Origin of the sequence: Legionella sp. W05-934-2 (assembly GCF_964199965.1) — a bacterium.
Classification (GTDB): Bacteria; Pseudomonadota; Gammaproteobacteria; order Legionellales; family Legionellaceae; genus JAFIFT01.
This window is the reverse complement of record NZ_CAXMZT010000008.1, coordinates 1-115,343: the sequence shown is the minus strand read 5'-3', so window position 1 is coordinate 115,343 and position 115,343 is coordinate 1. Positions and strand designations below refer to the sequence as shown.

Sequence of the window (115,343 nt, the reverse complement as noted above, 5' to 3'; positions counted from 1 at the left end):
TAAAAAAAGAATTGTGTCCATAGCAAGCATGCGCAATGACTAATGCTTGCATGGGCATGGTATTTTCTTCCATGAGATAGGCAATGCAGGGATTGGAGTTAATCACCATTTCATAGGCTAAACCCATCTGGCCGCGCTTATAGGTTTTTTCGACACTGACATATTGCTTACCAAAAGACCAATGGTGATAACCGATAGGCATACCCACAGAGGAGTATGCATCCATCATTTGTTCAGCGGTGATCACTTCGATTTGATTGGGATAGGTATCAAGACCAAAGTCTTTTGCTAATCGCGCTATTTCTTTATCATAGCGTCGAATTAATTCAAAATCCCATTCAGCCGTGGTTGAAATGGGTTCTTTTCTCATGATACCTTCCTTTTGAATAGTTCACGAAATACCGGGTAGATTTGGTTGATTTCGTTAATCGTCTCCATGGCAAAGTTTGGATAAGTATCGTTAACTTGTTGATAAACTTCCCATAAACTTTGATGATGTCTGGGCATAATCTCAATGTAGGAGAAATATTGCAAGCATGGCATAATTTTATCGAGCAATAGTTCTTGGCAATACGGGGAATCGGCATTCCAATTATCACCATCGGATGCTTGTGCAACGTAGATATTCCATGAAGAAGGGGAATATTGTTCTTCAATGGTTTTATGTAGCAACTCCAAAGCAGAAGAGACAACCGTTCCACCGGTTTCACGCGAGTAAAAGAACTCTTCTTCATCGACGACTTTTGCCGAAGTGTGGTGCCTTATAAATACCAGCTCAATTTTGTCATAATTTTTGGTTAAAAAGAGATAAAGCAAGATAAAAAATCGTTTGGCGATGTCTTTTTTGGGTTCATCCATTGAGCCTGAAACGTCCATCACACAAAACATAACGGCTTGCGTTGTTGGGGCTGGTACTCGAATGCGGTTGTTGTAACGCAAATCAATGGTGTCGATAAATGGGACGGCCTTAACCTTTCTTTTTAAGCGTTCAATCTCGGCCTTTAATGCCTCAATCTCGCCTTGTTTGGGATTGGATTTTTTTTCTAATTTTGCCAGTTTCTCTTCGGCTTCTGCAAGTTTCTTTCTGTTGGGGTTAGCCAGGGCGACTCGGCGACCGGTTGCTTGCCGCATTGAGCGGATGACATTGATGTTGGTCGGCACTCCACTGGTGGTAATTCCGGCGCGAACGGTTTTAAAATCTTGGACTTTCGCTAATTCTTTGCGAATCAAATCCGGAAGTTCTAAATCTTCAAAATAAATATCGAGAAACTCTTCCCGCGATAATTGAAAGACGAATTCATCTTCGCCTTCCCCCTTATTGCTGGCTTCACTGCCTTTGCCTTGGCCGCCGCTTTTGGGTCGGGGGATACGATCGCCTACGACGAAATCATCATTGCCGGGCAAAACATGTTCGCGTCGCCCACCTTGCCCGTGGGCAAAGCGTGGTTCACTTAAATCCTTGGCTGGGATAATAACTTGCTCACCCTTATCTATCTCGGTAATGCTGCGTCGGCCCACAGCATCGGAGACAGCGCGCTTGATCTGCTTTTTAAATCGCCTAACAAAGCGCTGACGATTAACAATGCTTTTGGCGCCGGTATGTTGCCTGCGATCGATAAATTGCGACATACACTCCCCTTTTTAACTTACTGAGATTTACGCACACGTAAGTACCACTCACAAAGTAAGCGGACTTGTTTGGCGGTATACCCTTTTTCCACCATTCGTGAGATAAATTCTTCGTGTTTTTTCTTTTCTTCTTCGGAAGCTTTGGCATTAAATGAAATCACGGGTAATAAATCTTCGGTATTGGTAAACATTTTTTGCTCAATCACCGTTCTGAGTTTTTCATAGCTGTTCCAAACGGGATTGTTACCGCGATTATTAGCGCGCGCACGAAGGACAAAATTGACCACTTCATGACGGAAATCTTTCGGGTTAGAAATACCGGCAGGTTTTTCAATTTTTTCTAATTCTTCGTTCAAGGCTTTTCTATCAAATATTTCTCCGGTATCTGGATCGCGGTAATCTTGATCTTGTATCCAAAAGTCGGCGTAAGTGACGTAACGATCAAAGATATTTTGCCCATACTCTGAATAGGACTCAAGATAAGCGGTTTGAATTTCTTTTCCAATAAATTCAATATACTTGGGTGTTAAAAATTCTTTTAAAAAGTTTAAGTAGCGTTCATGTATTTCTTGTGGAAATTGCTCTTGTTCGATTTGGCGTTCTAACACATAGAGTAGATGGACAGGGTTCGCTGCAACCTCTGTTCTATCGAAATTGAACACCTTTGACAAAATCTTAAAGGCAAAGCGGGTAGAAATGCCGCTCATCCCTTCATCAACTCCCGCAAAATCACGGTATTCCTGATAAGACTTAGCCTTGGGATCTGTGTCTTTTAGACTCTCCCCATTATACACCCGCATTTTCGAGTAAATGCTTGAATTTTGTGGCTCTTTTAAACGGGTGAGCACAGAGAATTGGGCGAGCATGTCGAGAGTGCCTGGGGCACAAGGCGCTTTTGATAATGAACTGTTATTAATCAATTTTTGATAAATTCTTTCTTCTTCAGAAGTGCGTAAGCAATAGGGTACTTTGACAATGTTAATCCGGTCAATGAATGCTTCGTTGTTTTTATTATTACGGAACGTTTGCCATTCTGATTCGTTTGAGTGAGCAAGAATGATGCCTTCAAAGGGTATGCCTGATAAACCTTCGGTTGCATTGTAGTTGCCTTCTTGGGTGGCTGTGAGCAGAGGGTGAAGCACTTTAATTGGTGCCTTAAACATTTCCACAAACTCTAATAAGCCACGGTTTGCTCGACACAAACCGCCTGAATAGCTGTATGCATCGGTGTCATCTTGTGAAAATTGTTCCAATTTGCGGATGTCCACTTTACCCACCAAGGAAGAAATATCTTGGTTATTATCATCCCCGGGCTCGGTTTTAGCGACGGCAATTTGTTTTAAACGAGAAGGTCTTACTTTGACAACTTTGAACTGGTTGATATCCCCATTAAACTCCTGCAGGCGTTTCACAGCCCACGGGGACATAATATAGCGAAGATGCCTTTGTGGTATTCCAAATCGTTCATATAAAATTTCCCCATCCTCTTCGGCATCAAAAAGCGACAAAGGGGATTCAAAAACGGGTGACCCTTTAATGGCATAGAAGGGAACTTTTTGCATCAGATCTTTGAGCTTCTCAGCAAGTGATGACTTACCACCTCCGACCGGGCCAAGTAAGTAAAGGACTTGTTTGGTTTCTTCTAAACCTTGGGCAGCATGCTTTAAAAAGCCAACGATTTGCTCAATGGAGTCTTCCATGCCATAAAATTCATCAAAAACAGCATAACGGTGAATGATTTTATTTTGGAATAGACGGGATAGGACTGGGTCATGACGCGTATCAATTAATTCAGGTTCTCCGATGGCCATGAGAAGGCGCTCGGCGGGGTTGGCATAAACGGAAGGGTCCTGGCGGCAAAGTTCAAGATAGTCATTTAAACTTAATTCTTCTTCTTTATTATCAACATACCGACGGGTATAATGGTCAAGAAAATCATTCGTATTCATAATTCTTCCCCCTCGTTTTTGACCACCTACTACGTGGTTTATCATTTTGCGGAAATTAATTGAGTATGAGAAACTCTGTTATCTTTAGTATAGTTGAAGATCTTGCTTAGTTGTTATAAAAATTTTAGAAATTACAAATAATTGTAGTATTAAGTTGCGAATTTTTGTTCGGCCAGATGCCGTTTTTGGCACGGAAAATAATTTTGGAGAAAATATGGCTAACCAAACTCGGTATTTAACTGATTATCAACCGCCTAATTTTGATGTTAGGACGATTTATTTAGACGTTGATTTGTTTGATGATTATGCCGTGGTGCAAAGCACACTACAGTTAGAGCGTCGAAATGAGGGCCCTCTGGTGTTACATGGCGACAATTTAAAGCTTATAGGCATCAAAGCCAATGATAAAGCGATGGCTAAGAAAGACTACCGTCTTGAGGGCGATGATCTCATGATCGATAATTGCCCCGATGAGGTGAAATTGACAATCACCACGCGCATTGAGCCACAAAAAAATACCCAGCTCTCCGGGCTATATCGCTCTCAGTCGATATTTTGTACGCAATGTGAGGCAGAAGGTTTTCGAAGGATTACTTATTATCCTGACCGGCCAGATGTATTATCCACCTTCACAACCCGAATTAGCGCAGACAAAAAGCGATACCCCAACTTGCTATCCAACGGAAACTTACTTGATTATGGGGATGCCGATGATGGGCGACATTGGGTCATTTGGCATGATCCGTTTAAAAAGCCGTCTTATTTATTCGCCTTGGTTGCTGGCGACTTAGCTTGCGTGGAAGATGAGTTTATTACCCTTTCAGGCAGACGTGTTGCGATTAAGTTGTATGTTGAACATGGCAATGATGACCAGTGCCAACATGCCATGCAATCGATTAAGAAAGCAATGGCATGGGACGAAAAAGTCTATGGGCGAGAGTATGATTTAGATATTTTTATGGTGGTTGCGGTTTCAGATTTTAATATGGGGGCAATGGAAAACAAAGGCCTGAATATTTTTAACACCAAATTTATTTTAGGTCGTCCAGATACAGCAACCGATGATGATTATGTTGCCATAGAATCCGTGGTGGCCCATGAGTATTTTCATAATTGGACGGGCAATCGCGTGACTTGCCGGGATTGGTTTCAATTGAGTTTAAAAGAAGGGCTAACGGTATTTCGTGAGCAAGAATTTTCACGAGATATGAATTCCCGAGATGTCATGCGTATTGAGGATGTACGTGTGTTACGTGCCACACAGTTTCCAGAAGATGCGGGCAGCATGGCCCACCCAGTTCGGCCGGCATCCTATGAAGAAATCGATAACTTTTATACAGCCACTGTTTACAGCAAAGGGGCCGAGGTGATTCGCATGCAACACACTTTGCTTGGCAAGGAAACATTTCGCCAAGGCATGGACTTGTATTTTAAACGGCATGATGGCCAAGCAGTCACCATTGATGACTTTGTTGCTGCGATGGCTGATGCGGGCCAACGAGATTTGACTCAGTTCAAGCGTTGGTATAGCCAAGCGGGCACGCCGATGATTCACGTTGAGACTACCTTTGACAAAGGGGAGTTGAAAATAACGTTGTCACAACATACCCGCCCCACCCCCGAATGTCAGGAAAAGCGCCCCTTTCATATCCCGATTTCAATGGCGTTATTCACTTCCAGCGGTGATCAACTCCCCTTGCCTTCACCCGTGATAGAACTCACCGAAGAAAAACAAACGTTTACTTTTCCGGGGTTGGCTGATAAGCCAATTATCTCATTATTAAGGGATTTTTCAGCGCCGGTGGCCTTGAATTGGACACGCAGTTCCGACGAATTATTGGCGTTATTACGCGTTGAGATTAATGGCTATGCAAAATGGGACGCTGCCCAAAATCTATACCTTGAACAAATCATCCGCTGTTTATCGCAACCCCAAAAAAGATGGCAAGTCGATGAAGGGCTTTTATCGGTTTTAAACCATATATTAATGGACGATAGTTTGGACCCAGCGCTTAGAGCTTGTTTGCTCACCCTCCCAAGCTTTGAGGAAGTATCGAATCATCTTAGCGATATTGATGTGACGTTGGTGGAACAAGTCAGGGATTTTGTCCGCCAGCAAGTCGCACAAGCGTTATTTCCCCAGGCTCACGATTTATACAATATGCTTTGGAGCCAAGAAGATAATCAAATGACCAATGCCGCTTTTTCGAGGCGAAAATTGCGAAATATTTGCTTGTCATTGATGATGCTTGCGGATGGAAGTACTCATACAGCCGATTGCCAAAAGCAATTCAAACAGGCAAAGACCATGACCGATCAGATGGCAGCGCTTGTGAATATCGTTAATCGGGGTACCACCCAAGCGAAAGCAGAAACCCTCGACGCATTTTACAAGCAATGGCACAAGCAAGCATTGGTGATGGATAAATGGTTTCTTGTCCAAGCATCCTGCGAACAACCGGGTACGTTAGAGCGAGTTAAGGCATTGATGAGCCATGAAAAATTCACCCTGCGAAATCCCAATAAAGTCCGCTCCCTAATTGGGGCATTTTGCCAAGGCAACCCCCGGCATTTTCACGCCGCTGATGGCAGTGGCTATGAATTTTTGAAAGAAATGCTATTACAAATTGATTTAATTAATCCCCAAGTCGCTTCACGACTGGCAACGCCATTTACGCGTTGGCAACGCTACGATAACCATCGTCGAAAAATGATGCAAACGGTTTTGAAAGAATTAAATCAACAAAAGCTTTCAAGTGATTTAGCTGAACTGATTCATAAAAGCATGGAAAAATAGCGCTCCATACACATTGGGGGCTTTCTTTGGGGTTGCTAATTTTTTGTTTGTTGAACAAAAAATGTCAGGATCACTCAGCGCTTTGCTAATCCGGGCTGGTATTTTTAGGGGAATACAACGCGTGTGGTGATCTTAATCTCGAGATGATTTACTCAGGCTTGTTATAATGGTCATAATCAAATTCGGCGCGTGTTTGCCAATTACGCATATCTAACACACTGCCATCAAAAGCCATAAAGTCAGTGCGATAGGTTGATAAGTTATAAAAATAAATGTTGCTTTGATCAAGGGCCAAGGTATGTTGTTTTTTCACCGCAGAAACGCGAGCAGTGGCATGACCATAGGTTTTCATAAAGGTTCGTCTTGAGCGCAAGTAACGACCGTTCCAGTGAGCATTGCCAGAGACACAAGCATCCAATTTGTTGACAATGCCGGCAAGTTGAACGTAAGCTTCATTGGAGACTTTGGCAATTAAATTCCAGCTATCAACCCAGGTCATGATAAACTGGCTGTGATCGCTCGCATCCAATTTTGTTAAATTCGCTTTACCACTGATGCGTAAGTTGGCGTTATTTTTAAGACAGACCTCGAGGTCTTTACTGCGAACGCCATCTAACCGGACAGTGCCCTGATCTTGGATTATGACCTTATGCACCATTAGATAGCCACCCAGGTGGGCTTGTGCCTTCTCTGCAACTTCCAAATCCAAATAACTCATCTTTAGGGCATGACCTTTGATATTCGCATTTGCTTTCAATTGAATGCTATGAATATAACGTCCTTTAATGATGACATTAATGGGTGCAAACTTAGGTATTTTATCTTCAGCATGAAGCACCAAGGTATTATTTTGAACCACGGCTTTTACAGCCAATAAATCGAGAGAGTTTCCTTTAATAACAACACTCGGTTTTGAATACCCACTATGAAGTTCAACGTTGAAATTGCCATCAACTAGCAGTTTGTCAAAACTTGGAACCGATTTGGAAATACGTTGCATATAAGCTATTGGCAACGTTTTTGCTTTGTCATGTTTTTGTTGAGCAGTCGTTTTTTTGCTAGGCATCCATTTAGAAAAAAATCGCCACGGGTGATATGATGTTTTAGGAGCAGCAGAGTGAAGTGAGGGGATGGGCGCTACTTTGCTGGCATTATTTGTTTGTGCTAAGGCATAGCTAGCGAATATGACTAGCGTGATGATGAAAAAACATTTTAGAATTTTGCTCATAGCGTGTGTTTTTTTATTATTTTTATTCCTCTACATTAGAGTAAGTTTAGCCATACTTCAAGAGGAATTAACTTTGTTCTGAACGAAAAATCACAGAACATTTGGTGCCCGTGAGCGAGCCCGTGCCCATGCCTGGGTTTTAATTCCTGTTCCGAATCAATTTATAGCCCCTATTTAAAGAAGTCCGAAATATAAATTTCTTTTGGGCAATTATTGTTTCTGTTAACATTGGGCGCTTGGTTGATCATATCGGTTGCTTTCATCGATAATGAAACATTAGCGGGCAGTGAGATCCAAACGTCAACTAGCATGCCCTGCTGACAACCGAGGTATAGTTTATCGATGGCTTTTTCACCAAAATCCTTGATAAAGGCTTGTTTAAGTGATTCAAGAGGAACATACCCGCCATTATATTTTCGCAGTAATTCACCAAAACCGGTTTTATCAAATAGCTTTGCTAATTGACTTGCCGTATCAAAATAATCATTTTGGTCGAGCAATTGACAACTGCCGTGTCGATTCCATTCGTGGCGCTCTAGGCAGCTTCCTTCTGAATAGCTGGGCATCACTTGAGCCAATTCTTTGGCAACTAAATCGGTAAAATGGATGGGTGGGTAATCGCAGTGATTCTTTTGTTTTTCAGCTTGGCAATACCCATAATCAATGCCACAGGCCGTTTGATTAGGCCACAATCCATGCAATGCTAAATGCGTTGCCGTGTAGCTCTTTTTGGTTAATTTATAGCATTCTGCTTTCCCACGCTCATAACCATAGGTCTCACAAAAAGCTGGCTGCCAACTCAAAGCAAGCATATACGAATCGGCATATCCCGGTTGTTGATTGCAATGCTCGCCTGGTAAATCGGACGTTTCATTTACCAAACCACAACCAGCGCTTACCCAACGCAACGGGTTGGATGTTTGGTCAACCCTAATCCGATACCAATCAGGATGGCTTGCCTTATTTGCTTCGACTAAATCGTAAACTTGATTCAGTGCTAGGTGAATATTGTCAGGGTTTGTTTTTTGGTTTTTTGATAAATAAGCAGGACAGGATGCGGTTGCTTGAAAACTCCCTTGTATGGGAACAAAAGCATGGCTGGATATAGCAATCAGTAAGAGAAAAACGGCGCAGGGTTTTAGTTTCATCATGAATCCATGTGCGTTTTCTTTCATTATACTGTTTAATGACTTAATTGCACGAACTTTTTTTGGATGTCATGAGCTTTTTTAAGGAGGGTTTGTTGGGCCGAAGCCCAACAAGAAAATAGAATTATGATTCTTCTGCAGCAGTTACTTCTTCTGCTTGTGGGCCTTTTTGACCTTGAGTGACAGTAAAGTTCACACGTTGGCCTTCTACTAGCGTACGACGGTTCGCTTGGCTGTTTATTGAACGAAAGTGAACAAATGCATCACCTTCACCATTGTCACGGCTTATAAACCCATAACCTTTATCATCATTGAACCATTTAACGGTTCCTGTTTCTTTCGACATTATATTTTCCACTATAAAATTAAACAATCACTTGTGGTCATAACAACCAGGAGCAAACAATAGGACTAGATGAAACCACACCAATGAATGGCAAAGGAGGGAAGTCACGCGTAGCCTAAGTTGTTCAGGCTGGTATCACATACAAGCAGTTATAACTATACGGCATATCAAGGCAATTTGCTAGTAAAATCACGCAATTTAGTAAAAATTTACACTTTTGATGAGAATTTTAAGTCTTTATCGAGGTTGTGGAATAGAAAAGTTGGTAAAACCAACAAAAAAATGACTCGCCTAAAAACTAGCATTTTGAAGTGCCTTGGGTATACGGGGGGCGATTTTAATCAAGCGTCGGTGTTTTTCTGAGTTTTTTGATGGCACCTCGTTTTTGCTTATCGTCCAAAATCTTTTTTTGCAGTCGCCTGGAACGCCGTTTTTTTTGGCGTCTAATTTTATCAATTTCTTTTTGCCGATTAGATTGCTCATTTTTTAGCAAAAAATCCATTTTTTCACAAAGACGCACCCGAGCAAAGTATCGATTGTCATCTCGACTTCTTGAATCCTGGCACTTGACTTCAACCCCCGCTGGAACATATTTAATATATACCATCGAAGCCGTTTTATGCAGTTTTTGACCGCCTTTGCCACTGCCAATAATAAATTTTTCAAGGATATCTTGCTCGCTAATGTTCAGAGACACCATCCATTCAGCCAACTTATCCCATTTTTGTTTCGTAATCATAATGAACTCATATTCGTCGTCATTTTGGCTTTGTCGGACTGTAGTCAGGCGATAAGCGTAATTTTAAAGAGGATGTGTCAAAGTGACCATATCCCATTTTTTGGATATCGGAGTAGAACTGATCAACGAGTGCTGTCACGGGTAAAGAACAATGGGATTTCCTTGCTTGCTCCAAGCAAATTCCCAAATCCTTTCGCATTAAATCAACAGCAAAGCCAAAATCATAAAGATTATCTGCCATGGTTTTTGCTCGATTGTCCATTTGCCATGATTGTGCTGCCCCATGGCCAATAGCGGATAACACTTTGTCGATATCTAAATTCTGTTCTTGGGCAAAATTAAGTCCTTCTGCTAAGGATTGTATTAACCCGGCTAAGCATATTTGATTAACCATTTTTGTTAATTGGCCGGCACCACTGTGCCCGATATGGGTGACTTGTTTTGCATAACAGTCCATCACTGGCTTAACCTTTTTGACTGGGTCAATATCGCCACCAACCATGATACTGAGTTTACCTTGCTCTGCCCCACTCTGACCACCGGAGACTGGGGCATCAATAAAATGCATCTTCTTTTGTAAGCAGGCTTGGTACATCTCAGTTGTTACTTCTAGCGAGCAAGTGCTGTGATCAACCCAGATAACGTCAGGCTGGCAAAGCGATAATATCCCATCGTCGCCATAAGCAAGTTGGCGTAAATCATCATCATTTCCCACACAACTAATGACCACGTCCACCCGAGGTAAGACAGAAATAAGATCGGTTTGGCAGGGAATTTGAGGAACCAATTGTTGCCATTGCATCCGCCTGGTTTCTCCCCGATTATAGGGCATCAAATCATAAGAATGATTGGCAATATGCTTTGCCATCGGTAACCCCATCACCCCTAAGCCAATAAACCCAATTTTCATTGTCAGCCCCCAATCGTTGTCATCTGTGAAGGTCGCTATTATACCCAGGGTTATTGAAAATGTGAATTTTCAGTGCGTTCAACGTTGCATTGATGGTTTTACGTGAACGTTTGCATTACCGTCTGCGTTACCGATTCGATATAAGGCGCGATCTTATTCAAATTTTAACCGCAGGGGTTCTTCGAATTCATCCGGTTTCTTCCCAGATACGAGGGATGACAATTCTGACGGTTTGGGTGGTTCATGCTCAACCTCATCCCCTTTTTCAGGAACAGGGCGAAGATGCGGACGTTGGCTGAGGGCGAGTGGTTTGTCGGTTAGAGAAGATGGCGGTATAAACGGATTAGCCGGTCTATTTTTGGGGGGGGTAATCAGTAAATTACGCATGGGTTTTGCCGATGACAACATCCCTTCAAAAAGGATCAATGCGGCTTGATTCGCATCGCTATGATTCACTTGCATGCATCGCTCAATCAATAATCCTAAGGTCTGGGCTTGTTGTATAAAAAAATTGCTTGAATCGGAGGCAAGAAGCGCTTGTTCTTTCCGCAGCAACCGAGCAAAGTCAAGAAGCCAATCTTGAACCGCTTTATTGGTTATGGCTGTAGCGGCTATTTTTACTAAGCTCTTAGGGTATCCTTTGTACCAATTGACGACTTTTGCGCTCATATCGGTTGTTTTTTTATTATAAGCTAATAAATTGATGGAAGGGCTTTTGCCCCAGTCAACAATGCCTTCGGCAATATCAGCTAAAGACGTACATAACTGGGTCCAAAATTGCTTAATCACAGGATCTTGTTTTAAGCGTGGAATACTGTGAAAAATATCACTGATGAATAAGTATTTAGCAAATTTTGTTGCAGGATGTTTTGATAGCGATTCATAATATTGTTGCATGGATGCCCAATCAATCACAGCCTTTGGGCCCTTAAGCAGTTTAGGGAGTTCACTTTTTAGCCCCTTCAATCCAACTGTTATCCACCATGCCATGACGTTTTCATACGCTGCCAATGGATCAAGCAATAGATTGGTGTCATTGTCATTTGGCGCAGGGAGATCTCGCTTTGCTGCCACCGAAACCGTCGGTAACATGAATAATAAATCAATCATTTTGGCAACTTCATTTGCAGGCATGTTGCTCATCCAACTGGTCAGTTGGCTTGCAGTCCAAACACTGCCATGCTGGAACAATCCTAAAGAAAGTGCTAATGAAGGGTTATCATTGACATATTTTTGGCGATGGCGTGGGCACATCTCCGGTGTCGCTGCAGCCAAAGCGTATCGCCCTTTATGGTAAATTGAGAAAATTGTTGACGCTGCATTACCAACTACGGGGATATAACTAATTAGAACGATGCCCAATTCAGTTAAGTAAAAAACGCCTAAATCACGGACGCTGCCGGTGACATAACTCATGCCAGGGCAATCGTCACAGATTTCAAACTTATCTGTTTTACGAATATCAAGGTTATTATTCTGTATGGTTAACACGCCTGTGCGTGCAGCAAGTCGTTGCTTTTGGCGAAATTTATAAAGAAAAAAAGACGATTGCATGAGGGTGCTGACAGCTTGCAGGGTAAAATAACTGAGCCAAGCGTGGGGATTTTCTTCACTGGTGTCATCAATGTATTGTTGAAAACTCGACAAGGTCTGATTAAGCAGTACAAAAGGAAGGAGATCTTCGGCAATAATGTGGAGGAGGCTAAGACTGATTTGGCGAGCTTTGGGGTTGGCAACATACTCCCAGGCGACACTTGGGACAGTATTAATACTTTCCAAGACATTCCAAGCGGTATTGGCTACAAAACTGGTTCCTCTTTTCAACCAATTATAGGCAGTGTCTCCCCATCCCATATACATCTCCTTTGTTTTTGGTATTTAACTTAGGGAACCATCCTAGCGTTTCGCTAGGAGCGAAACTTTCCGGACGGTACCTAGTACTTCCCTGATAAACAAGTTAACGACTAACTGGTTAAAAAGGCAATGTAACCACTTTAAACACCATCTGTCTTATGCTTATATTCACATAAATCACAAATAATGCAAGACCTGCATTTGGGTTTTCTTGCGATACAGACATAACGGCCATGTAAAATAAGCCAATGATGGGCATCTTGAAGGAATGTTTTATCGATATTTTTAAGTAAATTTTTTTCAACCTCTAAAGGTGTTTTCCCTTTTGCTATCCCTGTGCGGTTGGATACGCGAAAAATATGGGTATCAACGGCCATGGTTGGTTGCCCAAAGGCGGTATTTAAAACCACATTGGCTGTTTTTCGTCCCACGCCAGGTAATGCCTCCAATGCTTCACGCGTATCGGGTACAACCCCTTGGTGTTTATCGATAAGTTGCTGGCACGTTTGCATGATATTGGCTGCTTTGCTATTAAATAACCCAATGGTTTTAATATACGTTTTTAGCTTTTCTTCCCCTAGGGCTAGAATCGAAGCAGGCGTATTGGCGATGGGAAATAATTTGGCGGTTGCTTTGTTCACGCCCACATCCGTTGCTTGAGCAGACAAGATAACAGCAATGAGTAATTCAAAAGGCGTTTTGTATTGCAGTTCCGTGGTTGGGTGAGGGTTTTGGGCTTGGAATCGCTCAAAAATTTGTCTTCGCTTGTCCTTATTCATATTTTTTTGCTTTGACTCGTGCTAATGCTTCTAAAATATAAGCCTTCTTGGCTGCTTTATCGCTTTGACTATCCGATGATTCAGCCGCGATGTGTCGTTTCTGTTGGTAATGTAATTCTTTTTCATGTGCTTGACGTAAATGCCTAACTTGCCTTGAATGGTGCCTTTTTCGAGCAATGTCACGTTGATAATTTTCTTTCTCCACCGGGAGAATATCAATACAGTCGACAGGGCAAGGTTCCACACATAATTGGCATCCTGTGCATTCATGGGGGATGATGGCATGCATGTGTTTGGCACCGCCGATAATGGCATCCACGGGGCAGGCTTGGATACACTTGGTGCAGCCGATGCATTCTTGTTCACGAATTTTAGCCACGGCTGCTGGCCGTTGATTGGCTTTTGCGTTGAGCAAGTAAGGGGTGGGATCCCTATCCAGGATTTTGGCGAGTGCCTTGACCGTTTCTTGGCCACCGGGCGGGCATTTATCAATGCTGATCGTGCCAGCGGCAATCGCTTGTGCGTAGGGCTTACATCCTGGAAAGCCACATTCCTCACATTGGGTCTGTGGTAATACCTTATCAAGCTCTTCAACTAAACTCATCGACTTAACAATCTCTCAATCGCTTCTTTTTCAACCCGATTTAAAAGGGGTTTAAATGGGTTGATGGTATGAGCCAGCAAAGGTTGATCGATCGTTTGCCAGGATAAGGGTTCGCATTGGAGGAATTGCTCAACTTCATTGGCCATATCGGGTAATATGGGCTTTAAGTAAGCCATTAATATACGAAACGCTTCAAGGCCCATCGAACAGACACCTTGAACCTGTGGCAGTTGTGCATCATCTTTGGCCATCACCCAGGGCTTGTGGTGGTCAATGTATTGATTGACGGCATCTGCCCCTTCCATAATAAAGCGCACCGCTTTTGCATAATCGCGGCTGATATAAGCATCGATGATCTTGGTTTTATTTTCTAATAATCGGGCATATAAATCGGGGGCGGCCAAGGTGCTACTTAATTGACCTTGAAAACGTTTATTGATAAATCCGGCGCATCGGCTGGCGATATTAATCACTTTTCCAACCAAATCAGCATTGACACGATTACTAAAATCGTCAAAATTTAAATCGATATCATCGACTCGTCCGTTAAGTTTTGCAGCAAAATAATAACGTAAGTAGGCGGGGTTTAAGTGAGCCAAATAGTCGCGTGCTTCAATAAAAGTCCCACGCGATTTGGACATCTTTTGACCGTTAACCGTTAAAAAGCCATGGGCATACAAAGCCGTCGGCATTCGATAACCACTGCCATGTAAGACGGCAGGCCAGAATAAGGCATGAAAGTAAACAATATCTTTACCAATAAAGTGATAAAGCTCTACGTCACTGCCTTCGCCCCAATACTGGTCAAAATCAACAGCATGTTTGTCACAATATTTTTTGAAGCTGGACATATAACCGACGGGTGCGTCCATCCACACATAAAAATATTTATTCTCGGTGCCTGGGATTGGGAAGCCAAAATAAGGGGCATCGCGCGAGATATCCCATTGTCTTAACCCATTTTCAAACCACTCATCGAGTTTGTTGGTTACTTCGTTTTGTAGTGCGCCCTGTGCCATCCACTTTTTTAGCAGATCTTCATATTTGGGTAAGTCAAAAAAATAGTGAACTGTGTCTTTTTCAACGGGAGTCGCTCCCGATAACACGGAGTAAGGATCAATGAGTTCCGTTGGGTCATAGGTTGCCCCACACGACTCGCAATTATCCCCGTATTGATCGGGTGCTTTACAACGAGGACAGGTCCCTTTAATAAAGCGGTCGGGTAAAAACATTTGCTTTTCAGGATCAAATGCTTGAGAAATCGTTTTTTCAACGATATCACCGCGGGCTTTTAATTTTTTATAAATATCTTCCACCAATACTTTATTTTCTTCACTGTGGGTAGTGTGATAACTGTCATAGTTAATCGAAAAAGCGGCAAAATCCGCTTCATGGGAAGCACGCATTTGTTCCGTTAATTCTTCCGGGGATATGCCCAGCCCTTCAGCTTTTAACATGATGGGTGTGCCATGGGCGTCATCACCGCAGATTGCAATGCAGTTATGACCTAACATTTTATGGGATCGGACCCAAATATCTGTTTGAATGTGTTCCACCAAATGCCCCAAATGAAGATGGCCATTGGCATAGGGCAAGGCACTGGTTACCAATAATTTTCGTGCTTTTGTCATAACGTTTTAAAAGTTGTTCAAAAAGGCATGATTATATACCCAAGATGCTTCAAAATGCTAGTTTTTAGCATCTCAACGCTAGTTACAGGATAAATATCCGAATTGATACGTGCCCGTTAGCGTGCCTGAGCCCGTGCCCGGTTGTTAATGGGCACAGCTAACTATTTTTCGGTGTGCTACTTCAAGCTCAAAGGTTATCTTAATTAATTCTATAAAGCCGGGCGCGGGCACGGGCACGCACACGGGCACGTATCAGTTCGTCCAGTATGGTGATCCCCCATGTTTGGGGAGAGTGACAAGTGAAGGAAGTTACTTATCAGGCAGAAGCAGCGATGGCTTGACTGATATGGGTTGCTTGCTCTAAATAAGCCGGCTGTTTGCTAAATAACCCATAGTGATAAATGGGGTTGGCTGGTTTAACCAATAATTGTTTAATTAGTTGGCAAATGCCGTATAACCAATCAATGATAGACTCATAATGTTTGCTTAGTTTTAAACATTGATAACGCGGGTCGTTGGTAAACTGTCGTTGCAGTTGCTCGATAAAACTAGCATCAATGCGGTTATGTTCCCCTTGCCAGGCAAGATAGTGTAGTTGATGGTGTATTTGCAAAAGGATATCTCCCATTTTTCCTTTTTCTTTCGCAGCATATTGTTGAAGCGTTTCCAATGCTTGATTGACTGTTTTATTGGTTAGGCTCGGGAGTTTATTTTGGTCATCAATAGCGATTGCTGGTTTTAAGCTCAATAATTTTTCTAACCCATTGGCTTCACTATAGGTGGCTTTATACACTAACAATACATCATTATCTTTATTATCGGCATGTTTTAACTCGATATAGATGTCGTGACATAACTGCTCAAATTGAAGCTGTTGGGTTTTTGATAAGGCATTCATCCGTTCTTTATCGCAGCACGTTGTTATAAAAGATTGCATTTCTGTTGATTGTGATTTAATAAGCGGTGCTAAAAAGTCTTGCCATAAGTTGGCTGAAGTCACGTTGATTTTCGCTTGCTCATGTTGGCCAGTCTCCGCTTTCGTATCGGTATTCGTTTTCTTTGCCAGCACTTTCTTGGCTTTTTCCATAGCCGATTTACTCGATTTTTGTGCCTCATTCACCTGTTGCTCAAGCGTTGATAGGAGATTTTGTTTATCGGTAAGCTCTTTAGTAAGCGATTGACTTGATTCATCGCTCTGTTGGATGGCTTCTAGCGTCTTTTGAAGATCGCGCTCATACCAGCACAATGATTCAATATCTGGGATTGCTTTGGAAATAGCATTAAGTTTCAGTGAGGTTTCCTCTAAATTCAAAGAATGAGGTGATTGCCAGGGATAGCCCTGGGATAATTCTTCATTTGTGGCTGTGATGCCATGGTGTTCTCGAATAACGCGAATACTCAGTAATTCGTTTTTGAGCGTATTTAGATCGGGTACAATGGTTTGTAGGGCTTCCCTATCTTTTGCATAAGTTTGCCTTAGCTGCTCGACGCGTTGTTTAACCATTAAAATACTGATATGGCTGTAATTAAAATCTGGGTCAATGGTGGCAAGCTGCTCTTTTGTTTTTTCAAGCAGTCCATAACTACTAAAGTCCTCTACCCCTTTTTTCTGTAATTCTAATTTGAGATCGTGTAATGCGTTTTCATACTCACCAATTGAGGCTAACGATTTATTGTACTCCTCTGTCAGTTGGTCTTTACTTTGGTTCAAGCTTAAGTACTGTCGTAATGATTTTTGAATGGACTGAAATGCGAGTAGATTTTTATCCGCTAAATTAATTTTAACCAGAAGTGTTCCAACCAATTCTGAAAAATACTGATTGGCACCAGCTAAGGTACCGAAGTTCGCTTTTTCTTGCTCATAAGCAAGGGGATGTTGTTCAACAATGGGTTGAAGTTTATGTAGCTCTCCATCAATCAGGTTTCGCTCAACGGCAATAGCGGCGGTTCTCTTTCTCAATTGATTAATTCTATCAATCAAGGTTTGATGATTTTCATGCAATGGCAAAAGCACGACTAATTTGTCGATCGCCTCCAGTTGAGTTTGGCGTTCTTTGAGTTTGTTTTGATGGATCGTTAATAATTCATCAATTTTTTCAACGGTGTCATTTCGGGTGGTATTGACGCCAAAACTATATAAATTCGCAATCACTAAGGGGAGCCTGTGAACACGCTCGACGAGTATGTTTTGGGCGATTAGCTTTAAATGGCTTTGTAATAATTGCTTGCCTGCATCCAGACATTCTCTCTTTTGTTGCCAGGTGTCCATTAAGATGGGTGTTTGGTTACCATTATGTTCTTGCTGCAACGTTTGCGTCCAAGCCAGTAATTTCCCTAAATGCTCTAAACCAGCCGGGTCACTTAATTGCGATTGATATTGTTCAGCCAGCAAGCTCGCTTGTTGGGATTTCACTTCATATTCATGAATGCGGCTTCGGATATTGGCGATATCTTTGGCACATTGATGCCAATCAATAAGGCTTTTGTTAAATTTTGAATAGGGTTGTTTTAAAATAGGAGGGAGTTGGGTTGAATCAACTTTTGATGCAGCTTCCATTAGTCCTTTTATGCCGAGTGGCTGTTCTAAAACCCACTGTACGTGTTCGATAGCAGTATTTCCCATCGGCGTTACTCCCTGATATACCTTCAACCGACATTATGCTGCATACGTTTGCAACAATTATCCTCTGGACTTACGAAAAACTCCCTCATTAAACCCTTTTTTGCCTCAATCTTGGGGCCTTCGTTCGTCCTGATCCTTACTCAGGTGCATTTTCTATTAAGCGACAATTTCATTCTATCTTAATCATATCGTTTGACAAGATGCAAGATGGTTAATTCTTGGATTTATTCATGAATAATCGGAAATTGATAGAAATTTTAGTCAGTTAGCTAGCGCAGGATGGGAGCAAGCAATAGTTAGGAGGGATAGGTAAATCGCTTTTTATCCTCTAGACGAAACGCAGTTAACTTACCTCCCCATAAACAACCGGTATCGATAGCATGAATGTTTGCAATCGGGCAATGCCCTTCAAGAGCAGCCCAATGGCCAAAAACAATGTCTTTGTCAATTGGTACTCGGTTTGGCACTAAAAACCAGGGATAATGCCCGGGTGGAGCTTGGTCTATTTTACCCTTAAAATCCAATAGAGGATGGCCTTGTTTGTCACAAAAGCGCATTCGGGTAAAGTAGTTGGTGATAAGACGCAATCTATCGACCCCCTCGAGTGTTTCTTCCCAAACATTGGGTTCATTTCCATACATTTGTTCAAGGAAGGCAATAAAAAAGTCGCCAGACAAACAGATTTCTAATTCCCTTGCATTGGCGATGGCGGTCGGCAAATCCCAACAGGGGGCGATTCCCGCATGACAAATGATCGTCTCCGTTGGTTGGTGGTAATATAAAATTGATTGCTTTCTTAACCAATGACCAATGTCTTCCACATCGTTTGCTTCTAATATTGCAGTTAAGGTTTCATCAGTGCCCTGCCAGCCTTCTTTTGTAAAGATGCGGGCAAGTAAATGAAGGTCATGGTTGCCTAAGGTTATTACTGGCGGATAGGTTAATTGTTGGATAAACCGAATCACCGCTAACGAATCTGGTCCACGGTTAACAAGATCCCCCACAAAGATGAGTCGGTCATTGCTTTCATCAAATGCAATGACCTCTAATAACCGGACTAAAGGCTCATAGCAACCTTGAATATCCCCGATGACATAATCAGCCACGGTGAACGAGATCCGGTTTTAAGGAAATAGCCTCTAAGCTTGCTTGCTGCCAATTCCCTTTGCTATTTAGGGCTTGTACTTGCGCAACCGTCGGAGCCGCGCCCATTTTTTCATAATAGGCTAAATTATGGGCCTGGTTGATGAGCTCGGTGCTCGACAACTGGTAGGTCTCGCCGGTGTTTGGATTCATCACGTGGGCTTTTTCAGGCAGAAGGACGGCGTAATCTTTAATCACAATGCCATCAATGATGCTTTGCCCGTTATTTAGTTCAAAACGCTGGTTTGTTTTACCATTGGGGCCCACTTGGTGGAGGCCAAGGTTTAATAAACCCATTTCGATGGCTTGCCAATTTTTAAAATGCGGATTTTCGCGGATAAAGTATTTAAACATATCGGAATGCATAATTAATCCGCCAGGAACCATCATGAGAGGGGCTTTGTTAATCATTAATTTGCCACTTTCGATGGATTGAACCATCCATTCGATAAAGGCAACACCCACTTCTTGTTCAGCTTTTATCAAGGAATTTTTGGATTTATGGCTAAATGAGGCCAGACGGTTAAACGTTCGCCCGCCCGTCCCCGCTGCGGCGCCTCCTAAAGTCAAGCGATGCAAATATCGTTTTATGGCAATGGCATCGGAATTAATGAGCACCAAACCCAAGGTGCCTGCGCGATAAGGATCTTCATGGAGGAGCGCTAACCAAGCCGCTAAAACCTCTGCATTGCTGGCAATCCAATTGAATCCACTGACAGGCATGATTTGCCGGGCAATGAATAAATTTAATCGGCGTCGAAAGTCATCGTCTGTATTTTTGACAAAATGGTATTGGTAATGACTGCCTTTGCTCGCTAAGCTTTCACATAACGGATTCCAGTCGCTAAGGAAATGGCCATTGTCATCGTAAACTTTTACCGTAAAATCAAGCCACAGTTTGCCGATTCCTTTGAGTAACGCTGCACTGTATAAAGCATATTGCCATAACCGTTGGATTTCTGAATAACCGCCTTGGTCATCGGGAATTAAATAGCCTCGAAAGATAGCCATCGCTGCTTCGCATCGGTTTAAGGAATAATCTAACAAACCACCTGGATGGCCATAAAAGCTAATTTGGCTTTCGGGTAATTGCTGACAATAATTGAAGAAATGATCGAGCACGGGCTGAGCAAATTGGTCAAATTCACTTTTAGGCCAACTCATATGTGTTTTAATGTCGTCAACCAGTGTTTGTCGTTTGTTCAGTGCAAGCAACGCCGAGCTATTTGCTATTGCCGTTAAATCGGTTAAAGGCAGCGGTTTGGCCATGGGCTTTTGCTGTTTGGGTTTGTTAAACACGAAATACTCAAAGTAGTCAATCAAGCTATATCCTTATTATAAGCAAAAATAGCCGGATATAGAACAACATCATTGTGAATGACACCAAAAAAGAGGTCATATTTTCCAGAGCTGGTGGTTAAAGCTAGTGATTAAGTTCGTTTCCAGGGTTTATTTCAACTTCCGGGGACATATTCTCAGGATGTTCAAGCCGATGAGCTCGTTCCTTAAACTCTTTGAATGACGCAGAGCTTTTATCAGTGAATTTTTCTTTTGTGCTTTGATAGGCAGGGGTTTTAAAAATAGCGTTGGCAATATTTTGGAAAAACCGCCCAACTTTTTCCATAAAGCTTAGTTCTTTAATCTCCTCTGGGTAAGCTTTAATGCGGCTTTCCATATGGGCTAGTGCATTTTTGACGGATTCTTCCCCGGTTGGCTGCCTCGCTGCCACGGCAACCGATTTGGCTTCATAAATCATATCCATTAAGAAGCGTTTGCTATAGTGATTATCTTTGCTTAGTTCGATACAATCAGTGATAAAGCCACGTACCGTAATAGTAACATCATCATCGCCTTGGATGGAATCTAAGATAGCCTGTGATCGTTTCTCAAAAATTTCATTTTGACGTTTTGAAGGCGCATTGATATCCCGCCATTGAATAATCCATCGTGCATTTTCATTGGTATCCAACTGGTTATAATTAGCCTCCACGTATTGATTGACGGCACTCCAAACCCGTTCCCGGTGTTTATTCATCCCTCGACCTTTGACTAAGGTGGCGGGGCCATGTAAGTTTGTCTCAAATTCCGCCTGGGTCATGGGTTTTCCTACTTCAATTGACTTCATCAAATTATAGAATAATGAGGCTGAACCCGCTCTATCAATGCCGTCTTTGCAAGAAATATTAAACGATTTGGGTTTTGTTTCTTCTAGAATATAATTTGTTAGCTCAAATTTAAGAAAATGGAAGTAGACCGCTTGCATTTGTTCTTTGGTAAGTGGCTGGTCTTCTCCAAGATCTTTCAGTCCCATTGCTTCATAGCTCTTAGATAAAAGCCTTTCTAGTACTTCTGCTTCATTTTCATCTTTATAGATAATTTTTTTAATTTTGTCAGGGATGTGTATATCTTTTACTTCAATATCAGAAGGTTGACCACTCATAAGCGCTACCACTTGTTTAGTAAACGCGCCTTTGATGTCATAAGTGGCTGTGGATAAAATGTCCTTGGAAGAAAATAGCCCTTTATCGGCAGGCAAGGTAATAACGGCGATGCCTTCTTCATCATTCAGCGACTCAAGTTCATTGGTCAGGTTCTTTTCACGATTTCCTTCAATGCTGCTGCGATCGCGGCCAAGGTTATTAAAATAAATATGGCTTATGCCGTTGGGCCCTGGGTCTTTTTTGTTTCTTATTTGTAGCCATGTTTTAAATAAATGGGATACTTCTGGTCCCCACATTTTATACTTCCCTTGAGTACCCATGCGTATTTCCGTGGGGGAATCTTCGTTTTGGTAATTGAAATGCCTAATGGAAGGTAAACTGGTTGTATGTTGTGGTGCAAATGTTGGACCCATCACGCCATAAAGTTTACTGCCAAGTGTTTCCATGGCTTGAGGATTATAGGTGTTTCCAGAGCGATTACTTCCTTCATTAAGCCTTTGGGTAATGCCATGCTCCGCCTCACTGGTTGCCTGGTTATTTGTCACAAGGACTTCTTTAATCAGGCTGTAGGTTGATTCAAGGGCAAAATTATCATTTAAAAACATGGCTTCAATCAGTGCAATGATCCTTGGATCTTCATTTTCTTGAGGCGTATAGGCGTCTAAATCTTGTTGAGCTATGGAATATAAGTTGCCGTAGGAATAGCTTGGATCGTAATGATCTTCTTTAACAGATTCTAGAAAACTAAGCGCATGCTCAACACGTTTTCTATTTTTTTCAGATGGCGAGCTAACGGGCTCTGGCGGTTGAAGCGCTTTTTTTAGGGCAAGCAGGTACCGATAGGCATTATAGTTATGTAAGTCATCGCCATTTCTTGGGGTGTATGGGTTTGGCATATTCTATTCCCCTCTTTTTGAATGATCATGGGTATATAACTAATTTTAAGCCATAAAGCTTAAATTAACCTGAAACAATGACTCAATCTCCCTTAAATAACGTTGTTTAAAGAGCAACAGAATCAAATGATCGGCTGTCTCTACCACCAAATCCGGGTCAGGAAACAACAATTCCCCTTTGCGCAGGATGGTGGCGATATGGCAACCATTGGGCAGCGGTAATTGACTTAATTTTCGTCCGATTACTTGAGAGGTGAGTTCATCGCCTTGGACAACCAACTCAATGGCTTCTGCGTCTTGTAGTGATAAGCGATAGACTCTTACCATATTGCCGCGACGCATTTTAGCGAGGATGGAGCCAATGGTGACTAATTGGGGCGATATGGCGTGATCAATGCGGCTGTCTTCGATGAGCTCAACATACGCTTTATGATTTACCAACGCCATGGCGTGGCGAACGCCAAGTTGTTTTGCTTGTAAGCAGGCCATGATATTGGCTTCATCATCATTCGTTACGGCACAAAATACATCCGTAAATTCGATATTTTCATTTAGGAGTAGCTCTCGGTCAGCGATATCGCCTTCTAAAACGGTCGCTTTATGCAGTTGGCTTGCTAAGCGAGTGGTGCAGCTGTGGTTGTGATCGAGCACTTTAATACGATATTTATCTTCTAGTCGGGAAGCGAGTTTAGAGCCAATATGTCCCCCTCCAGCAATAATGATGCGGCGATTGGGATGGGTATAACGGCCAAGCGCCACCAAAACTTGTTGGATTGCCGCAGGCGAGGCAATGAACAACACCCTGTCTTTCGGTTCTATTTGGGTGTTTTCTTCAATGACAACAGGTTTCCCCTGACGAAAAATCGCCACCACACGTGCATGAATTTGAGCAAAAGATTCATGCAGATCCGCCACCGTTTTATTAACTATCATCCCATTTTGCTGTGGGGTAATGGTAACCAGTAAAGCTTGGCCATCGCCAAACTCTAATACTTCAGTGGCACCAGGGTAGTTAATGAGCTTTTCAATGTGTTCAGTCACCAGTTTTTCGGGGCTAATACGCACATCAACGGGAATATGGTCGTTGCAAAATATTTGCTCATAATTATCATAATCTTGTGATCGGATTCGCGCTAATTTGGCTGGTGTTCGAAACAAGCTGTAGGCAATTTGGCAGGCCATCATATTAATTTCATCATGATCGGTCACAGCGATAAGCATATCGGCGCGCTCTATCCCTGCTTCAATAAGAACCGATGGGTGCGTCGCTGATCCTTGAACTGTTTGAATATCCAGTCGGTGTTGAAGGGCTTGTAGACGAGATTCGTTTAAATCAACTAGGGTGATATCGTGATCTTCTTTAGCTAAATTATGGGCTAAGGTGCCCCCAACTTGGCCGGCGCCAAGAATGATAATTCTCATAACAACAGCTCCCCTTGATAAACGAAGGTGGCAGGCCCTGTCATGGTAATGGGTGCCTGTGGGTCTTCCTGGTCAATGGTGAGTTGGCCACCTGGTAACACGACTGTCATTGATTTGGGTTGATGAAGGTATCGCCTAGCAACCACAGCAGCTGCCATCGCCCCGCTGCCACAAGCCTGTGTTTCGCCACATCCTCGCTCGTATACACGCAACAGGAGTTGGCCAGGGCGGCTAATTTGCAAAAAGCCGACATTCACTTGATTGGGAAAGAAGGCATGCTCGCTCAGTTGTTTGCCAAGGGTGGCAACAGGGGCTTTGTTAATATCTTCCACGGTTAAAACAGCGTGAGGGTTCCCCACCGAAACAGCATAAAACGTCACAAGATGGCCATCGATGTCAATTGCGTAGTGTTCCTGTTCAGTATTCGCAAGACAAGGGATTTCATCGGGCGTCCATTTAGGCGGAGGTAACTGGACTGCTACCTGATTGTCTTCGTTGATCGTTAATTGCATTTGCGTCGTTTTTGTCGCAACTATTATCGGATTTTTAGAACTTAAGCCAGTCATATGAATAAACCGAGCCAAGCATCGGGCGCCGTTGCCGCATTGATAGACTTCATTGCCATCGGCATTAAAGATTCGGTAGTGAAAGTCGATACCCGGTTGGTTAGATGATTCAACGACTAAACATTGATCAAAACCAACGCCCGTATGGCGTTGTGACCATTGACGAATGATATCAGGGCTTAATGTTAAATCCTGTCGTACGCCATCAATAACCATAAAATCGTTACCAAGGCCATGCATCTTTGCAAAGCGCATTATTGGCTACCTTTTTGAGATTGGTGCGCATTTTCGGGTAAATACAACGGGCCTTTTTTGCCACAACCTGCACATAAGGAGGTAAGAGATAGCAGGAGTAGCGCCCAACATGCTAAACGCATAATAACTAATTGATTAATAAATGTTAGCATAATTATATACCTAAGTTATTTGAAAATGCGACTACTTTACTTTATTCGCTTTGAGGGGGGCATGCAATTACACCGTGGGTGACAGCGAAAGTGGTTACTCAATCGATCGATAAATGTAAATGGATGCGCACTTGATAAACAACGCAAGTTTAGCGATAATCTCGCTTTTAACTAAAATTTAGGAGTAGTCATTTGCAATTCGTGGTTTCTGAGCCGGCTCAACAGGCCCAATTTGTCGTCATTTGGATGCATGGTTTGGGTGCTGGTTATGAAGATATGGCAGGCTTAGCACAGGCGATCGCTTGGCCAAATGAGAAAATTCGGCAAATTTTTCTACAAGCGCCCGATAGGCCTGTGACCATCAATGCTGGTATGAGAATGCCGGCATGGTACGATATTTTAGGCGGCGATCTTGTCTCCCGCCAAGACTGCGAAGGCGTCCATCAATCCAGCGAACAGATTAACGCGGTGGTTGCTGAACAAGTGAAACGAGGTATTCGTAGAGAGCATATCTTTCTCGCAGGCTTCTCTCAAGGCGGTGCAATGGCTTTATATTCCGGTTTACAACTGGATTGTAAGCTTGGGGGCATGATTGCGCTCTCAGCATATATCCCTTGTGTCGAAAACTTAACGGTTCAATTAAATAAAGCCACACCAGTATTTATGGGTTATGGTCAAATGGACCCCTTAGTGCAACCATCATGGACAAAGCAAAGCCATGATCATTTAATGTACCTTGGCTTTAACAATACCGTCTTGAAAAGTTATCGTATGGAACATGCAGTTTGTCCTGAGGAAATCACCGATTTGCAAAACTGGTTTTCCCAGCAGATGGTAGGAGTCAGTGTATGACCACGGTTGTCAAAAAAAGCCGAATTGTCCCTTATACTTGTGAACAAATGTTTCATCTGGTGGATCAGGTTGAGAGTTATGATCAATATTTACCCTACTGTGCTAAAAGCACCGTCCATTATCGTGATGAGGATGAGGTACAAGCCACATTAGAGATTACCGCGGCAGGCATGAGCAAATCATTTACGACTTGTAATCGGCTACAGAAAAATAGAATGATCGAAATTCGTTTAGTAGATGGACCCTTTCGCCATCTTGAGGGATTTTGGCATTTTGAGCAAGTGGAGGAAGGATGCAAAATTTCATTTGATTTAGAATTTGAGTTTGCAGGCAAGATGCTTTCGCTGCTATTAGGACCAGTTTTTGAACAAGTCACCAACAAAATGGTAGATGCCTTTTGTGAACGCGCAGAGTCAATCTATGTTACCAGTTGAAATCATCTATATTGATGAGGATCAAACCCCATACCATTTATGCACGAAGGTTCCCGAAGGAACGAATGTCCAGCTAGCGATAGAGATGTCTGGGTTATTCGAGCATTATCCCAATCTAAGCGGCCAAACCTATGCTATTTTTGGTCAAGTTGTGGCGGCAAACACTCCCCTGCAAGCTGGGGACCGAATAGAAATTTTAAGACCATTAACCATCGATCCCATGACCAAACGTCGTTTACGGGCGCAAAATCCTGAAAGCCACTCCTAATGTTAAAATAGTGCAAATTGATAACCATCTATTTGCATTGGCAAAAAAAAAACCATAAAATGCATGAATGCTTAATATTAAATCAATTGGATGATTGTTATTAGGGCGTGTCCACAAACCATAGATCTGTGCATCGCCCTAGCACCCACAGACATAGCCTAAGCTGGCTTTATTGCGTCACTTAGGTATATACTGAATTTTTACAAGGGGAGACAGGTCTATGCGTGGATTGTTAGTCATTGGATTTTATATCATAACGGTTACTTGTTTAGGTATGGCCCAAGCAAATGCCTCGCTTAAGACCATTGAACAGGGCATCGGTGATTCAGTCATCACCACGACCATTACGGCTAAATTCACTAAAAGCCGTATACTCAATCCATTAAAAATTCATGTATCCACGGAAAAAGGCACCGTCAAACTAAGTGGCGATGTTCGCAGTAAAGAAGCCTTTGTTGAAGCGTTGCGGCTTGCTGTCAACACGCGTGGTGTGAAGCAAGTCGATACCGATGAGTTGGCGATAGCGAAAGTGAACAGTGGTTTTACCGATGCTTATATTACCGCCCGAGTTGAAACGGCTGTGCTAAAAGCAAAAGTCTTTGATGATGAGTCTATTCCTTTGGTAGGTGTCAATGCCCATACCAAAAATGGGGAAGTTACCCTATCTGGTAAGTTACCCAATGAGCGAGCATTAAGCGCTATATTAAAACGAATTAATAAAATAGGCGGCGTTACAAAAATAATATCAAATATTGTCATTGATGAGGCTAAAGCATGAGTATTCTGGGACGATTCAAGTATTTCTTATGGATGTTTGGCCATTTCAAAGTTCCTTTAATCGGTCATGTAAAACCTAAATTAATCCAAATTGACGATCAAAAAGCAATTGTGCGAATTCCCCTGAAGCGCCGAAATAAAAATCATCTGAACTCCATGTATTTTGGCGTCTTAGCTGTTGGTGCAGACTTAGCGGGCGGATTACATGGTTTTTATCATGCGGATAAAGCGAAGGTAAAGGCTTCTTTGGCATTTAAATCGTTTCATGCAGATTTCCTAAAGCGCCCTTATGAAGCAGTCTATTTTGTTTCCGAAGATGGTGATATGGTTGCTGATATGATTGTGCAATCTCAACAGGAGCAGAAAAGAATCAACCAAATGGTTCGTGTCAATGCATACACAGGTTTTGAACAGACTGCAGAGAAAGTGGCAACGTTTCAACTTGAACTGTCCATTAAGGTAGAAAACGGTCGCTAAGCACGGGTATCAAATGGATGCTAAGTAGAAATCAGATGATTAGGAAGATTGACCTCGATTCGAAATACATCATCATCGGATTGGCTTGGGCTTTACTGGTTTATGTTACCTTTGCTTGGATCATTGCTAGGGATAGTTTCCTCGTTGACTTTACTTCCTTTTACACCGCCGTAAATACCTTATGGGATGGCATTAATCCCTATCAAGTGCTCGAAGTGAAAATTCTTGGCGTCACCAAAAAGTTACCGGTCAACCTCAATCCACCTATTTTTTTGTTCAGCTTAATGCCGTTGCATTTTTTTTCTTATAAAGTGGCTGAGGTGGTTTGGTATTGGCTTTTGGTCATGGGCGCTGTTGGCAATTTTTATTTTGCGGTGAGATATGGCTGCTCCTCGGATTTTTGGAAGCGGAACCGCATTTATTTTATCTTTATCTATTTAACTGCTTTTAGTACGATCATGGGGTTGGCCATTGGCCAGATAGGCACCTTTATCGCCTGTTTGATATTATTGGGGTACTACTTTTACCAAAAAAAAGCGATTAAGCGTTGTGCCCTATGTTGGGCCTATATTACCGCTTGTAAATTCTTCCCAGCCGTGTTGTTAATCTTTTGTATCCAGCAGCGCCAGTATCGTTTGGCGGCATATTATGTCTTCTTTGGCGTGATATTTTTTTTCCTCCCCGTCCTTGTTTTTGGTATTGGCTTGTTTGGCAAATATACCGACATGATGTCTCGTGTCTTGTGGTATGGGGATAGTTGGAATGCCTCTTTTTTCGGGGTGATTGGCCGATTGTGGATAGATTCTCATAACACCCATATCAAACTTTGGCCTTTTCATCTTATTTGGTTCGTTGTGGCCACACCCATTTTGTTGTTCTATCTTTTCCAACGCCAACTTGAGAGGCATTATTCCTTTCTCTTGGCACTCGTGTTAATGATTATCTTAAGTCCCTTTGGTTGGATGTATTATTTTTATTTGTTATTTGTTGTCTTGTTATATACGGCAGAAAAAGCAGAACAAAGCAATTATCTATGGATTTGGTTTATTGCCTTAGTCTTAATGAACTTTCCGGTCGACTATATCGCTGAACTTCATCAACAAGGCATTTTCCAGCGATTGTTTCTTTGTTCGGCACATTTTTATGGGTTGGTGGTGTTGCTGAGTTTGATGCTGAAATCGCCTAGAAATTCACAACTGCACCTTTTTTCAAGTATTCAATGGCCAATTATACTCAATCAGTTTTTAAATTTATTAATCTGCAGTGTGATTATTATTCATCATTATTACAAATACTTACATCTTCGCGTTTGATAAAACACCCAGAAAAGCTAAGATGTGAGATTTAGGTGAAGTCGTTTGTCATGGGATATGTTCTAAAATTAGTTTAGGCAATTTAGTTGAGATTAGGAGTTACAATGAACGAGGCCCTTAAAAAAGCCTACGCGCGCCCCGATTTGCCAGCAATACGCCTTGGCAATATTATGATCAATGATGTCATTGTCGCCGATGCGCCAGCCTATTTGGTGCTTAAGTCCTTAAATCGTCATGGCCTAATAGCTGGTGCAACAGGAAGCGGGAAAACAAAAACCGTCCAAGGTCTCTGTGAACAATTATCCCTGCAAGGTGTGCCTGTCTTAGCCATGGATATGAAAGGCGATTTGTCGGGGTTAACGAAACCAGGACAAAGTCAAGAAGCGCTGATTGCCAGAAGCCAGTCCTTACAGCTTGATTTTGAACCGCGCGCATTCTCTTGCGAACTCTTGACTATTGATGCCCAAGAAATTGGTATTCCTGTGCGTGCAACCATCGAGTCATTTGGTTCCCTCCTGTTTAGCCGCCTGTTAGAAACCAATGATGCGCAATCGGGCGTCCTAACTATTTTGTTTCAATATGCAGAGGATAATGACTGGCCTTTGATAGAAATCGATGATTTAAAAGCGATGATTCGATGGGCACAAAGTGATGAGGGGAAGACTATCCTGCAGCAGCAATACGGGCATGTTTCTCGGGAGTCCCTTGGAGCAATCATGCGTAAATTAATTGAGCTAGAGTCTCAAGGGGCGCATGATTTTTTTGGCGAACCAGCCTTTGATTTTCATGACTTAATGCGTGTGAATGAGCAAGGGCAAGGTATCTTATCGATTCTTCGATTGATGAACTTGCAAAGCCAACCACAATTGTTTTCGACATTTATGCTTAAATTACTCAATGATCTTTTTCTTAATATGCCGGAATGTGGCGATTTAGATAAGCCCAAATGCGTGATTATTGTCGATGAAGCACACCTGTTATTTAAACAAGCCAATAAAGCGTTACTGGATATGACTGAAACAGTAGTCAAGCTGATTCGGTCAAAGGGGGTTGGTATCTTATTTTGTACGCAAACCCCCAATGATATTCCTGAGCAAATTTTAGGGCAATTAGGTTTGAAAATTCAGCATAGTTTACGCGCATTTACAGCCAAAGATCGCAAGGCAATCAAACTAGTGGCTCAGAACTTCCCCATATCAGAAGACTATGATACCGAACAATTATTAACATCCTTGGGAATAGGTGAAGCGTTAATCAGCGCATTAAATGCGAAAGGTCAGCCTACACCCTTGATTCAGTGCTGTATCCGCCCTCCGCTATCGCGTATGGGCGCTTTAACGGATAATGAAGCGAGTCAATTAGTTGTTGCTTCGAGCTTGAATGCTCGTTACGGGAAGCGAATTGACCAAAGAAGTGCGGAAGATATCCTAGCAGGCATCCCTCATCCAAAACCAGGCGATAAGGCCCCGCAACCCTCCTCAAAAGCAGAAAAATCACAGCCTTCCTGGGTTGAAAAAGCAAGTAAAAATACGCTTGTTCGTCAGGTTGTCCGACAATTCTTCCGGGATCTATTTCGAACAATCCTGTCCATAATGGGTGTTAAAGGAAGGCGTAAATAATCGCCTGATATTTAAATGGTAAACTTCTTGCATTTGTCTAGATATTGACTATAAATTAATAGTAACTGTATTGAATTTATTATATTTTAAATTTTCAGATGAAGGACGCCATCATGACAGAGCAGAAAATCACAAAAAAACCTAACGTTAATGCTGCTGATAAGTGGACAATTAAAGGTATTTCCAAAGAAACCCGTGATGAAGTGACTGCTGCTGCCAAAAAAGAAGGAATGCTGGTTGGCGATTATATCAATACGGCGTTGGATCATTTTTTACACCACTGCGATCATGATATGGGTGAAGTGGCATCGGCTCTTAAAAAAGTTGAAAAGCGTCTGGCATCCATTGAAAATCAACCCAAGACAATTGATACGGCCAAAGAAACCGTCAAAAAATGGGGTAGCAAAATTCATTTACGGGAATGGTGGCGTAAGAGCAATGAAGCCATGCGACAAGCCTATCAATTCACCAAACAAAAAATATCCGGCAAGAAAGAGAAGAAAGCAAGCCTAAGTAAAAAGAAAGCTAGTACAACCCCAAAAAAAGCTAGTACAACCAATAAGAAAGCTAGTACAACCAAAAAGAAATAAAACTGGGAATTGATAAGCATGAGTTCAGACGAAGAAAAGCTTGCCAAAGAAAAAAAAATTGCGGCTAAACAAGCACGTAAATTGCGCTCTTTTTATAAAAGCCTGCTTCTCTTTGCAATGGTCAATTTGCTTCTACTCATCAATCATTTTTTACCGACAAGGTATAACAACAGTTATACGTGGTTGTTGATTATCTGGGCGATGTTTCTAATCTACCAGGGCATTTCATTCTTCCGCGGATTTTGGATCTTTAGAGATGATTGGGAAGAACGATATGTTGAGAAAAAATTAAAAAAATAATGAGGGCCGCTCCCTAACAGCTCACCCCTTATGTCATAATGAGCAAAACGAGGGAAATCCCCTTGCCGGCACATTGCTATATGCTGGCGACATCTCATGCGGTTTTTGGGGTGATAATAATAATAAACAAGGATTGTATCAATGTTTCTCATCTTCCTGTTATGGGGAATTATTTCAGGGTATTTTGCTGGTTTTTTAGGCATTGGCGCAGGCGTTATGATTATGCCGTTCCTAGGAATTGCCGGAATTCCTTATATGACAGCGGTTGATGCCAGCCTGATGGCTGTATTTTTCTCATCATTAACTGGCGGTATTCAGATAAATAGAACCAGTCGCATCGACTGGACACCCTGCATTGCTATCATGATTCCGGGTATATTTACGGCACTTATTGGCAGTATTTACTTGATTTATTTAATACCGGCCGTTTTGCTACAACTGATATTTGCCGGATTGATGTTTTTGAATGTCGACTTACTCCGGATTGCTGAAAAAAACGCAGACGCACACATCGAGTCTGCTGATGAAGATAGTCATAAGAAAAACTTACCCTATTATATTTTGATTGGCATCCTCTCTGGTTTAATGGCTAGTTTGCTCGGAATTGGCGGAGGACTGTTAATCGTGACGCTGTTGATGGTGTTAACCAATATTTCAGTGAAAGATTCAGTCAAAATATCAATCATAGTCATGATCGAAACGACTTTTTCCAGTTTGCTGGTGGATTTAATCAATAACAATTTACCTTGGGGCATTGGTATCCCATTGGCGCTTGGGGCTGTAATGGGTGGTTTTTTGGGAACCATCGCATTAACCTATGTAAGCAATCATGTAATCCGCAATACCAACTATGTGGTTTCTTACGGTTTGGGCTTTCTCGTTTTGATTAAGCTCGCGTTGACATAAGGATGAATGGTATGAAGCAGTTATTGAACGCTTTGGCAAAGCCATTTATATATATCTATCAAAAAGCCTGTAAGCTATTTGCATGGATTGCCCGCATATGGACAACCGTTAGTAAATATTGTTATGACTCAGCTGATTATATTGTTAGGAATCTCATTGAATCGTATGGGCGTTTTTTAAATCGGTTTAGAGCCTATCGCGAAAAGCATAGTCGAAGTTACTTTCTAAGGCTATTTCGCCATTTTACCTATATCTTCCTAACGGTCATGATCCTTGTGATAATCCTATTGAATTATTTATTCATCGTACCAGTGGGCTCATCAGCTATCATCACTCGATTTGGGCAATTTAACCGTGAAGTGGAGTCTGGTTTGAATTTCGTTTTCCCAGTGATTGAACGCTACTACATTGTCAATACGGGCAATCTTTTTGAAGAAACGTTTGGTTTCAAGCAAGGACAACCCGTTGCTAAACGTTTACAGCTTGATCCACAAGAACAATTCGCTGCTCAGGAATATGAAGCGTCTGTTTTACAAGCAGAACTGGATGCCAACACTGCTTTTTCTGAAAAAGGCGATTTTTTCTCTGAGATGAATCGTCGTCAACGGCTTACCCATGATTACATCCGCAGAAATCTTGCTCCGCCAGTGGAGCCAAGTAACCAGGAAATTATCCAACGACTGCAACAAAAAGAGCAAACCTTGGAGGAATTGCGTGCCCAACAAATCAGCGTTGATGGCAAAATACCCGTTGAAAATGAAATGAAATTTCTCACAGGCGATTTAAATCTTGTGCTCCTTCAGTGGACCTTACAATATCACATCAGCAATGGTTCCCAATACCTGTTTAATTCCCGCGATGTTCAAAAAAATGTCCATGATTTTGCTCAGGCAATGATGAATGAAGTGATTGGTGAATTATCGTTTAATGAGATTGTGACCTCAGGCAGAAAAGAGATTGAAAAACAGGTGTTAACGCGTACTCAGGCGCTTATAGATAGGCTTCAGCTTGGGGTTAGAATTGATCAGGTGATTATCCTGAATGCCCTGCCTCCTAAGCAGGTGGTATTTGCATTTAATGAGGTCAATAAGGCAGCCCAGGATCTTGAGCGGTTTACTTATGAAGGTGAATACAAATACATGACACGAATCCCAAAAGCGAAAGGAACGGCAAAAAGGATTATTTCCGAGGCTGAGGCCTATGCGACCAAAGTAGTCAATCAAGCAATGGGACAAACGGGCCGATTCAGTCTGATTCTGAAAGAGTATCAGGTTGCGCCCACGATTACTCAGGATAGGATGTATCTGGATAGTATCGAGCAAGTGATTAAAGACACACCACTTATCATCCTTGACGATAAGGCCAATGGAATTTTTCCGTTATTAATGCCCTCTCTTGGGCAAAAGCAAGATGCCTCACCACCTGGCAGAATAAAGGGGTCCATGCAGCAACAGTTACAAAGGATCCTTGAAAAAGCAGGACTGCAACAACCCTTGCATCAGGCAACAACACCCGCTGCAAACAGTGGTCAACAGCCTGTTACGAAGACACCGTCACCAACTAATGCCGGACAAAATATCCATGCTTCCCCCCCAATGGGGCGTTGATTATCTAAGAGGATAGAGAATGAGTTTATATGTTGCCTTAATCCTATTTATTGCGTTGTTTATCTCACTGAGGCTGAAATCAGTACTGACGTTCGTCAGTTTGCTGTTTTTGGTGCTCGTTATTCGCTCAGGGGTGTTCATCGTCAATGAGGGAAGTCAGGTGGTGATCACGCAATTTGGCCGAATTATTGGCATGCCATATACCAAAGCAGGATTCTATTTCAAAATTCCATTTTTATGGAAAGCGAACTATTTTGATAAGCGGATTTTCAGCGAAGAAGAAATTGAGAACAACGTTGCAACGGGCGATTTATATTTTATTAGTGTTGAGACAGTAGCCAACTGGCGTATTAGCAATGCCGCCATATTTTATGAAAATATGGGTACTGTCGAGGATGCGCAAATAGTGCTTAGGAACATTATTTCAGGAAGCGTACGTGAAGTTGTTTCGCGTTATAACCTAGTGGACACGGTCCGGGTTGAGGATAAAAATTTAAAAACGTATGGTATGGATAAGACTGGTAATCCGCCATTAGGCGTTCACGCGACTGTTACCATTGGAAGGCAAAATATTAACACGATGATTCTTACTGAAATTAAAGATTATGCCAATCAGTATGGCATTGAAATTATGACGGTTTTAATTCGTAATATCACCTATGGACCTTCTGTTGAGCAAAATATTTATGAAAGAATGATATTGGAGCGACTGACTAAAGCTGAAGAACTTCGCTCAACCGGCCGCAGACGTTATGAGTCGGTTCTGGGAGAAATTGAACGCGTTTATCAGACCATTGTCGCCCCGGCCAAGCAGAAAGCCGACCTTATCAAAGGTAAAGCTGAGGCACAGGCAACAGCTATTTATGCACAGGCCTATGAAAAGAACCGGGTGTTTTATAATTTCTGGCGTACACTGATGCTATATGAACAAGGGATTCCACCGAATAATCAGGGAACCATTCTCAGTACACAGGGGAGTTTCCTCAAATTGTTGACGGATCGCTACGCCCTCGATAAGTTGGATGCGCAATAAGGCCTAGTCAAAATGCAGTCTTGTTTCCATATCTTGTGCATTACAATTAAATTATATTTGCTATAACATGAGATAAATTTTATTATTCTGTCCGCAGCGGGCAATACCCAATCCACTTTTGCTTTTCAAAACAGGAAGGATTTCTATATTAATGAAACGTGCGTTCATCTTTTTTCTGGCATTAATCGCCTCTCAAACCGATGCAGAGCCTCTGTTTGTCAAAGAACGACCGCTTCCATCCAAACATTATCAAATCAATGGTCCTGCCTTATGCAACACCGCAAAAAATACGTTGGCATACCTCAATCAAGGCCATGATTTTGATCCGCGGGTTATCCATGAGGGAGTCTGGGCCCCCATTCCGGTATCCCGTATCAAAAAAACACTGCAATTTATTTGTGAACACCAACACGAATTAAATAACCCTCAATTTGTCAAAGAAAATTTTGATTTTTTGCGCTGGTATCCCGATATGAATGCCGTTCAACGACTTAAAAAGAAAAACACGCTCCTTGCTCATTTGCCCAATCACAAAATATTAATGACCAAATATTATGTCCACAAAGCGCAAGGAAAAATAACAACCAATCCACCCTACTCTTATGCATTGCATGGCCTTCCAAAAGACGAAACGTCACTAACGTTAGAGCAGGCGTCAAACCTGCCGAATCTATTACGCTTTCAACATGGTAAACAAGACATTTTAAAAGGGGCATTAAAAAACAAACCCGTTCCAGTGCTTGCCTATCTCACCCGAGACGATTTGGAGACAGCCCTTCTGCAAGGTACAGTCGTGATTACCTTTGATAATAAACCATCACAGTCGGTTACCTTCAACGTGCACCGATGTAATAATATCCCCTATGACAAGGCATTGCCTCCTTATGAACAACAGCGCTATTGGTATTTTAAAAAAGTGAATGGTATTAAAGGCTATGGTAAGGACGCCAACCATAAAATTACGGTGAATACGGAAGTGACCTTTGCCGGCGATCTTCAAAACTTTGGACTTGGAAAACTATTGATGATTCAATACCCTTCCCCTGGTGGTAAAATTATTAGCCAGGCAGGCCTATTAGCGGACACCGGAGGGGCCTTTGAAAACAACCCCAATCAAATCGACTATTTAAGCGGAAGTTTTGCTGGAAATCAGGCATTTTATCAAGCGATGAAAGGTCTGCCAGATTATGTCAATGCCTATATTATGGTCTTAAAAAAAGAGCTGACATGAAAACACCGATTTGTTTATTAATGTTAATCACCTTACAAATTCATGCATTTTCCTGCCATGATCCGCTTCCTATTCATTCAAAACCCATCGAATTCAATCAAGAACGCATCTCTTTAACCCAGCAGTATCAACAAAAACATTATGGTATCGAGTCAAAGTCCATTGAATTAGATCCCCAGATAATCGTTATCCATTGGACCATGATTGATAGTCTCGAAACAACCTGGCGTATTTTTAATCCTCCTGCCTTTCCCAAAAACTCTCCCAGACTCAAAGAGTTACCAGGTAACTTAAATGTCTCTACGCATTTCATCGTTGACAAAGATGGCAGTATTTATCAGCTCATGCCTGATAATTGGATGGCGCGTCATGTCATTGGCTTGAATCATTATGCAATTGGCATAGAAAATATTGGCGGGGTTAATGAAATCGATGATATGACTGAGGCTCAAGCCAAAGCAAATGCTTATTTAGTTTGTCGCCTCAGAGCAAAATACCCTCAAATTAAACATATCATTGGGCATAACGAGTATTTAAAATTCAAAAACACCCCACTCTGGTTGGAACAAGACAGCAATTATCAAACCGATAAAAGCGATCCCGGTCCCAAGTTCGTTCAACGAGTCATGAGTTATGTCACTGAAAGTAACCCCTGAAGGTGTTTCCTAAAGGACTGACGAAAAACTCCCAATCTCTTCGATAAAAAAAGTTTTTAATTCGGTCATTTAGTTAATCTAAACTCCCTCATTAAAAAAATTGTTTTGCCTCGACCTTGGGGTTTTTCGTAAGCATTTCAAGCCCTATGCGCTATTCATCAAAATAATAACTTCGATTCAAAAACCCCTCATCCGCCCGTTGGGCACCTTCTCCCCATGCCTGGGGAGAAGGGAACATGAAGCAAGTTATTTAGAAGTCTTGTCCTAATAATAAATCATCCGAGGAAGATTTTTTGCTTGTTCGATCCAGGACTGGACTTGAGGAAGTCCAGGTAGATGGCGTACAAGGTTTAATCGGTCATTGGTTTCTTGTAGCATGCTCACTAATGATTCGGCATTTCGTTGAGCTAGCTCGGGGACCGTATCGACACCCGAACGCTCAAGTAGTTCAGCATATTCTTCACCGATGCCATTGATCCGAGCTAAATCTGCTTGGTTGGTCCATTTGAGGATCAGTTTTCCGCTAATTCCTGTTTCTCGGGCAACGCGTTCTCGACCCCCTCGTTCACTGCAGGTGTGCAGAAGTTGATATTGATCCTCGATGCCTATCGATTGAAGCAATTTTGAAAACTTTGCTCCAATGCCTTCAATTTCTACCAATTTAGCCATTGCGAATTCCTTTTTAGTCCACATCCTAAATTATAGACAACAAAATGCAACCAAGGGTCCTATAGATCGGACGCCTTCCATTCATGCTTTAGGTGCAGGAAATAAGTGGGTATAGACGCCATTGGTTAGTGACTATCTTGACTTAAAATAAATCGTGCAGCCATTTCCCCAATGACCATGCTGGGAGCATTGGTATTGCCAGAAACGACTTCCGGCATGATGGAGGCATCTGCAACTGTTAACTTTTCGATGCCATGAACCTTTAGTTGGCCATCAACCACAGCCAGTTCATCTTCCCCCATACGGCAACTCCCTACTGGATGGTAAACGGTGTCGGCGCGGTTGCGTATAAGCTCGATGATGGCTTCATCTGAGGTTGCAATATAATAAGGCTTATCTCGAAAAGGGGATAACTGTTCGTGCTCCATGATATCCAACGTCATTTTATAACCGTTGAGTAGGGTGTTCATGTCGTCATCATTAGCCAGGAAATTAGGATCAATGGCAGGGGCTTTGAAAGGGTCTGCGGATTTTAGACGAATACTCCCACGGCTTTTCGGACGTAATACACAGACATGGCAGGACATGCCGCGGGGGAAATGAAATCGATGCGCATGATTATCAACGATACCTGTGACAAAGTGTAATTGTATATCAGGTCTATCGGGGGTCTTGGTGGTTGATAAAAATCCGCCAGCCTCGGCATAGTTGGTTGTCATTAAGCCGGTCGGCTGTTTACGATACAAAAACCATGCTTTTGCGATATCGAATAATGCACCTGGGGTAAAACCAATTAGGTTGTGGTTGGTGGAGCGATAGCAATGCACATAGTCAGGATGATCATGAAAATTAAGACCAACACCCGGCAAGTGGTGGTGGCAGCGAATCCCATGCTGAGCCAATTGATCTTTGTCACCGATTCCTGAAAGCAGTAATAAATGGGGGGAGCTGATAGCACCAGCACACAAAATGACATGCTTTTTGGCTTTAATATCTTCCGTTTTTCCACCCCTTTTTATTGTGACACCTTCGCATGTTTTTCCATTGAATAGTAATTTTAGCGCGTGGCTTTTCGTAAGGATGGTCAAATTTTTACGTTGAAAGATGGGGTCGATAAACGCATGGGCCGACGTATGACGGAGGCCATTTTTTTGGGTGACTTGATATAATCCAACCCCATATTGGCTTTCGCCATTAAAATCATGGTTAAACGGATAACCACATCCAATGGCTGCTTTGACAAAAGCTTCTGAGGCCGGATTTGGCGAAATGAGATCACTCACATACAACTCACCTGATTGGCCATGATAGGGGCCATTGAGTCGCTGGTTATTTTCAAACGCTTTAAAAACCGGCAATATATTATCAAAGCGCCATTGTGAGCCCCCTGCCTTTGCCCAATTGTCATAGTCTTGTTGTTGACCACGGATATAGATCATGGCGTTAATAGCGCTAGACCCGCCTAGTACTTTTCCTCGTGGTTGGTAACCTCGGCGATTATTTAACCCAGGTTGAGGCTCGGTTCGATAATGCCAATTTTTATACCACCATGGCATCGTTAAGATGGTTAAAAAAGGAATCTGTACTGCCGCACGATGATGGCTGCCACCTGCTTCAATCAAGCATACCCTGTTGTCGGGATTTACACTTAATCGAGAGGCTAATACACAGCCGGCACTCCCTCCGCCAATAATAATATAATCAAACATCCTGTAATGCTCCTTATCGACGACAAGCAGGACATAAACCAAAAATATTGAGGGCATGATCCGTCATCTGAAACCCTGCTTTTTCGGCAATGATTTCTTGGCGTTTTTCTATCATTTCATCAATGAACTCTTCGACTCTTCCGCATTTAACACAGACGAGGTGATCGTGGTGTTCCTCCTGACGTAGTTCATAGACTGCATAGCTGCCTTCAAAATTATGTCGAATAACCAGACCGGCTGCTTCAAACTGTGTTAGAACACGATATACGGTTGCAAGACCAACATCTTCTCCCATATCGATTAGTGCCTTATACACGGCCTCTGCACTGAGGTGTCGGTCTTCGGATTGCTCTAAAATTTGTAATACCTTCACTCTTGGAACGGTGATTTTAAGGCCAGCATCTTTCAACTGTTGGTTTTCGTCTTCCACAATCTCTCCTCTAATCGGACTAAATTTTTGAAGTTGGCAAATTTAAATAAATTGCCGATACAACACGTAAAGATTACCTTATGATTCATAAACCCCTCATCCGCCCTTCGGGCACCTTCTCCCCATGTCTGGGGAGAAGGTAAACGGTAGGATGTTATTTATAGGGCAAAAAAATCTTCTGTCAATGAAATGGTCATGCTATTATGTATAACTTTTTTAGTTGAAGCAAAAAATATGATGAGAAAAAGTATTATATTGATGATTTGTTGTTTGATGTTAAGCCATTGTGCATCAATTGACTTCTCTCAGCGCAAAAAACAACAAGGCAACTTGTTGCCCGCTTATAAGTTAAAACGATTGCATATTGGTATGAGCAAGCAAGAGGCGTCTGTGATCATGGGTACCAGCTTGATAAGCCCCATTTTCAATAAAAACCGATGGGATTATGTTTATACCCTGCAAAAGGGGAATGGCCACATCAAAAAGCGACGAATCATACTGTATTTTCAACAAGGGCGTTTAAGTAAAATCGATGCCTCGTTAAACGAGGCAGAGTAAGTACCATCAGCATTGAGTTTGTTGATTTGACTATGGTAAGTTCCCTACATATCCATTTTCATATTGAGACTTTCAATGATCAATGGCGGGTCTGTGTTTGGGATCACGATCACTGAAAACCAAACATACTTGTCAATCTCAGGAAAATGAAATGTCTGAGAGACTTTCCAAAATGGCATGCCATTGAATTGGCCCTTGTCCGTAATGATTGGAGGCCCAGCTGGGATGGGGTTTGTTCTTTCTTTATATTTGATAATTTGCGGTATAATACTGCCAAAGAAATTCCCTAGTCCGCTCCAAGCTTGGCCGCTATAATACTGGCGAACGGTTCTGCTTTTATCCTGTGCTTCAAGCTGTTTGTAGTCAACAGTTATCGTTTGTTGCAAAACGTTACTGGTCCAGGTTGCTACCTCATTATCCGTTGGCATGTATAGTTCGGGTGAACTTGCATAGGCGGGGTATGCAATCAGCAAAAGGCAAGCTAATAGGAGATTAGGCGATGGTCTAAGCTTCATAGAGTCTTCCTTGTTCAATATTACAACTTTTATGGTGCATAACGATCGTATTTCTACTACAATTGTAGCCCAAATTTTTCCGACTGAGTGTTTGATGCACGAGACCATAGACATTAAAGGGGCAAGAACTCACAATTTAAAAAATATTTCCGTGACTATGCCTCGCAACCAATTAACGGTCATTACAGGTTTATCGGGTTCTGGCAAATCCTCCTTAGCGTTTGACACATTATATGCGGAAGGTCAACGGCGCTATGTTGAATCCTTATCGGCTTATGCCCGCCAATTTTTATCGATGATGGAAAAGCCTGACGTGGATGCCATAGAGGGGTTGTCGCCGGCGATTTCTATAGAGCAAAAAGCGACCTCTCATAACCCCAGATCAACGGTAGGCACCATCACTGAAATCCACGATTATTTGCGTTTATTATTTGCTCGCGTTGGTGACCCCCGTTGCCCAACGCATGGTGGGAGCTTGCATGCACAGACCATTACCCAGATGGTTGATGCCGTTTTAGCATTACCCGCGGATAGTAAAGCAATGATTTTAGCGCCGGTCATTCGGGGGCGGAAAGGCGAACACCTGCAACTTATCCAGCAATTACAAGCAAAAGGTTATGTGCGCGCTCGTATTGATGGTGAACTGGTTGAGTTGGATTCGGCCCCTAAATTAACTTTACGCCAAAAGCACGATATTGATGTCGTTATCGACCGGATTAAAGTTCGTCCAGACATTGCCACCCGTCTTAGTGAATCGTTTGAAAATGCCATCAATTTAGCAGAAGGATTGGCGATGGTTGTGCCAATGAACGAGGGTGATTTTGAGCCAATTCTCTTCTCAGCAAAGTTTTCTTGCCCCCATTGTGGCTATAGTTTAAGTGAGTTGGAGCCGCGATTATTTTCATTTAATAACCCGATGGGCGCGTGTCATAGTTGTGATGGATTAGGGGTGGATCAATTCTTTGATCCCGCTCGGGTGGTTCATGATGAAACAGCCAGCCTAGCCGAAGGCGCTATTCGTGGATGGGATAAAAAAACGGCCTATTATTTTTCCATGCTATCGTCGCTGGCAAGGCATTATGAATTTGATGTGAATACCCCCTATTGCGATCTTCCCCCCAAGATTCAGTCGATCATTCTTTTTGGCAGCGAAGGTGAGCGCATTGAATTTCTATATGAAAGCATGCACGCGGGGAACCAAATACGACAGCACGCTTTTGAAGGCGTGATTCCCAACATGAAACGACGTTATCGTGAGTCAGACTCTAATGCGGTGCGTGAAGAGTTAGCCAAGTATATATCCTCGAGGCCTTGTCCTACTTGCGACGGAGCCAGATTAAGAGAGGCCGCACGTCACGTTTATGTGGCGGATCGTTCGTTGCCAGAAATTTCCAACTATTCGATTGAGCATGCCTATCAGTTTTTTCATCAACTCACCTTACCGGGTGCGAAGGGGAAAATCGCTGAAAAAATTAACAAAGAAATTATCGAGCGGCTTGGTTTTTTAGTGAATGTGGGGTTGGATTATTTAACCCTTGCTCGAAGCGCCGAAACACTATCCGGTGGGGAGGCACAGCGAATTCGCTTAGCCAGCCAGATTGGCTCAGGCTTAGTGGGGGTTATGTATGTTTTGGATGAACCGTCAATAGGATTGCACCAACGCGATAACGAGCGATTGCTAAACACCTTACGAAGGCTTCGAGACTTGGGTAATACAGTGATCGTGGTAGAACATGATGAAGACGCCATCCGTGCGGCTGATTTTATTCTCGATATTGGCCCAAAAGCGGGCGTGCATGGCGGAGAAGTTGTGGCCCAAGGGACCCCAGAAGATATTATGGCCTGCAAACGATCGTTGACTGGCGATTATTTGAGTCATCGCAAACGAATCGAAGTACCGAAGGAACGTGTGAAAGTTAACCCCAATGAACAACTCCATTTAAAAGGGGTATGCTGCAACAATCTTACCGGTGTAGATGTCTCTATTCCACTGGGCTTAATGACTTGTGTGACAGGGGTTTCTGGGTCTGGGAAATCCAGTTTAATTAATGACACATTATATCCCATAGCCGCGAACCAACTGAATCGAGCTAGCCTGATGGCACGGGGAACGTGTGAGAGTCTTGAGGGATTAGAGCAATGTGATAAAGTCATTGATATCGATCAAAGCCCCATTGGCAGGACGCCTCGTTCCAATCCTGCAACCTATACTGGCTTATTCACGCCCATTCGGGAGTTATTTGCCAACACACCCGAAGCAAGAGCACGTGGCTATCAGCCCGGGCGTTTTTCCTTCAATGTCAAAGGGGGGCGTTGCGAAGCATGCCAAGGCGATGGCTTAATTAAAGTTGAAATGCATTTTCTTCCTGATATTTATGTCTCCTGTGATGCTTGTAAAGGGAAACGGTATAATCGAGAAACACTGGAAATTCAATACAAGGGCAAAACAATTGATGAAGTATTGAACATGACGGTGGAAGAAGCGTGTGAATTTTTTACAGCGATCCCTATTCTTGCACGTAAATGTCAGACCTTAATTGACGTCGGCCTGTCTTACATTTCCTTAGGGCAAAGTGCAACGACTTTATCAGGTGGAGAAGCTCAACGCATCAAGCTCGCTCGTGAACTATCCAAGCGCGGCACCGGGAAAACACTGTATATTCTCGATGAGCCCACAACTGGCTTGCATTTTCATGACATTGAACAACTATTACAAGTTCTGAAACGGCTACGCGAACAAGGGAATACAATCATCATTATCGAACATAATCTAGATGTCATTAAAACGGCAGATTGGTTAATTGACTTAGGGCCAGAAGGCGGTAGTAAGGGGGGCAAAATCATTGCCACTGGCACCCCTGAACAAGTGGCTGAAATAGCCATATCTCATACAGGACGGTTCTTAAAAACCTTATTACAAAGACAACAACTCGAGGTGACTCATGATTGAGACACGATTATGCGCGGTGTTTGGGGATCCAATCGAGCACAGTTTGTCGCCCATTATCCATCAATCATTCGCAAAACAATGTGGGATTTCGTTAAAATATGAAAAGCAACGAGTAGCCGCTGATTCCTTTAATCAAGCGGTTAAGTCGTTTTTTATTAGCGGGGGATTAGGGCTAAATATCACCTTACCGCTAAAAGAGCTGGCTTATCAGTTAGCGGATTTTCGCAGAGAAAGTGCTGAAAAAGCGAAAGCTGCGAACACCTTATGGATGGAAGATGGCCAATTGATAGCAGATAATACAGATGGGTTGGGGTTGGTAAAAGATATCAGCCATTACTTATCCTTAACTGATAAACGTGTTCATATTTTAGGCGCGGGTGGTGCAGCTCGGGGCATTATTCAACCACTCATGGACGCGGGTGTTTGTTCACTATCGTTGAGTAATCGAACGCTCGAACGAGCGAAAGCCTTGCAATCGGATTTTCCTGACTTGATTATCCTTCCCTGGCACGAGCCACTACCCGAGATGGATATACTCATTAATACCACATCAGCAACGACCACTTCACAATCAATCACTTGGCCGTCTTGCTCCAAGTTTCCTGCAAAAATGGTCTATGATTTGGCTTATAGCCAAACCGGGGAAACCCAATTTTTAAAACATTATCGACCGTTTGTAGCGACTGCGGTGGATGGTATGGGCATGCTTATTGAACAAGCTGCTTTAGCATTTGAGCGTTGGCACCATGTCCTTCCAGATACAAGTGACATTCGTAGCCAATTAATGGAATGAGGACACGCCCTAACGTTATTTAAAAAAGGCGGCCACTACATTAGCCTGTTCCATCGTATCTTTGTATCCCATCTTGACAATTTCTGAGGTGAATTCAGATTCGAATAAGAGAAAGCTAAGCAGATCACCCGATTTAGCTTTTGCACCGAGCATGTTTAACAAAAATCGCAATAATGCGGGCATACTTTGGTATTGCGCTTGCGCAATTGCCCCCATGTCCATGCTAGGACGTAAATACAAGGTTTGAATGGGGCGCCATGGCGATTGATGTTTGCGCCATAACGTCAATAAACGAGCAATATCGTTCATGCGATTGACAAGCTCAATATCGCGATCAAGGTTATCTATAAATAAACCATTCATCATAGCACCCAAGATTTGAGCAAAATCAATTTTGTGCGCTTCGACTAATTCTGCTTCGGCAAATGATGGCGCTTGCCGCGTGCCAAGAATCATGATGCGATTCATATTAAATCGGATGCACCCACGCAAAGGGGCGACCAACCCCAAACTGCCATCCCCATAATGAAATTGGCCAACTTTAACTGGGGGAAAAAATAAGGGCAATGCACTTGAGGCCATGATGTGATCTGCGGTGATTTTACTAAATTTACTCATATGCCTTGGATAAAACCAATCCTCAAATGACTGTTTTTGCTGATAAAACGATACAGTTTGTGCATTTTCGTAGCAGCTGCATTGAACCTCCAGGGTCTCCAGGTGACCTTGGGCAATGTTATTGTTGATAAGGTAAAAGTCCCCTTCTCGGTGAATCAATTCTCTCAACGGCGAGGTATCTAGCAAATAGCCCGAATGATTCTGTCGGACAATCAGATGGCTGATATTTCGTAAAACAGATTTACCCAGTTGGTAATTGCTAACATCAAACACTTGGTCACAATGAATAGCCCCCCAAAGGGTCTCTAGCCGTTTAACGGCTTCAGGGAAATCATGCGCATAAGACGCCAATACCGTTGCGTTGACACTGCCAACACTGACGCCACATAACATATCAAATGGAAAAACTTTGACTTTTAAAATCTCATCAATTGCCTTTAAAACCCCTACTTGATAGGCTCCCCGCGCACCACCGCCGGCAAGATATAGCGCTTTCTTTTCCATGGTCGTACTCAATTATTATTATTCGTATCCAATGCGGCCATCACATTATTAATAAGTATAAATTTATCACTGAGAGTTAGCAAAAAAGTTCAACTCATATTGTTAATTGTAGCATGGAAGGATGTCCATGTTATCTTTTATAAGCTGATCTAAGGCTAAATTTGTTTGTAGAATTAACTTGAGTACACTCTAAAAAATACTAGTTCTAATATTAAAATTACGGTATGCTGGAAGTTCGTCTCACGGAAAAAAAAGAGAGAATATGAAAAAAATGTTTGCGGAACAACCCCGTCCTTTTTTTATGATTTTCATGCTTGAAATCTGGGAACGATTTGGTTACTACACCGTTCAAGGGATACTCGCACTTTTTTTTATTCGTCAGCTTGGCTTAAGTGAACAACAAGCTTTTTATACCTTTGGTGCATTTTCAGCACTCGTCTATGGCATGGTCGCTATTGGAGGTTATTTAGGGGATAAAGTTTTAGGGACTAAACGCACCATATTGCTTGGATTAATCACGCTGACAACAGGCTATGGCATGTTGACTTTCTCCGACCAACACACGGTTTTTTATGCGCTTGGTTTGATCTGTGTTGCCAACGGCCTATTTAAAGCCAATCCGCCTAATTTACTGGCTAAATGCTATAACGAAAATGACCATCGGTTACATGGTGGTTTTACCCTCTATTATATGTCGATTAACTTGGGATCGACTTTCTCATTATTAGTGGGCCCAAATATTGCCGCTAAATATGGCTATCCGTATGCATTTTCATTAAGTTTTATTGGCCTTGCGCTTGGGATTGTTAACTATATTTATCAATACCACGTTGTTGCTGATATCAATACCCCCGCAGATGAGCGCAAAATAGGAATGTTATCTTGGGGGCTAATTGTTGCTGGCATTGTCGGTGCCACATTTGGCAGTGCATATTTGTTACAACATGTGAGTTTGGCTAAAACGTTGGCTTGGTGTTTAACCGCTGTTATCGTTGCAATATTCTTTTATTACACCCTTCAGGAAAAAGGCTTGACACGGATGCGGATGCTGATTGCTTTTGTGTTAATGGTTGAAGCAATAGTATTCTTTACTCTTTATATGCAAATGCCAACATCGATGAATTTATTTGCGGTTGCCAACGTTCATTCCTCTATTTTTGGCTATCAGTTTGATGCGCAGAGTTACCAAGCGTTAAATCCGATTTGGATTATCGTCTTAAGTCCGGTTTTAGCCTATTGTTATCGCGCTATTCAACATCGCCATATTAACTTTTCCATTCCCTATAAATTTTCAGTCGGCATGATTGCTTGTGGGGTTGCCTTTTTAACCTTATATTTAGCTCGATTTTTCCATGATGGGCAGGGGATGGTATCACCGTTTTGGTTAATTGCCAGCTACTTTTTTCAATGTGTTGGCGAGCTATTGGTTTCTGCCTTGGGCGTTGCCATGGTAGCGGAATTAGTGCCAGTGCATATCGCAGGATTTGTTATGGGCGTTTGGTATTTAACCTCAACGGTTGCTGGGTTTACGGGAGCGGCAGTGGCTTCAATGGCCGCTATCCCTGAAGGGGTGGCACATGGTATTCCCTCTTTGATGATTTACACCAGCGTTTTTGCTAAAATTGGACTGGTTACGGTATCTTTAGGCGTGATTATGTATGCCTTGTCGCCTGTTCTTAATAAATATATGGCATTACCCGTATTATCTAAACCGGAAAAAGAAGATTTTACTTTAAAAATGGTTGATGTTGCCGATCCTGCGGTGGATGTCTAAGGGCCAACAAGCCATGAGTAACAGATAATCGTAGGTCGGGCCTTGAGGGATAGACACTTTTTTTAAAACATAGTATTCGTATAATATATTGCCATAATCTTTAATCCGACGTACCGCGGACAAGCCGCGGTACGTCGGCGTTTGAGGATAAGTCTAAGTTTTAAAAAAAGATGATCGTAGGTCGGGCCTTGGCCCGACAAATGCCAAATTCATTTTCTAAGGAATACCTTGTTTGGAAATGTGCCGACTGTCCACATCCTGGATATACCAACCCTATTAATGTGTCGTTTATGAGGTTAACGATGGCCGATAAGTTTGATTTAAGTGGCATCCGAAGAGACTATGGCCAAATGGATTTATTGAAAGCCAATATTCAAGAAAATCCATTTGCCCAATTCCAATTATGGTTTGACGAGGTTTTGAAAAAAGAACACGCTGATCCGACAGCAATGACCATCGCGACGGTGGATGAACATGGACAACCCGATCTGCGAGTGGTATTGCTAAAAGAAGTCACTGAAGCAGGGTTTGTTTTCTATTCGAATTATGACAGTGTCAAAGCCCATCAACTAACTCAAAATCCACGTTGCGCGCTTAATTTTTTTTGGCCTGATTTGGCTAGACAAGTTCGAATTCATGGGTATGCTGAAAAAGTGAGTGTTGAAAAATCAGACAAATATTTTGCTTCCAGGCCCAAAATGAGTCAGATAAGTGCGTGGGTTTCTCATCAAAGTGAAATCGTAGAAAACCGTAAAATTCTTGAAACGCGATTCAAAGAATTAATTGGCCGGTATGAGAGCCAAACTGTCCCTCGTCCGGACTATTGGGGTGGGTATATCGTTATTCCGAATTATTTTGAGTTTTGGCAAGGACGTGATTGCCGCTTGCATGACAGATTATCGTATCGACAAGACCATGGCCAATGGATATGTGAACGGCTATCCCCTTAATTTGTCAAGAAATAGTAAAGCTAAGAAATTGCCTAAATTCCTTTGATTAAACGCAGTAGAATATATCTTAAGTGGGCAGTTGATTGCCTGAAATCAAAGACAACCTGGCTGCTTTCACCCGGAGATTGTTAACGGATTTTTTTACGTAATAACAAAGTGAGGGTATGAATATGAAAGACACCAACGCCATAATACCAGATCTTAAACTGCGTTTTAATATTGAACACCCAACCATCGAAGAATCTTATCATTTTGGATATGAATGTGCTTTGGCTGAATTAGACCTTGAGGAAAATCCTTTTAAGGAAGGAACACAGCCTTATGAACAGTGGCAAGAAGGTTGGTGGGCTGGGTTTTACGGTGAAAAGCCCTTGTTCGAATTAACGGAGTATCCAGAAGAAGTAAAACGAAAAGATACGGATGCAGCTGCCAATGATGCTGATTACTACCAAGAAGGCTATACAACCGTTCGCTTGTGGTTAAAAATTACAGGTGCACTCGCGGCATCGGCTATTATTGGCTATCAAGTGCTCGACATGGTGGCCTAGATTAGCCAAAATGCTGGCATTGCCAGCATTTTGGTTTAGGCTTCGACCTTGTTTGAGGGTCTACCCTGCCCCAAAAATCTTAATGACCATGCTGCGCATTCTTGCAATTTCAGAGGGATTAAATAATTTATAAGTGTCACTGCCAATATCAAGGCAAATATGAACATCCTCACCAACCCCCTTCAATAAATCAACGCCAGTTAAAGTGAGTAAGAGGATTTTTTCTTTAACCTCTTCAGCCCATTTGCCCATTAGCAATTTATCAGTGAACACAGGCAAATACGTTTCATTTCCTTGTTGAAAATACAATGGGACAGGGGATTGCTCATCACTGAACGATTCAATCGGCATGAAAAAATTTGCTTTAATAAATTCCAAATACGCTTTATTGGCTTCTTGGCTTCGCCCCTCTTGATGCAAGGCTTGTTGAATGGCTTGTTGTAAAGCGTTCATGAATAAATACCCGTGAGCATTGAAAATGCTAATTGTAACATAGGAACCCTCCTAAATACGCTACTGAATTTAAATTTATCTGATTTTAGCCTGTACAGAATCGCAAAAAAATGGTATGTTCCTTTTCTATCAAATTGTTAAGAAGTTAGCCTCCGTCAAACAAAAATCAATCGACTGAATTTTTGCGCTAGGTTTTCAACAGACTCTTAACAAAGCTGGACTATTATCGAATATGAAAGAAGCTGTGTACGAAATGTCTTATTATCGAAGTAATGTAAAAGCCAATCTAACTGCCTGGGTTGTATGGGGATTAGCCGCAACCTTCTTTTTCTCTGACTACTTAGCACGCGTTGCTCCTTCGGTCATGCATGAGCACATTCAACGTGAATTTGGCTTAAATGAACTTCAAATTGGGGTCTTAAATGCGGCATTTTACATACCCTATATTTTGATGCAAATACCCGTAGGCCTATCTGTGGATAGGCTTAGTATACGAAATATTTTAACCGTCATGTCCTTATTGACAGCCTTAGGATGCGTCATTTTTGGCTTATCTGACGGCCTTATGACCGCTTCCTTTGGAAGAATGCTCATTGGCTTTAGTGCCGCATTTGCCTTTGTGTGTGCATTAAGACTTGCCACATCATGGTTTCCACCGGTTATGTTTGGGTTGCTAGCAGGATTAACTCAAGCCTTAGGGATGTTGGGTGCCGCGGCAGGCGATGCGCCGGTATCCTTCCTGGTGTCACATGTCGGCTGGCGCCACACCATGATAATTATCGCCTTTTTGTTTATTATTCTGGCTGCTTTTCTTTATCAATACATCCGGGATAATCCAGGACAAAAGCGATCTGTCCCCAAAAAGGTCAGTGATATTAGCATTTTAATGAGTTTAAAAATCGTATTGTCTAATCGACAAACATGGATAAATGCGCTCTATGCGGGTTTTCTATTTGGGCCAACGGCAGTAATCGGTGAAAACTTAGGACCGGCGTTTTTACAATTTGGCCGTGAATTTAGTGCACACAGTGCCGCCTTTGCAACAAGCTTGATATTTATTGGCTGGGGGATTAGTGGACCACTCTGCGGTTGGGTCTCCGACAGACTTGGTTTGCGCAAACCGTTGATGATTTTTTCTGCCATTTGTGGGATTATTTTTTCATTTCTCATTATTTTTCTACCGCATATGAACCTCAATACAACCATGCTGTTGTTTTTCATATTTGGTGCCACCAATACTGGGGTGGCTATCTCTTATGCTGTGGCAACAGAGCTGCACCATCCTAAAGTCGTAGGAACATCCATTGCTTTCACGAATATGACTTCCATCTTTGTTGGTGCCTCACTTCAACCGATTGTTGGGCAATTTTTACATTTTATTGGCGGCGAGCGATCATTTAATGTGAGCGCACTTGACTTAAGTGATTTCCAGTCAGCGTTTATTATTTTGCCCATTTGCTCAACAGTCGCATTAATTTTAGCCTTCTTTGTCAAAGAGACCTATTGCTCACCTGTCTATGATCAAGAACAAGAAAAATAATTCGCTCAAAAAACCGAAGAATTTTCGTATAAAATTTTGCACCTTTGACTATCTCGTGCTTTAATTAAAGTCGAGAGGGGTTGTTCTAAAAACGGAGATAATAATGAAAAAAATCACAGGGTTAGTGGTCATTCTAGCTGTTCTAGTTTTAGGCGGCTATTACGTCACTGGCATGTTCACTGAAAAGAAAGTTAAAGAAAGCATTGAACTAGTTAATCGTACCAATGGTATCTATGTCGAGGTAAAAAATTACGACCGAGGCTGGTTCGATTCGTCCGCCAATCTCGTTTGGCACTTCCAATTTCCAAATAAACAAACGAGTAAAATGGAGACCACTGAATTCAATATGCCATTAAAGGTTTACCATGGTCCTTTTATGTTCACGGATGATGGAATGAAAGTGGGTATGGGTTATGCCCATTCAATGGTACAAATGCCGGATAAAAATTTGAAGCAGATGAAGGAATTGTTCACGGATCAATCCACTGCACCCACGTTGAACTTAAGCTTATTCGTCAACCTAATTGGTAAGACAAGTTTTAATGCGGCAGTCCCTGATTTTACATTGATTGCCAAGAAGGGTGGTGGGAAATTGGATTGGGATGGTTTGGATTCATCCATCCAGATTTCCAGTGATATGAAATCATTTGAAGGCTATTTCAATATAGCGGGTTTTACCTTTTCGCAGAAAGACATTTCCGCAAAAATGGAAGCCGTTAAAACCATTTACCATCTCTATGAGAATGGTGATGGATTGTTTTTAGGTAGTGCATCGGTCAATTTCCCATCGTTGTTGGTTAAGCAAGGGGATAAAACACTTTTTGCATTAAGCAAATTTGATATGAAGTCTGGCAGCACACAAGATGGTGATGTGATCAACTCGGATCTTAGTATTACATTGGATAAGATCGTTGCTAACAATGAAACGTATGGTCCTGGCGAGTTGCATTTTATGTTGAGTAATCTAGATTCCAAAGCATTAGCAAGAATTAATGAGTTAGCTCAACAAGCGCAAAACGCAACCGAAGAAGAGAAAAAACAACTATTGGTTGCGATGATGCCTGAAGTGCCTAAGTTACTCAGCCATGGTGCTCAGATTCAAATCGATCCTTTCTCTTTTAAATTACCAAATGGAAAAATTGAAGGTAACCTATTAATTTCTTTACCGAAAGGGTCCTTCGACAATCCGTTTGATATGGTTCGCCAAATTGAAGGGAATGGTCGCTTATCGGTTCCTGCTGATTTAGTAAGAGAAGCAATGGCCGAATCATTAGCCAAGACGATGATGAGCAATCAACTGCAACAAGCCATTGCCCAACAAAATAACGCAAATGGAATACAACCAATGGATGCTAAGCAACAAGCCCAAGATATGGTGGAGAAAAAGCTAGCAACTTTAGTTGATAAAGGCCTTTTAACAAAGGAAGGCAATGATTATGTGATTGCATTTACGCTCAAAGATGGTAAGCTAATGGTGAATGGCGCACCATTTAATCCAGCAATGATGCAATTTTAGTAAAAAATGTCTTAAGTCAATCATGCCGTGTTATGAAATTGTTGGCAGGTGCCAACATGGAATAACACGGCTTTTGTGTCTTGATGATATGGTTGACTTTGGGGGTGTTTTTATCGCTATTCGCAGTGACAAAAATGATAACGATAGAGGTGTCTCCTAGTTTCGTGTGATTTGATTGAATAACTTGGGCCAGTGTACTGCTGTATCCTAGGGCTTACATAAATGAATTTAAAAAGCAATAACTTTTTGGAAAATTTCATTTTTTTGTAATTTGGTCTTGTCACCAATTAATCAATTGGGTAATATGCCCATTTTTGTAAAGATGGAGTTAAATAAGAATGACAACAATAAATAAAGATACAGGTGATATTACTGGCTCAATCGCAAATAGCGTGACCCAATCTGTGCAAAAATATTTATCTGAACTGAAAGGCACGGAACCTGTTGATTTATATCAGTTCGTGTTGGAAGAAGTCGAAACACCACTATTCAAAGCTGTTATGGAACACTGCAAATACAATCAGTCCCGTGCAGCGATTATGTTGGGTATTAGCCGAGGTACTTTACGTACAAAATTAAGACGCTATTTCGACGACAAATATGTTGGTACACGCGACGAGTAAATGCCGATAACATAAAGCATGAAAAACCCCGAACTCGGGGTTTTTTTTTGCCTCGTATCACGGATATGTCCTGAGACAGTTGAATATGCAAACGGCAGTAAAGCGTGGATAAGGACGCCAATTTTCCCAAAATGGTTTGTTAAGAGCCTCTAAATAGGGAGTCAACTGAAATGCTTAACTTTTGTTGGGTCTCTTTTTGACGCGCTTCGATAATCTGATACCATTGGGCTAACCACTTGGGTGGTTTTTTGGGTAAGGGTAACGTGCAACGCGGAAAATGAAAAGGCAGTTGTTCGCCGACTTGGTATAATGGCATGTTATCCAACGATCGCGACAAAAAGTAATCGCCTTTATCATTGGTATGAATATACTTCCCTTCTTCTAAAATTTTGATCATTTGTTTAGCATCCAGAGAGTAGGGCTGGGAGTCAGCATCAATAAGTCGTTGCAAGCTAACGCCTTTGCCCGAATGTTGTGCTTCCCATAGACGATATAGCCATATTAAGGCATGGGTCATAGGGTCTAGTGCCTCACCTCGACGCCTAAGGTGAGACATGGATAATGCATAACTGATTTCCGCCCCAATTAAAGTAACCACCCATACCCAATAAATCCATATAAAAAATATCGGCACGATGGCAAACGCACCATACAGCAGTTGGTAGGTACTGTATCGTGATAAATACCAGGCAAAGCCTTGCTTGGCCGTTTCAAACAAAATCGCGGCAGTCAGGCCACCCCATAAACCATTGGCAATTTTAGTTTTGCAATTTGGGACAACGATGTATAAAAAGCTAAATCCCACAAAGGATAGAAGAAATGGTAAACCAGTCCATAGAAAGATTGGCGGTTTGTGTGCTTGGAGATAAGGCATACTAAGTACGTATGAACTAGCGACCATGCTCAAGCCTAGCAATACAGGAGAGAGTGATAGAATTGTCCAATAGAGTAAAAATGCAGACACCCCCCCTCTTGGGGAAGAGACTCGCCAGATCTGGTTCATTGCATTTTCAATGGTGACCAACAGTAAGATGGCAGTTATGACTAAAAAGGTAACACCGGTAGTTGATAATTGGCTAACTTGATTAGTAAATTGGGCCAAATACGTTTGCAGCGCTTTTCCTGTGGCCGGGACGAAGTTGGTAAAAATAAAATCTTGTATCGGCTCTCGAAAGGATTCAAACACGGGGAAAGTTGATAGGATGGATAAACCCACGGACATTAAAGGTACCAACGCAAGTAACGTGGTGAATGCTAGGGCTGACGCACGATAGGTGCAGTCATCTTCAAAAAAGTGATAAATCACAAAACGGATGAAGCGAGTGCTATCGGCAAATTTTTGTAAGACGATGTTATTAATGGTCATTGGATCAAATTTTTGTGATAATGCGTTGGTATAATTATCATACCTGTTTTGATTGAGAATGAAAATTTCTCAAGTATAATTCTTGAGAATCTTATGCCTTGGAGGTAGTACCATGAGCAAGCCTTATATACTTGTTTTGTATTATTCAAGATCGGGCTCTACCAAAGCGCTCGCTCAGTATGTTGCGAGAGGTGTTGCAAGTGTTGATGGGATAGAAGCGAGAATAAGAACCGTTCCCCCTGTCTCAACGACGTGCGAAGCAGTGGATCCGCCTATACCCGATGAAGGAGCTCCCTACGTCACTTTGAACGACCTTAAACAGTGTGCTGGTTTAGCGTTGGGGAGTCCTACCCGATTTGGCAACATGGCAGCCCCTTTAAAATACTTTGTCGACTCAACCTCGTCGCTTTGGATGTCTGGGGATTTAATCAATAAACCAGCCTGCTTTTTTACCTCAACAGCCTCCTTGCACGGCGGCCAAGAATCGACGCTGTTAAGTATGATGAACCCATTCATTCACCAAGGCATGATTGTTGTTGGCCTACCCTATAGCGAAGCGGCGCTAAATGAGACACAATCCGGAGGCACGCCTTATGGCCCGACACATGTGGCGGGTTCCGACAATAAAAAAACGTTTACTGAACATGAAATAACCTTAGCAAAGGCGATGGGTGAGCGAATTGCAAGTATTGCTTTAAAGTTAGCTAATTAGGAGTTGTGATGCGGGTGATGACATTTAATGCTAACGGGATTCGGTCTGCTGCCAAGAAAGGGTTTTACGACTGGTTTAGTCAGCAAGATATTGATCTATTATGTATTCAAGAAACGAAAGCACAGTTGGATCAAATAAACAGTGACCCGAGCTTTTTCCCACCAGGGTATGTTTGTCATTATGCCAGTGCTGAAAAAAAAGGGTATAGTGGCACTGCCCTCTATAGCCGTCAAAAGCCTCAAAAAATCATCGATACGGTTGAGTATGATATTTTCGATGAAGAAGGGCGCTATATCCAATTCGATTTTGATAAATTTTCAATTGTTTCATTGTATTTACCCTCGGGCACAAGTGGCGATCATCGGCAGTCGGTAAAAATGGCAACGCTTGATTTTTTTGCCACCCATTTGCAAGCACTAAAAAATGAAAAGCGTTCTTTAATCATTTGTGGTGATTTTAATATTGCCCACAAAGAAATTGATTTAAAAAACTGGAAAGCGAACCAAAAAAATTCTGGATTTTTGCCCGAAGAAAGAGCGTGGATGGATTATCTGTATCATACGCTAGGATTCGTCGATGCATTTCGGGTGGTGAATCAACAACCTGAGCAATATACATGGTGGACGTATCGTGCTGGTGCCTTTGCACGCAATGTTGGCTGGCGAATCGATTACCAAGTCATTACGCCAGATTTAGCGCACGATGTAAAACACGCATCGATATACCGTGAACAACAATTCTCGGATCATGCGCCCTTAACTATGGAATATCAAGGAGAATGGCATGCTGAATTTAGCTAGTTGGAATGTGAATTCGCTGAAAGTTCGTCTACCTCATGTCCTTGATTGGCTTGCAGATAAGCAAACTGACATTCTTGCTCTGCAAGAAACGAAGCTTATCGATGAAAACTTTCCACACGCTGTCATTGAAGAGAAAGGCTATTATGTTTGTTTTAGCGGACAAAAAACATACAATGGCGTTGCCATATTGAGCCGATTTCCGATGCATGATGTGGAAACAGATGTACCGGGTCTTATTGATCCACAACGGCGGATTTTAGCCGCTACCATTAACAATATACGGGTGATTAATTTATATGTACCCAATGGTGCGAGCCTTGATTCCGATAAATATAGCTATAAGCTCGATTGGTTAAAACATGTCTCGCAGTATGTCCACGATCAGTTAGAAAAATATGACTATCTCGCTGTTGTAGGCGACTTTAATATTGCGCCTTCCGATTTGGATGTTCATGATCCCAAAGAATGGGTCGAATGTGTCTTGGTGAGTCAGAAAGAAAGAGAGGCGTTTGCAAATTTGCTTAATATGGGGTTAGTGGATAGTTTCCGACATCAAAATCCGGATAGTCCCACATACAGCTGGTGGGATTACCGTGCTGCAAGTTTTCGGCGTAATCGAGGTCTTCGCATCGATCATATTCTAACTAGCCCACTTTTAACTGAAAAACTGAAGGAAACTGGCATCGATAAAGAACCTCGAAAATGGGAACAGCCCTCCGATCACGCGCCGGTATGGGCTAGTTTTAATTTTCCGTAGGTGGAAATGGACAATTCCTACAGTTCGCAAAAACAAAAGTTATCAATAATGCCCATAGCAGGTCTTTACTTTCTAGGGAGAGAAATTGTAAAGTAAGTAGGACGTCCTAGTTCCATCAATAACACTAGGTAGCAGGAGTATATTGATTTCTTTTAACTTTGACTGGCTGATTATCAGGTATGCAGATCTAATTGTTTAGCGAGTTGATTTTAACAAACCATTTAACATAGAGAATGATGGACAATATGAAAAAAATAATAGGGATTGCTCTTACTACTTGGGCGTTATCAGTTTCTGCCAACGTGATTCAGTTTTTATCTGGGCTAAGCTTTAATAATCCCGCGTTATTAACCCAAGTCAAGCAAAACGAGTTTGTTCTAGGAACAACGATTGTTGGTGTAAATGGAAAATTTAAAGGCAGTCAGTTAAATTTGATGACCTTTACGCCTGCTTTTGGCGAAAGCCGAACACATGCAACCAGTTTTGTTCCCTACGGTCGTGCTGCTCAACGAATCAATGATAAATGGGTTTTTAGCTTTGATGTCACTGAGCCGTTTAACTCAAATTTGCAATGGGATCGCTATGCGGTTACTCGCTACGCGGCGGTTGATACCATTTTGCATGATTTTGATTTCAGTCCGAAACTTGCCGTGCAATTTAATGATAAGTTACAGCTAGGCGCGGGTATCAATTTTAGTGTGCTATACAACCACCTTGCTAGTTGGGTCATGCCGACTCCAGGAGGCGATGCGCTATTAGCCAATTCGTCTTCAAGCGTGGGTTATGGATTTAATGCGGGATTAAATTATTTGATTACACCCATGAACCAGTTAGGATTTACCTATTATTCCCGTATTAGACAGCGTACTGAAGGGTATAGTCAACTTGGAATGGTCTATTCGGCGCCGATGCAATTTCATTTTAATTTCCCAGAAACGATGCTGTTAAGCTATTTGCATATTTTTAACCAAAAATGGCTGATGAATTTGCAATTAATCCGCACCAGCTGGAGCGCAAACCAAGTATTAACATTTAGTAACACAGCTTCTGTTATAAATACCTTTAATTTCCAGATGCAATTTAAAGATGCATACGCCGGCATGATTGTGATTCGTCATCAATTTAATGATAAGTGGGCAATGAGCTTATTTGGCATGGTCGATGATGGCCCTGAGCGTGATCATTTAAGACCGTTAAACTTCCCTTCGGATGTCCAGTACGTAGGTGCCGTGGGTGCAGAATATTTCTTTAGCAAAAACACCATGGTGCAAGTGTTAGCCGGTGGTCTTTATTCTAATACGATGCTTGGTAATACCATCACCATTCCTGGGGTGGGGACGCGTCCGTTTACGCAGGGTCGGGTTAAATTTGGCGCGCCGTTTGTTGATTTGCGCGTGAAGATCACAGCGTAGGACTGCGAAACATTTTTTTGATTTGTCTAATAATAGAACAAAAATTAAGTGTTTCTTAAGGAATTTCTGGTATAATAGCACTTTTGATTGAGTATTCCATTTTAAAGGGCTGGATTTAATGACTCAAAAAAAGCATTCCTTATCCGTATTTAGCTTGACGATGATTACGGTTGGCTCCGTTGATAGTATCCGTAATTTACCGGCAACGGCCTTGTTTGGAAGCCAATTGATTTTTTTCTTTGTGCTGGGTGCTTTATTTTTCTTAATCCCTACAGCACTTGTATCCGCAGAGCTATCGTCGAGTTGGTCTAAGCAGGGTGGTATCTATGCCTGGGTGAAGGCTGCTTTTGGACCAAAAGCAGGATTTATGGCCATCTGGCTACAATGGATTGAAAATGTGATCTGGTACCCGACCATCTTATCGTTTGTTGCGGGCACGGTTGGTTATTTAATTAATCCTCAACTCGTGAATAACCCGGTATTCCTAACCAGTGTCATCGTTGTTTCTTTTTGGGGAGCCACGTTATTAAATTGCAAAGGGATGCGATCTTCGGCAACGTTTAGCAACATTTGCGCGATTAGTGGCTTATTGTTACCGATGGCGTTGATTATTGGCTTAGGCGCGGTATGGATTGCAGGTGGCCATCCATTGCAAATCGAATTTAATACAGCAAGCCTTTCGCCACATTGGTCTGATAAATCCATGTGGGTTTCCTTGACTGCTGTGATGATGTCATTTTGTGGAATAGAAATTGCCACCGTCCATGCCAATGATGTTGATAATCCTCAAGCATCTTTCCCGAAAGCATTGACATACTCGGTTGCCATCATTTTGACAACACTGGTCCTTGGATCTCTAGCAATTGCTATTGTATTGCCCCATGATCAGATTAATTTAGTGGCTGGTATCATGCAGGCGTTTGATGCATTTTTTTCACAATATCACTTAAATCAAATTATGCCGCTTATTGCATTGATGTTAATTTTGGGCGGTCTTGGTAGTGTGAGTAATTGGATCATTGCACCTACTAAAGGATTGTTGTTAGCTGCGAAAGATGGCCACTTACCAGCTTATTTACAAAAGACCAATCGTCACAACGCCCCTGTTGCCCTATTAGTTGGCCAAGCAATGATTGTGACACTCCTCTCTGCCATGTTTTTATTAATGCCCAGTGTGAATGGTTCCTACTGGATATTAACGGCACTTGCAGCGATGTTATATATGCTGATGTATGTGATGATGTTTGCTGCCGCACTGAAATTACGGCTAAGCAATCCCGAAAAGCAAGGTAGTTTTCGTGTTCCGGGTGGAACTGTTGGTCTAGTGGCCGTGTCACTCATTGGATTAACCGGTTGTATCGCCACATTAATTGTCGGTTTTCTCCCACCCGCAGACATCAATGTTGGATCGACGTTACGTTATGAAATGACACTCAGTATCGGTTTGCTTCTCATGCTAGCAATACCATTGATCATTAGTGCACGTCGAGAAGCGCCAATGGTAGATTTGATTTCTGAAGTGTAAAATATACCCGTGATCATTCAAAATGCGAGGATCACGGGTATCGATCGGTTGCTTTAGTGAATGAATGACATTGGTCTATTATGATCCACACCACAAGACGAAAATTGACTGGTTATGACAAGCGATCCACTAATTAAGCAAATTGAAGATAGGCTACCCGAACTTGCCTGGAAAACCAGTTTGTTGCCTCATCGTATGAATTTGAGCACGTTGCCTAAAAGCTTATTTTACTTGTCTGTTGAAAATCACCCGTCTGATTGTGTCCATGAAATTAAACGTGACTTAAGACGGCTCCATGGATTAGCAAACCATAGCCAGGAATATCGTTATTTGGCAAAGCGTGTGCAACAAAAGATCGAAGTGTTGGTTAGGCTTTGCCAAATCCAGCTACAAAAGCAGAGTAAAAAAACGGTGTCTGCCCAATTGATGATGCGATTATGCCATCGAAAGCAGTGGATAGTTGAAATTGAAAAAGATATCGAGGAATTAAAAGAGCAATACACCCATCTTCAATCGCAATGGAAAGCATGTAACGACACACAAATCAAGCTGACGATGCAGGCGGATTTAGGTATGCTCGAAAAGAAAATTACCTTATTACAAGAAAAAATACAACGTACCGTATAGACAGTATTATCCGGTTTTAATATGACGGCCGCCTTGTCTTTTTAAAAGTTCCGAAAATTCATCCGCGCTCATCGGTTTACCAAGATAAAAGCCTTGCCCCATATCACATTGATAGAGGCGTAAGTAGCGAACATGGTCATTGTCCTCAATGCCTCCCGCCAGTACAGGCAGATTTAGGGTATGGCCCATGGCAACGATTGCTTTTACGATGGCTCCCTCGTTTTCTTCATCCTTGCAATCGAAAACAAATGATTTATCGATTTTTAACTTTGTCACTGGGAACTGTTTAAGGTAATTCAGACCGGAATATCCCGTACCAAAATTATCAATACTGACACCGATTTGCAACTGGCGAAGCTGGGTTAAGATATCAAACGTATGCTTTTTATTTTCCATAATGATATTTTCTGTCAGCTCTAGCTCGAGCAAATTAGGAGGGTAATTCAGCTTTTTAAGGATTTTTTTAATGATATTTACAAAATCATCCCGCTTGAACTGAATTGGCGAAATATTGACTGACATGGTGATTGGTTTTAAGCCCTGTGTTTGCCACTGCAGATTTTGACGACAGGCTTCTTCAATAACCCAATTTCCAATGTCATTGAATAGGCCTGATTGTTCAGCAATACGAAGAAACTCGCTGGGGTATAACAGGCCATCTCGTGGGTGTTGCCAACGAATTAAACTCTCACAACCAATGATTTCTAAGGTGCTTAGATCAATGAACGGTTGATATACCAATGTAAACTGACCTTTTTTAAGCGCGTTCCGTAAATCCATTTGATAGGAGAGTGTTTTTTGAGCATAAGCCCGAATCGAATCGTCAAATAATTTAATACTATTTTTACCTTGGCTTTTGGCAGCATACATTGCCATGTCGGCATGTTTTAATAGCGTGCTTGAATCCGTCCCATCATAAGGATAAATGCACACGCCAATACTGGTTGTTGCGACAACTTCATGGTCGGAAAAATAAATGGGCTTGGTTACTTCTTCTAATAAATGATGAGCCATATTAATAATATTGGCTTTGTCGTTGGCAAAAAATAAAATAACAAATTCATCACCACCGATTCGGGCAACCGTATCACTTTTTCGGATGCATTTCTTTAAACGCTTTGCAATGGTTTTAAGGATTAGGTCGCCATTGTCATGCCCTAGATTATCATTAATCATTTTGAAATTATCAATGTCTAAAAACATGACAATTAAATTACTGTGAAACCTATCGGCATAGAGCATGCCTTTGCCAATTCTATCCAAGAGTAATGAGCGATTGGGTAAATCCGTTAAGGTATCGTGGCTTGCTTGATAGGCAAGCTGATATTCCATTTTTTTGCGAATACTCATATCGCTAAAGCTCCATACCCGTCCATTAATTTCTTCACGGACAATATGGGGTTGTGAATACCATTCAAATATGCGGCCATCATTTAAGGTAAATTCACCGTTATTGATGAGATCGGGTTGTTCATTGATTTGACTCATCATGGCGAGAAAGTCACTTGGCTGAGCCACTTTCGTTTCAACAAGGTGGAAGAAAAAACCCGTTCTTCCTTCTTCAACTATATCCTCTGAAATAGACCACATGTCGATAAATTTTTGGTTAACATATTCAATTTGGCCAAGATTATCGACCACTAATATTCCATCTGCTGTCGATTCCAATGTCGATTTAGTGATAGCTAAATACTTTTCGAGTTCACTGGTTCTTTCTTCGACGCGCTTTTCTAAAATTTGGTTTAAACTATCTAAGTCGATATTTTGAAAGCGTAACCTGGCTGATTCTCTTAAGCTATAATTTGCAAGGTAGCAGCATAATACCATGACTCCGAAATAGACAATGGAACATAGACCCAGGTAAAAGAAGATACCGCCTTGGGTGAAAAACCAATAGGCTAAGGGTATAAACGCCGGGGTTAAAAAGGACAAATAGACGGATATGATTGGGTTAAAAAATGGATTCGCTCCTGCCGTCATGCCCAAAATAATTCCCACAATATAGATTTGCAATGGCGATATTTCCGCCGGGAGCATGGATAGGGCAACGAATCCCCACGCCACTCCCGAAAAAAAAGTGCCAATACCATACAAAAATACCCACATGCGGGTGTTGACGAATGACCGTTTAAATTGATAAAGGGTGACCACCAAGGCCCAATAAAAAGAGACACTAAGTAAATACCCAAACCAAATTGTCAGTGTGGAGGATGGTTGCACACTTCGATAACCAATGACAAATAGTGTCGCAACTAAAAGCTGTGCAATAATGGCATAAGGAAGCTGTTTAAATAAAAGACGACAAAGTTCGTTGGTCACTTTATTGGTGATCGCACGGGTGTTATTGACTTTAATGTCAGCGCTATTAATAGTATTTTGCATGCGAGATTCTTGCTTGACACTTAATCCATTTCGTTCACTTTGTAATTATAGACTATAAAGGTGGTTATATTATATCTATAGTTGATAAAAATAATAAAATATATATAATTATTGCCCACGTATTTATTGGTTGTTTGTATTATTATGCTATTTTCATCTGAACAGAAAATCCTCCTTTCTAAATTAGAGTTTACACCAGAGCAAATTAATGGTGAGTTGTCGGAATTAGATAAAGAAGGGCTTTGTAAAGCGTTAAACACGAAAAAAAGACAAATTTCTCTGAAATATCATCCGGATAAGAACAAGGGTGATAAGACATCCACAACAAAATATTTAGAGGCAATTGAAGCTTATATGCAATTGATCAATATGGAGGGGATTCAGCCTAGTATTTTTGACACGCTTGCGCCAATTGATTTTGAAATACCATTGGATTGCATCGATTTTCGCATGGAAGAGCAAATTGATGCGCATTTTGAAAAAATATTAGCAGAATTTCTATCCCTTCCGGATGAAGAAGATAAGCAGCGTTTCGTTAGACAACATCAGTCGTTTTTACAGTTTGTTAATTGGCTAAATAAGAATCGTTCTATAATTGATCATAATCGTGTTGAAGCATTTCGCCAAGTAATCGAATCTCCATCGCTATATAGTTCAATCTATCTTAAGTGGAATGAGTTGATCATCAAGCTATTTGCCGAAGAAAATTTAGATGATATTACCTACCGAGAAGCCATTGTATTTGGGCATTACAGTCATATTCTGGCAACTAGGAAACTCCTATCGCCAATAAAGTGGCTGAGCTTATTGGTTTGCGGCTTATACAATGCTGTGACAACGGCCATGCTACATAATGTCAATAAATTATTTCGCAGCATGCATCAAGATGTGCTTGCAATATCCTCTTCTTGGCATCGGGTGTTTCCATTATTGCTAAAAATTGCTGGGTTTATCGCCTTGATAACTGTTCCAATGCTGTTCATGCCATGGTCCTATGCAATGATATTGCTTTCTCTGCCCTTATTGACCAGGGTGCTTTTTTTTCTAGCCAATCCAATCAACCAAATTATCAGACCGGTTTCTGATTATTTCAATATCTCATCTCTCTATGTTGGCATTGCTGCGGCAATATTAGGAATATTCAGCTGTTTGGCTATGACAATGCTTGCAACATTTACCTCAGTAATAACAATCTTAGTGACGTTGTCAGTTGTATTGACTATTCTTGACCAAATTGCAACATTGGTGCTCGCAAAAAATCTATACGACATATCACCTAGTTTAGGATGTCTGTTCGGCGGTATTGTGGGCTTATCCATGGTAATCGATTTATTGAGAGGCGCTAACATACTTCCACCTGCAGTTGAAACACTCCCTGACGCTTTATTGGTATTCCTTTCAAGCCTGAGCAATTTGGGTGTGGATACATTAGCTTGTATTTCCTTAATCAATTTAAAGGAAATACAAAGTGAATTGTTTTCAACGTTACCTTATCCTCAGCAGAAGGCTCCCGATTGTGTTAAACAAGTTGTGAACGATGCCGCAAAACAAGCATTATGGTCTCACTCATTGTTTAATACCTGTGAAAATGCTGAAGTCCAAAATGGTCAGAAACCGTTGCCATCAGGAAATGACAAGGGTTTTTCGGGTCAACATCAGCAAGGCAATGATTATTCTGGTGACCAATTGCTTCTGGCTTAGGTTGTATACCCAATTAGCAGTTTGACGTTGATTGGGTATAAATCAGGCATGAAGCGTGTTTATCGAAGCCCTGTAGAAATGACTCGGAATGTCAATTCAGCGACAAAATTGATAATAAACTAAAGGCTCTGAACAACTTTGTGAGCATTTTTTGCTGCAAGCGCTTTGCGATTGATGTGCTTTTATCACGCCGAGTGATTGCCAGCGATGCAAAATTGGTTCAAGCGCTGAGTAGTCGATGATAAAGTGCCGGCATATTTGTTGGCTACTGACTTGACCGTGCTTTTGAATATAATCACGAACTTGTAACAACATAATGCTCTCCTTTTGCCTGATTTTTCCTTGATTTTATTCGCATCCAGTTGATATATAGAGCAATCATAGCAAACATCGCGCAAACCCAAGCTATTGATGACTCAGGATGTTTCGCGATGGTTGCGAGTTGATAAAAGACAACGGCAACAGCATAAGCCAGGACAAATGACCAGGTAATGGAAAACCACATCCAGGCACGGCTAGCTTCTTGACGAACGGCTGCCATGGTTGATACGCATGGAACATAAAGTAATACAAATAGCAGATAGGCATAGGCACCCACAGCACCATCAAACCGTTTCGCCATTTCGCCATAAGCAACCTGGGAAACCTCATTATCCGGTGCGCTGGCAAGGATTGGGTTGGCGATAGCCTGGGCTAAGGAAGATAAATTATCAATCACAGAATAAACTGCCTCTTTTAATGACGCCCATAAATTAAAGTCAGGACCACCCAGATGGGCAACATTTCCCATCTGGGCATACAAGGCGTTTAATGTACCGACAACGACTTCTTTTGCCAATGTTCCACTGATAAGTCCCACCGTTGCTGGCCAGTTCTCAGGTTGAATGCCCATGGGTGAAAAAAGGGGTGTCAGCCATTGGGCAAACCAGGACAAAATCGATTGACGACTCGCATCACCAACAATAATCTGCCCATCAATGGACAGCGCATTTAATCCGCCGAGGATGACACAGATAGGAATAATTAATCGCCCAGCCCTTTTGATAAAGAACATTAATCGAATTTTCATTTGTTTGAGTAAGCTAATTAAGGTGGGTCGATGGTAGGTAGGGAGTTCCAAAATTAAGGGAGAAGCAGTGCCTTTCAAATGGGTTTTCCGTAACAATAATCCCGTCAGAACCGCCATAATAATGCCTAAAAGGTATAATGAAAAAACAACATTTTGACCACCCGTCGGAAAGAAAGCCGCGACAAAGACGGCATATATTGCAAGCCGTGCGCTACAGGACATAAATGGGCTCATGAGGATGGTTAATAAGCGATCTCGTTCATTATCCAATGTTCTGGCGGCCATAATCGCAGGAACATTGCATCCAAACCCAACAATCATTGGCACAAACGATTTTCCTGGCAGGCCAAGAAAGCGCATAAGTCTATCGACGACAAATGCGGCTCTTGCCATATAGCCAGAGCTTTCAAGGGCGGCAAGAAAGAAAAACATGGCAGCAATAACGGGTATAAAGGTAACGGTCGTATTGATGCCTTTGCCAGCACCATTGGCCAATAAAGCAATTAACCATAGCGGTGAGTGAAGCTGCTGTAACACCCAAGCGGTACCGTCGACAAAAATTGCCTCACTGGCGATATCAAAAAAAGATTGAAAAGCGCCGCCGATATTGATAGCAAATAAAAACATGACATACATGACGGCCAAAAAGATTGGGAAAGCTAACCATTTATTGAGGACAAATTTGTCGAGGCGTGCAGTTAATTGGTTACTAGCATCTGCCGGTCTTGATTGGACAGACTGCGTGATTTTGTGAACAATTGTGTAGCGTTGGTCGGCAGCTATTAAGTCAAGGTCTTGCTTTTTGAGAACATCCACTTGGTCAAATTGGCTTAGCCATTGATGATCGCCTTCCACTGCCCGACAAGCCATAAAGTTACTTTGAGCTGTTGAATACCCATTCCCCGCGAAATAGTGCTTTAATTGAATTAAAGCCTGTTGGATGGTGTCAGGCCAATGAATGGTTAGATAGGACTTCTCATTGCCAGGGTTGATTAATTGTTGTTTTAAGGCATCAATCCCGACATGTTTGTGCGCTTGAATAGGTACGACGGGACAACCTAATTGTGTTGCAAGTGCTTTTTCATCAATGTTGATTCGTTGTTGCTTGGCTAAATCGGTCATGTTCAGGGCAACGATGATGGGCTTCTCCAACTCTAATAGTTGACTGGTTAAATATAAATGTCGCTCAAGATGGCAAGCATCAACCACGTTAATAATGAAATCGGCTTGCAGTTCGATGATGGCTTTGGCAGCAATCTGTGCGTCTTGACTGCTTCCATCATTAGGGGCAGACAAAGAATAGATACCGGGTAGGTCGGTGATTGTGATTGATTGATTGGCAACGACAAAGGTGCCTTCTTTTTTATCAACGGTTACCCCTGGCCAATTTCCAATGCGTTGATTTTGCCCCGTCAGGGTATTGAACAACGTTGTTTTTCCGCAATTGGGATTGCCAACTAAAAGCCCTTTCATTCAATTCGCTCCCACTGTAATTCATTGACTTCATCTAAGCGTAAGCTGATGGTTGTGTGACGTATATTGACCTGAATAGGACAGCCAAGCGGTGCCTTGCGTACGACAGTTATGACAGCGCCAGGGGTTAGTCCCATCGAAAGCAATCGTTGACGATACGCAGGAGAAATATTGGAAAAACTAGTTAAACGAGCACACTCGCCATCGTGGAACTCACGCAACGTCGGCATTCTTTCTCCTCATTAATACAACACCCATTATAGCATGAAACGATATTAATAATCATTCTCATTTAATCTTTTTTAACAACCACATCGTTGTACCAGACATTGTTTTAAAAGCCCCGCCATTGCGAGTTTTGCGAAGCAATCTAGTTCGATCTCTGAACAAAAATCTGTTCTGGATTGCTTCACTACGTTCGCAAAGACGGCCATTTTATAAAATAGCCGGAACAATGCAACCCCATCCATTACATACCATTTTCCATGCTGGTTATCGCTTCTTCCTCAGAAATGAGAGAGCTAAGATCCCGTAAAAAACCAAGCTTTTGGCTGTTGAAATGCGATGGGTCGGTATGTGATTTGTCCTTAGTCACCGATAAAGATGATTGAAGGTGACTTTCCAACGCCGACATGCCCAGTTTCGATAAATGCTGTGATGATTGGACAACGAGGTCCTCAGTTTTTGCGCCATCCTCGCTTGCAACAGGGATGTTAAATTTATGGCAAGATTCTTGCCAGCTTGGGGTTGCACTGTAGTGATAGTCCCATAACGCAGCTAAATAAAACATCGGGGAAAAAAGCAAATATAAAATTCGTGTCGGTACGTCATTATCATGACTGTGTCCTTCCGCTTCTTTCAGATGTGTTTTGAGTAACCCTGCATTGGATTGGGTATGGTGTTTATCTTTACCAAAACCAAGAAAATAGTGAGCATCCTCAAATCCTTCGCATATTAAGCCAACGAGGAATGATAAAATTTGGGGGACGCCGGGCAGTCTATCGGATGTCAGTGCAATGCTAATTAAGTGACCAAAAAATAGGAGAATTCTTAAGGGGGTGAATATCAGTTTAAGAATCAAGCGGGCAGGGTTGAATCTTTGCCACAGTGTTTCATTGGTAATGAGCTGATTAAACGCATCAGCAAATCTTTGGGTGAATGGCGTTGTCGGCGGATAATCAAGCATATCATCGACCATCTCAAATGATTCTGCCGTATTTTGAAAATTAAAGAATAATGCGGCGAGGCCATTGGTCACTGGAAATACCATCAATAACGACGAAGGAATTTTGGCCATCCACCGAAATAATGGTGGCGTGTTTTTAATCACAGTCCACCAAGTCCCTGCTGTGCATATCGTGAGCGCCAGTGCCAGGGCGAAAAGCAGCATGGCTACCACGCTAACTAACACGGAGCGAATAGACGGTTTATCGATTAAATTACGTTTAAATTTGTTAAGCCATTGTTGAAACGTCTCATTATCAATCATGTCCGTGATAGCGTTAAAAGTAAGTAACGAATAAGCGACGCCAGCAACTAAAGATGCTGCAGTAATGCTAAGGGTTAGTATTAAAGGGGACGCAACCATGAACAATGGCATGGAAGACAATGCTCCCAGCAAGAGATACGTGGTGCCAAACGACATACTAACGCCTGCCACGCCAGCAAATATCGCAGTTAAATAATAATAAAATTGGCGTTTCTTTGCTTTTTCTAACCATTCCGATTGGTGATGGTTTTTTAACCAGGAAACCAGTTCTTTTTCATAAGTATTGGCAGGTGTCTTTTTTTCAAAAAGCAACAACGCAAACCACTTTTCCATTTTACGAAGTGATTTATTCAACGCTTTTTTGCGTTGACTGTCTTCAAAGTTTAGAAGGCCTTTATGCTTGTACTTATCCATTAATATAAGCATCTTCATATAATCTTGAAAAAACAAAGGAGCCGTCTTTCCGGGTTCACTCGGCGCATACTCCGACAAGTATTGCCTTGCTAACTTACGATGCATGAAATTCCCTTTGAAACCGAGCTTATCTAGGGCTCCTTTGATATTTCGTTGGTAAATCTCCCCTTCATAGGCAACGGAAAAACAAAAAAATACACTGGCTACAGGGACAATCGGCCATAATGCCATGGCACCCGTAAAGCTAAGAAAGCCAAGAATCAAACTAGCACCGATGGTTAATGACCCAACAAGGAGGTAATAAGGTATTTTTTTTGTCTTCATTGTTTTAGTTAATATCAAATTGACAGAAGATGAAATTTACAATAAATGAGAATCATTATCAATACTGCCGGCGAAAAATAAAATATGATTTATAATTAATGTATAAAACACAGGACGTTTCAATTATGTTCGGAAAGAACAAAGACAAAAACATAATGGCGGTTTGGCTGGTGGTTATTAGCATTTTTTTTGTAGCCATGTCGGTCAGTCTTTATTTGCTATTCCCCAATGCACGCGTTTTACTCGCATTAATCTATTTTTTGATTTTCTTTAGCATGGTCATATTGGTCATTGGCTATTTTTACAATCAAGTGAAACAAGTTAATCTTGACAGAAAAATTCTCGCGTCATTTCCAGAAACAAATTCTGACCCTGTCATCGCGATCACCACCGAGGGCGATATTTTGTATGCAAATTCTGCTGCTTATCGTACCTGCCAAACGTTTTTTGGAACTGATGATATCTCAGTATTAATTCCCCAAGTTGTCAAAAACCGTTTACCCATGAAAGAAAATATTATCCAAGTGCGTTATCAATTTAACAAAGTGGCATTTGAGTACAATTTGAGTTGGTTACCTCAATTTAATCGCTACCATGGCTATTTGCAGGAAATTTCACACCGCATGGGATATGAAAAGCAATTGTTTAATTTGGCTTATTTTGATCCCATTACCCAATTGCCAAATCGCGCCATGTTTGAAAAGAAACTAGATGAGCTATTTATCAATACAAAATCCAACCCTTCCGCTTTAGCTTTAGTCGATATTGATCATCTCCAGCGTATCATCTCAATCACGGGACATAAAGCGGCTGACGAAGGAATTAAGCATATATGCCACCGTTGGGATGAACAGTTGCAAGCGACGTTCGACGAACAAGCGCCGACAATTTACCGGTTGGGGGGCGGCTATTTTGCGGTGTTATTTAATGGGAATACCGAGCATAGCTTTAACCAGGTGCATAAATGGCTCCATGATATTCAGAAAATATTGAACAAACCAATTGAAATTGCCAACCATATATTTTATCTGACTTGTTGCATCGGTATAGTGTTTACAGACGAGTTGCATGAAAAAACACAGCACAATTTGATCCGATTTGCCGACCTTGCCCTGATGGAAGCAAAAAGTAGAGGGGATAATTCGATGTTCATGTTTGAACCGAAAATTGAAAAAGAGCAGCATCGGCGTATTATTATCGAACATGAGCTTCGCCAAGCAATTATTAATCATGACTTCATTTTACATTATCAAGGAAAATATCATCTAAAAAATAATTGCTTGGTTGGTTGCGAAGCGCTTTTGCGCTGGGAAGATGGTGATAATTTAATGATGCCTGATTCATTCATTGACATCGCTGAGCATAGCGGCTTAATTATCCAATTAACCCCTTGGCTGATTGAACAAGCCTGTTTGCATGCCCAATCGTTGTTTCAAAAATTTGGTGAATATATTTCCGTGGCAATTAATCTGTCAACACAACAATTTTTATCATACAATTTAGTGGATACCTTTCAACATTATTTACAACAATACAAACTGCCAGGAAAAGCCTTATGCATTGAAATCACGGAAACCTCAGCACTTAAAAATTTTGACACCGCCATCAAGCAATTAAATATCTTAAATACAATGGGCATTATTATCGCCCTCGATGATTTTGGCACAGGGTTTTCATCGCTAGGCTATTTGCAACGGTTACCCATTCAATTACTAAAAATCGATAGGCGTTTTATTTCAGGACTCGATAAAGATCAACATAATCAAATGTTAGTCAGAGCCATCATCACACTCGCGCATCAATTTGGCATCGAGGTTGTAGCCGAAGGGGTTGAGAGTGAAGCAGAAAAAGAATGCTTAATCGAGATGGGGTGTGACCAAGTTCAAGGCTACTTATACAATAAACCCATGTCATCCACCAAATTCATCCAATCGCTCGAACAGCGCCAATTTGGGACTTAGTGTGCTTCATCCCAGTTTTGCCCTGAACCAATGGATACGACCAGTGGCACAGATAATTCAACGGTGTGCTCCATGTGCTGGCGAATTTCCTTTTTCGCTTTCTCTAAGCTATCGATTGATACTTCAAAAACCAATTCGTCATGCACTTGCATGATCATTGACGCATAAGAGGGGCTTTGCGTTTGTTGCCAATTGGCAATGGAGAGCATGGCTTTTTTGATAATATCCGCTGCAGTGCCTTGCATGGGGGCGTTGATGGCAGTCCTTTCGGCTGCTTTGCGGCGCATGCCATTTCGGCTGTTGATTTCGGGTAAATACAAGCGTCGCCCAAAGATTGTTTCGACATAGCCTAGGTCATGCGCTTTGGCTCTTGTTTCATCCATGTAACGTTTGACGCCAGGATATCGCTTAAAATAGGTTTCAATATAGTGTTGCGCTTCTTGTCGGTCAACATCAATTTGTCTGGCTAAACCAAAAGATGACATGCCATAGATTAAACCAAAATTCACCGCTTTTGCTTTGCGCCGGTGATCCGATGTGACTTGGTCAAGTGGTATATGAAAGATTTCACTGGCAGTGGCTGCGTGGATGTCCCACCCTTGCTTAAAGGCATTTAATAAACTCTCATCTTTGGACAAATGTGCCATGATGCGTAATTCAATCTGGGAATAATCGGCAGCAACCAAAAGTTTGCCTGGCGGGGCAATGAATGCTTGACGAATTGCACGGCCTTCTTCGCTGCGAACGGGGATATTTTGTAAATTGGGTTCACTCGACGATAAGCGGCCCGTTGCAGTCACCGCTTGGTTATAGGAAGTATGGACGCGATGGGTTTTTGGGTTAACCCGTTTGGGGAGCGCGTCAATATAAGTGGATACTAACTTAGATAAACTTCGATAGGCTAGAATGACTGCAGGTAGCCGATACTCATGGCCGAGCTCTTGCAGTACGGATTCAGCGGTAGACGCTTGGCCTTTGGGTGTTTTGCTGATGATGGGTAATTTTAGTTCATCAAATAAAATTTCTTGCAATTGCTTAGGTGAGTTTAAATTAAAAGGATGGCCGGCTAATTCGACAGCTTCTACTTCAAGTGCTTCGATTTGTTTTTTTAGGCGATGGCCTTGCTTTTCAAGCACATCTAAGTCAATGGAAACCCCTTTTCGTTCCATTTCAGCGAGTACGGTTAATAGAGGCATTTCAATATCAAGCAACACCGATTTCAATTTGTCGTCTAATTTTGCACTTAATACCTGATGCAATTGCAAGGTGATATCCGCATCTTCTGCTGCATAGGGGGCGGCTTTGTCCACAGAAATTTGGTCAAAACGCAGTTGTTTTACCCCTTTTCCAGCAATGTCTTCAAAGCTGATTGTTTTATGGCCAAGGTATTTTAACGATAAACTATCCATATCATGGCGCGATGCACTACTGTCAATGATATAGGACTCGAGCATCGTGTCATAAGCAATACCTTGAAGGGTGATGTCATAATTTTTCATCACGTTGTAATCGTACTTGAGATTTTGTCCCACCTTTTTAATGGTTTTATCCTCAAGGATTGGTTTTAGGGCGGCTAATACGTCATCTCGATTCAGTTGAGGTTGATAATCAATATGGGCTAGAGGAATATAAAAAGCCTCCCCGGTTTGAATAGCGAAGGACATGCCGACTAATTCCGCATTAATCGCGGCTAAATCCGTTGTTTCTGTGTCAAATGAGAACAAGTTGGCGTGTTGTAGACGAGTTAACAAGCTATCAAAAGCGGTTTTATCATGGATGATATGATAGTTAGCGTTTTGAGAAATGGTTTCTTCCGAAGCATTATCTGCCTGTTGTTCGAGCATGGATTTAAGCCATGTTTTAAATTCAAATTCTTTGAGCATTTCTATGAGCTTTGCTTCATCGGCTTGGCCAGGCGTCAGATCATCTATGTCAAAAGGTAAATTAACATCGCATTTGATGGTCACTAGCTGCTTTGACAAAGGTAGCTTGGGAATGCTTTCTCGCAAGTATTCGCCAATTTTGCCACCAATCTCATCGGCATGTGCGATTAAATTATCCAAGCTTTCATATTCTCCTAGCCACTTAGCAGCGGTTTTAGGACCGCATTTAGGGACGCCGGGTATATTATCAACGTTATCGCCTACCAACGTTAGATAATCAATCATTTGATTGGCTTTGACGCCAAATTTTTCAATCACACCTGCCTCATCAAGCATTTTATCGGTCATTGTATTGATAAGTGTCACTTGATGATTCACTAACTGAGCAATGTCTTTATCCCCGGTGGAGATGACCACATTAATTCCTTTTGATTTTGCTTGGGATGCCAATGTCCCTATGACATCATCGGCTTCAACGCCCGGTTCCATGATTAATGGTAACCCCATCGCACTTAGCAAATCGTATAAAGGTTGAAACTGGCTGGATAATTCGTCCGGCATAGGGGGGCGATTGGCTTTATATTGTGGATAGAGATCATCGCGAAAGGTCTTTCCTTTTGCATCAAATATGACAGCAATTTTTTCGGGTTGATAATCTTTAATCAACCGTTTCACCATATTGGCGACCCCATAAATTGCCCCTGTGGGTTGGCCTTTTGAGTTTGTCAGTGGTGGTAACGCATGAAAGGCACGAAAAAAATAAGACGATCCATCGACTAAAATCAAAGGGCTTGACGCCATGGCTAAACCTCCGTTTGCTCCATTGCCTGGGCGAGTTTTTTCAGTTGTTCTTCGAGTTGTTCGATTTTTTTCCGCATTGCTGGAATGCGTTTATTTTCCATTTCTTGATTAATGAATTTATCTTTAGGTCGTGCAGGATTACCAAGATAGACTTGATTCGCTTTGAGAATTTTATTCGGAGCAACGCCTGTGCGGGCACCTAAGGTGACGCCATCTTCAATGGTAACGTGGTCACTGACACCGACATTGGCAGCAAAGACAACATTATTGCCTGTGTTACAGCTGCCTGCTATCCCAGTAAAAGCACATAAAATATTGTTTTTTCCAAGTTTAACGGAGTGAGCAACCTGTACTAAATTATCAATTTTGCTTCCTTGTCCGATGACGGTCGCGCCTAAGGTAGCTCGATCAATCACGGTGTTAGCGCCAATTTCAACATGGTCTTCAATGACAACATGACCAACGTGCGGGATTTTCTCGTGCTTACCCTCATGAAAACGATAGCCAAACCCATCACAGCCAATAACACTGGATGCATGGACAATGACTTCATTGTGCAATCGACACTGATTATATATGGTGACATGGGGATGAATGACGCAATGATTACCTAATACGACTTGTTGCCCTATGGATGCGTGGGCGTGAATAATACATTTATCGCCAATAACTGACCCAGAACCAATTGTAACATAGGGACCAATGTGCACAAGCTTGCCGATACTGACATTATCAGCTATGACAGCCGTGGGATGGATGCCTGGCTCTTCTTCTAAGGTCGGATAAACGTAGGCAATGATCTGAGTAAAAGCATGAAATGGATCAGAAACTTGTATGCAAGGTTTGATGGAAGATTGACAATTATTATTGACTAGGATGGCCGCTGCTTCAGACTTTTCCACTAAGGCAACGGCGTTTGCATCTTTAGCGTAGACCAACGTATTCACTTGAATTTCATCAAGCGGTGATATGCCCAACAATTCAGTGGTCGCATCACCAATAACCGTTCCTCCTAAATATTCTGCTAATTGTGCTAACGTTATGGCCATATGTTTTCTCAGGTATAAAGTATAAATCAGGCGATTATACCGGATTTTTATTTATATTTGTATTAGGGCGTGTCCTCATCCCATTTAAATCCAGTACTATCACTGGAAAAATCGCTGTAAAATGAGTGCCGCATTCGCCCCTCCGAAGGCAAAGTGGTTGGATAAGGCAATGTCTATCTGTTTATGTCTTGCTTGATGGGGAATGTAGTCAAGGTCGCATTGCTCATCCGGGTTATCAAGATTTATCGTTGGCGGTAGGATGCCATTTTCGATGGCCAAACACGTTGTGATAATTTCTAAGACGCCTGCGGCTCCTATGGCATGACCTGTCATACTTTTCTGCGCTGTAATGGGAATTTGGTAGGCTCGATTCCCAAACACATGCTTGATTGTTTGTGTTTCTGTCAGGTCATTTAATTTGGTAGCAGTCCCATGCGCGTTTATATATTGGATGTCGTTGGGGCTAACTCTTGCTTGGTTTAAGGCGGCTTCGATGGCGGCTGCTTGTCCTTCCGATTTGGGTGCGGTAATGTGATGTGCATCACAACTCTGACCAAAGCCAATGATTTCAGCATAAATATGCGCGCCCCTGGCGCGAGCTTGCTCCAACTCCTCTAATATCATAACGCCAGCACCATCTGCTATCACCATCCCGTCCCGATTCGCATCAAAAGGGCGGCAGCTTTTTTGAGGATGTTCATTTTGGGTAGACATCACCTTTAAACGACACCATGCGCCTAAAACACTGGCCCAAAGGAGTGATTCAGAACCCCCACAGATAGCGGTACTGATTTTACCCCGTTGAATATTCTCAAAGCCAACACCAATTGCTTCAGCGGAAGAAATACAGGCATTGGATAGGGTCATGTTTGGACCCCGGATATCATATAACATGGCAAGATGGTTGGTTATTGAGTTGGGCATTCCTTTTATGACAGACATGGGTGGAATTTTTTTCCAGCCATGAAGAAAGTAGTCTTTGAAACCGGATTCGATTTCGGGCGTGCCACCCCAGCCGGTACCCATATATATACCCGCCGATTGACGAATCGATGTATCCAATTTGGCTTGTTGCAATGCCTGTTCCAAGCAATAAATGGCATATTGTGCAACCCGAGTAAATCGTTGGCGCTTTTCAATGTGGGGCAATTGTTCATCCGTAAGGGGGCCTATTTCACCGCCGATACGTGTCGGGTAATTTGAAACATCAATTTGGGTTAAATGCTTAATGCCAGATTGTCCTGATATAGCTGCTTGCCAAAAGGATGGAATATCCTGTCCAATGGATGATAAAATGCCCATGCCTGTCACGACGACACGTTTATGCATGCTTCCCTCTTTCTTCTTAAATATTCCTAAAATAGTGCATAAAACGCTAACTTCTTTGATATGAATCGTTTTTTGCGTTTTAAGTAAATCCTTAACGCTTAATCTTGAGCGTTGATGCTAGGGTAGCGGGAAAGGGGCGGTGATGCAAGCAATAATCAATATTAACAGGCGCATGGGACAAAAAAAACTCTGTACCGGACAATTTCTTAAAAGCACTGTCGTTGCGAGCTTTGCGAAGCAATCCAGTTCGATCTCCGAACAGAAATCTGTTCTGCATTACTTCACTACGTTCGCAAAGACGGCTTTTTTTTAGGAGTTGTCCGGTACAAAGTAAAAAACCTGATCGAGGACACACCTAGCATTTATTCTTGAGCATGTTTAACGCTATACCAATCACTGTGTCCTGGCGCAAACGCATTTTGGTGAATTTGGAATAAACGTCGAATTCGATTCTGCTTAACCATTTTGGGCCAGCAATAATCTTCGGTAAACGGTTTATTATAACGATCGAATACTTCGGCAAATTTTAAACGCATAGCATCAGAATCGGTCCATACAACGGCAGATATATCTGGATAGACTGACCAAATACAGTCAAGTAAGGCTGGGCCATTGCAATAAATGCCATCCCCAGCTTGCAAGTCACCATCTAAAACTACCCAATCAGGCTGCCTGGTTTCGATGGCGGAGAGTGCAGCTTGAGAATTATGAACGATGGAGATGCTCACGTCAGCGTTTACTAAGCTTAGCAATCTACTTAAACAGTAGGCTCCAAATGCATTATCATCAACGATTAAAATATTCATAAAACTCCCTCGATATTTGTTGGCAGTATATCGAAGAAACCTTAACAAAAGCTTAAGAATTCGGAATAAAAAGAGCTCAATTTTTATCAAAAAGTACAGCAATGAGGAAAAGTGATTTTTATATTTTCTCAAGGCTTGGGTGTTGCTCTAAATTGGTTAGCGAATTCCTATGGTCAGAATTGGTTGAGAAGGAGATCAAAAAAAGCCGGGCTAAGCCCGGCTTTTACAGTCATCCTGGACATCCTGTCCTTGATCTTCCTTAATCCAATCAAATCCGTATGATTTCAAGTTCCTTTTGCTGGATTACTTCTTGTAATCTCAGTTCCAAGATATCAACTCCTTTTTGTGATTGCAATACCAAAAAATAAGCATTGTAGATAGATTTTGTCGAAAAGATTTTAAAATTATTATAAAAAACAATGAGATAACTTTTTATGCTATCAATGGTTGCCAACAAAAAAGCTATTTTCGTCAATTTTTTTGAGATATTTCTTACAAATCGTTGGGTAAATTGTCTTCATTTATTTACAATAAATACTTTGGTATGACAAATTGACTGGATATGATGGCAATCTTACATAGCAGAATCCATTCGTTGAACAACTTTCCTAAGGGATGGTATGTGAAACGCGAGGATGAATTATCGGGTGCTATTCGAGGCAATAAGTTGCGAAAGTATCAAAGTATCATTCCCTATTTATCAAGTAATAACATTCAACGATTAATCATTATTGCTGGTCCTCAATCTAATAATTTATTAGCTGCCTTGCAAATAGCAAGGGAGCATCGACTTGATGTCACCGCTTTATTATTAAAACCCTGGAGTCATTTAAACCAAGGCAATTTTAGTGCTTCTCGATTATTTCTCAACGAGCAGGACATTTGTTGGATTGACCGTGATCAATGGTTGGCGGTGGACGATTATGCCAAACGCCTCCAATCAGAAAGTAAACAGCGCTGTTTTGTTCTTTGTGAAGGGGCTGCTGTGGCGCAAGCCTTCGAGGGAGCAATGACGTTAGGTGATGATATCCTGCGAAATGAAGAAGAAGCAGGCATTCAATTTAATCATATTGTCATGGATGCTGGAACCGGGTTTTCAGCAATAGCGTTAGCCCATTGGCTAAAACAGCACCACCACCCTGCCCAACTCCAGGTGATATTAATGGCGGATGATGAGCTGATTTTCCGCCAGAAAGCTTTGCAATGGTTAGGTTACAAGCCGGATAACATGATTTGCCATTATCCGCATACTGCGAAAGCGTTTGGTGCAGTCAATCAGGCTACAAAAGAGGAAGTGAGGCGAACAGCCATTGAAGAAGGGTTTTTGTTAGACCCGATATACTCAGCAAAACTGTTTTTAACAGTCAGACAAAAGCCGCTACAACAAACGATGCAGGGAAATGTTTTGCTTATCCATTCGGGGTGAGTTCTAAAGTCTTACGCAAACGTTCACATATTGCTCAGCGAACTACCATGCCTATTCTAATGCCTTTTTAATAGCCATATCACACGCATCCCAGACACCTTTGGCGTCTTCATAATGATTGGCATCAATGGTAGGTAAAACCATGCACTCAATCGAAAGACCTCGGTTAATTTGCACATTCAACCAACCTTTCCCTTGGGTGATAATATCATCACTGCCTTTGATGCATAGGGGTATGACCAATGCTTGATGCTCTTTTGCCATATGAAACAATGATTTTTTATACTGGGCTAGGCGTTTACTTTCTGCACCTTTTTTGAGAGCAGCCCAATAATACCCACCCTTAGCCATTGCTTGATTAACTCGCTCGAGATCTTTTTCTAGTTGTTCCCCAGGTTTATCATCAATCGGTAAGTGGTTGAACGTCATTAAAATCCATCGAAAACCGGGCAAAGGGAGGGTTAAAACATCCGATGAATAGAGCATGCGGGTATTGGTATTAATCGCTCGAAATAAAGCGGGAATATCTAATAGACTGGGGTGATTACTGATATAGATCACAGGTCTACCCATTGATTCAACATTGGCATTGCCGCGGATATCAAGACGCGTATCGATCATGCTAAACAATTTGCATGTCGTATTATGATATAAAATGTCTCTGGCACGTTGTTGCTCGTCATGGCTAACTGCTCGTTTAGCTCGGTATATCGCGGGCAGATAAAAACTGTAGAAGCGTATAAAATAATATGCAAGGATAATAACGTTCACAAGTTTGCGTAACATCACTGTCTCCAATCGTTGGGGAAAGCCCCCAAATCCCTTCAAAATTCCTGCTTTTTATGCAGAAACACCTCAATAACAGTCCATAACCAATTTTTTGGCTTAAATACTTTTCGTTTTGCTAATCCCTGACCGATAAAATAATTAAATAAATAGCGAAAGCGAGCCCCCTCATAACATAGTTTTATAAATAGCTTTTTCTCATACTGATATTGATAGATAAACGCATTTAAACTTCCAAGCGATGGTTGTCCTATTTTCTGTAAAAGATCATTGGTATATTCTTTAATCTTCTCGTCCTCACAATAAATTCCAGCCGCATCGGCATGTTGATTTAAAATTACCCATAGAACCGAAAATAGGACCAGTGCCGATTGGGTGTGTTCGCTTGTTTTTTTTCGGGGATTAAAAAACAACAATCGTAAGTAAGGATAAAATTTTTCAACAATCTTAAGATCTAATGCGCCATTGGCAATTTGTAGGTTAATAAATTCAATCAGCTGATGAAAATCGGGATCTGTACTTTCTTTGAGAAAATGCCCAAAATGGGTCAGATCAATATTTTCGATATTATCGATTGGATTAAATAACATCGTTGTCATATCGCACAATTTCGCCAGATGCGTCACCAATTCTTTTGCCTCATGACCCTGGTCAAACCAAGCAATGGTTCGTTTTTCCTCAACGGGAAGCCAATCAAATGCTTGACTAAATGGCTGAGTATTCATGACATGAATTTGTTTATTCAAGTATTGGTTATGACACAACTCAAATGGCTTTGGGGCCATGGCAGGATGGGAAGCGGCATAGTGAAGTGCTGCTATCGCATCAGCCTGCTTGATGTCCTGGTAATTTTTTTTAAGCCAAAGCACGGTCATATCAGGTAGCTGACTATTTTCAAGTAATTGATGCCAATTGCGTTGTCGATAAAACGTTTGCTTGGCTTTTGTCAGTAATTGGTCATGATCGTTTTGTGTAAGGATTTGTGATTCCAACCCATATTGCAGGGTTTTGCGTATATTGACTAGCGCGTCACTGGCTGGTAGATAATCTGCTTCGGCAGGGTAGTGTACCACGGTGACTTCATCGTCACTGTCTATCAACCCTTGTTGATACCAATGAAAGATTTCACCAATGCCAATCATGCCATATGAATGAAGTTCACAAGCACGAAGGACGCCAATACTTGAGGCGCCAATGACTTCTATCCCATGTTGCATCGCCAATAAAATTTCTTTATGCCAGACGGATGCTTTGTGCTCAAAAAAGCCGTCAATAATTATCAATCGCTTTGCGCCGATGCGCATGGCCTTTATGACATCGCCACATTGAATGGGATCATGCCAATAGGCGTCCGGTAAAAGCGATTTTACTTGGGTTTGATTAATCGTTGGGCCTGAATAGACAATCGTTAATTGATTTGTCATACGACCTCACTTGTGTGGATAAAATGACTGGCTTCATCTAATGATAACGTAGGAATCAGGGCCCTCACCACGGCAAATGGACAATCATCCGGGGTTAGTCGGTAGACAATGACCTGACCATGGCCATTGGTGACCAATCTATCTAATATTAAATTGAGCATTTCTGTCATGGTGTTGGGCATGGTATTGATTTCTTGTAACAGGCAATTAGGCGCCACTTTCGGCGTCATGCGATATAATAACTGGGGGCTAAAGAGATGGATGGGGATATCATCTCTTGCGCCGGAGATGTATGTCAATCGTGCCTGGGCCGCTTCGGTGATTGCCCGTAGAAATGCCACCTGGGCGGATAAGTGACAACCATGTCCCACGATACCAAGTGACAATCGATTCGCATTGGCTTTATCCGTGATCACTGCCTTATAAATCGGCATGGAGAGTCGCTGATTGGTGACATCGGTCACAACAAGTTTTGCCTGTTCTTGAATGGTGTTCACCATTTGTTGGCAGGTTGGGTCGGTTAATTTTTCTAAATCAACGATGCGATCGGAGGTTGTTTCAAACATATCGCGTTCTATTAACTCAAAAAGTGCATGACACAACGCTTCTTCGTATGTGTTTCCCGAAGCAAGCCCATTCGAACTTGGCCATAGCGCTAATGACGTCAGGTTATTTTGGCTTTTATCCAGACCAATCATATCGCGCGGGAAATAGATGGGTTGCTGATTGATGAGATCATAGCCTTTTAGCCAGTCGATAGAGGTTTCTAATAAATCCACTTTGATTAATGTTTTGCTAATCGTATCTAAAGGGTATAACGGATAGGTTTTACTCAAAACTTGAAAGGATCCATGTAGATCGGCGGGAGGAAGGTGTTCGATGCAATGAAATTCGATGGCTTCCATGATGGCGGATACTTTTGCCAGCGCGTGACTGACCCCTTTGCCTTGACTGCATGATAAAGAGCGGCTATTAGGCCGATAAGCAACATAAGTCGGAATGCCAAGGGTATCAAGGCCTGTGATGTGTGCGATACGAGTAATATCATAGTGGGATGCAAGCGGTTCAATGATTGCGAGAGTCTGCAACGGTTTTGCAGAACGGTAGGTTCCAATGAGATCAAACATCAAATTGCCGCCGCGCCCACAGCACCAACAACTGCTTCGGCGGCCACGGCTTCTTCCGGGAGTGCCGCAATCTCTAACCCTGCGGCACCCGCTAACTCTTCCGGCAAAGCGGCTCCTTCAGCCCCAACCAAACCACCTGCTCCCTCAACCACGGCGCTAGTCACTTCAGGCGCTGCATCAGCGGCAACTTCACCCACCCCGTCAACAACGGCATCGCCAAGACCATCTTCGACGCCATCTTCCAGTGCATTTTCAGCCCCTTCTTCTCCCATGGATTCTAAATTGTCTGAACCTTCGCTTTCTGTTTCCTGCTTGCTTTCTGATTTTTCGTCTTCTTTTCTATCGTCTTTTTGGTCTTGCTTTTTATCTTTCTTATCGTCTTGGTCATCGATATTAAAGCCTTTGAGTTCCTCGACAACTTTCTTGGCTTCGACTTCAGACATACCCGATGATTGCGATTGTTTAACTTCTTGGCCGACACGATTGAGTTTGTCAATTTCATCCATAATTTTTTGTTGTTGTTCAAGATTGGATGTATCGCCGCCTGCTGCTTTGAGTTCAGTGACTTTGTTGCTGATGAATTGAGAAATTGATTTGACTTGTTCAGGGTCAAAAAAACTGCGGTCATGGCGTATGTCATCCATTTTTGCTAAAACTTGATGCGTTTGTTCTGCCGTCAAGCCATCTTGCCCCTGACTATCGATGGTTTGCACAATCTCATCAATGGCTTGTTTTTCCTGGTCATTGGGCCGGGAACTTTTGACATCAGTTAAAATGCGCTTTAATGTTTGGCAGTCTTTGTTGCTAAGGCCTTGATCGATGGGCATTGAGTCAAGTTTACTGACCAATACATCGAGCCGTTTATTCCCCAATTCAGCCCGTTGGATAATCGCTGCCACCTTGGCTGGTTCCATCGGCTCTTTCGAATCAGGGTCAATGATTTTTTTATAATGGTCTCGACCATTGGTTTTAACCATGGAATCCATTTTTTGATAAGTCGAGTCGGGATCAAAATATTGGTTATATTTTTGCGCATAAGTCATTTGAGTTAATTCTGGAGGCATGTTAGTCGTCCCTATCGATACTTTCAATAACTATAGTATAGGCAATCGCGGCTTACTTTTCACCTAATTAAGACTTACGAAAAGGCCCAATCACTTCGTTCGTTAAGCTGAAAACTGGGGTGTTTGTTGCGGTGAGGGAGCGGCTTGTATTTGCCTGTCATCAACAGCAAATAGACCTAACTGACTTGCTTTATCCACCAAAGCTTGAGGCTTGTTTGGATGCTGTTTGTTCATTGTTCGATTGAGATAATAAAAAACGCCGGTTGCAGCAACCATCAGCAATGCCGCGACAGCCGGTATGATTGGCACTGCACTAAAGAACACTGAAATGGTTAATAACCCTAAAATTAAAATTGTGGTTGAGTTAAGCACATTTAACGCAAGGTTTTTGATTTCAAAATGGATGCGAGCATCGAGTTGAGTTAGATAGCCTTCAATTTCAAGCTTGTCATCCGCATCAAGCGCATCATTTTTTAGCAAAGCAAGATAGTGGTTTTTTAAAGCGAGTAACGGTTTAACAGTTACTATCAATTTGGCCACACGCGAAATAACTTCACAAATTTGCTGTCCCATCATCATCGGCATTGCCCAATGAGATAGGGGGCCAATGAGAACAAAGCAGATACTGAAGTTGACGACACACCATACTAAATCATCAGCTAATTGGAAGCCTCGTTGATTTAATTGCAGGCTTAAGCGATCCCGCCAGTGCAATTGTTTCTCAGGCTCTTGCATCCAAGCTCCTGGAAATACATGTTTGCCAATTATGCAAAGATTGCTGATAGTCCTAGGAATGAATAGTAAAAAAAAGAGATAGTTGAGTATGGGAGAGGTGGCATTATCGATGGAGTCAATAACTGAACTCGCCCGAAGGGTCGCCATTAGGCGGTTAACTTCAAGAACGAACCGGCGGGAGCGTTGAGTAATTTGGCGAAGCATATTATAAAAATTTGTCTGCCGGGAAATGGTTTGGGATAGGCTCCCCTCGGGCTTCAAGCCGGGGATCGCTAAGTTGTTTTTTGGAAAGGTATACCCTAGGGAAGCTAACAGTTTCCTTAAGTTTAGAATTTGCTGTTGGTAGTAGGCGGCCTCTAGTTGATCGACAAGGTAATGGTAAGAACAGTATTCAAGGGTTTCTGCTAAGATAAGTGCGGTGATTAATTTATTTTGATGACGCGGTATATCCAGTTGCGATTGAATGAGCTCAGCCAATTGTGATTGTAATACGTCATATTCGAGTTTAACGCACCGTATGTTTTTCAACACGGATAAAACGAAATCAGGGTTTTGTTTGCTAAGCTGTCGATCAAATATCCAAGTATGACCATCGTTTTGATCAACCGGTTTAGGAAATTGTGCATAGTGCAATTGCATTTGCATGGATACTGTCGACATAAATTCGCCTTAATAGGGGCTTTTTACGCAGTCCTGATTTGCTTGTTTTAACATGTCCGGCTTGGGATTAATTAATTACCTGATAAAAGTGCATTTGGTTGGACAATTTCCTGTAATTTTTTTTGTAGTTGTTGGTCAGTATCCTTCTTTAATAGCACTTCAACTTCCGGTGAATAATCTTTAAAGCTGACTTTACCAGTTCGCACATCATAGTTTGCGCCAACAATAGCAATTTCATCCTGATTAATTTTGTCCTTCAATATATCACTTTGGCTGTAAATTTGCCATAAGGTATTGGCAATATTTAATTCAGTGACTTGCTGAACAAAAGAATCATTACTGCTATCACGACTTTCATCCATCGACGTAGCTGCTTTCACAGAAGGCTTTATCTTTTCCAGTAATTGGGTGATATGGCCAGTTTTTACATTATCGCAAGCCGACATAATAGCCCCGCAGCGGGTATGACCTAACACAACCACGAGCTTTGCCCCGGCCACGCCACAGGCAAATTCGATACTGGCTAACACATCACTACTGATGACATTTCCGGCAACGCGTACACAAAATAAATCACCGAAGGTCATATCGAAAATTGTTTCCACAGGCACTCGGGAGTCAATGCATCCAAGAATAACGGCGATGGGATGCTGTGTCTTAGACGTGTGAGTCACTTCCATTTTGGGATTTCGGTGAATGCGGATGTCGTTGATGAAGCGATAATTTCCTTCCTTAAGTACTTTAAGCACTTGGGCAGGGGTTAAATTGGCTTGAACATCATAGGTTGTGACGTCGATAAAGTTAATTTGATCCTGAACGTCATACACTTCTTTAAAGCCAGTCAGGTTAATTGCAATATTCTTTTCTTTTGCTTCATTTGCTTGGAAATCAGTTAATAATTCAATGATTTCTTTATCCATGTATTGCGTATAGCGGGCATCAATGATGAGTTGGGAGTTTGAAGGTAAGGTGTCAAGCTCTGCATAGAATGATGCTTTATTTAAGAAGGTAACTTGTTGTGGCAACATGAGTCGATAAATAATGCCGGTTGGGTAGGTTTCTTTAATAATATTTAACCGCGCCTGGCTGCTGGATTTCAAAATGTAGAAAAAGCTAATCGCTAGCCCGATAATAATGCCCGCGAGCAAATTAAAGATAATGATGCCGACAATGGTTGCAATGAAAGGAATAAATCGGTCTAACCCTTGTTGATAGATGGCTTTATAAATAGCCGGTTTACTTAATTTATAACCCGTATGAATCAAGATAGCAGCAAGCGCTGCTAACGGAATTTTATTCAACCAACGGGGAATCAACAATACCGCTGCTAGTAAAAAAGTACCATGAAGGATCGTGGATAATTTGCTATGCGCCCCCGAATCGATGTTAACCGACGTGCGAACAATCACCGATGTAATGGGCAGTCCGCCAATTAGCCCTGCCGATATATTACCAATGCCTTGGGCAACCAGTTCGCGGTCTTTGGAGGAGTGTCGTTTCCTTGGGTCTAGTTTTTCACCTGCTTTGATATTAAGGAGGGTTTCTAAGGAGGCGACGATAGCAATCACCAAGGCATAAAAATATATTTTTGCATTACCCAATGCACTCCAATTAGGAAATTGTAATTGGGAGATTAAATCGGAATAGCCATTATACTGAGGGATATTGACGAGTTGGAGTTGATCTTGCACTAATGATTCAAAATATTGACCAAAAAAACCATTTAAAAAAATAGCCGCCAAAACCACAATGATCGGCGAAGGAATCGCTTTCAAAATTTTATTTTTAGTGAAATCAAAAAAGAGCAAAATTGACATCGATGCGACTGAAATAACAATGGCGCCAAATGATAAGTGAGAAACAATATGTTGCAAGGAAGTAAAGGAAATTCCATCAGCCGCCTCTTTTAACACACTTTTCAAACTAGCCACTTCTAATGGATGAGAGAATGCCAAGGGAAGTTGTTTAATAATCAATAATATTCCAATTGCGCACAGTAACCCTTGCACCACATTAGAGGGTATGTATTCAGCAACAAACCCGGCCCTGAGGATACCAATCAATACTTGGATAAATCCAGCAAAAACGACAGCGAGCAAAAAGGTTTGGAAATCACCCAGTTGCGCAATGGCTGTTAAAACAACGGCGGCCATCCCAGCCGCTGGACCACTCACAGAGACATGGGAGCCGCTGATTATTCCGACGACAATCCCCCCGATTATCCCAGAAATGATTCCTGAGAATAGTGGCGCGCCGGACGCTAAGGCAATCCCTAAACACAAGGGAATAGCGACGAGGAATACGACAATTGATGAAACAACATCAAATTTTACATCATGCATCCGGAATGTGCGTTGTTGCCCCACAGGAAGTGCGGATATTTTATGCATAAAATCCTCTTTTTAGACACAATCGGAGTTATATTAACACAGGCAGGTCTTTATGTTAACAACATTTCCAAATTATTTTAACATACTTGTTACAAAACTTTTCATTTTCGCCAAAACTGGGGCATGAATAACACTAAAATTGAAAAGATCTCAAGCCTACCTGCTAACATGGCAAACATCAATACCCATTTACTTGCAGAAGATAAGTTAGCGAAATTTAAGGCAATATCACCTATTCCCGCCCCAGCGTTGGCAAGTGAGGCAGTGGTGCAGGCAAAGGACGTCACTAAATCATTGCCTAAGCCAATGAGGACTAAAAGGATTAGGATAAATAAAGCGATGAAAACGGATATAAATCCCCACATGGACTGTAACACCGGATCCGCTAAACTGTGGCGGCCAAATTTTATGTTAATGACTGCGTTTGGATGGATGAGCCGTTTCATTTCACGCATGCTTTGCTTACCTAACAAAAGTGCCCTCATGACTTTAATGCCACCACTGGTCGAACCGGCACAGCCACCAATGATTGCAAGAAACGTAATAAGGTAAGGAACCAACGAGGGCCAAGTATCGATGGATGAGGATAAAAATCCAGTGGTTGTTGCTAACGAAATGACATTAAATAAGCTTTTAATTAAAGCAGGATGGGGCTCATCGAAAAAACCATAGATGAGCAATAGCAAGGTGACTAGGATGCTGCCACCGAGTAGGATGAATGTATAAACGCGAAATTCTTCATCTTGCCAGTAGTGGTTTAAGTGTCCTTTTTTCAATGCAGTGAAATGGAGTGCGAAGTTTGTACCCCCAAGAAACATAAATAAGCAGGCGACCAATTCGATGCTATCTTGTTGATAGTAGGCAAAGCTTTGATCATGCATGGAGAATCCACCGGTTGAAACGGTAGAAAAGCTTTCGCCTAACGCATCAAACCAATCCATCCCGGCCCACCAATAGCTGAGAAAACAGAGTAATGTGAGTACTAGGTAAGTATACCACAGCGCTTTGGCAGTTTGGGCAATGCGGGGCGTTAATTTACTGTCTTTCATTGGCCCCGGTGTTTCAGCTCGGTATAGCTGCATTCCCCCAACGCCTAACATGGGTAAAATAGCAACGGCTAAAACAATAATACCCATGCCCCCCAAAAACTGTAATTGTTGTCGATAAAATAATATGGCGTGGGGTAATCCATCGAGATGGGTGATAATGCTGGCACCTGTCGTGGTAAAGCCAGAAACGGATTCAAAAAATGCATCCGTTAAGGCATGGGTGGATGAACTTAAGGCGAATAAAAAGGGTAAAGCGGCAAAAAGACATAATACTGACCAAAAGAGGGCAACAAGTAAAAAGCCATCCCGGTTTTTTAAAGCATAATGGGCATGGCGGCAAGATAGCCATAAGACAAAGCCTGTCAGGAAAGTACAGCCTGCTGCCAAAATAAAGGGACCCCAAAAGTGTTCATGATAAAACAGATTAATGATTAGGGGCGTTAACATCGTTAGGCTAAATAACATCAATAAAATGCCTAAAATGCGCAAAATCGTTCTGAATTGCACCCGCTATTCCTCCGGTTGAATCAGCTGCGTTGATGAAATATAACCCATTTTGTGTTGATAATCCGTCGATTGCATTTCATGAAGCCTGCTGATTGTCCTTTTAAAATCACGTGCCATTTCTCCCCCCGTGTAAAGGGAATCAATATCGACTTCGGCACTGACAATGATACGACGATTTTGATCATAAAGTACATCAATAAGCTGTATCCATAGTATCGCCTGTCTGGTATCGTTTGGCCCCATTTGCCGCACTTTACTAATCACAAAGGTTGAGAACCGTCGACTTAATTCTAAGAAATCGAGCTGGCTTCTTGGGACTTGGCAAATCTGCTCGAATTCAAACCAGATGATATTGTCGGCTTGTTTCACACAGTGGATTTCGCGGTTTTGGACAATCAGGCATTGCTTGGCTTGGGGATTGACCGCTAACAAATCAAATTGTTTGACTAACAATTCCTGATGGGCTTGTGAAAGGGGGTGCATGTAAGTTTCGATATGGATAGTCCGCCCTGTGCGATAATCGCGTTGGGCGATGAGGGTTTTAATGTCACAGTGTTTCTTGATTGCCTCAATGGCTGGGATAAATCGTTGGCGCTGAACGCCTTTTAAATATAAGTTATCCGGTGTGGTATTGGACGTTGCCACGAATATTAGACCATTAGCAAAAAATTCATCCAGCAGTTCCGCTAATATCATGGCATGAGCGACATCATCCACGGCAAATTCGTCAAAACATAGTAAGCGGGTTTCTTTGGCGAATGATTTGATGACTTTGCGCAATGGATCCATTTGCCCTTGTCGTTGCCTTAATTGTTGATCAACCAGCTGCATGAAATGCAAAAAATGAAACCGTTTCCCATAGCCTTTCGGTAAATGTTGAAAAAATAAATCGACTAAAAATGTCTTTCCCGTCCCAACTGGGCCAACAATATATAAGCCCCGAGTTCGGGGTTTTTGCTGCCAAGGCCACCATGACCAAGCACGGTTTTGATGGATATCTGTGAGAATGGTTTGCAAATGTTCCAATACCGCCAACTGGGCTGCATCAAACTCAATTTCACCCTGGCTAACTGCGTGTTGATAGCGTTCTACCAGGGCATTCATTGGATGAGGACTCGTTGAAATAGGGGCTCAAGTGTCTGCCTTAATTTGACTAATTGACCATGGAAAAAATGCCCCGTGTCTGCAAACCGGTGCATCGGTATCGGCGGCGTATGATTTTTAGCGAAATTTTCAACAGCAGAAAACGGAACCACCTCATCGGCATCCCCCATGATAATTTCCCAAGGCGAAGGTGCTGGCGTGAAAGACAAGAAGTTATGGCGTTCCACAGGGGGAGCGATAGAAAGAAGTAAGCGGTGGGGACATTGGCATGCTGCTCGATAGCTGACATAAGAACCAAAGGAGAAACCTGCAAAGATAAACTCACAGGCGGGATTATCCTGTTCAACTTGGCGTACTAACTTGATTAAGTCTTCGCTTTCGCCGATGCCATTATCGAATTCACCTTGTGAATGGCCAACGCCACGAAAATTAAAACGCAAACTTGCCATACCTATTTCTTTTGCCGCACGCGCTAACGTCGTCACTACCTTATTGGTCATACTGCCGCCTTGGAGGGAGTGAGGGTGGCCAAGAAACAATAATATATTGGGATGGGCATCGGAAGGCACCGTTAACATGGCTTCTAAATTGCCAACCACCCCGGATAAGCTAAGCGGGTGTTCCCCGGGGGATTGCATGGCGAGATGAATTTGGCTATTCATGATAATTTGCTTGTTAGAAATTTTGAATGGAGTATAGTATATACCCGTGATCGCTGAAAAGGCGAGGATTTATATGCCACGTAGCGATCACAGGTATTTGACATCGCGCTGACATTTGCAGCGACGAAAGATTACAAATGCAAGATTTAACCATCATTTTGAGGACTTGATCATGAGACAGGTACCCTTTTCCGGTAAACGAAAGCCAAAAACCATCCATTATTTCCAACAGCAGAAAGATAATCACACACCCTTATGTTTAGTCACTTGTTATGACTACCCCAGCGCCGTTATCGTAGCCAATACGGATATCGATGCCGTATTAGTCGGAGATTCGGTTGCCATGGTTGTTCATGGGTATGACACCACCGTTATGGCGACCATGCCAATGATGGTGATGCACACGCGGGCCGTGGCAAGAGGGTTAGGATCCCAACTGCTCATTGCGGATCTTCCCTTTTTAAGCTATCGACAGTCGCTTGCTGATACGGTTGACGCCTGTCGGCAATTGATGCAAGCAGGCGCCCATGCGATTAAATTAGAAGGGGCGGATATCGATGCATTAACCAGTATTTCTCATCTGGTCAAAAGTGGCATCCCCATCATGGGGCATATTGGTTTAACCCCTCAATCGGTTCATCAGCTCGGTGGACATCGTGTGCAGGGAAAAAGTGAAAAAGAGGCAATGCATCTTATCGAGCAAGCAAAGGCGTTAGTTGAAGTTGGCTGCTTTGCGCTCGTATTAGAGTGTGTTCCCGAGGATTTGGCCTACAAAATTCAACAAACCGTCTCAATTCCCCTCATCGGCATTGGCGCGGGCCCTGGGTGTGATGGTCAAATTTTAGTATGGCATGATCTATTAGGGCTGCAAAATCAAAATAAACCGAAATTTGTTAAAGAATATGTTCAAGCCGGCGAATTCATTCAATCGGGCTTGGAACAATTTTGTCATGACGTTCGTAAGAGTCAATTCCCGTTGGAGGAGCACAGCTATGCAGGTGGTTAAGTTCATTTCTCACTGGCAGTCAATTCAGCCACAATTAAACACTGGAAAATGCATTGGCTTTGTCCCAACCATGGGGAATCTACATGACGGTCATAGTCAATTAATCAAACAGAGCATCCAGGAAAACGATATCACGGTTGTCAGTATTTTTGTCAATGACAAACAATTTAATGATCGCAACGATTTTGCCAATTATCCCCGCACAATTGAAGAGGATTTAAGCCGTTTGCAGCAATTAGGCGTTGATTTTTGTCTTTTGCCATCCACAGAAGACATCTATGCCGATGGTTACTTGTTTCAAGTGAATTCAACAGCCGAGCAAAATCGCTGTGAGGATCGTTTTCGGCCGGGCCATTTTACCGGTGTTTTAACCGTTGTGATGAAATTACTCCAATTAGTCCGACCCGATAGGGCTTATTTTGGCGAAAAAGATTACCAGCAATTACAGTTAATAAAGGGCATGGTAAACGCCTTTTTTATGCCAGTTGACGTGATAGGCGTGCCAACTTATCGTGAAGCGGATGGTTTGCCATTTAGCTCTCGTAATACCCGTTTGTCTGTTCAAGGCAGAGAAAAAGCAAGCCAATTTGCAAAAATTTTTGCGATGGAAGTCGCCATTGACGTGCATCGACAGCGTTTTCTTGATGCTGGGTTTGAGGTTGAATATCTTGAGGAATTAGGTGACCGTCGGTTAGTTGCTGTTAACATCGATGGTGTTCGATTAATTGATAATCGACCAAACAATTAAACGCCCACTTAAGATTCTGGAAAACATGACAGCATTGTAAAAACTGACTACAATTAGAGTTAACCGGATGAAATGAGATAACTGTATGGCCGACAATGAAACGCCCCCTTCGACTGAAGAAATCGTTGATCCATCGATCGATCAATTGCTTGATGTGTCTTTGAATGCCTTGTCTGGCGATGAGCTAACGGCGGCCGTGTATTTTCTTTGGCAAGAGTGGGCTGATTTTGGTATGCATGTTATTTCGCCTAGCATTGAGTCATACCATGCGCCAGTAATCCATAAGCCAGAAAAGATTTCCGATAATGAATATGAATTTGTGTATGATATCTGTGATTGGGGGAATATCCTCGTCACATCGAAAGGCGTGACGGGGTTTAGCCAAGGGCGTTCCATGTGTCGCTTGAATTATACGATTGAGAAAATGATTTATTTATTGATTGAGCGATTACGAACCGGAGGCGTTGATCCCCAAACCGAAGTCGAAATCGCCTTTGAAGGCCATTTGCTTGCACAACGATATGCTTTTTCATCGGTCATTAACCTGGAAGAAAATGTCGTCGTCGTCAACTTTGATCCCGGTCGATGGGGTGAGGTCTATCTTGAGACATTATCCCGCTTGAGCGAGCGTGGTTATGGCTATCCCGCTGGCTCACCGAGAGATATATTTCGTGCAAGTCACTCAGGCAGCCAGGGGAAAACAAACCCAAGATAATCCAGGCTCAGTTTGTCTTGGAAACACGGTAGTTCACGCTTAATTCTGTAAGTACTTAATAATCCCACAATATTTCTTCAATTGATTTTCACGTTTTTGAGCATTGAATAGGCAAAATAAGCTAACAGGCAGAAACAGAAAATAGCGAATTAATAAACGAATCCACAAGCGTTTTGCATTGCAAAATTGATAGTGCATTCGCCAGGCTTTCATGCCAAGGGTTTGACCGGAAAGTTTTGTCATGCCCCACAAATAGCAAAAGGCAACGGTTAAGAGAAAAGCAACATAGCGTTTATCGCCGGGAGGCACAGCTTGGCCATGGTTGAAAACGATGATTGGAAAGCTTAAGAGAATCATAAAACTGAGTATAATGAGCCCATCATAGAACGTGGCTAATAGTGTTCGCATATAAACCCGTGATCATTCATTATTTTTCATCGAGCCTTGAAGTGTTTGTTTTTCCTGGGTGACGGACTCTAATGACTCAATGTATATTTCGCTTAAATCAACCCCATATATTTGATCGCTCGCTAACGAATCCCAAAGCCCTTCTTCATAGGCAACCACACTTGTTAATAATTCACCTAATTCGCCACTTCTGTCAAGAATGGCCGCTCGAACATCCTCATCTAAGGCCGTTTTTTCCATGATTTTAGGCATGGGCATATCAAGTAGGCTGTCAAGAACCGACAATAAGCCTGCGGTATACGCGCTTTTTTGTTCTATTTTACCCTGCTTTTCAGCAATTTTTTTTGCCATGGTCGCCCTAATCAATCCGGATTCAACGACCTCAATTGGCTTGGAGGAGATATTATTCATCGACAATACCATGACCCAATGCTTTAGGTTTTTTAACCCCAGTCTGACCACTGCTTGATCGATGGAATCAACGGACTGAACGCCTGAGAATGCCACTGAATTGGCAACCCGAAGTACTTGAAAACTCAGAAGGGGATCTGCTCGAATTAGTTTAATCACCATGTTTAAATCAACATCGTCTTGCTGTAGCCTATTAATTAACTCAATGACGGTGAGCTTATTAGAAGCAGTATTATCGCAATTTTGTTCATTGGGTTTCATGATAAAATCACCACAGAAAAAATCCATGGACATCGATTTGCATCGGTCAAAATTTTGTGGTTGTAATAATCCATAGCCAATGACTTTTCGATGATTTGATTTACTGTATTCAACCACGCGAGTCACATCCGCTTGACTCATCAAAAACTCACTCAGCGCAATATATTCAGCAAAATTTAACCAGGCCAATTGTTGAGGTGTTTCAACCAACAAAGCGATGGAGTGTGGGGATTCCTTAATTTCCTCTAGGGGTAGTGATTCCCCAACATCTTTAGCCCTCACTTTAAAAATAACCGGATTTTCAAACGAATGATCACCCAATTCAAAAATTGGCTTTAGGATATAAGGAACAAATAACGGTTGATTGGTATCAGAGGCATGAATGAGATTAACTAATTCTTTTTCCAGTTTCATTTGATCATCAATCGTTTCCTTAATGATCACTTCGGTGGCGACATTTTTTAATTGTTGGTCGTAGATGGGTCTCTTTATTATCATTCTAACTTCCTAGTTAGCCTATCATTCTTAACTATAGTCAAAATTTAGAAATTTATCCGGCAAGAAAATAGGAAGTTTCCAAGTTAGGACCCAGATAGTTTAATGATCGACTTCTTCCGTGGCTTGTTCTTTATTACGGCTAATGCCCAATTTTTCTTTGAGGCGTGCAACCGCATTGGGATCAAATTGACGTACCTGTTTGTGTTTGACCACGACCGAAGCGGCTTGTTGCGGTGCTTTTCGTTGTTCTCTTTCAGGGAAATAGTCGACATCACGATCATCGTATTGATTGCGCTGGTCATGCCCGGATGTATAGGAACGTTTATGCGAAGTGCTCGAGGCATTAGAACCATATTCAAATGCACTGCGATTGTGATCGATGGATAGAGGCTGGGATGTATAACTAGAGCGAGGACTATGGCTTGCAGCAACTTTCGCAGCCAATTGTTTGCGCGCATTGCGTGCTGCTTTTTCAACACGTTTACGAATTTTGAGAGAGGCTTTTTCAGCTTCTTCTTCAGTGACAGGGGCCACAGACTCACCTTGTAAATCAACACGCATTTCTTTTGCTTTTAAACAGGTTAGATAATCAATGCGGCGGGTAAAAACAACCACGGCTTCACGTAATTTGCTTTTTGAAATCCCTGCTTTTTGAGCCGCATCCGCGTGAGCAAGCACATCATCCATAATGCCAACTTTTAAAGGTCGTATACGTAGACTATTATCAAAAGCTTCAGGAAATTGTGCTTTCAACCAATTCAAAGCAGCGTACCGGGCCACCTTGGATAAATTTTGTTGTTTTTGATTAAGCACAGCGGTGCGGGGATGGAGCGGTTGTCTTCTCATGCAAGGTTACCTAACTTATTTACCATTTAATTAAAAGCAACAACAACGTGATAGTTATTTACACTAATAGCAAGAGGGTCATTCGGCGTATTGCGTTGTTGGTTGCCAGTTCAAATCAATTCGAAGTCGCTAATTTACAATATTTTGTAGGGGGATGCAACCTTCTATTGGGGCATCACTAACCAATTAGTTGAACAAATACGTAAACGTAAACGTAAACGTTAGCGTCTGCGTTACCGAATTTAATTATGTCAATTGGAAACCTGGCTATTTAAAGTTAGAAGACATTAGCGATAGTATTTTTTGATCGTAACTAAATGATTTTAATGAGTTAATCAAGTTTTATTGCTGGATTCAAGATATCTCAGTAACGCAGACGGTAACGCAAACGTTTACGTATTATCAATTGCTTTTATTCCGAGCCCCCTGCTTCACTCAGCCTTTGAAGTTTAAAGGCTATCGTTTATACTAGAATTATAATAATTACAATCTGTTTTAGATTAGGTATTACTCCTAGCTAAAAAAGGAGCGAGGACTATGAAAAAATTCTTTTTATACCTGATTGCCGTATTTTTCCCATGGGTTGCCATGCTATTAAGCGATAATCCGGCTGGGGCAGTTGTGGCTTTAGTAATGCAGGTTACGGTTATTGGTTGGCCATTTGCAGCGCATATGGCAATTGGGTCTGTGCGAGAATATTATGAATTTGATGCGAAAAGAAAATCCAAATCCAGCCAAGAGCAAAACTCACAATCTCAATCCGAAAGTGAATCGGAGTAATTTTCCCCTCAAATCATATCGTTAAATAAGGACTCACCGTGTCTTCAAAAATTCGTATTATTGTCAATGGCGCTAATGGCAAAATGGGGGCCTTAGCGTGTGAAACGCTGGCTAATGATTCCCAATTTGACTTAGTTGCGCAAGCTGGTCGCCAGGATAATTTAGGCCAGTTAATCAACGCTCACCAGGCCGATGTGGTGTTGGATTTAACCAGGGCTGATTGCGCATGGGATAATGCACAAATCATTATTCAACAGGGCGCAAGACCCGTCATTGGCACCTCCGGATTAACCGATGAGCAAATCAATCAACTAAAAAAGCAATGCCAAGCGTTAAATCTAGGGGCTTTAATCGTGCCAAATTTTTCCTTAGGCGCGGTGTTAATGATGCATTTTGCCAAATTAGCTGCCGCACACTTTAGTGAAGTTGAAATCATCGAAGCCCATCACCAACAAAAACTCGATGCGCCTTCAGGTACAGCCATTAAAACAGCCGAAATGATTGCAATTGCCCGCAAGGTCAATCCCAATCAACTCGATTTAAAAGAATTAGTCCCAGGGGCACGAGGAGGGTTAAGCCACCAAATCCCCATCCACTCCCTTCGTTTACCAGGCATCATTGCCAGGCAAACCGTCGAATTTGGTGGGGTAGGTGAAACGTTAACCATCACCCACAACAGCATCGACCGACAATGCTTTATGCCAGGGGTGATATTGGCTTGTCAGTCAGTGATGAATTTAGATGGCTTGATGTATGGCTTAGAGTCTATTTTGCTTAATTAGAGGGCCGGTTAATTTATCATAAGAGGCGGGTACTCAAACCGCCATCAATCACATAGTTTGCGCCTGTGACATAGCGAGAGGCATTATTACTGGCTAAAAATAAGATAATTGCATCTAAATCAGATGGATCAGCGATAAAATGAAGTGGAATGATTTTGGTCAAAGTTTCCCGTGATGCATCGATACTTTCTTTTGTAGCAGAGGTATAAATTAAACCCGGGGAGATGCTATTGATGCGTATTCCATGAGGTGATAGTTCCGCCACTAATTGCTTAGATAGTTGGATTATCGCCGCTTTGGATGCACAGTAGGCTGAAAAACCCTCTACAGGAACACAATCACCATTCATACTGGCAATATTAATGATGCTACCTTTTATTTTTTTTTCAATCATATTGGCAACCACCAGCTGAGTCATCATCCAAGTGACTTTCGTGTTGACTTCAAAATGCTTATCCCAAAGGTCTGGGTTAAACTCGGTCAATAAAGTCTTTTCACGAAATCGTGCGCTATTGATTAAAATGTCAATGGGTTTATTGGCGGTAATTTGTTGGATTAATGCCGTCATACGTGCCACTGAAGTTAGATCAATTTGATGGAACTCAAACGATCCTGCTAAAAAGTTTATCTCAGTTTCGAGCGCGGGTGTTTCAGTATTGACTATATCCAAACTAATAACATGGGCGCCAACACCAGCTAAGGTGGTGGTTAATTGGCGGCCTATATCCGAAGACCCCCCAGTAATAATGGCTGTTTTACCTGTTAAGTCAAAAAGTTGTTTTAATTTATCGCCCATGAACGGAATCTTTAAAATTCTTTTAATAAACTATAGCATCAATATGACGTTGATGCCGAATCGATAAGCAGTCTATCGGAAATGGGTTTTTCTTGAACGTAAATGGAAAGGCCATGGAAATAGATTGCATAACATTAGCTGGGTGTATTAGGCTACTTCGAATCAAGTAACAAGAGCAGCAGCTTCTGGTGCGACTTCTATTACGGTGCTTGCTACTTCGCTAGTTCCTTCTACTCCACCTAGATTCGCACCTTGAATTGAATCCTTCATCCCCAAAGAATCCATTAAATTCGTGGGAGTGCTACTGCTCATATCGGTCATTTCAATATCATTTGATGTGTCTTCCTTTGAGGATGATTTGGGAGATGGGCCAGAAGATGAATCAAACATATTCATTGCCGACTTTAGCCCATCCCCCAGAGAGCTTAACCCTTGTTTGGCAGCGTCGGATACTGTGTTCACAGCGCCTTTCACGCCATCTGCTGTAAATTGGTCTGCAGAGCCGGCCAAGCTGGCTGCCATGTTTTGTATCGATTTTAGCAACTTCATCCAAGGAAGTTCATTTTCATCCCATTCGCCACTTAATAAACTGTTACTGACATCTTCACCAACCTTAGACGCTGCATCCACCCCTTTATCCGCCATATCTGTAGCAGTATCAGTCGCCTTACTGGCACCTTTTGTTACGTCATCCACAGCATCTGTTGGGGACGCGTTATTTTCAGGTGTGGGTGGAGTTGGTGTATTTGCACCTGAACCCATTAATGGATTGTTGTCTGTTGCATCTGTCCTAGGTAAATCTTTTGGGTCTGCCATGTTATACCCCAATTTTGTATTACTTATAATTAATTATAGACCACATCACCTTAAGATTTGCTGAACAAGTGCGAACTATTAAAGGAATTTTTTCATTTAAATACTATAAAACAATAAGATAGGGTGGGGGCTTGCCAGTTAATTCGACATGATATAGCCATTGAGAGTAAAAAATAGACTCTTTTAAGTGACAATGCGTACAAATTGAACTAATATTTACCATAAAGGTAATGACTCTTCTGGCTGAACCAAAATCAAGTTGATACTAGATAGGGGTCGCGTTGGTAGGTGGTGTGTATACTGCTTAGGCAGTTGGTGCTGAAGCTTGTCACAGGCCCGAATGATGAAGAGAAGTTAGGGCTCAGTATGCAGGGAGTCATTATCTGCCATCTTCCATTTAAAGGGGGGCAAGAGAATGAAACTAAAACAGGGAATTGTCATTGCCATCGTCGCACTTTCCGCAAGTGCTTGCACACTAACTACGGTGACAACAACCGTACCAGCAGTGAATTATAGTTATTACTCGGGCATTTATGGATACACGCCCTATTCAACCACGTATGGCTTTAGTTATGGACCTGGTATTGGCTATTCGACCCGCTCTTGGTATGGGTATAGCTTTGGATTCTAAATAACTTTACCCACATTCCATGAAAACTCGCATTTCATGGAATGTGAGTATATCTGGCACAAGCCCCCTCAAAAGGGGGCTATTCTTTCGCTCTAGAAACGTATTCCCCACTGCGGGTGTCGACTTTGATAAGCTCCCCGATTTGCACAAACAAAGGCACTCGAACCACAGCCCCTGTTTCTAAAGTTGCAGGTTTTCCACCGCCGCCAGAGGTATCCCCTTTTAGACCGGGATCGGTTTCGGTAATTTCTAAGATGACGAAATTAGGTGGCGCAACTTGGATTGGGCTGCCATTCCATAGGGTGACCACACAGATATCTTGTTCTTTAAGCCATTGGCTTGCATCCCCCACGCACTCGTTGGTGACTCCGTGCTGCTCAAACGTATCAGATACCATAAAATGCCATAACTCACCGTCGTTATATAAATATTGCATTTCGACATCGACTACATCAGCCCCTTCAACCGTTTCACCTGATTTGTAGGTACGCTCGACCACACGGTTGGTTTTTAAATTGCGAATTTTAACACGGGTAAAGGCTTGCCCCTTGCCGGGTTTGACAAATTCGCATTCGACAATGCTACAGGGAGCACCGTCAATCATAATTTTTAGACCGTTTTTGAATTCATTGGTGCTATAAGTTGCCATGATCTCTCCGAGTTTCGTAATATATTTCGATTTTTTTCAGGGTAAGGACAGGTTTTAATGAAGGCCTTATTGTGTTTTGGTTACTTTTTGGTTAAATTCGCCATCTTATCAAGTTAATGAGACGAAAGCGAGCGATGACAGTACGTTGGCAGCAAATTCTAGCGCAAGGGTTTGGGAATGCCAAGGCTTTGTTAACTTATTTGGGTTTACCAACTGAGTTGGCGGACGATGAGGCGGCTTATCAATTTCCCACACGTGTCCCGAAAGGATTCGCAGATAGAATGGTTTTTGGTGATGCCAATGACCCCTTGTTAAAACAAGTATTAGCCGTTGCCAATGAAAATGACAGCGTCATTGGTTATGAGGCTGACCCGCTGGCAGAAAAGGAACAAAATCCCCTCCCAGGCTTAATTCATAAGTATCACGGCCGGGTTTTGATAACCCTTGCAGGGGCATGCGCTATTAATTGCCGATATTGCTTTCGCAGACATTTTCCTTACCATCAAAACATCCTTAGTAAAGAAAAGTTAAAAAAGCTGTTAGACTATATTGCCCACGATCCCAGTATCCAGGAGGTTATTTTAAGTGGTGGCGACCCCTTATTGATTTCGGATGATAATTTATCCGCGTTATTTGGCCAACTTGAGGCAATTCCCCATGTGAGCACGATTCGGATACATTCTCGAATACCGATTGTATTACCCGAGCGTATGACAACCCAATTGTTAGACCGATTCCATCAAAGTCGCTGCCAGGTGGTTTTGGTGGTTCACTGTAATCACCCCAATGAGCTTATTCCCTCATTAAAGCCAGTATTTCAATTGCTACGGCAAAAGGGCGTGCATCTATTCAATCAAGCGGTTCTTTTGCATCAAATCAATGATAAGGTGGATACGTTAATTGCGCTTTGCCAACAGCTCTTTAGCTACGGAATCTTACCCTATTATCTGCATACTTTAGACAAAGTCGCTGGGGCTGCTCATTTTGATATCAAACGGGAAGAGGCGTTGGCTTTACATCAAGCGTTACAAGCGCATTTGCCCGGTTATTTAGTGCCTAAATTGGTGACAGAAAAAGCAGGTGTCCGCCATAAAATATGGTTAACCAGCCAGGCGAAATTGGCCGAGGTCGCCTACCCTGTCACTGACTAAATTTTGCAATCAATCGCTCTTGGGCGTTGTCCTTGCCTTTGCTTAAACGACGATAATTGCCATCTGGCAGCATTTCCCAGGTATTTTTTTCATCCATGCAATAGTTGACTAATATCTCTTCATCGATTCGTTGTTGAATTTGTGGATCAAAAATGGGGAATAATATTTCAATGCGATGATACAAATTGCGTTCCATCAAATCGGCGCTGGATAAGAAATAATAAGTCATGTCATGGATGCGAAAATAAAACACCCGATGATGTTCAAGAAAGCGCCCCGCATAGGAGATGACACGAATATTATCCGACACGCCAGGTATTCCCGGTTTTAAACAGCAAATTGAACGAACAATTAAGGTAATTTTTACCTTGGCTTTCGATGCCTGATATAACGCATCAATGGTGGGCTTGTCATTAATGCCATTCACTTTGATAATAATTTCGCATTTTTGGCCCTTTTTGGCAGCATTAATGCATCTCTTAATTTGAAAGAGCAATTGTTCTTGTAAGGTAAACGGTGAATTAAATAATTTTTTCAACTTGATGGTTTTGCCAAGGCCGGTTAATTGTTGGAAGATAAATTGCACATCGGTGGTGATGTCTTGATCGGACGTTAGTAAGCCTAAGTCCGTGTATTCGTGCGCAATTTTTTCGTGATAATTGCCCGTCCCTAAATGGACATAGCGTTTTACTTCGCCTTCATGTCTTCTCACCACCAAGGCCATTTTGGCATGACTTTTATGACCTAACACACCATATAACACCAACACACCCGCTTCATGTAGCCTTGATGCAAGTTTGAGGTTTGATTCTTCATTAAATCGCGCTCTTAGCTCAATGATCGCGGTGACTTCTTTTCCGGTTCTTGCGGCATGCACTAAGGCATCCACAATGGCGGAATTAGAATCCACGCGATACAGGGTTTGTTTGATAGCAAGAACCTCGGGATCTTTGGAGGCTTTTTGAATGAAGTCAACCACCAGATCAAAACTTTGATAAGGCAAGTGTATCAAGATGTCTTCGTCGTTTAAAATATCGAACATATTTTTGTGAAGGCTATGAAAAGGGGGGTATTTGGGGGTGAATTTGGGGTATTTGAGATCCTCGCGATGGATATGCTGCAAGGCTTGTGAAAAACGCTGTAAATTGACAGGACCATCGCAAAAATAGGTATCTTTTTTCGTGAGTTGATATTTTCGTTGTAAGAAATGCAAAATCTCTTCGGGGCAGTTTTTGTCTAATTCTAACCGCACCACATCCCCGTAATGACGAGAGTAAAGCTCTCTTTGCAAGGCAAGGGCCAGATCTTCAATCTCTTCTTCATGCAAATAAACATCGCTATTTCGCGTTAAGCGCACTTGATAACAGCCTGTAATCTTCATGCCGGGGAAAAGCGCATAGGCATAATATTCAAACAAGGAGGCAAGATACACAAATTCTGTTTTTCCATCGGCAGACAGATGGTGAGGCACGGGGATGACACGAGGTAAGGATCTCGGGGCATGCACCAAGGCATAATCAATTTGGCGGTTAAACGCATCGGTCCCTTTCAGGGTGATAAAAAAGTTGAGACTTTTATTAATCAAACGAGGAAATGGGTGGGCTAAATCGAGCGCGATGGGGCTGACCAGCGGCAATATATGCTGATAAAAATAGTCTTTAGACCACTTATGAATGGCTTTATTCCAATCTTTCGGCTCAATAATGGTGATCCCTTCGCTGGTAAGAGCAGGCAATATTTTATCATTATAGGTTGCATAAACTTGCTTAATCAGGTCATGCAGACGGATAGAGAGCTCATCGAAAATCTCGCCGGGTTTTAATCCGTCAATATCAACCTTATCAGGATTTTGCTTCATCAAACGCTTAAGCTCCGCAATTCGTACTTCGAAAAATTCGTCCAAATTGGAACTGCAGATGCATAAAAACCGCATTCTTTCTAAAAGAGGGACTTCCGCGTCGCAGGCCAACTCAAGAATGCGCTCGTTGAATTTTAATAGAGAAAACTCTCTGTTAATGTAGGGTATATCTTGGCTATGGTCACTTTTCATGATTCACTATCCCTAATAGTTCGCCTAAAAACGTGACATAGCTTTTCGCTTTTAGGGGCAAATTTAAATGGCTATTTAAATCATCGACCAATTCACCACAACGACTCTCAATACATAGGCTAGAAAACGTTTGCTCTTGAACACGTATTTTGGATAACTCAAGCAGACATTTTGGTTTTTGATGGATGATGAGTTGTAGCGCCATTTTATCAACGGCAATGGTTTCGTAGTTCCTTTTGGGTAATTCATCGCCTGTTAATGTTTCTTTTTTTTCAAATGCGATTCGGTCGTTGGTTTGGATAATCATTTCTTTAAAGACAAAAAGGTCTTTGCGTTGTTTAATATTCAAGGGATTGTTTCTATCCAGCCAATAAATATCATGATGGATTTTACAAGCGCCATTTCCCCAATTTAATTGGCTTTCATGGAAATTGAGTTGGATAACTTGCTCAATGGGCCAGAAATAACGAATTTCCCATTTATGGCTATCTTTTTGCCAGTCACCGCTAGGCGACCACTGTTCACCTGATAGATCAAATTGCCAAATAAACCGAGACATGATGGTAGTGTTTCCTTTTCCTCTATCCCTCAGGGTTGGGCCTTGACCCAACATCCTCTCCAGTATCTCACATAATTAAAATAAATCCACGTGACGATGCCAAATTCTGTGATTTGCAGTATGATGGGAAGATACCCAATGAATTAATATTGAATCGAACCATTTTTTGGGTATTTTTTCGACAATGGCTTGACATATTTTTCAACGTCAGCTGGTCTAGGGAATGTTCCTAACATTTAATAATAAAAATAGGGAATCATCATGGCTTTGTTATTGTTTGTAATCTACCTTGTCTTTTCGATGCTGGTGCTGAGCCGCAACTTGCAGGCGATCGTTTGGGAAGTTGGTTCAGGTATCTATTTGATTCTGGCAACGTTTGTCGTTGGCATATCTTGGCTGCCAGGTTTAGTGGTTTGGCTGGCGATTATTGCCATAGCGGTTGTTATTCGGGTTGACCCGGTGCGAGAGTATATTGCCGATATTGCCTACAAACGGGCAAAAAAATCCATACCTAAATTATCAAAGACTGAAGAAACGGCCTTAAATGCCGGTGATACTTGGCTTGAAAAAGATATTTTTATCGGCGAACCAGACTGGGATCGTTTGGCTTCTGTGAACACGGATTTAAGCAAAGAGGAAAAAGCGTTTATCGATAACGAAACCCAAGTGCTCTGTGGCATGATTGATGAATGGGCTATTTCTCAAGAAAAAGATATGCCGGAATCCGTTTGGCAATACATCAAAGAAAAAGGATTCTTAGGGTTAGTCATTGATAAAAAATATGGCGGCAAAGGGTTTTCAGCGCGCGCCCACTCCGATGTGGTCATGAAAATTGCAACCCGCAGCGCAACAGCTGCAGTCACTGTGATGGTTCCTAATTCATTGGGGCCTGGCGAATTATTGAGTTTTTATGGCACAGAAAAACAAAAATCGTATTATTTACCCCGCTTAGCCAAAGGCGAGGAAATTCCTTGTTTTGCCTTAACTGAACCGGGCGCTGGCAGCGATGCCACCTCGATTAAATCGGAAGCAGTAGTGGTTGAAAAGACGGTCGATGGTAAAAAGCTAATGGGGCTTGATTTAACCTTAAACAAGCGCTGGATAACACTCGCACCCGTGGCAACGTTGATTGGACTTGCCGTTAACTTGCGTGACCCCAAAGGGTTGTTAAAAGGCAAAGGCCAAGAAGGCATTACCTGCTTATTAATCGCGCGCGATACCAAAAATTTAGAGATAGGCAATCGGCATTTGCCAGGAAATCAACCCTTCATGAATGGCACCATTCGTGGGGAGAATATCTTTGTGCCGATTGATTCAATCATTGGTGGTCAAGAGCAAGCTGGGAATGGTTGGCAAATGCTGGTGGAATGTCTATCCATAGGCCGTTCTATTTCCTTACCTGCGCTGGCAACGGCTTCTTCCTCAGTGTCTTATATGACCACGGGCGCTTTTTCCCGCATCAGACGTCAATTCAATATTGAAATTGCTCAATTTGAAGGGATTGAAGAAAAACTGGCAGAAATTGCTGGATGGACCTATTTGGTCAATGCAACCCGATTATTAACGGTGGCGGCCGTTCAGGAGCACAAAAAACCATCGGTTGCTTCTGCTATCACCAAATACTTCAATACGGAGTTATATCGTAAAGTAGTCAATTCAGCCATGGACGTGCATGCAGGCCGTGCCGTGGTAGTGGGGCCACGTAATTATTTAGTGGATCATTACCAATCCATTCCCATTTCAATTACCGTTGAAGGGGCGAACATTATGACACGCAATCTCTTGATCTTTGGTCAAGGGTCTATGGCTTGTCACCCGTATGTTCGCGATGAATTTTATGCGGTGTCCCATGAGGACAAGTCGGCTTTCCAAAATTTAATTTGGCAGCATATTCAATATACCCTGAGCAACACGGCCAAAGCCTTCTTATCGACTTGGTCAAGTGGGCGGTTGATTGGCACACCGGGTGGGTCAATGAAGCGTTATTACCAACAAATTGCCAGACTAAGTCATGCCTTTGCATGGTTGGCTGATTTGTCGTTAATCGTTCTTGGCGGTAGCTTAAAGCGTAAAGAACGGTTATCCGCGCGCTTGGCAGACGCGATGTCTCATTTGTATATGGGGATGGCCGCTTTACGATTATATGAAGCAGAAGGTCAAAATCCAGACTTTCAGCTCCATGCGCAATGGGCGGTGCAATATTGTTTATACCAAGCACAAAAAGCCATGATTGAATTTTGCCAGAATTTCCCTAATCGCTTTTTAGGTATGGTGATGCGCCTATGGACATTCCCCTTTGGTCAGACATTGCGTTATCCCAAAGATAAAATCGACAGCCAATTAGCTCAAAAAATGGCAAACTACAATGACTTTCGCAGTTTCATCCAGCAGTTTGTGTATCTGAGTGGGGATAGCAAGCAACCCGTTGATCGCATGGAATATGCCTTAAAATTGCTGGTTGAGCATCAACCGCTTTATCAAAAAGTGGGGCTGAAAGGACTCAAATTTGCTGCACTGAAAGATAAATTACAGGAGTTGGTAAAAAATGGAAAACTTAGCCAAACGGAGATGGATGCGTTAGTAGAAGTCGAGCATGCGCGTTGGGATGCCATCCAAGTCGATGAATTCAAGTTTGACGATATGAAGAAAAAACGATTTGATTCCGTGGTGGATAAACTCCATAACCCACTCGATTAATCTCATCTTGTCTCCTATGCCAGCCTTTTCAATATATTTACGAAAGGCTGGCGTTCACCTCAAATCAGTCCTGTGATATCTGCTATAATGTTCAGTAAGAAGTCATTTTGAGTATATTGCTGATAAAATCAGCTTGCGCGGGGAGAAAAACGATGCCAGAGTTTGATGATATTGAGTCAGATGAAAATGATGAGTTAAAAGATACTGAAGGAGCCCAAGTTGGTGCTGACGAAGACGATCAGGCTTTTCTCGACGAGTTTGAAGGTATGATATCCGGCTTAGGCCCCAGTGACGACCCCAATCCCAATGCCCCAAAGAGTGATTCTATGCCCGAAATCGATCCAAGTTCGATGGATGGTCTCTTGGAAGAAGTTTATGCGCTTCCCACAGAAGCTGCTCAGCCACTTGATGCTGTTCAAGGCCAGGTGACCGATGATGAAGAAGACGTTGTGTCAGAGGGCGCTGATATGGCGAGTAATGCTTCCAGACAAACAGCAGATATGGCTGCCGATGGTATTGAACAAGCTGGACGAGCCACAGTCGCCCCTTTAACTGCCATGGATGATGGGCTAGATCAATCAGGAACTCAAGCCCTAGAAGAAGCCCAAGAAATGGGCCCTGATGCAAATCTTGATGCCTTTGATCAAGGTGTCAAATCCGGGAAAGAGCTCTATGGGAATCTAGCTAAAGATTTTTCTGGCATGGGAAGGGATGTTGAACAAACAGCCGGTCAAGTAACCGGGTTTACATCGGAAGCGGTGAGAGGGTTGGGTGATACCGCCGGCGATACTATTGAAAATGCTGGACAAACATTAAATAATGCAGCGGAAACAGGTAAAAAGGAAGAACAAAGCGTTGAAAGCAGTTTACCAACACCGACATCAATAACACCTAAACCGGGATAGCGAGACAACATTTTTCATGTGGTTCATTCATTGGATTGAAAATTTATGATAGCTTCGCTATAACTGTATAAAACAATGCGATATTGAAAGATTATGAAAGGAAAATATAAAACAACCACGGTTGGCATGGATAACGTCCAATTAATGCCAGATAAAGACGCGCTGTTGAAAATGTTAGACACCATTTCAACGCCGGAGGCCGCTTATTTTGCCCAAGTCCGTGTGGCTAAGCGTTTGGGAAATCTTGAGGCTGCCTTGCCAGTTATCAAAAAGTTCGTTGATTTTGCATCGAGTGTGTCAGAAGTTTCAAGACGGCAAACTTCTGGTCGAGAATGGAATGGCGGAAGTGAACCGCTAACAGATTTCAAAAGTCTACAAGAATTTTTAGCCGATAAATCCTTAGACAATATTAAAGCATTGTTCAAACAGGCGGGATTGCTTGATGAGAATGGCGAATTAAAAGGCGAGTTGGAGTTAGACTTTGCTGTGAATGAGAAATCCCAATTTGTTCGTGGCTATAAACTAAATGGCAAACCGTTGGACAATAAAACGCTGGTCGAGGAGCTGGATAACGTGTTTAAAGCGCGGCTTGCTGAAAAAGGCATATTTTATAAAAACGGCCAGCTTTATGAAGTGGATGACAAAGGGAAAATTAAACAAAATGACAAAGGCGAAGAGATGTTGATGAATAGGGAGGAGATTTTTAAACGAGTGCAAGATGTGAAAGACGGGTTTGGCGCGTTTATGAAATCGAAAGGACTACAAACCAATGTCGTTAGACGTGCTTTCCCATCCGGTCCTCCCGTTAGTGAAGCAGATAGGAAACAAATGGTTGAAGATTCGCTTAAAAAAGGTATTAAAACGGAAGGGATGGCGGATGAAGAAGGTGTGGATGTTCATCCCGACGAAACCCCATCTGGGCCAGCTTCGACCAGTGGTGGCTAACAACGATCGTTAGATTTTAACATCATCGTTTGCGCAGCTTTCAGTCCTTGTAGGCAACCAATATCCATCCATTTCCCCTTATGCAGTTGTGCTGTCAAACAGTGATTGTCAGCCAATTGTCGTAAAATAGGAGTGACTGAATAGCGTCCTATCGGGTGCTGATAAAACATGGCTGGGTGATAACAAGCAATTCCAGCATAGGTATAACGTTTGGGATTATTCGAAGCTAAACCCGAGGGCGAAAGATCAAAGTCCCCTTTTCCCGGCATCTGGTTTTTTTCCACCAGAACAATATGGGCTTTTTCAGGGGAAATGCTTGGCAAACAAGCATAATCAAAATCGGTGACAATATCGGCATTGACAGCCACAAACGGTTCATCTCCCAACAAGGGAAGTGCATTTCGTATGCCACCACCGGTTTCTAATCCTCCAACCGGTTCAGGCGATAACAAGACCTCCATCCCTTGGCTATGAAAATTTTTCACATAGTCACGAATTAAACTGCCTAAATAGGCATGGTTAACCACGATTTTGTGAAAACCGCTGTCTGCTAAATGTTTCAGATGGATGCCTAATAATGGCAGACTATGGATGTCTGTAAGGCATTTGGGCTTTTCCCAGGTCAAAGGTCGTAAGCGCTCACCTCGGCCTGCTGCTAAGATCATCGCCGTTTTCATGGTAATTTCACTCGCTCACTGAAAAACTGTTGCAAAGCAGGGTATTTCCCTGTTTCGGATAACGCATGGGTTATATAGTTCATAATCCTCGGCATGTCGGCTAAATAGCGATCTTTTCCATCACGTAGATAGAGTCGTGAAAAGGTGCCAAGCACGCGCAAATGGCGTTGCAAGCCACACAAATGATAGTCTAACATAAATTGGTCGAAACTTATGTTTTCGTGAAAAGCACTCTGTTTAAAATAATAGTGACACCATTGTTGTTGCTGATCAGAAGGCCAATCGATGTAACAATCTTTGAGAAGTGAAACGACATCATAGGTATAAGGACCAATAACTGCGTCTTGGAAATCGATGATGCTGAGTTTAATGGGATGGTTACTAATGGCCATAATATTGCGGGAATGGTAATCCCGATGAACAAAACAAGATGCTTGATTTGCGACCTCTTGGGCAAGGTTGGTGAAAATCTCTGTTAATTGAGTGATTTCTTGTTGGTGAAGATCTAATGCTAGGTATTTAAGACAGAACCAATCAATAAAAAGGTGCAGTTCGGTTAAAAGGCGATTGCTATCATAATGACTTAAACTCGATTGCTCAGTGGGAATGGACTGCATGGTTACCAGCAAATCGAGAGCGTGTTGATATAATTCGTTTGCAGAGTCTTTTGTTAGCAAGTCTAAAAACAAGGCATCGCCTAAATCTTCCATCAAGATAAACCCCATTTCATTGGTTGCTGCCTCAATGCGAGGCACATGGAGTCCATGCGAATTTAACAAGTGATCGATGGCTAAAAAGGCGGTGATTGGTTCGCGCTCTGGTGGGGCATCCATGACGACCCAGGATTTTCCTTGATGATTAATGCGATAGTAGCGGCGAAAACTTGCATCGCCGGCGAGCAGCGACAGGGTGAATTGCTGCGTAGGCAGTCGCTCAGACAACCAAGATTGTAGTGCGCTTTCTCGTGTAGACATGGTATACTTCTTCTCATTTTATGTGTTATCGATGTTCTATGTCATCTTATCTCAAGGACCTATGCCAACGATAGGGTTGGCAGGTATAGAACATCTGATCGGTTAATTATACCCAGTTAACGCCAATACGGTGGTATTGAGAGGTTTTGGGTATATCAGGTAGGATTACCCTGATTGTGTTCGATCATAAGGCATTTTGACGTTGGTGAAAATCGTAAAATTAAGAAAAATAAAAACAGATAAGGATTATTGGCGTCGATTCACGTTGATGCTATTTGCTATCGTTACCCTACTAGCTGGCATCCTGGCAAAAAGCGGGTTTGCTGGTATGGCTGGGGGGGCACCTGTTTCTGTGGTTGCGAATGAAACGATCAAGGCTTGCGTGTGGTTATCGAATCCTGCGTTAACCACTAGCGAAAGGCAACAAATTGCGCGCTGTTTGCACTGGCAAACAGAACCCTATGGCATTTGCCCAGGTCGCTACACGCCCTTACCGATTGTTAATCTTCCCCCGGGCAAAATTGAGATTCAAGCCAATCACGTTTCGTTTGCCAGTGCCGGTGAATCAAAGCTTCAAGGTGATGTGCAAGTTGAGCAGTCAGACAGAGTTGTCACAGCTGATACGGCTTATATCTACCGAAATAAGCGCACTAATCAGGTGGATAAAATCATCTTGCTGAATCATGTGACTTATCGAGAGCCAGACCGACTGATGCTGGCAAATCGAGCGACCATTTTTGTATCCTCACGTTCAGGAATCGTTGAACAAGTCCTATATCGGTTTAATTTAAACCGCATTGCCGCAGTTTTGCCCGCATGGGGTCGTGCCAAAAAAGTCATACGCAAAGGCAATAAGGACCTGATTCTTCATGACGCAACCTATACGACTTGTGCTCCAACTGACAATGCTTGGGAAATTCAAGCAAACAAAATCAGTTTGGATAATACCAAACATAAAGGTGTCGCTCGCCAAGCTCGATTACGGGTTAAGGATAAAACGGTCGCCTACTTTCCTTATTTAAGTTTTCCCACCAGTAATGATCGGCAATCCGGGTTTTTAATTCCCATCAAAGGATACACCAATTTGGGTGGATATGATTTGGCCATCCCTTATTACTGGAACATTGCGCCCAATTATGATGCAACCATTGTCCCTCATATTTACACGTTGCGTGGTTTGATGATTGGTGGCGAGTTCCGCTATTTAAATGACTATTCAAGAAGCTATATTACAGGGAATATCCTGCCAAATGACCGCGCCTTTAAAAAATTTAAAAATGACAATATCAATACCTACCAAGGTTTAAGGTTTGATAGTGATACGCGATGGAATGGCACGGTACGTAACAACACGCTGATTACTCCCAATCTAAGATTTCATTTAGATGTCAATCAGGTTTCCGACGATTATTATCTAGAGGATTTTAACTCCAACTTATCCATGGCCACTGCCAGGCAATTGTTGCGTCAAGCCGATTTAACCTATAACACAGAGCATTGGTTATGGCGTACGGCCATTCAATCCTACCAGACCCTAAATCCCTTTAACCAAACGCCAATCAATTTAATATATCAAAGACTACCCCAGCTTCTTGGACAAGGCCATTATGGGGATTTACCGCTTGATAGTATGTTGGATGTGAATGCCCAGTTTGACTATTTTGTATGGCCAGACCGTTCTCGCAAAACCGTGGAAGGTGGTCGAACCTATTTCAATCCAGTCTGGACCGTTCCATTCAATCAGACTTGGGGCTATATCAGACCAACATTTGATGCCGTGCAGCGAAATTATCAGCTCGCGAATAGCCCGATGCCCATTGATAACAAAATTAGTAGCACCATTGGTCGAGCAGGCGTGGATGGTGGACTGTTTTTTGATCGATACTACGATGCCTATGGGCAAAGCTGGATGCAAACCATTGAGCCGAGGTTATATTATCTCTATGTACCGGCACAAGATCAGTCAGCCATTCCCGTGTTTGATTCCGGAAATATGATTTTCACCTATAATCAATTGTTTCGGATTAACCGTTTTTCAGGCAACGATCGCATAGGTGATGCCAATCAATTATCCTATGCCCTGTCAACCCGCTTTATTAACCAAGGGACAGGAACCGAAGTTGCCCAATTATCGGCAGGACAAATACGCTATTTTCGCAATCGAACGGTGCCACTATGCTATCCCGGGGATATTGATTGCATCAATAACCAACAAGCACTTGGATTTCTTGATCCAACCAGCCGCAATTCGCCAGCTGTTGTGCGCGGCGTTGTTCGGTTAATGTCGCGATTGTCGATGACCGGTGATTATGCCTGGGATCCAGCAACGCGCTCTACCGACAATACCCACATCAATATGCATTATGAGATGGGTGTCAATCAGTTATTTAATATAGGTTATACTTATTTAGTTAACGGTGATACAACTCAGATTGCTAATGGTCTGCCACAAAATAATGCCTTAAATCAGATATCAACTTCATTTGCTTGGCCTCTCACTGATTACTGGAGCGTGTTGGGTGCTTATAGTTTTAACTTAAGTAAACACTATGAAATGATGTCATTAGCAGGCGTGCAATATGACTCTTGTTGTTGGGCATTTCGCGTGACAGCGGGTCGCAATTTCTATAGTTTAAATCAACAACTACGTCCCCAATATAATAATAACGTGTATTTCCAGATTTTATTTAAGGGGCTGGGTTCATTAGCGACATCCGATCCAACAGGTGCCATCCAGACGTATGTGCTAGGGTATCAGGATCTATTTAGGTCGGCGCAATTGCGCTGATGGTGAATGATATTATTTTTTGCAAATTGTCTTTTAAGCGATCGTTAGGCTTGCATATAATGAAACCTTTGACGTACCATTACGCATAATCACAGGTATATAGCCAAGTTTAAACCACCTAGCGTGACTTGGATTCCATTTGAGGGTAATAGTTATGTGGTATTTTATAAAACGAATAAGCTTGATAGGGTCTTTATTATTGGTTGTCACATCCTTGTCAGCGAATACGCTGGATAAGATGGTTGCGGTTGTCAATGATGGCGTTATTACCCAAAGCCAATTAGAGGATAGGGTCGCTGAAATTGAGCAGCAATTGCGAATACAAGGCCAAGAAATTCCACAGCGGTCGATTTTAGAAAAGCAAGTTTTACAGCAACTGATTCTTACCAATTTGCAATTGCAACTGGCGAAAATGAACAATATTGAAGTCGATAGCACAGAGGTCAATCAAGCGATAACGCAAATCGCTAAAAAAAATAATTCAACACTCTCCCAGTTTCGCCAAATGATGGAACAAAAAGGAATCGATTGGAAAGCGTATCGCAATAGCATCAAAACGGAGTTAACGTTAATGCGTTTGCAACAAAAGGCTGTTGCCAAAGATGTGGCTATTTCCGAAGAGCAAGTCAATGACTATTTGAAAACCTCCAAATCGGCAGACATGAGCAATCAGGCCTACCATTTAAAAAATTTGGTCATTCCTTTAGATGATGAGCCTAGTAGTGAACAATTAGCGAAAGCCGAAAAATTAGCGCAAAATATCCAACAAGCTTTGTTAAAAGATCCTGATTTCTCAAAGATTGTTGCTAATCAAAAAGCGGATGACTTTTTGTTAGAACAAAATGATTTAGGGACACGGCATTTGCCTGAAATACCCGAACTTTATGCAAAATATGTCGCAAAGATGAGAGTCGGCCAGATACTTGGACCTATTCGAGCGGGTAATGGACTCCAGTTTATCAAACTTTTATCAATAAAAGGGAATGACCCACATCACAACGTATTAAAAACGCATGTTCGTCATATTTTGATTAAAAAAACGCCTGATATCACAGAAACTGAGGCTGAAAATAAAGCAATAAGCCTTTATCAACGATTAAAATCAGGCCAAGATTTTGCAAGATTGGCAAAAGCCTACTCGGCGGATACTGTGTCGGGTGGTAAAGGGGGCGATTTAGGATGGATATCACCTGGAGAAACCGTACCACCCTTTGAAGAAGCCATGAATAAACTTAATCTTAACGAGGTAGGTAAGCCCGTAAAAACAGGGTTTGGCTGGCACATTATCCAAGTACTGGAACGTAAAAATGTCGATGATACGGAGACTTGGCGCAAACAGCAGGTGCGTCAGTTCTTGCATCAGCGCAAAATGATGGACGCTGTTCAGAATTGGCAACAAAATTTAAAATCCCAAGCGTATGTGAAAATCTTGGACAAGTCTTTAGCATGAACCCAATCGTAGTCACCTCCGGTGAACCATCCGGGATTGGCCCCGATATCTGCTTGTCCCTCATGTCAGCCAATCTACCGGTTGTGGTGTTGGCTGATATGGATTTGTTAAATGCACGAAAGCAACAGTTAAATATTAACGTCGATTTGATGCCTTATCAGGGTGAATCCATCGACGAAATGGATCCCAAGAAATTATATGTCTACCATCAAGCCGTTTCTGCAAAAGTCACCCCAGGCGTCTTAGAGCCAGCCAACAGTGGCTATGTATTGCGGTTGATTGAAACAGCGGCTGCATTATGTATGCAAGATCAAATGAGCGCAATGGTCACAGCGCCAGTTCATAAAGCAATAATCAATGAGGCGGGGATAGATTTTACAGGACACACGGAATATTTGGCCAATTTATGTTCCACAGAACAGGTCGTTATGATGTTAGCATGTGAGACAATGCGTGTTGCTTTAGTGACCACTCACCTCCCCTTAGCGAAAGTAGCAAAAGCGATTACGCCATCGCTGTTAACGAATGTGATTGAAATTATTGATAAAGCCATGCGTGAATTATTTAGTATTGAAAAGCCAATGATCGTTTTATCCGGTTTGAATCCCCATGCGGGTGAAAATGGCTACTTGGGGCGAGAAGAAATTGATGTGATTGAGCCAGTCATTCAACAATTATCCGCAAAAGGCCTGCATTTGTCAGGTCCTATTCCAGCGGATACTTTATTTTGCACGCCTGAATATGCCAACGCAGATGTCTACTTAACCATGTACCATGATCAAGGCCTTCCTGTAATCAAATATGCTGGGTTCCATCACACAGCCAATGTGACACTTGGCCTGCCAATCATTCGTACTTCGGTGGATCATGGGACTGCCCTTCCCTTGGCTGGCACAGGAAAAGCTAGCCCCGATAGCTTAATTTATGCAACCCAATATGCTTGGAAGCTTGTTCAAGCTCGTCGAAAGGAGGTATGACATGAAACTTAGTCTAATCGCTGCGGTGGATCGGAACATGGGCATTGGAAAAGGCAATCAACTTTTATGTCACCTACCCAATGATTTAAAACGATTTAAACAAATGACAATGGGGAAACCGATCGTCATGGGGAGAAAGACATTTCAATCAATCGGAAAACCTTTGCCTGGAAGAAGAAATATCGTTATATCCCGGACAGAATCAGCCTTAAATGGTGTGGATGTCTATGTGAGTATTGACGAGGCATTGTCAAGTTGTGAAACAGATGAGGAAGTGATGATCATTGGAGGTGCCACATTGTATCAACAACTCATAGCCCAAGCAGATAGGCTCTATCTTACCCATATCCATGCGTCCTTCGATGCAGACACGTTTTTCCCAGCCATTGATCCCAATCAATGGCAAGTTGTCAGTTGCCAATATATTCCTAATGATGAACAAAATCCCTACCCGTTTGAATTAAAAACCTATCAAAAAAAATAGTCAATGTTCAGTGGGATTAAACAACGAAGGCGATAAATTCCTCATTTATTGTCTATCAATGATTAAAGTGGATTTCATAAAAATAGTTGAAAAAATCATTTGACAAAGGGTAAAAAATCCGTAGAATGCACCCTACGCCGATTGGGCGAGTTCCTTAAGAAAATAAAGACAAACTGTGTGGGCACTTTTAAAGTGCGACG

Annotated in this window: 101 protein-coding genes (1 of these 101 running past the window's edge); 47 read left to right on the top strand and 54 right to left on the bottom strand. The window is 42.1% G+C overall.

The window, feature by feature from the left end; genetic code table 11:
* The 3 genes in view from AB3348_RS10445 to AB3348_RS10435 are tightly spaced (at most 17 nt apart) and all read right to left on the bottom strand, a layout consistent with a single transcriptional unit that may run on beyond the window.
* Positions 1 to 370, bottom strand: the start of a protein-coding gene (locus AB3348_RS10445) for a SpoVR family protein (protein WP_367607557.1). It extends 1,154 nt beyond the left edge of the window; only the first 370 of its 1,524 coding nucleotides appear in the window; its start codon is at positions 368 to 370; its stop codon lies off the left edge, out of view.
* The gene (locus tag AB3348_RS10440) at positions 367 to 1,629 is read right to left on the bottom strand and encodes a YeaH/YhbH family protein (RefSeq protein ID WP_367607556.1); all 1,263 of its coding nucleotides are present in this window, start codon (positions 1,627 to 1,629) and stop codon (positions 367 to 369) included. The genes AB3348_RS10445 and AB3348_RS10440 overlap by 4 nt, the downstream gene beginning before the upstream one ends.
* Before the next feature lie 17 nt (positions 1,630 to 1,646).
* Positions 1,647 to 3,578, bottom strand: a complete 1,932-nt coding sequence (locus AB3348_RS10435) for a PrkA family serine protein kinase (RefSeq protein ID WP_367607555.1) — start codon at positions 3,576 to 3,578, stop codon at positions 1,647 to 1,649.
* 214 nt (positions 3,579 to 3,792) lie between these two features.
* On the opposite strand from AB3348_RS10435, the gene pepN reads away from it, so the two are divergent.
* Positions 3,793 to 6,375, top strand: coding sequence for an aminopeptidase N (gene pepN, locus AB3348_RS10430; protein WP_367607554.1), 2,583 nt, complete (start codon positions 3,793 to 3,795; stop codon positions 6,373 to 6,375).
* A 148-nt stretch (positions 6,376 to 6,523) separates the two neighbouring features.
* Here pepN and AB3348_RS10425 read toward each other — a convergent pair whose 3' ends face one another.
* The 16 genes from AB3348_RS10425 to AB3348_RS10350 form a co-directional block, all read right to left on the bottom strand.
* Positions 6,524 to 7,603 (bottom strand): DUF2807 domain-containing protein, encoded by a 1,080-nt coding sequence (locus AB3348_RS10425; protein ID WP_367607553.1) that lies wholly within the window; start codon positions 7,601 to 7,603, stop codon positions 6,524 to 6,526.
* 170 nt (positions 7,604 to 7,773) lie between these two features.
* Complete coding sequence (locus AB3348_RS10420) at positions 7,774 to 8,778, bottom strand: ribonuclease T (protein WP_367607552.1); 1,005 nt, start codon at positions 8,776 to 8,778, stop codon at positions 7,774 to 7,776.
* 97 nt (positions 8,779 to 8,875) lie between these two features.
* Positions 8,876 to 9,100, bottom strand: coding sequence for a cold-shock protein (locus AB3348_RS10415; RefSeq protein WP_367607626.1), 225 nt, complete (start codon positions 9,098 to 9,100; stop codon positions 8,876 to 8,878).
* 334 nt (positions 9,101 to 9,434) lie between these two features.
* On the bottom strand, positions 9,435 to 9,836 hold the full coding sequence (locus AB3348_RS10410; RefSeq protein WP_367607551.1) for a peptide chain release factor-like protein: 402 nt from the start codon (positions 9,834 to 9,836) through the stop codon (positions 9,435 to 9,437).
* A 19-nt stretch (positions 9,837 to 9,855) separates the two neighbouring features.
* Complete coding sequence (locus tag AB3348_RS10405) at positions 9,856 to 10,746, bottom strand: NAD(P)-dependent oxidoreductase (RefSeq protein WP_367607550.1); 891 nt, start codon at positions 10,744 to 10,746, stop codon at positions 9,856 to 9,858.
* A gap of 153 nt (positions 10,747 to 10,899) precedes the next feature.
* Positions 10,900 to 12,600 carry a hypothetical protein gene (locus AB3348_RS10400; protein ID WP_367607549.1) on the bottom strand — a complete coding sequence of 567 codons (1,701 nt, stop codon included), beginning with the start codon at positions 12,598 to 12,600 and terminating at the stop codon, positions 10,900 to 10,902.
* Between the two features lie 140 nt (positions 12,601 to 12,740).
* Positions 12,741 to 13,379: an endonuclease III gene (gene nth / locus AB3348_RS10395; RefSeq protein ID WP_367607548.1), complete on the bottom strand. Its 639-nt coding sequence runs from the start codon at positions 13,377 to 13,379 to the stop codon at positions 12,741 to 12,743.
* Entirely contained in the window at positions 13,372 to 13,983 is a 612-nt protein-coding gene (gene rsxB / locus AB3348_RS10390) for an electron transport complex subunit RsxB (RefSeq protein WP_367607547.1), read from the bottom strand. Before rsxB ends, nth begins: the two co-directional genes overlap by 8 nt.
* A complete protein-coding gene (gene metG / locus AB3348_RS10385; RefSeq protein WP_367607546.1) occupies positions 13,980 to 15,614 on the bottom strand; it encodes a methionine--tRNA ligase in 1,635 nt (544 codons plus the stop codon). Before metG ends, rsxB begins: the two co-directional genes overlap by 4 nt.
* 316 nt (positions 15,615 to 15,930) lie before the next feature.
* A complete protein-coding gene (locus AB3348_RS10380; protein ID WP_367607545.1) occupies positions 15,931 to 18,237 on the bottom strand; it encodes a hypothetical protein in 2,307 nt (768 codons plus the stop codon).
* A gap of 296 nt (positions 18,238 to 18,533) precedes the next feature.
* The gene (locus tag AB3348_RS10375) at positions 18,534 to 19,343 is read right to left on the bottom strand and encodes a symmetrical bis(5'-nucleosyl)-tetraphosphatase (protein ID WP_367607544.1); all 810 of its coding nucleotides are present in this window, start codon (positions 19,341 to 19,343) and stop codon (positions 18,534 to 18,536) included.
* Positions 19,336 to 20,703 (bottom strand): TraI domain-containing protein, encoded by a 1,368-nt coding sequence (locus AB3348_RS10370; protein ID WP_367607543.1) that lies wholly within the window; start codon positions 20,701 to 20,703, stop codon positions 19,336 to 19,338. Before AB3348_RS10370 ends, AB3348_RS10375 begins: the two co-directional genes overlap by 8 nt.
* Before the next feature lie 100 nt (positions 20,704 to 20,803).
* Positions 20,804 to 22,717, bottom strand: coding sequence for a hypothetical protein (locus AB3348_RS10365; protein WP_367607542.1), 1,914 nt, complete (start codon positions 22,715 to 22,717; stop codon positions 20,804 to 20,806).
* A gap of 45 nt (positions 22,718 to 22,762) precedes the next feature.
* A complete protein-coding gene (trkA, locus tag AB3348_RS10360; protein ID WP_367607541.1) occupies positions 22,763 to 24,139 on the bottom strand; it encodes a Trk system potassium transporter TrkA in 1,377 nt (458 codons plus the stop codon).
* Positions 24,136 to 24,960 (bottom strand): diaminopimelate epimerase, encoded by an 825-nt coding sequence (gene dapF, locus AB3348_RS10355; RefSeq protein WP_367607540.1) that lies wholly within the window; start codon positions 24,958 to 24,960, stop codon positions 24,136 to 24,138. The genes trkA and dapF overlap by 4 nt, the downstream gene beginning before the upstream one ends.
* A complete protein-coding gene (locus tag AB3348_RS10350) occupies positions 24,960 to 25,082 on the bottom strand; it encodes a lipoprotein (RefSeq protein WP_367607625.1) in 123 nt (40 codons plus the stop codon). Before AB3348_RS10350 ends, dapF begins: the two co-directional genes overlap by 1 nt.
* A gap of 231 nt (positions 25,083 to 25,313) precedes the next feature.
* Between AB3348_RS10350 and AB3348_RS10345 the strand changes: the two genes are divergently transcribed.
* The 14 genes from AB3348_RS10345 to AB3348_RS10280 all read left to right on the top strand — a co-directional run bounded on the left by AB3348_RS10345 (position 25,314) and on the right by AB3348_RS10280 (position 37,175).
* Positions 25,314 to 25,964 carry an alpha/beta hydrolase gene (locus AB3348_RS10345; protein WP_367607624.1) on the top strand — a complete coding sequence of 217 codons (651 nt, stop codon included), beginning with the start codon at positions 25,314 to 25,316 and terminating at the stop codon, positions 25,962 to 25,964.
* A complete protein-coding gene (locus AB3348_RS10340; protein ID WP_367607539.1) occupies positions 25,961 to 26,398 on the top strand; it encodes a type II toxin-antitoxin system RatA family toxin in 438 nt (145 codons plus the stop codon). The genes AB3348_RS10345 and AB3348_RS10340 overlap by 4 nt, the downstream gene beginning before the upstream one ends.
* A complete protein-coding gene (locus AB3348_RS10335) occupies positions 26,385 to 26,666 on the top strand; it encodes an RnfH family protein (protein WP_367607538.1) in 282 nt (93 codons plus the stop codon). The genes AB3348_RS10340 and AB3348_RS10335 overlap by 14 nt, the downstream gene beginning before the upstream one ends.
* A gap of 220 nt (positions 26,667 to 26,886) precedes the next feature.
* Positions 26,887 to 27,444: a BON domain-containing protein gene (locus AB3348_RS10330; protein WP_367607537.1), complete on the top strand. Its 558-nt coding sequence runs from the start codon at positions 26,887 to 26,889 to the stop codon at positions 27,442 to 27,444.
* Positions 27,441 to 27,920: a PaaI family thioesterase gene (locus AB3348_RS10325; protein WP_367607536.1), complete on the top strand. Its 480-nt coding sequence runs from the start codon at positions 27,441 to 27,443 to the stop codon at positions 27,918 to 27,920. Before AB3348_RS10330 ends, AB3348_RS10325 begins: the two co-directional genes overlap by 4 nt.
* 35 nt (positions 27,921 to 27,955) lie before the next feature.
* Positions 27,956 to 29,233 (top strand): glycosyltransferase family 87 protein, encoded by a 1,278-nt coding sequence (locus AB3348_RS10320; protein WP_367607535.1) that lies wholly within the window; start codon positions 27,956 to 27,958, stop codon positions 29,231 to 29,233.
* A 104-nt stretch (positions 29,234 to 29,337) separates the two neighbouring features.
* The gene (locus AB3348_RS10315) at positions 29,338 to 30,852 is read left to right on the top strand and encodes a helicase HerA-like domain-containing protein (RefSeq protein WP_367607534.1); all 1,515 of its coding nucleotides are present in this window, start codon (positions 29,338 to 29,340) and stop codon (positions 30,850 to 30,852) included.
* A 113-nt stretch (positions 30,853 to 30,965) separates the two neighbouring features.
* Complete coding sequence (locus AB3348_RS10310) at positions 30,966 to 31,442, top strand: hypothetical protein (protein ID WP_367607533.1); 477 nt, start codon at positions 30,966 to 30,968, stop codon at positions 31,440 to 31,442.
* Positions 31,443 to 31,460: 18 nt separating this feature from the next.
* Positions 31,461 to 31,742 (top strand): 2TM domain-containing protein, encoded by a 282-nt coding sequence (locus AB3348_RS10305; RefSeq protein ID WP_367607532.1) that lies wholly within the window; start codon positions 31,461 to 31,463, stop codon positions 31,740 to 31,742.
* Positions 31,743 to 31,883: 141 nt separating this feature from the next.
* Entirely contained in the window at positions 31,884 to 32,648 is a 765-nt protein-coding gene (locus tag AB3348_RS10300) for a sulfite exporter TauE/SafE family protein (RefSeq protein ID WP_367607531.1), read from the top strand.
* Positions 32,649 to 32,659: 11 nt separating this feature from the next.
* A complete protein-coding gene (gene hflK, locus AB3348_RS10295; protein WP_367607530.1) occupies positions 32,660 to 34,255 on the top strand; it encodes an FtsH protease activity modulator HflK in 1,596 nt (531 codons plus the stop codon).
* A gap of 19 nt (positions 34,256 to 34,274) precedes the next feature.
* Positions 34,275 to 35,288 (top strand): protease modulator HflC, encoded by a 1,014-nt coding sequence (gene hflC / locus AB3348_RS10290; protein WP_367607529.1) that lies wholly within the window; start codon positions 34,275 to 34,277, stop codon positions 35,286 to 35,288.
* Positions 35,289 to 35,439: 151 nt separating this feature from the next.
* Complete coding sequence (locus AB3348_RS10285; protein WP_367607528.1) at positions 35,440 to 36,519, top strand: hypothetical protein; 1,080 nt, start codon at positions 35,440 to 35,442, stop codon at positions 36,517 to 36,519.
* Complete coding sequence (locus tag AB3348_RS10280) at positions 36,516 to 37,175, top strand: N-acetylmuramoyl-L-alanine amidase (protein WP_367607527.1); 660 nt, start codon at positions 36,516 to 36,518, stop codon at positions 37,173 to 37,175. Before AB3348_RS10285 ends, AB3348_RS10280 begins: the two co-directional genes overlap by 4 nt.
* Before the next feature lie 264 nt (positions 37,176 to 37,439).
* Here the strand turns inward: AB3348_RS10280 and AB3348_RS10275 are convergent, their stop codons facing one another.
* The 3 genes from AB3348_RS10275 to fur all read right to left on the bottom strand — a co-directional run bounded on the left by AB3348_RS10275 (position 37,440) and on the right by fur (position 39,983).
* Positions 37,440 to 37,844, bottom strand: coding sequence for a DUF4332 domain-containing protein (locus AB3348_RS10275; RefSeq protein WP_367607526.1), 405 nt, complete (start codon positions 37,842 to 37,844; stop codon positions 37,440 to 37,442).
* 125 nt (positions 37,845 to 37,969) lie between these two features.
* Entirely contained in the window at positions 37,970 to 39,553 is a 1,584-nt protein-coding gene (locus AB3348_RS10270) for a GMC family oxidoreductase (protein WP_367607525.1), read from the bottom strand.
* A gap of 13 nt (positions 39,554 to 39,566) precedes the next feature.
* Complete coding sequence (gene fur / locus AB3348_RS10265) at positions 39,567 to 39,983, bottom strand: ferric iron uptake transcriptional regulator (protein ID WP_367607524.1); 417 nt, start codon at positions 39,981 to 39,983, stop codon at positions 39,567 to 39,569.
* Between the two features lie 234 nt (positions 39,984 to 40,217).
* Between fur and AB3348_RS10260 the strand changes: the two genes are divergently transcribed.
* Positions 40,218 to 40,541: an outer membrane protein assembly factor BamE gene (locus AB3348_RS10260; protein WP_367607523.1), complete on the top strand. Its 324-nt coding sequence runs from the start codon at positions 40,218 to 40,220 to the stop codon at positions 40,539 to 40,541.
* Between the two features lie 44 nt (positions 40,542 to 40,585).
* Here AB3348_RS10260 and AB3348_RS10255 read toward each other — a convergent pair whose 3' ends face one another.
* The gene (locus AB3348_RS10255) at positions 40,586 to 41,056 is read right to left on the bottom strand and encodes a hypothetical protein (protein WP_367607522.1); all 471 of its coding nucleotides are present in this window, start codon (positions 41,054 to 41,056) and stop codon (positions 40,586 to 40,588) included.
* Between the two features lie 94 nt (positions 41,057 to 41,150).
* Between AB3348_RS10255 and uvrA the strand changes: the two genes are divergently transcribed.
* Positions 41,151 to 44,006, top strand: a complete 2,856-nt coding sequence (gene uvrA, locus AB3348_RS10250; protein ID WP_367607521.1) for an excinuclease ABC subunit UvrA — start codon at positions 41,151 to 41,153, stop codon at positions 44,004 to 44,006.
* Complete coding sequence (gene aroE / locus AB3348_RS10245) at positions 43,999 to 44,799, top strand: shikimate dehydrogenase (protein WP_367607520.1); 801 nt, start codon at positions 43,999 to 44,001, stop codon at positions 44,797 to 44,799. The genes uvrA and aroE overlap by 8 nt, the downstream gene beginning before the upstream one ends.
* Positions 44,800 to 44,814: 15 nt before the next feature.
* Here aroE and AB3348_RS10240 read toward each other — a convergent pair whose 3' ends face one another.
* Positions 44,815 to 45,921, bottom strand: a complete 1,107-nt coding sequence (locus AB3348_RS10240) for a patatin-like phospholipase family protein (protein WP_367607519.1) — start codon at positions 45,919 to 45,921, stop codon at positions 44,815 to 44,817.
* A gap of 262 nt (positions 45,922 to 46,183) precedes the next feature.
* On the opposite strand from AB3348_RS10240, the gene AB3348_RS10235 reads away from it, so the two are divergent.
* From AB3348_RS10235 to AB3348_RS10225, 3 genes are all read left to right on the top strand, one after another.
* A complete protein-coding gene (locus AB3348_RS10235) occupies positions 46,184 to 47,695 on the top strand; it encodes an oligopeptide:H+ symporter (RefSeq protein WP_367607518.1) in 1,512 nt (503 codons plus the stop codon).
* Positions 47,696 to 47,997: 302 nt separating this feature from the next.
* Entirely contained in the window at positions 47,998 to 48,645 is a 648-nt protein-coding gene (gene pdxH, locus AB3348_RS10230) for a pyridoxamine 5'-phosphate oxidase (RefSeq protein ID WP_367607517.1), read from the top strand.
* A gap of 170 nt (positions 48,646 to 48,815) precedes the next feature.
* On the top strand, positions 48,816 to 49,193 hold the full coding sequence (locus AB3348_RS10225; RefSeq protein ID WP_367607516.1) for a transmission trait enhancer LetE: 378 nt from the start codon (positions 48,816 to 48,818) through the stop codon (positions 49,191 to 49,193).
* A 60-nt stretch (positions 49,194 to 49,253) separates the two neighbouring features.
* On the opposite strand, the gene AB3348_RS10220 is transcribed toward AB3348_RS10225, so the two are convergent.
* Complete coding sequence (locus tag AB3348_RS10220) at positions 49,254 to 49,646, bottom strand: SseB family protein (RefSeq protein WP_367607515.1); 393 nt, start codon at positions 49,644 to 49,646, stop codon at positions 49,254 to 49,256.
* 232 nt (positions 49,647 to 49,878) lie between these two features.
* On the opposite strand from AB3348_RS10220, the gene AB3348_RS10215 reads away from it, so the two are divergent.
* The 3 genes from AB3348_RS10215 (at position 49,879) to AB3348_RS10205 (ending at position 53,325) form a co-directional block, all read left to right on the top strand.
* Positions 49,879 to 51,186 carry an MFS transporter gene (locus AB3348_RS10215; RefSeq protein ID WP_367607514.1) on the top strand — a complete coding sequence of 436 codons (1,308 nt, stop codon included), beginning with the start codon at positions 49,879 to 49,881 and terminating at the stop codon, positions 51,184 to 51,186.
* A gap of 103 nt (positions 51,187 to 51,289) precedes the next feature.
* Complete coding sequence (locus AB3348_RS10210; protein ID WP_367607513.1) at positions 51,290 to 52,702, top strand: YdgA family protein; 1,413 nt, start codon at positions 51,290 to 51,292, stop codon at positions 52,700 to 52,702.
* Between the two features lie 338 nt (positions 52,703 to 53,040).
* Entirely contained in the window at positions 53,041 to 53,325 is a 285-nt protein-coding gene (locus AB3348_RS10205; RefSeq protein ID WP_367607512.1) for a helix-turn-helix domain-containing protein, read from the top strand.
* A 139-nt stretch (positions 53,326 to 53,464) separates the two neighbouring features.
* On the opposite strand, the gene AB3348_RS10200 is transcribed toward AB3348_RS10205, so the two are convergent.
* A complete protein-coding gene (locus tag AB3348_RS10200; protein ID WP_367607511.1) occupies positions 53,465 to 54,691 on the bottom strand; it encodes a YihY family inner membrane protein in 1,227 nt (408 codons plus the stop codon).
* Positions 54,692 to 54,803: 112 nt separating this feature from the next.
* Here AB3348_RS10200 and wrbA point away from each other — a divergent pair, with 112 nt between their 5' ends.
* From wrbA to AB3348_RS10170, 6 genes are all read left to right on the top strand, one after another.
* A complete protein-coding gene (gene wrbA / locus AB3348_RS10195) occupies positions 54,804 to 55,403 on the top strand; it encodes an NAD(P)H:quinone oxidoreductase (protein ID WP_367607510.1) in 600 nt (199 codons plus the stop codon).
* An 8-nt stretch (positions 55,404 to 55,411) separates the two neighbouring features.
* Entirely contained in the window at positions 55,412 to 56,203 is a 792-nt protein-coding gene (locus AB3348_RS10190; RefSeq protein ID WP_367607509.1) for an exodeoxyribonuclease III, read from the top strand.
* Positions 56,187 to 56,960, top strand: coding sequence for an exodeoxyribonuclease III (xth, locus tag AB3348_RS10185; protein WP_367607508.1), 774 nt, complete (start codon positions 56,187 to 56,189; stop codon positions 56,958 to 56,960). Before AB3348_RS10190 ends, xth begins: the two co-directional genes overlap by 17 nt.
* Before the next feature lie 245 nt (positions 56,961 to 57,205).
* Positions 57,206 to 58,372: an OmpP1/FadL family transporter gene (locus AB3348_RS10180; RefSeq protein ID WP_367607507.1), complete on the top strand. Its 1,167-nt coding sequence runs from the start codon at positions 57,206 to 57,208 to the stop codon at positions 58,370 to 58,372.
* Positions 58,373 to 58,490: 118 nt separating this feature from the next.
* Positions 58,491 to 59,897 (top strand): APC family permease, encoded by a 1,407-nt coding sequence (locus AB3348_RS10175; protein ID WP_367607506.1) that lies wholly within the window; start codon positions 58,491 to 58,493, stop codon positions 59,895 to 59,897.
* A 114-nt stretch (positions 59,898 to 60,011) separates the two neighbouring features.
* Positions 60,012 to 60,524, top strand: coding sequence for a hypothetical protein (locus tag AB3348_RS10170; protein WP_367607505.1), 513 nt, complete (start codon positions 60,012 to 60,014; stop codon positions 60,522 to 60,524).
* Between the two features lie 6 nt (positions 60,525 to 60,530).
* Here the strand turns inward: AB3348_RS10170 and AB3348_RS10165 are convergent, their stop codons facing one another.
* Positions 60,531 to 62,906, bottom strand: a complete 2,376-nt coding sequence (locus tag AB3348_RS10165; RefSeq protein ID WP_367607504.1) for a putative bifunctional diguanylate cyclase/phosphodiesterase — start codon at positions 62,904 to 62,906, stop codon at positions 60,531 to 60,533.
* 144 nt (positions 62,907 to 63,050) lie between these two features.
* On the opposite strand from AB3348_RS10165, the gene AB3348_RS10160 reads away from it, so the two are divergent.
* Positions 63,051 to 64,607: a hypothetical protein gene (locus AB3348_RS10160; RefSeq protein ID WP_367607503.1), complete on the top strand. Its 1,557-nt coding sequence runs from the start codon at positions 63,051 to 63,053 to the stop codon at positions 64,605 to 64,607.
* A 96-nt stretch (positions 64,608 to 64,703) separates the two neighbouring features.
* Here AB3348_RS10160 and AB3348_RS10155 read toward each other — a convergent pair whose 3' ends face one another.
* From AB3348_RS10155 to AB3348_RS10140, 4 genes are all read right to left on the bottom strand, one after another.
* Positions 64,704 to 64,922, bottom strand: a complete 219-nt coding sequence (locus tag AB3348_RS10155; RefSeq protein ID WP_367607502.1) for a FeoC-like transcriptional regulator — start codon at positions 64,920 to 64,922, stop codon at positions 64,704 to 64,706.
* Entirely contained in the window at positions 64,903 to 67,149 is a 2,247-nt protein-coding gene (feoB, locus tag AB3348_RS10150) for a Fe(2+) transporter permease subunit FeoB (RefSeq protein WP_367607501.1), read from the bottom strand. The genes AB3348_RS10155 and feoB overlap by 20 nt, the downstream gene beginning before the upstream one ends.
* The gene (locus AB3348_RS10145) at positions 67,146 to 67,379 is read right to left on the bottom strand and encodes a ferrous iron transport protein A (protein WP_367607500.1); all 234 of its coding nucleotides are present in this window, start codon (positions 67,377 to 67,379) and stop codon (positions 67,146 to 67,148) included. Before AB3348_RS10145 ends, feoB begins: the two co-directional genes overlap by 4 nt.
* Before the next feature lie 239 nt (positions 67,380 to 67,618).
* Complete coding sequence (locus tag AB3348_RS10140; RefSeq protein ID WP_367607499.1) at positions 67,619 to 69,376, bottom strand: hypothetical protein; 1,758 nt, start codon at positions 69,374 to 69,376, stop codon at positions 67,619 to 67,621.
* 125 nt (positions 69,377 to 69,501) lie between these two features.
* Here AB3348_RS10140 and AB3348_RS10135 point away from each other — a divergent pair, with 125 nt between their 5' ends.
* Positions 69,502 to 71,337, top strand: coding sequence for a putative bifunctional diguanylate cyclase/phosphodiesterase (locus AB3348_RS10135; RefSeq protein ID WP_367607498.1), 1,836 nt, complete (start codon positions 69,502 to 69,504; stop codon positions 71,335 to 71,337).
* Here the strand turns inward: AB3348_RS10135 and polA are convergent.
* The 4 genes from polA to AB3348_RS10115 all read right to left on the bottom strand — a co-directional run bounded on the left by polA (position 71,334) and on the right by AB3348_RS10115 (position 77,205).
* The gene (gene polA, locus AB3348_RS10130; protein ID WP_367607497.1) at positions 71,334 to 74,021 is read right to left on the bottom strand and encodes a DNA polymerase I; all 2,688 of its coding nucleotides are present in this window, start codon (positions 74,019 to 74,021) and stop codon (positions 71,334 to 71,336) included. The two genes, AB3348_RS10135 and polA, sit on opposite strands and share 4 nt — an antisense overlap.
* Before the next feature lie 2 nt (positions 74,022 to 74,023).
* Positions 74,024 to 75,070 (bottom strand): UDP-3-O-(3-hydroxymyristoyl)glucosamine N-acyltransferase, encoded by a 1,047-nt coding sequence (gene lpxD / locus AB3348_RS10125; RefSeq protein WP_367607496.1) that lies wholly within the window; start codon positions 75,068 to 75,070, stop codon positions 74,024 to 74,026.
* 99 nt (positions 75,071 to 75,169) lie between these two features.
* The gene (locus AB3348_RS10120) at positions 75,170 to 76,399 is read right to left on the bottom strand and encodes a beta-ketoacyl synthase (protein ID WP_367607495.1); all 1,230 of its coding nucleotides are present in this window, start codon (positions 76,397 to 76,399) and stop codon (positions 75,170 to 75,172) included.
* A 362-nt stretch (positions 76,400 to 76,761) separates the two neighbouring features.
* Complete coding sequence (locus AB3348_RS10115) at positions 76,762 to 77,205, bottom strand: response regulator (RefSeq protein WP_367607494.1); 444 nt, start codon at positions 77,203 to 77,205, stop codon at positions 76,762 to 76,764.
* Between the two features lie 565 nt (positions 77,206 to 77,770).
* Between AB3348_RS10115 and AB3348_RS10110 the strand changes: the two genes are divergently transcribed.
* A complete protein-coding gene (locus tag AB3348_RS10110) occupies positions 77,771 to 78,631 on the top strand; it encodes a pyridoxal-phosphate dependent enzyme (RefSeq protein WP_367607623.1) in 861 nt (286 codons plus the stop codon).
* A 51-nt stretch (positions 78,632 to 78,682) separates the two neighbouring features.
* Here the strand turns inward: AB3348_RS10110 and AB3348_RS10105 are convergent, their stop codons facing one another.
* From AB3348_RS10105 to AB3348_RS10065, 9 genes are all read right to left on the bottom strand, one after another.
* Positions 78,683 to 79,417, bottom strand: a complete 735-nt coding sequence (locus AB3348_RS10105) for a lysophospholipid acyltransferase family protein (protein ID WP_367607493.1) — start codon at positions 79,415 to 79,417, stop codon at positions 78,683 to 78,685.
* A 38-nt stretch (positions 79,418 to 79,455) separates the two neighbouring features.
* Positions 79,456 to 80,841, bottom strand: a complete 1,386-nt coding sequence (locus tag AB3348_RS10100) for a TfuA-like protein (protein WP_367607492.1) — start codon at positions 80,839 to 80,841, stop codon at positions 79,456 to 79,458.
* Positions 80,838 to 81,968, bottom strand: a complete 1,131-nt coding sequence (locus tag AB3348_RS10095; protein WP_367607491.1) for a YcaO-like family protein — start codon at positions 81,966 to 81,968, stop codon at positions 80,838 to 80,840. Before AB3348_RS10095 ends, AB3348_RS10100 begins: the two co-directional genes overlap by 4 nt.
* Complete coding sequence (locus AB3348_RS10090; RefSeq protein ID WP_367607490.1) at positions 81,968 to 83,032, bottom strand: hypothetical protein; 1,065 nt, start codon at positions 83,030 to 83,032, stop codon at positions 81,968 to 81,970. Before AB3348_RS10090 ends, AB3348_RS10095 begins: the two co-directional genes overlap by 1 nt.
* A gap of 102 nt (positions 83,033 to 83,134) precedes the next feature.
* The gene (locus tag AB3348_RS10085; protein ID WP_367607489.1) at positions 83,135 to 84,427 is read right to left on the bottom strand and encodes a hypothetical protein; all 1,293 of its coding nucleotides are present in this window, start codon (positions 84,425 to 84,427) and stop codon (positions 83,135 to 83,137) included.
* Between the two features lie 71 nt (positions 84,428 to 84,498).
* Entirely contained in the window at positions 84,499 to 86,817 is a 2,319-nt protein-coding gene (locus AB3348_RS10080; protein ID WP_367607488.1) for a bifunctional SulP family inorganic anion transporter/carbonic anhydrase, read from the bottom strand.
* A gap of 101 nt (positions 86,818 to 86,918) precedes the next feature.
* A complete protein-coding gene (locus tag AB3348_RS10075) occupies positions 86,919 to 88,373 on the bottom strand; it encodes a TrkH family potassium uptake protein (protein WP_367607487.1) in 1,455 nt (484 codons plus the stop codon).
* Between the two features lie 3 nt (positions 88,374 to 88,376).
* A complete protein-coding gene (gene zapE / locus AB3348_RS10070) occupies positions 88,377 to 89,477 on the bottom strand; it encodes a cell division protein ZapE (RefSeq protein ID WP_367607486.1) in 1,101 nt (366 codons plus the stop codon).
* Positions 89,474 to 90,139, bottom strand: a complete 666-nt coding sequence (locus tag AB3348_RS10065) for an alpha/beta hydrolase (protein ID WP_367607485.1) — start codon at positions 90,137 to 90,139, stop codon at positions 89,474 to 89,476. Before AB3348_RS10065 ends, zapE begins: the two co-directional genes overlap by 4 nt.
* 172 nt (positions 90,140 to 90,311) lie before the next feature.
* On the opposite strand from AB3348_RS10065, the gene panB reads away from it, so the two are divergent.
* The 3 genes from panB to AB3348_RS10050 all read left to right on the top strand — a co-directional run bounded on the left by panB (position 90,312) and on the right by AB3348_RS10050 (position 92,608).
* A complete protein-coding gene (panB, locus tag AB3348_RS10060; protein WP_367607484.1) occupies positions 90,312 to 91,145 on the top strand; it encodes a 3-methyl-2-oxobutanoate hydroxymethyltransferase in 834 nt (277 codons plus the stop codon).
* Positions 91,132 to 91,893 carry a pantoate--beta-alanine ligase gene (panC, locus tag AB3348_RS10055; RefSeq protein ID WP_367607483.1) on the top strand — a complete coding sequence of 254 codons (762 nt, stop codon included), beginning with the start codon at positions 91,132 to 91,134 and terminating at the stop codon, positions 91,891 to 91,893. The genes panB and panC overlap by 14 nt, the downstream gene beginning before the upstream one ends.
* Positions 91,894 to 91,978: 85 nt before the next feature.
* The gene (locus AB3348_RS10050) at positions 91,979 to 92,608 is read left to right on the top strand and encodes a virulence factor (protein ID WP_367607482.1); all 630 of its coding nucleotides are present in this window, start codon (positions 91,979 to 91,981) and stop codon (positions 92,606 to 92,608) included.
* A gap of 39 nt (positions 92,609 to 92,647) precedes the next feature.
* On the opposite strand, the gene AB3348_RS10045 is transcribed toward AB3348_RS10050, so the two are convergent.
* From AB3348_RS10045 to AB3348_RS10035, 3 genes are all read right to left on the bottom strand, one after another.
* Entirely contained in the window at positions 92,648 to 93,016 is a 369-nt protein-coding gene (locus tag AB3348_RS10045; RefSeq protein ID WP_367607481.1) for a hypothetical protein, read from the bottom strand.
* A 12-nt stretch (positions 93,017 to 93,028) separates the two neighbouring features.
* Positions 93,029 to 94,186, bottom strand: coding sequence for an EAL and HDOD domain-containing protein (locus AB3348_RS10040; protein ID WP_367607480.1), 1,158 nt, complete (start codon positions 94,184 to 94,186; stop codon positions 93,029 to 93,031).
* A gap of 99 nt (positions 94,187 to 94,285) precedes the next feature.
* Complete coding sequence (locus AB3348_RS10035; RefSeq protein WP_367607479.1) at positions 94,286 to 95,032, bottom strand: ProQ/FinO family protein; 747 nt, start codon at positions 95,030 to 95,032, stop codon at positions 94,286 to 94,288.
* A 537-nt stretch (positions 95,033 to 95,569) separates the two neighbouring features.
* On the opposite strand from AB3348_RS10035, the gene AB3348_RS10030 reads away from it, so the two are divergent.
* Both AB3348_RS10030 and dapB read left to right on the top strand, forming a co-directional pair.
* Positions 95,570 to 95,812, top strand: coding sequence for a hypothetical protein (locus tag AB3348_RS10030; RefSeq protein WP_367607478.1), 243 nt, complete (start codon positions 95,570 to 95,572; stop codon positions 95,810 to 95,812).
* 38 nt (positions 95,813 to 95,850) lie between these two features.
* Positions 95,851 to 96,594, top strand: coding sequence for a 4-hydroxy-tetrahydrodipicolinate reductase (gene dapB / locus AB3348_RS10025; RefSeq protein WP_367607477.1), 744 nt, complete (start codon positions 95,851 to 95,853; stop codon positions 96,592 to 96,594).
* A 16-nt stretch (positions 96,595 to 96,610) separates the two neighbouring features.
* On the opposite strand, the gene AB3348_RS10020 is transcribed toward dapB, so the two are convergent.
* Together AB3348_RS10020 and AB3348_RS10015 are read right to left on the bottom strand one after the other, a co-directional pair.
* Positions 96,611 to 97,390 (bottom strand): SDR family NAD(P)-dependent oxidoreductase, encoded by a 780-nt coding sequence (locus tag AB3348_RS10020; protein ID WP_367607476.1) that lies wholly within the window; start codon positions 97,388 to 97,390, stop codon positions 96,611 to 96,613.
* Positions 97,391 to 97,552: 162 nt separating this feature from the next.
* A complete protein-coding gene (locus tag AB3348_RS10015; protein ID WP_367607475.1) occupies positions 97,553 to 98,206 on the bottom strand; it encodes a hypothetical protein in 654 nt (217 codons plus the stop codon).
* Positions 98,207 to 98,621: 415 nt separating this feature from the next.
* Between AB3348_RS10015 and AB3348_RS10010 the strand changes: the two genes are divergently transcribed.
* A complete protein-coding gene (locus AB3348_RS10010) occupies positions 98,622 to 98,837 on the top strand; it encodes a hypothetical protein (protein ID WP_367607474.1) in 216 nt (71 codons plus the stop codon).
* A gap of 79 nt (positions 98,838 to 98,916) precedes the next feature.
* On the opposite strand, the gene efp is transcribed toward AB3348_RS10010, so the two are convergent.
* Positions 98,917 to 99,486 carry an elongation factor P gene (efp, locus tag AB3348_RS10005; RefSeq protein WP_367607473.1) on the bottom strand — a complete coding sequence of 190 codons (570 nt, stop codon included), beginning with the start codon at positions 99,484 to 99,486 and terminating at the stop codon, positions 98,917 to 98,919.
* Between the two features lie 116 nt (positions 99,487 to 99,602).
* Between efp and epmB the strand changes: the two genes are divergently transcribed.
* A complete protein-coding gene (gene epmB / locus AB3348_RS10000; RefSeq protein WP_367607472.1) occupies positions 99,603 to 100,637 on the top strand; it encodes an EF-P beta-lysylation protein EpmB in 1,035 nt (344 codons plus the stop codon).
* Here the strand turns inward: epmB and ppk1 are convergent.
* Positions 100,627 to 102,687: a polyphosphate kinase 1 gene (ppk1, locus tag AB3348_RS09995; protein WP_367607471.1), complete on the bottom strand. Its 2,061-nt coding sequence runs from the start codon at positions 102,685 to 102,687 to the stop codon at positions 100,627 to 100,629. The two genes, epmB and ppk1, sit on opposite strands and share 11 nt — an antisense overlap.
* A complete protein-coding gene (locus AB3348_RS09990; protein ID WP_367607470.1) occupies positions 102,677 to 103,246 on the bottom strand; it encodes a hypothetical protein in 570 nt (189 codons plus the stop codon). The genes ppk1 and AB3348_RS09990 overlap by 11 nt, the downstream gene beginning before the upstream one ends.
* A 261-nt stretch (positions 103,247 to 103,507) precedes the next feature.
* Here AB3348_RS09990 and AB3348_RS09985 point away from each other — a divergent pair, with 261 nt between their 5' ends.
* From AB3348_RS09985 to AB3348_RS09975, 3 genes are all read left to right on the top strand, one after another.
* A complete protein-coding gene (locus tag AB3348_RS09985; protein ID WP_367607469.1) occupies positions 103,508 to 105,943 on the top strand; it encodes an acyl-CoA dehydrogenase in 2,436 nt (811 codons plus the stop codon).
* A gap of 152 nt (positions 105,944 to 106,095) precedes the next feature.
* Positions 106,096 to 106,848 carry a hypothetical protein gene (locus AB3348_RS09980; protein WP_367607468.1) on the top strand — a complete coding sequence of 251 codons (753 nt, stop codon included), beginning with the start codon at positions 106,096 to 106,098 and terminating at the stop codon, positions 106,846 to 106,848.
* Positions 106,849 to 106,941: 93 nt separating this feature from the next.
* Entirely contained in the window at positions 106,942 to 107,793 is an 852-nt protein-coding gene (locus AB3348_RS09975) for a hypothetical protein (protein WP_367607467.1), read from the top strand.
* On the opposite strand, the gene AB3348_RS09970 is transcribed toward AB3348_RS09975, so the two are convergent.
* Positions 107,790 to 108,470: a nucleotidyltransferase family protein gene (locus AB3348_RS09970; protein ID WP_367607466.1), complete on the bottom strand. Its 681-nt coding sequence runs from the start codon at positions 108,468 to 108,470 to the stop codon at positions 107,790 to 107,792. The genes AB3348_RS09975 and AB3348_RS09970 overlap by 4 nt on opposite strands.
* Positions 108,467 to 109,444, bottom strand: coding sequence for an aminoglycoside phosphotransferase family protein (locus AB3348_RS09965; protein ID WP_367607465.1), 978 nt, complete (start codon positions 109,442 to 109,444; stop codon positions 108,467 to 108,469). Before AB3348_RS09965 ends, AB3348_RS09970 begins: the two co-directional genes overlap by 4 nt.
* A 205-nt stretch (positions 109,445 to 109,649) precedes the next feature.
* Here AB3348_RS09965 and AB3348_RS09960 point away from each other — a divergent pair, with 205 nt between their 5' ends.
* The 4 genes from AB3348_RS09960 to AB3348_RS09945 all read left to right on the top strand — a co-directional run bounded on the left by AB3348_RS09960 (position 109,650) and on the right by AB3348_RS09945 (position 115,143).
* Positions 109,650 to 112,232 (top strand): LPS-assembly protein LptD, encoded by a 2,583-nt coding sequence (locus AB3348_RS09960; protein ID WP_367607464.1) that lies wholly within the window; start codon positions 109,650 to 109,652, stop codon positions 112,230 to 112,232.
* Between the two features lie 154 nt (positions 112,233 to 112,386).
* Positions 112,387 to 113,682, top strand: coding sequence for a peptidylprolyl isomerase (locus AB3348_RS09955; RefSeq protein ID WP_367607463.1), 1,296 nt, complete (start codon positions 112,387 to 112,389; stop codon positions 113,680 to 113,682).
* On the top strand, positions 113,679 to 114,659 hold the full coding sequence (pdxA, locus tag AB3348_RS09950) for a 4-hydroxythreonine-4-phosphate dehydrogenase PdxA (protein WP_367607462.1): 981 nt from the start codon (positions 113,679 to 113,681) through the stop codon (positions 114,657 to 114,659). Before AB3348_RS09955 ends, pdxA begins: the two co-directional genes overlap by 4 nt.
* A 1-nt stretch (position 114,660) precedes the next feature.
* Positions 114,661 to 115,143, top strand: a complete 483-nt coding sequence (locus AB3348_RS09945) for a dihydrofolate reductase (RefSeq protein WP_367607461.1) — start codon at positions 114,661 to 114,663, stop codon at positions 115,141 to 115,143.
* Positions 115,144 to 115,343 lie beyond the last annotated feature (200 nt).

Coding starts and splice junctions, on each gene's coding strand:
- AB3348_RS10440 (WP_367607556.1), bottom strand. CDS start 1,629: ATGTCGCAATTTATCGATCGCAGGCAACATACCGGCGCCAAAAGCATT.
- AB3348_RS10435 (WP_367607555.1), bottom strand. CDS start 3,578: ATGAATACGAATGATTTTCTTGACCATTATACCCGTCGGTATGTTGAT.
- pepN (WP_367607554.1), top strand. CDS start 3,793: ATGGCTAACCAAACTCGGTATTTAACTGATTATCAACCGCCTAATTTT.
- AB3348_RS10425 (WP_367607553.1), bottom strand. CDS start 7,603: ATGAGCAAAATTCTAAAATGTTTTTTCATCATCACGCTAGTCATATTC.
- AB3348_RS10420 (WP_367607552.1), bottom strand. CDS start 8,778: ATGAAAGAAAACGCACATGGATTCATGATGAAACTAAAACCCTGCGCC.
- AB3348_RS10410 (WP_367607551.1), bottom strand. CDS start 9,836: ATGATTACGAAACAAAAATGGGATAAGTTGGCTGAATGGATGGTGTCT.
- AB3348_RS10405 (WP_367607550.1), bottom strand. CDS start 10,746: ATGAAAATTGGGTTTATTGGCTTAGGGGTGATGGGGTTACCGATGGCA.
- AB3348_RS10400 (WP_367607549.1), bottom strand. CDS start 12,600: ATGGGATGGGGAGACACTGCCTATAATTGGTTGAAAAGAGGAACCAGT.
- nth (WP_367607548.1), bottom strand. CDS start 13,379: ATGAATAAGGACAAGCGAAGACAAATTTTTGAGCGATTCCAAGCCCAA.
- rsxB (WP_367607547.1), bottom strand. CDS start 13,983: ATGAGTTTAGTTGAAGAGCTTGATAAGGTATTACCACAGACCCAATGT.
- metG (WP_367607546.1), bottom strand. CDS start 15,614: ATGACAAAAGCACGAAAATTATTGGTAACCAGTGCCTTGCCCTATGCC.
- AB3348_RS10380 (WP_367607545.1), bottom strand. CDS start 18,237: ATGGGAAATACTGCTATCGAACACGTACAGTGGGTTTTAGAACAGCCA.
- AB3348_RS10365 (WP_367607542.1), bottom strand. CDS start 22,717: ATGCCAAACCCATACACCCCAAGAAATGGCGATGACTTACATAACTAT.
- trkA (WP_367607541.1), bottom strand. CDS start 24,139: ATGAGAATTATCATTCTTGGCGCCGGCCAAGTTGGGGGCACCTTAGCC.
- dapF (WP_367607540.1), bottom strand. CDS start 24,960: ATGCGCTTTGCAAAGATGCATGGCCTTGGTAACGATTTTATGGTTATT.
- AB3348_RS10350 (WP_367607625.1), bottom strand. CDS start 25,082: ATGCGTTTAGCATGTTGGGCGCTACTCCTGCTATCTCTTACCTCCTTA.
- AB3348_RS10340 (WP_367607539.1), top strand. CDS start 25,961: ATGACCACGGTTGTCAAAAAAAGCCGAATTGTCCCTTATACTTGTGAA.
- AB3348_RS10335 (WP_367607538.1), top strand. CDS start 26,385: ATGTTACCAGTTGAAATCATCTATATTGATGAGGATCAAACCCCATAC.
- AB3348_RS10330 (WP_367607537.1), top strand. CDS start 26,887: ATGCGTGGATTGTTAGTCATTGGATTTTATATCATAACGGTTACTTGT.
- AB3348_RS10325 (WP_367607536.1), top strand. CDS start 27,441: ATGAGTATTCTGGGACGATTCAAGTATTTCTTATGGATGTTTGGCCAT.
- AB3348_RS10320 (WP_367607535.1), top strand. CDS start 27,956: ATGATTAGGAAGATTGACCTCGATTCGAAATACATCATCATCGGATTG.
- AB3348_RS10315 (WP_367607534.1), top strand. CDS start 29,338: ATGAACGAGGCCCTTAAAAAAGCCTACGCGCGCCCCGATTTGCCAGCA.
- AB3348_RS10310 (WP_367607533.1), top strand. CDS start 30,966: ATGACAGAGCAGAAAATCACAAAAAAACCTAACGTTAATGCTGCTGAT.
- AB3348_RS10305 (WP_367607532.1), top strand. CDS start 31,461: ATGAGTTCAGACGAAGAAAAGCTTGCCAAAGAAAAAAAAATTGCGGCT.
- AB3348_RS10300 (WP_367607531.1), top strand. CDS start 31,884: ATGTTTCTCATCTTCCTGTTATGGGGAATTATTTCAGGGTATTTTGCT.
- hflK (WP_367607530.1), top strand. CDS start 32,660: ATGAAGCAGTTATTGAACGCTTTGGCAAAGCCATTTATATATATCTAT.
- hflC (WP_367607529.1), top strand. CDS start 34,275: ATGAGTTTATATGTTGCCTTAATCCTATTTATTGCGTTGTTTATCTCA.
- AB3348_RS10285 (WP_367607528.1), top strand. CDS start 35,440: ATGAAACGTGCGTTCATCTTTTTTCTGGCATTAATCGCCTCTCAAACC.
- AB3348_RS10280 (WP_367607527.1), top strand. CDS start 36,516: ATGAAAACACCGATTTGTTTATTAATGTTAATCACCTTACAAATTCAT.
- AB3348_RS10275 (WP_367607526.1), bottom strand. CDS start 37,844: ATGGCTAAATTGGTAGAAATTGAAGGCATTGGAGCAAAGTTTTCAAAA.
- AB3348_RS10270 (WP_367607525.1), bottom strand. CDS start 39,553: ATGTTTGATTATATTATTATTGGCGGAGGGAGTGCCGGCTGTGTATTA.
- AB3348_RS10260 (WP_367607523.1), top strand. CDS start 40,218: ATGATGAGAAAAAGTATTATATTGATGATTTGTTGTTTGATGTTAAGC.
- AB3348_RS10255 (WP_367607522.1), bottom strand. CDS start 41,056: ATGAAGCTTAGACCATCGCCTAATCTCCTATTAGCTTGCCTTTTGCTG.
- uvrA (WP_367607521.1), top strand. CDS start 41,151: ATGCACGAGACCATAGACATTAAAGGGGCAAGAACTCACAATTTAAAA.
- aroE (WP_367607520.1), top strand. CDS start 43,999: ATGATTGAGACACGATTATGCGCGGTGTTTGGGGATCCAATCGAGCAC.
- AB3348_RS10240 (WP_367607519.1), bottom strand. CDS start 45,921: ATGGAAAAGAAAGCGCTATATCTTGCCGGCGGTGGTGCGCGGGGAGCC.
- AB3348_RS10235 (WP_367607518.1), top strand. CDS start 46,184: ATGAAAAAAATGTTTGCGGAACAACCCCGTCCTTTTTTTATGATTTTC.
- pdxH (WP_367607517.1), top strand. CDS start 47,998: ATGGCCGATAAGTTTGATTTAAGTGGCATCCGAAGAGACTATGGCCAA.
- AB3348_RS10225 (WP_367607516.1), top strand. CDS start 48,816: ATGAAAGACACCAACGCCATAATACCAGATCTTAAACTGCGTTTTAAT.
- AB3348_RS10220 (WP_367607515.1), bottom strand. CDS start 49,646: ATGAACGCTTTACAACAAGCCATTCAACAAGCCTTGCATCAAGAGGGG.
- AB3348_RS10215 (WP_367607514.1), top strand. CDS start 49,879: ATGAAAGAAGCTGTGTACGAAATGTCTTATTATCGAAGTAATGTAAAA.
- AB3348_RS10210 (WP_367607513.1), top strand. CDS start 51,290: ATGAAAAAAATCACAGGGTTAGTGGTCATTCTAGCTGTTCTAGTTTTA.
- AB3348_RS10205 (WP_367607512.1), top strand. CDS start 53,041: ATGACAACAATAAATAAAGATACAGGTGATATTACTGGCTCAATCGCA.
- AB3348_RS10200 (WP_367607511.1), bottom strand. CDS start 54,691: ATGACCATTAATAACATCGTCTTACAAAAATTTGCCGATAGCACTCGC.
- wrbA (WP_367607510.1), top strand. CDS start 54,804: ATGAGCAAGCCTTATATACTTGTTTTGTATTATTCAAGATCGGGCTCT.
- AB3348_RS10190 (WP_367607509.1), top strand. CDS start 55,412: ATGCGGGTGATGACATTTAATGCTAACGGGATTCGGTCTGCTGCCAAG.
- xth (WP_367607508.1), top strand. CDS start 56,187: ATGCTGAATTTAGCTAGTTGGAATGTGAATTCGCTGAAAGTTCGTCTA.
- AB3348_RS10180 (WP_367607507.1), top strand. CDS start 57,206: ATGAAAAAAATAATAGGGATTGCTCTTACTACTTGGGCGTTATCAGTT.
- AB3348_RS10175 (WP_367607506.1), top strand. CDS start 58,491: ATGACTCAAAAAAAGCATTCCTTATCCGTATTTAGCTTGACGATGATT.
- AB3348_RS10170 (WP_367607505.1), top strand. CDS start 60,012: ATGACAAGCGATCCACTAATTAAGCAAATTGAAGATAGGCTACCCGAA.
- AB3348_RS10165 (WP_367607504.1), bottom strand. CDS start 62,906: ATGCAAAATACTATTAATAGCGCTGACATTAAAGTCAATAACACCCGT.
- AB3348_RS10160 (WP_367607503.1), top strand. CDS start 63,051: ATGCTATTTTCATCTGAACAGAAAATCCTCCTTTCTAAATTAGAGTTT.
- AB3348_RS10155 (WP_367607502.1), bottom strand. CDS start 64,922: ATGTTGTTACAAGTTCGTGATTATATTCAAAAGCACGGTCAAGTCAGT.
- feoB (WP_367607501.1), bottom strand. CDS start 67,149: ATGAAAGGGCTTTTAGTTGGCAATCCCAATTGCGGAAAAACAACGTTG.
- AB3348_RS10145 (WP_367607500.1), bottom strand. CDS start 67,379: ATGCCGACGTTGCGTGAGTTCCACGATGGCGAGTGTGCTCGTTTAACT.
- AB3348_RS10140 (WP_367607499.1), bottom strand. CDS start 69,376: ATGAAGACAAAAAAAATACCTTATTACCTCCTTGTTGGGTCATTAACC.
- AB3348_RS10135 (WP_367607498.1), top strand. CDS start 69,502: ATGTTCGGAAAGAACAAAGACAAAAACATAATGGCGGTTTGGCTGGTG.
- polA (WP_367607497.1), bottom strand. CDS start 74,021: ATGGCGTCAAGCCCTTTGATTTTAGTCGATGGATCGTCTTATTTTTTT.
- lpxD (WP_367607496.1), bottom strand. CDS start 75,070: ATGGCCATAACGTTAGCACAATTAGCAGAATATTTAGGAGGAACGGTT.
- AB3348_RS10120 (WP_367607495.1), bottom strand. CDS start 76,399: ATGCATAAACGTGTCGTCGTGACAGGCATGGGCATTTTATCATCCATT.
- AB3348_RS10115 (WP_367607494.1), bottom strand. CDS start 77,205: ATGAATATTTTAATCGTTGATGATAATGCATTTGGAGCCTACTGTTTA.
- AB3348_RS10110 (WP_367607623.1), top strand. CDS start 77,771: ATGGCAATCTTACATAGCAGAATCCATTCGTTGAACAACTTTCCTAAG.
- AB3348_RS10105 (WP_367607493.1), bottom strand. CDS start 79,417: ATGTTACGCAAACTTGTGAACGTTATTATCCTTGCATATTATTTTATA.
- AB3348_RS10100 (WP_367607492.1), bottom strand. CDS start 80,841: ATGACAAATCAATTAACGATTGTCTATTCAGGCCCAACGATTAATCAA.
- AB3348_RS10095 (WP_367607491.1), bottom strand. CDS start 81,968: ATGTTTGATCTCATTGGAACCTACCGTTCTGCAAAACCGTTGCAGACT.
- AB3348_RS10090 (WP_367607490.1), bottom strand. CDS start 83,032: ATGCCTCCAGAATTAACTCAAATGACTTATGCGCAAAAATATAACCAA.
- AB3348_RS10085 (WP_367607489.1), bottom strand. CDS start 84,427: ATGTCGACAGTATCCATGCAAATGCAATTGCACTATGCACAATTTCCT.
- AB3348_RS10080 (WP_367607488.1), bottom strand. CDS start 86,817: ATGCATAAAATATCCGCACTTCCTGTGGGGCAACAACGCACATTCCGG.
- zapE (WP_367607486.1), bottom strand. CDS start 89,477: ATGAATGCCCTGGTAGAACGCTATCAACACGCAGTTAGCCAGGGTGAA.
- AB3348_RS10065 (WP_367607485.1), bottom strand. CDS start 90,139: ATGAATAGCCAAATTCATCTCGCCATGCAATCCCCCGGGGAACACCCG.
- panB (WP_367607484.1), top strand. CDS start 90,312: ATGAGACAGGTACCCTTTTCCGGTAAACGAAAGCCAAAAACCATCCAT.
- panC (WP_367607483.1), top strand. CDS start 91,132: ATGCAGGTGGTTAAGTTCATTTCTCACTGGCAGTCAATTCAGCCACAA.
- AB3348_RS10050 (WP_367607482.1), top strand. CDS start 91,979: ATGGCCGACAATGAAACGCCCCCTTCGACTGAAGAAATCGTTGATCCA.
- AB3348_RS10045 (WP_367607481.1), bottom strand. CDS start 93,016: ATGCGAACACTATTAGCCACGTTCTATGATGGGCTCATTATACTCAGT.
- AB3348_RS10040 (WP_367607480.1), bottom strand. CDS start 94,186: ATGATAATAAAGAGACCCATCTACGACCAACAATTAAAAAATGTCGCC.
- AB3348_RS10035 (WP_367607479.1), bottom strand. CDS start 95,032: ATGAGAAGACAACCGCTCCATCCCCGCACCGCTGTGCTTAATCAAAAA.
- AB3348_RS10030 (WP_367607478.1), top strand. CDS start 95,570: ATGAAAAAATTCTTTTTATACCTGATTGCCGTATTTTTCCCATGGGTT.
- AB3348_RS10020 (WP_367607476.1), bottom strand. CDS start 97,390: ATGGGCGATAAATTAAAACAACTTTTTGACTTAACAGGTAAAACAGCC.
- AB3348_RS10015 (WP_367607475.1), bottom strand. CDS start 98,206: ATGGCAGACCCAAAAGATTTACCTAGGACAGATGCAACAGACAACAAT.
- AB3348_RS10010 (WP_367607474.1), top strand. CDS start 98,622: ATGAAACTAAAACAGGGAATTGTCATTGCCATCGTCGCACTTTCCGCA.
- efp (WP_367607473.1), bottom strand. CDS start 99,486: ATGGCAACTTATAGCACCAATGAATTCAAAAACGGTCTAAAAATTATG.
- epmB (WP_367607472.1), top strand. CDS start 99,603: ATGAGACGAAAGCGAGCGATGACAGTACGTTGGCAGCAAATTCTAGCG.
- ppk1 (WP_367607471.1), bottom strand. CDS start 102,687: ATGAAAAGTGACCATAGCCAAGATATACCCTACATTAACAGAGAGTTT.
- AB3348_RS09990 (WP_367607470.1), bottom strand. CDS start 103,246: ATGTCTCGGTTTATTTGGCAATTTGATCTATCAGGTGAACAGTGGTCG.
- AB3348_RS09985 (WP_367607469.1), top strand. CDS start 103,508: ATGGCTTTGTTATTGTTTGTAATCTACCTTGTCTTTTCGATGCTGGTG.
- AB3348_RS09980 (WP_367607468.1), top strand. CDS start 106,096: ATGCCAGAGTTTGATGATATTGAGTCAGATGAAAATGATGAGTTAAAA.
- AB3348_RS09975 (WP_367607467.1), top strand. CDS start 106,942: ATGAAAGGAAAATATAAAACAACCACGGTTGGCATGGATAACGTCCAA.
- AB3348_RS09970 (WP_367607466.1), bottom strand. CDS start 108,470: ATGAAAACGGCGATGATCTTAGCAGCAGGCCGAGGTGAGCGCTTACGA.
- AB3348_RS09965 (WP_367607465.1), bottom strand. CDS start 109,444: ATGTCTACACGAGAAAGCGCACTACAATCTTGGTTGTCTGAGCGACTG.
- AB3348_RS09955 (WP_367607463.1), top strand. CDS start 112,387: ATGTGGTATTTTATAAAACGAATAAGCTTGATAGGGTCTTTATTATTG.
- pdxA (WP_367607462.1), top strand. CDS start 113,679: ATGAACCCAATCGTAGTCACCTCCGGTGAACCATCCGGGATTGGCCCC.
- AB3348_RS09945 (WP_367607461.1), top strand. CDS start 114,661: ATGAAACTTAGTCTAATCGCTGCGGTGGATCGGAACATGGGCATTGGA.